109 protein-coding genes, 2 tRNA genes and 1 pseudogene (2 of these 112 cut by a window edge) are annotated in these 114,007 nt (G+C 57.4%); 60 read left to right on the top strand and 52 right to left on the bottom strand.

Translation table 11 applies throughout. The annotated features are described in order from the left end of the window. On the bottom strand, positions 1-844 hold the beginning of the coding sequence (gene putA / locus FGU71_RS04050; RefSeq protein ID WP_142787368.1) for a bifunctional proline dehydrogenase/L-glutamate gamma-semialdehyde dehydrogenase PutA. It extends 2,333 nt beyond the left edge of the window; the window shows 844 of its 3,177 coding nt (coding positions 1-844); its start codon is at positions 842-844; its stop codon lies off the left edge, out of view. Between the two features lie 277 nt (positions 845-1,121). Between putA and FGU71_RS04045 the strand changes: the two genes are divergently transcribed. Together FGU71_RS04045 and FGU71_RS04040 are read left to right on the top strand one after the other, a co-directional pair. Next, complete coding sequence (locus FGU71_RS04045; protein ID WP_142787367.1) at positions 1,122-1,880, top strand: enoyl-CoA hydratase/isomerase family protein; 759 nt, start codon at positions 1,122-1,124, stop codon at positions 1,878-1,880. Between the two features lie 65 nt (positions 1,881-1,945). Next, positions 1,946-2,242 carry a YciI family protein gene (locus FGU71_RS04040; protein WP_142787366.1) on the top strand — a complete coding sequence of 99 codons (297 nt, stop codon included), beginning with the start codon at positions 1,946-1,948 and terminating at the stop codon, positions 2,240-2,242. 9 nt (positions 2,243-2,251) lie between these two features. Here FGU71_RS04040 and FGU71_RS04035 read toward each other — a convergent pair whose 3' ends face one another. From FGU71_RS04035 to FGU71_RS04020, 4 genes are all read right to left on the bottom strand, one after another. Continuing rightward, complete coding sequence (locus FGU71_RS04035) at positions 2,252-3,229, bottom strand: quinone oxidoreductase family protein (RefSeq protein ID WP_142788971.1); 978 nt, start codon at positions 3,227-3,229, stop codon at positions 2,252-2,254. A gap of 79 nt (positions 3,230-3,308) precedes the next feature. Further along, complete coding sequence (locus FGU71_RS04030; protein ID WP_142787365.1) at positions 3,309-5,198, bottom strand: hydantoinase B/oxoprolinase family protein; 1,890 nt, start codon at positions 5,196-5,198, stop codon at positions 3,309-3,311. A 4-nt stretch (positions 5,199-5,202) separates the two neighbouring features. Continuing rightward, positions 5,203-7,260: a hydantoinase/oxoprolinase family protein gene (locus FGU71_RS04025; RefSeq protein WP_142787364.1), complete on the bottom strand. Its 2,058-nt coding sequence runs from the start codon at positions 7,258-7,260 to the stop codon at positions 5,203-5,205. Between the two features lie 93 nt (positions 7,261-7,353). Next, a complete protein-coding gene (locus tag FGU71_RS04020; RefSeq protein WP_142787363.1) occupies positions 7,354-8,262 on the bottom strand; it encodes a hydroxymethylglutaryl-CoA lyase in 909 nt (302 codons plus the stop codon). 183 nt (positions 8,263-8,445) lie between these two features. Here FGU71_RS04020 and FGU71_RS04015 point away from each other — a divergent pair, with 183 nt between their 5' ends. Further along, positions 8,446-9,627, top strand: coding sequence for a CaiB/BaiF CoA transferase family protein (locus FGU71_RS04015; protein WP_142787362.1), 1,182 nt, complete (start codon positions 8,446-8,448; stop codon positions 9,625-9,627). Between the two features lie 4 nt (positions 9,628-9,631). Here the strand turns inward: FGU71_RS04015 and FGU71_RS04010 are convergent, their stop codons facing one another. Further along, the gene (locus FGU71_RS04010; protein ID WP_142787361.1) at positions 9,632-10,291 is read right to left on the bottom strand and encodes a GntR family transcriptional regulator; all 660 of its coding nucleotides are present in this window, start codon (positions 10,289-10,291) and stop codon (positions 9,632-9,634) included. 209 nt (positions 10,292-10,500) lie between these two features. On the opposite strand from FGU71_RS04010, the gene FGU71_RS04005 reads away from it, so the two are divergent. Further along, on the top strand, positions 10,501-13,032 hold the full coding sequence (locus FGU71_RS04005) for a TonB-dependent receptor (protein ID WP_142787360.1): 2,532 nt from the start codon (positions 10,501-10,503) through the stop codon (positions 13,030-13,032). A 12-nt stretch (positions 13,033-13,044) separates the two neighbouring features. Further along, positions 13,045-13,689 carry an isochorismatase family protein gene (locus tag FGU71_RS04000; RefSeq protein WP_142787359.1) on the top strand — a complete coding sequence of 215 codons (645 nt, stop codon included), beginning with the start codon at positions 13,045-13,047 and terminating at the stop codon, positions 13,687-13,689. Here the strand turns inward: FGU71_RS04000 and mtnP are convergent. Both mtnP and FGU71_RS03990 read right to left on the bottom strand, forming a co-directional pair. Then, complete coding sequence (gene mtnP / locus FGU71_RS03995; RefSeq protein ID WP_142787358.1) at positions 13,686-14,552, bottom strand: S-methyl-5'-thioadenosine phosphorylase; 867 nt, start codon at positions 14,550-14,552, stop codon at positions 13,686-13,688. The genes FGU71_RS04000 and mtnP overlap by 4 nt on opposite strands. Positions 14,553-14,593: 41 nt before the next feature. Next, positions 14,594-15,298: a glutathione S-transferase family protein gene (locus FGU71_RS03990; protein ID WP_142787357.1), complete on the bottom strand. Its 705-nt coding sequence runs from the start codon at positions 15,296-15,298 to the stop codon at positions 14,594-14,596. A gap of 176 nt (positions 15,299-15,474) precedes the next feature. Here FGU71_RS03990 and FGU71_RS03985 point away from each other — a divergent pair, with 176 nt between their 5' ends. The 3 genes from FGU71_RS03985 to FGU71_RS03975 are packed head-to-tail and all read left to right on the top strand — an operon-like array spanning position 15,475 to position 19,560. Continuing rightward, positions 15,475-16,902: an aldehyde dehydrogenase family protein gene (locus tag FGU71_RS03985; protein WP_142787356.1), complete on the top strand. Its 1,428-nt coding sequence runs from the start codon at positions 15,475-15,477 to the stop codon at positions 16,900-16,902. A 6-nt stretch (positions 16,903-16,908) separates the two neighbouring features. Next, on the top strand, positions 16,909-18,270 hold the full coding sequence (locus FGU71_RS03980) for a phosphotransferase family protein (RefSeq protein ID WP_142787355.1): 1,362 nt from the start codon (positions 16,909-16,911) through the stop codon (positions 18,268-18,270). A 3-nt stretch (positions 18,271-18,273) separates the two neighbouring features. Then, complete coding sequence (locus FGU71_RS03975) at positions 18,274-19,560, top strand: acyl-CoA dehydrogenase family protein (protein WP_142787354.1); 1,287 nt, start codon at positions 18,274-18,276, stop codon at positions 19,558-19,560. Here the strand turns inward: FGU71_RS03975 and FGU71_RS03970 are convergent. After that, positions 19,557-20,897: an APC family permease gene (locus FGU71_RS03970; RefSeq protein ID WP_142787353.1), complete on the bottom strand. Its 1,341-nt coding sequence runs from the start codon at positions 20,895-20,897 to the stop codon at positions 19,557-19,559. The genes FGU71_RS03975 and FGU71_RS03970 overlap by 4 nt on opposite strands. 113 nt (positions 20,898-21,010) lie before the next feature. Between FGU71_RS03970 and FGU71_RS03965 the strand changes: the two genes are divergently transcribed. Further along, positions 21,011-24,238 (top strand): amidohydrolase family protein, encoded by a 3,228-nt coding sequence (locus FGU71_RS03965; protein ID WP_142787352.1) that lies wholly within the window; start codon positions 21,011-21,013, stop codon positions 24,236-24,238. A 1-nt stretch (position 24,239) separates the two neighbouring features. On the opposite strand, the gene FGU71_RS03960 is transcribed toward FGU71_RS03965, so the two are convergent. The 6 genes from FGU71_RS03960 to FGU71_RS03935 form a co-directional block, all read right to left on the bottom strand. Continuing rightward, positions 24,240-24,980, bottom strand: a complete 741-nt coding sequence (locus tag FGU71_RS03960; protein ID WP_142787351.1) for a sigma-70 family RNA polymerase sigma factor — start codon at positions 24,978-24,980, stop codon at positions 24,240-24,242. Further along, positions 24,977-27,097 carry a flagellar biosynthesis protein FlhA gene (locus FGU71_RS03955; RefSeq protein ID WP_142788970.1) on the bottom strand — a complete coding sequence of 707 codons (2,121 nt, stop codon included), beginning with the start codon at positions 27,095-27,097 and terminating at the stop codon, positions 24,977-24,979. The genes FGU71_RS03960 and FGU71_RS03955 overlap by 4 nt, the downstream gene beginning before the upstream one ends. A 77-nt stretch (positions 27,098-27,174) precedes the next feature. Then, positions 27,175-28,239, bottom strand: coding sequence for a transglycosylase SLT domain-containing protein (locus tag FGU71_RS03950; RefSeq protein ID WP_234035633.1), 1,065 nt, complete (start codon positions 28,237-28,239; stop codon positions 27,175-27,177). 91 nt (positions 28,240-28,330) lie between these two features. Next, entirely contained in the window at positions 28,331-28,645 is a 315-nt protein-coding gene (locus tag FGU71_RS03945; protein WP_142787350.1) for a flagellar protein FlgN, read from the bottom strand. Beyond that, entirely contained in the window at positions 28,642-28,941 is a 300-nt protein-coding gene (locus FGU71_RS03940) for a flagellar biosynthesis anti-sigma factor FlgM (RefSeq protein ID WP_142787349.1), read from the bottom strand. The genes FGU71_RS03945 and FGU71_RS03940 overlap by 4 nt, the downstream gene beginning before the upstream one ends. Positions 28,942-29,014: 73 nt before the next feature. Beyond that, positions 29,015-29,548, bottom strand: a complete 534-nt coding sequence (locus FGU71_RS03935; protein ID WP_234035632.1) for a flagella basal body P-ring formation protein FlgA — start codon at positions 29,546-29,548, stop codon at positions 29,015-29,017. Positions 29,549-29,761: 213 nt separating this feature from the next. Here FGU71_RS03935 and FGU71_RS03930 point away from each other — a divergent pair, with 213 nt between their 5' ends. Next, the gene (locus tag FGU71_RS03930) at positions 29,762-30,862 is read left to right on the top strand and encodes a GGDEF domain-containing protein (RefSeq protein ID WP_142787348.1); all 1,101 of its coding nucleotides are present in this window, start codon (positions 29,762-29,764) and stop codon (positions 30,860-30,862) included. Here the strand turns inward: FGU71_RS03930 and FGU71_RS03925 are convergent. Together FGU71_RS03925 and FGU71_RS03920 are read right to left on the bottom strand one after the other, a co-directional pair. Continuing rightward, a complete protein-coding gene (locus FGU71_RS03925) occupies positions 30,859-31,281 on the bottom strand; it encodes a hypothetical protein (RefSeq protein ID WP_142787347.1) in 423 nt (140 codons plus the stop codon). The two genes, FGU71_RS03930 and FGU71_RS03925, sit on opposite strands and share 4 nt — an antisense overlap. Then, entirely contained in the window at positions 31,278-31,961 is a 684-nt protein-coding gene (locus FGU71_RS03920) for a MotA/TolQ/ExbB proton channel family protein (RefSeq protein WP_142787346.1), read from the bottom strand. Before FGU71_RS03920 ends, FGU71_RS03925 begins: the two co-directional genes overlap by 4 nt. Before the next feature lie 252 nt (positions 31,962-32,213). Here FGU71_RS03920 and flgB point away from each other — a divergent pair, with 252 nt between their 5' ends. The 15 genes from flgB to FGU71_RS03845 all read left to right on the top strand — a co-directional run bounded on the left by flgB (position 32,214) and on the right by FGU71_RS03845 (position 45,438). Continuing rightward, complete coding sequence (flgB, locus tag FGU71_RS03915; protein WP_142787345.1) at positions 32,214-32,573, top strand: flagellar basal body rod protein FlgB; 360 nt, start codon at positions 32,214-32,216, stop codon at positions 32,571-32,573. Next, positions 32,570-32,986, top strand: coding sequence for a flagellar basal body rod protein FlgC (gene flgC, locus FGU71_RS03910; protein ID WP_234035631.1), 417 nt, complete (start codon positions 32,570-32,572; stop codon positions 32,984-32,986). The genes flgB and flgC overlap by 4 nt, the downstream gene beginning before the upstream one ends. Before the next feature lie 2 nt (positions 32,987-32,988). After that, positions 32,989-33,396, top strand: a complete 408-nt coding sequence (locus tag FGU71_RS03905; protein WP_142787344.1) for a flagellar hook assembly protein FlgD — start codon at positions 32,989-32,991, stop codon at positions 33,394-33,396. Between the two features lie 50 nt (positions 33,397-33,446). Then, on the top strand, positions 33,447-34,259 hold the full coding sequence (locus tag FGU71_RS03900; RefSeq protein ID WP_142787343.1) for a flagellar hook-basal body protein: 813 nt from the start codon (positions 33,447-33,449) through the stop codon (positions 34,257-34,259). Between the two features lie 10 nt (positions 34,260-34,269). Continuing rightward, positions 34,270-35,010, top strand: a complete 741-nt coding sequence (locus FGU71_RS03895) for a flagellar basal body rod protein FlgF (protein ID WP_142787342.1) — start codon at positions 34,270-34,272, stop codon at positions 35,008-35,010. A gap of 45 nt (positions 35,011-35,055) precedes the next feature. Continuing rightward, entirely contained in the window at positions 35,056-35,847 is a 792-nt protein-coding gene (gene flgG, locus FGU71_RS03890; protein ID WP_142787341.1) for a flagellar basal-body rod protein FlgG, read from the top strand. An 8-nt stretch (positions 35,848-35,855) separates the two neighbouring features. Continuing rightward, complete coding sequence (locus tag FGU71_RS03885; RefSeq protein WP_142787340.1) at positions 35,856-36,563, top strand: flagellar basal body L-ring protein FlgH; 708 nt, start codon at positions 35,856-35,858, stop codon at positions 36,561-36,563. A gap of 82 nt (positions 36,564-36,645) precedes the next feature. Beyond that, complete coding sequence (locus FGU71_RS03880; protein ID WP_407644407.1) at positions 36,646-37,698, top strand: flagellar basal body P-ring protein FlgI; 1,053 nt, start codon at positions 36,646-36,648, stop codon at positions 37,696-37,698. Next, a complete protein-coding gene (locus tag FGU71_RS03875; RefSeq protein WP_142787338.1) occupies positions 37,695-37,997 on the top strand; it encodes a flagellar biosynthesis protein FlgJ in 303 nt (100 codons plus the stop codon). The genes FGU71_RS03880 and FGU71_RS03875 overlap by 4 nt, the downstream gene beginning before the upstream one ends. Next, positions 37,997-39,337, top strand: a complete 1,341-nt coding sequence (flgK, locus tag FGU71_RS03870; protein ID WP_142787337.1) for a flagellar hook-associated protein FlgK — start codon at positions 37,997-37,999, stop codon at positions 39,335-39,337. Before FGU71_RS03875 ends, flgK begins: the two co-directional genes overlap by 1 nt. 17 nt (positions 39,338-39,354) lie before the next feature. Next, positions 39,355-40,272, top strand: coding sequence for a flagellar hook-associated protein FlgL (gene flgL / locus FGU71_RS03865; protein WP_142787336.1), 918 nt, complete (start codon positions 39,355-39,357; stop codon positions 40,270-40,272). Between the two features lie 42 nt (positions 40,273-40,314). After that, complete coding sequence (motA, locus tag FGU71_RS03860; protein WP_142787335.1) at positions 40,315-41,178, top strand: flagellar motor stator protein MotA; 864 nt, start codon at positions 40,315-40,317, stop codon at positions 41,176-41,178. Between the two features lies 1 nt (position 41,179). After that, positions 41,180-42,118 carry a flagellar motor protein MotB gene (locus FGU71_RS03855; protein WP_142787334.1) on the top strand — a complete coding sequence of 313 codons (939 nt, stop codon included), beginning with the start codon at positions 41,180-41,182 and terminating at the stop codon, positions 42,116-42,118. A gap of 54 nt (positions 42,119-42,172) precedes the next feature. Further along, complete coding sequence (locus FGU71_RS03850) at positions 42,173-44,620, top strand: HAD family hydrolase (RefSeq protein WP_142787333.1); 2,448 nt, start codon at positions 42,173-42,175, stop codon at positions 44,618-44,620. Next, complete coding sequence (locus FGU71_RS03845) at positions 44,617-45,438, top strand: class I SAM-dependent methyltransferase (RefSeq protein ID WP_142787332.1); 822 nt, start codon at positions 44,617-44,619, stop codon at positions 45,436-45,438. The genes FGU71_RS03850 and FGU71_RS03845 overlap by 4 nt, the downstream gene beginning before the upstream one ends. A 93-nt stretch (positions 45,439-45,531) precedes the next feature. On the opposite strand, the gene FGU71_RS03840 is transcribed toward FGU71_RS03845, so the two are convergent. Then, complete coding sequence (locus FGU71_RS03840; protein WP_142787331.1) at positions 45,532-46,350, bottom strand: flagellin N-terminal helical domain-containing protein; 819 nt, start codon at positions 46,348-46,350, stop codon at positions 45,532-45,534. A 281-nt stretch (positions 46,351-46,631) separates the two neighbouring features. Here FGU71_RS03840 and FGU71_RS03835 point away from each other — a divergent pair, with 281 nt between their 5' ends. The 18 genes from FGU71_RS03835 (at position 46,632) to FGU71_RS03750 (ending at position 62,019) form a co-directional block, all read left to right on the top strand. After that, positions 46,632-47,969 carry a sigma-54 interaction domain-containing protein gene (locus tag FGU71_RS03835; RefSeq protein WP_142787330.1) on the top strand — a complete coding sequence of 446 codons (1,338 nt, stop codon included), beginning with the start codon at positions 46,632-46,634 and terminating at the stop codon, positions 47,967-47,969. After that, positions 47,966-48,331, top strand: coding sequence for a flagellar hook-basal body complex protein FliE (gene fliE / locus FGU71_RS03830; protein ID WP_142787329.1), 366 nt, complete (start codon positions 47,966-47,968; stop codon positions 48,329-48,331). Before FGU71_RS03835 ends, fliE begins: the two co-directional genes overlap by 4 nt. Positions 48,332-48,334: 3 nt before the next feature. Then, positions 48,335-49,987 carry a flagellar basal-body MS-ring/collar protein FliF gene (fliF, locus tag FGU71_RS03825; RefSeq protein WP_142787328.1) on the top strand — a complete coding sequence of 551 codons (1,653 nt, stop codon included), beginning with the start codon at positions 48,335-48,337 and terminating at the stop codon, positions 49,985-49,987. Then, positions 49,987-51,033, top strand: coding sequence for a flagellar motor switch protein FliG (fliG, locus tag FGU71_RS03820; RefSeq protein WP_234035630.1), 1,047 nt, complete (start codon positions 49,987-49,989; stop codon positions 51,031-51,033). The genes fliF and fliG overlap by 1 nt, the downstream gene beginning before the upstream one ends. Beyond that, positions 51,014-51,679, top strand: a complete 666-nt coding sequence (locus FGU71_RS03815; RefSeq protein ID WP_142787327.1) for a FliH/SctL family protein — start codon at positions 51,014-51,016, stop codon at positions 51,677-51,679. Before fliG ends, FGU71_RS03815 begins: the two co-directional genes overlap by 20 nt. After that, entirely contained in the window at positions 51,676-53,016 is a 1,341-nt protein-coding gene (locus FGU71_RS03810; protein WP_142787326.1) for a FliI/YscN family ATPase, read from the top strand. Before FGU71_RS03815 ends, FGU71_RS03810 begins: the two co-directional genes overlap by 4 nt. Next, positions 53,009-53,464 carry a hypothetical protein gene (locus FGU71_RS03805; RefSeq protein ID WP_142787325.1) on the top strand — a complete coding sequence of 152 codons (456 nt, stop codon included), beginning with the start codon at positions 53,009-53,011 and terminating at the stop codon, positions 53,462-53,464. Before FGU71_RS03810 ends, FGU71_RS03805 begins: the two co-directional genes overlap by 8 nt. After that, complete coding sequence (locus FGU71_RS03800; RefSeq protein WP_142787324.1) at positions 53,461-54,933, top strand: hypothetical protein; 1,473 nt, start codon at positions 53,461-53,463, stop codon at positions 54,931-54,933. Before FGU71_RS03805 ends, FGU71_RS03800 begins: the two co-directional genes overlap by 4 nt. 33 nt (positions 54,934-54,966) lie before the next feature. Further along, on the top strand, positions 54,967-55,542 hold the full coding sequence (locus tag FGU71_RS03795; RefSeq protein ID WP_142787323.1) for a flagellar basal body-associated FliL family protein: 576 nt from the start codon (positions 54,967-54,969) through the stop codon (positions 55,540-55,542). Next, a complete protein-coding gene (locus FGU71_RS03790) occupies positions 55,539-56,510 on the top strand; it encodes a FliM/FliN family flagellar motor switch protein (protein WP_142787322.1) in 972 nt (323 codons plus the stop codon). Before FGU71_RS03795 ends, FGU71_RS03790 begins: the two co-directional genes overlap by 4 nt. Next, positions 56,507-56,836 carry a flagellar motor switch protein FliN gene (fliN, locus tag FGU71_RS03785; protein WP_142787321.1) on the top strand — a complete coding sequence of 110 codons (330 nt, stop codon included), beginning with the start codon at positions 56,507-56,509 and terminating at the stop codon, positions 56,834-56,836. Before FGU71_RS03790 ends, fliN begins: the two co-directional genes overlap by 4 nt. Continuing rightward, positions 56,833-57,126 (top strand): flagellar biogenesis protein, encoded by a 294-nt coding sequence (locus tag FGU71_RS03780; RefSeq protein ID WP_142787320.1) that lies wholly within the window; start codon positions 56,833-56,835, stop codon positions 57,124-57,126. The genes fliN and FGU71_RS03780 overlap by 4 nt, the downstream gene beginning before the upstream one ends. Next, positions 57,126-57,914 carry a flagellar type III secretion system pore protein FliP gene (fliP, locus tag FGU71_RS03775; protein WP_325053160.1) on the top strand — a complete coding sequence of 263 codons (789 nt, stop codon included), beginning with the start codon at positions 57,126-57,128 and terminating at the stop codon, positions 57,912-57,914. Before FGU71_RS03780 ends, fliP begins: the two co-directional genes overlap by 1 nt. Before the next feature lie 12 nt (positions 57,915-57,926). Continuing rightward, a complete protein-coding gene (locus FGU71_RS03770; RefSeq protein WP_142787319.1) occupies positions 57,927-58,199 on the top strand; it encodes a flagellar biosynthetic protein FliQ in 273 nt (90 codons plus the stop codon). Between the two features lie 7 nt (positions 58,200-58,206). Then, positions 58,207-59,001, top strand: coding sequence for a flagellar biosynthetic protein FliR (locus tag FGU71_RS03765; RefSeq protein ID WP_142787318.1), 795 nt, complete (start codon positions 58,207-58,209; stop codon positions 58,999-59,001). After that, positions 59,002-60,132, top strand: coding sequence for an EscU/YscU/HrcU family type III secretion system export apparatus switch protein (locus FGU71_RS03760; RefSeq protein ID WP_142787317.1), 1,131 nt, complete (start codon positions 59,002-59,004; stop codon positions 60,130-60,132). 61 nt (positions 60,133-60,193) lie between these two features. Continuing rightward, a complete protein-coding gene (gene fliD, locus FGU71_RS03755) occupies positions 60,194-61,627 on the top strand; it encodes a flagellar filament capping protein FliD (protein ID WP_142787316.1) in 1,434 nt (477 codons plus the stop codon). Between the two features lie 17 nt (positions 61,628-61,644). Continuing rightward, entirely contained in the window at positions 61,645-62,019 is a 375-nt protein-coding gene (locus FGU71_RS03750) for a hypothetical protein (protein WP_142787315.1), read from the top strand. A 13-nt stretch (positions 62,020-62,032) separates the two neighbouring features. On the opposite strand, the gene FGU71_RS03745 is transcribed toward FGU71_RS03750, so the two are convergent. Together FGU71_RS03745 and nhaA are read right to left on the bottom strand one after the other, a co-directional pair. Next, positions 62,033-62,896, bottom strand: coding sequence for an alpha/beta fold hydrolase (locus FGU71_RS03745; RefSeq protein ID WP_142787314.1), 864 nt, complete (start codon positions 62,894-62,896; stop codon positions 62,033-62,035). Next, a complete protein-coding gene (gene nhaA / locus FGU71_RS03740; protein ID WP_142787313.1) occupies positions 62,893-64,086 on the bottom strand; it encodes a Na+/H+ antiporter NhaA in 1,194 nt (397 codons plus the stop codon). Before nhaA ends, FGU71_RS03745 begins: the two co-directional genes overlap by 4 nt. Positions 64,087-64,380: 294 nt before the next feature. On the opposite strand from nhaA, the gene FGU71_RS03735 reads away from it, so the two are divergent. Both FGU71_RS03735 and FGU71_RS03730 read left to right on the top strand, forming a co-directional pair. Then, positions 64,381-64,842 (top strand): flavin reductase family protein, encoded by a 462-nt coding sequence (locus tag FGU71_RS03735; RefSeq protein WP_142787312.1) that lies wholly within the window; start codon positions 64,381-64,383, stop codon positions 64,840-64,842. Further along, complete coding sequence (locus tag FGU71_RS03730; protein ID WP_142787311.1) at positions 64,839-65,447, top strand: TetR/AcrR family transcriptional regulator; 609 nt, start codon at positions 64,839-64,841, stop codon at positions 65,445-65,447. The genes FGU71_RS03735 and FGU71_RS03730 overlap by 4 nt, the downstream gene beginning before the upstream one ends. A gap of 21 nt (positions 65,448-65,468) precedes the next feature. On the opposite strand, the gene fghA is transcribed toward FGU71_RS03730, so the two are convergent. The 5 genes from fghA to FGU71_RS03705 all read right to left on the bottom strand — a co-directional run bounded on the left by fghA (position 65,469) and on the right by FGU71_RS03705 (position 70,686). Continuing rightward, positions 65,469-66,317 carry an S-formylglutathione hydrolase gene (gene fghA, locus FGU71_RS03725; RefSeq protein WP_142787310.1) on the bottom strand — a complete coding sequence of 283 codons (849 nt, stop codon included), beginning with the start codon at positions 66,315-66,317 and terminating at the stop codon, positions 65,469-65,471. Positions 66,318-66,319: 2 nt separating this feature from the next. Beyond that, positions 66,320-66,691 carry a cupin domain-containing protein gene (locus FGU71_RS03720; RefSeq protein ID WP_142787309.1) on the bottom strand — a complete coding sequence of 124 codons (372 nt, stop codon included), beginning with the start codon at positions 66,689-66,691 and terminating at the stop codon, positions 66,320-66,322. Further along, positions 66,691-67,797: an S-(hydroxymethyl)glutathione dehydrogenase/class III alcohol dehydrogenase gene (locus FGU71_RS03715; protein ID WP_142787308.1), complete on the bottom strand. Its 1,107-nt coding sequence runs from the start codon at positions 67,795-67,797 to the stop codon at positions 66,691-66,693. Before FGU71_RS03715 ends, FGU71_RS03720 begins: the two co-directional genes overlap by 1 nt. Positions 67,798-67,875: 78 nt before the next feature. Then, on the bottom strand, positions 67,876-69,552 hold the full coding sequence (locus FGU71_RS03710; RefSeq protein WP_142787307.1) for a serine hydrolase domain-containing protein: 1,677 nt from the start codon (positions 69,550-69,552) through the stop codon (positions 67,876-67,878). 84 nt (positions 69,553-69,636) lie between these two features. Next, positions 69,637-70,686 carry a helix-turn-helix domain-containing protein gene (locus FGU71_RS03705; protein WP_142787306.1) on the bottom strand — a complete coding sequence of 350 codons (1,050 nt, stop codon included), beginning with the start codon at positions 70,684-70,686 and terminating at the stop codon, positions 69,637-69,639. A 468-nt stretch (positions 70,687-71,154) separates the two neighbouring features. Here FGU71_RS03705 and FGU71_RS03700 point away from each other — a divergent pair. The 3 genes from FGU71_RS03700 to FGU71_RS03690 all read left to right on the top strand — a co-directional run bounded on the left by FGU71_RS03700 (position 71,155) and on the right by FGU71_RS03690 (position 75,188). Continuing rightward, positions 71,155-71,241, top strand: a tRNA-Leu gene (locus FGU71_RS03700). Between the two features lie 160 nt (positions 71,242-71,401). Beyond that, positions 71,402-72,631: a tyrosine-type recombinase/integrase gene (locus FGU71_RS03695; RefSeq protein WP_142787305.1), complete on the top strand. Its 1,230-nt coding sequence runs from the start codon at positions 71,402-71,404 to the stop codon at positions 72,629-72,631. Between the two features lie 346 nt (positions 72,632-72,977). Next, positions 72,978-75,188, top strand: coding sequence for a CHAT domain-containing protein (locus tag FGU71_RS03690; RefSeq protein WP_142787304.1), 2,211 nt, complete (start codon positions 72,978-72,980; stop codon positions 75,186-75,188). 296 nt (positions 75,189-75,484) lie between these two features. Here the strand turns inward: FGU71_RS03690 and FGU71_RS03685 are convergent, their stop codons facing one another. Beyond that, complete coding sequence (locus tag FGU71_RS03685; protein ID WP_142787303.1) at positions 75,485-76,285, bottom strand: AbiJ-NTD4 domain-containing protein; 801 nt, start codon at positions 76,283-76,285, stop codon at positions 75,485-75,487. A gap of 8 nt (positions 76,286-76,293) precedes the next feature. Next, on the bottom strand, positions 76,294-77,496 hold the full coding sequence (locus FGU71_RS03680) for a hypothetical protein (protein WP_142787302.1): 1,203 nt from the start codon (positions 77,494-77,496) through the stop codon (positions 76,294-76,296). 253 nt (positions 77,497-77,749) lie between these two features. Here FGU71_RS03680 and FGU71_RS14175 point away from each other — a divergent pair, with 253 nt between their 5' ends. Then, positions 77,750-79,885, top strand: coding sequence for a class I SAM-dependent DNA methyltransferase (locus FGU71_RS14175; RefSeq protein WP_199799160.1), 2,136 nt, complete (start codon positions 77,750-77,752; stop codon positions 79,883-79,885). Next, positions 79,864-81,399, top strand: a complete 1,536-nt coding sequence (locus FGU71_RS14170; RefSeq protein ID WP_199799159.1) for a DNA methyltransferase family protein — start codon at positions 79,864-79,866, stop codon at positions 81,397-81,399. Before FGU71_RS14175 ends, FGU71_RS14170 begins: the two co-directional genes overlap by 22 nt. Before the next feature lie 1,175 nt (positions 81,400-82,574). Here FGU71_RS14170 and FGU71_RS14330 read toward each other — a convergent pair. The 22 genes and pseudogenes from FGU71_RS14330 to FGU71_RS03565 all read right to left on the bottom strand — a co-directional run bounded on the left by FGU71_RS14330 (position 82,575) and on the right by FGU71_RS03565 (position 103,733). Then, positions 82,575-83,002 (bottom strand): annotated as a pseudogene (locus FGU71_RS14330) (hypothetical protein). 114 nt (positions 83,003-83,116) lie between these two features. Continuing rightward, on the bottom strand, positions 83,117-83,707 hold the full coding sequence (gene mobA, locus FGU71_RS03665) for a molybdenum cofactor guanylyltransferase (RefSeq protein WP_142787301.1): 591 nt from the start codon (positions 83,705-83,707) through the stop codon (positions 83,117-83,119). 38 nt (positions 83,708-83,745) lie between these two features. Then, positions 83,746-84,534 carry a uroporphyrinogen-III C-methyltransferase gene (cobA, locus tag FGU71_RS03660; RefSeq protein ID WP_142787300.1) on the bottom strand — a complete coding sequence of 263 codons (789 nt, stop codon included), beginning with the start codon at positions 84,532-84,534 and terminating at the stop codon, positions 83,746-83,748. Beyond that, on the bottom strand, positions 84,531-87,095 hold the full coding sequence (locus tag FGU71_RS03655) for a nitrate reductase (protein WP_142787299.1): 2,565 nt from the start codon (positions 87,093-87,095) through the stop codon (positions 84,531-84,533). Before FGU71_RS03655 ends, cobA begins: the two co-directional genes overlap by 4 nt. 10 nt (positions 87,096-87,105) lie before the next feature. Further along, complete coding sequence (gene nirD / locus FGU71_RS03650; protein ID WP_142787298.1) at positions 87,106-87,450, bottom strand: nitrite reductase small subunit NirD; 345 nt, start codon at positions 87,448-87,450, stop codon at positions 87,106-87,108. Continuing rightward, entirely contained in the window at positions 87,447-89,966 is a 2,520-nt protein-coding gene (gene nirB, locus FGU71_RS03645; RefSeq protein ID WP_142787297.1) for a nitrite reductase large subunit NirB, read from the bottom strand. The genes nirD and nirB overlap by 4 nt, the downstream gene beginning before the upstream one ends. 16 nt (positions 89,967-89,982) lie before the next feature. Next, complete coding sequence (locus FGU71_RS03640) at positions 89,983-91,194, bottom strand: alginate export family protein (protein ID WP_142787296.1); 1,212 nt, start codon at positions 91,192-91,194, stop codon at positions 89,983-89,985. A 154-nt stretch (positions 91,195-91,348) separates the two neighbouring features. Next, positions 91,349-93,049, bottom strand: coding sequence for an ABC transporter ATP-binding protein (locus tag FGU71_RS03635; protein WP_142787295.1), 1,701 nt, complete (start codon positions 93,047-93,049; stop codon positions 91,349-91,351). A gap of 10 nt (positions 93,050-93,059) precedes the next feature. Beyond that, entirely contained in the window at positions 93,060-94,130 is a 1,071-nt protein-coding gene (locus FGU71_RS03630; protein ID WP_142787294.1) for an ABC transporter permease, read from the bottom strand. 60 nt (positions 94,131-94,190) lie between these two features. Next, positions 94,191-95,618 carry a CmpA/NrtA family ABC transporter substrate-binding protein gene (locus FGU71_RS03625; RefSeq protein ID WP_142787293.1) on the bottom strand — a complete coding sequence of 476 codons (1,428 nt, stop codon included), beginning with the start codon at positions 95,616-95,618 and terminating at the stop codon, positions 94,191-94,193. A gap of 201 nt (positions 95,619-95,819) precedes the next feature. Beyond that, a complete protein-coding gene (locus tag FGU71_RS03620) occupies positions 95,820-97,028 on the bottom strand; it encodes an ABC transporter substrate-binding protein (RefSeq protein WP_142787292.1) in 1,209 nt (402 codons plus the stop codon). Beyond that, a complete protein-coding gene (locus FGU71_RS03615) occupies positions 97,025-97,606 on the bottom strand; it encodes an ANTAR domain-containing response regulator (protein ID WP_142787291.1) in 582 nt (193 codons plus the stop codon). The genes FGU71_RS03620 and FGU71_RS03615 overlap by 4 nt, the downstream gene beginning before the upstream one ends. A gap of 22 nt (positions 97,607-97,628) precedes the next feature. Then, positions 97,629-97,904 carry a hypothetical protein gene (locus FGU71_RS03610; protein ID WP_142787290.1) on the bottom strand — a complete coding sequence of 92 codons (276 nt, stop codon included), beginning with the start codon at positions 97,902-97,904 and terminating at the stop codon, positions 97,629-97,631. Between the two features lie 232 nt (positions 97,905-98,136). After that, positions 98,137-98,523 carry a hypothetical protein gene (locus tag FGU71_RS03605; protein WP_142787289.1) on the bottom strand — a complete coding sequence of 129 codons (387 nt, stop codon included), beginning with the start codon at positions 98,521-98,523 and terminating at the stop codon, positions 98,137-98,139. Positions 98,524-98,545: 22 nt separating this feature from the next. Further along, positions 98,546-99,079, bottom strand: a complete 534-nt coding sequence (locus tag FGU71_RS03600) for a hypothetical protein (protein ID WP_142787288.1) — start codon at positions 99,077-99,079, stop codon at positions 98,546-98,548. 163 nt (positions 99,080-99,242) lie between these two features. Further along, positions 99,243-99,485, bottom strand: coding sequence for a hypothetical protein (locus FGU71_RS03595; RefSeq protein ID WP_142787287.1), 243 nt, complete (start codon positions 99,483-99,485; stop codon positions 99,243-99,245). Between the two features lie 188 nt (positions 99,486-99,673). Next, on the bottom strand, positions 99,674-99,859 hold the full coding sequence (locus FGU71_RS03590; protein ID WP_142787286.1) for a hypothetical protein: 186 nt from the start codon (positions 99,857-99,859) through the stop codon (positions 99,674-99,676). Continuing rightward, complete coding sequence (locus FGU71_RS03585; protein WP_142787285.1) at positions 99,846-100,595, bottom strand: RHS repeat-associated core domain-containing protein; 750 nt, start codon at positions 100,593-100,595, stop codon at positions 99,846-99,848. Before FGU71_RS03585 ends, FGU71_RS03590 begins: the two co-directional genes overlap by 14 nt. 622 nt (positions 100,596-101,217) lie before the next feature. Further along, positions 101,218-101,508, bottom strand: coding sequence for a hypothetical protein (locus tag FGU71_RS03580; RefSeq protein WP_142787284.1), 291 nt, complete (start codon positions 101,506-101,508; stop codon positions 101,218-101,220). Positions 101,509-101,515: 7 nt separating this feature from the next. Next, positions 101,516-102,358, bottom strand: coding sequence for an RHS repeat-associated core domain-containing protein (locus FGU71_RS03575; RefSeq protein ID WP_142787283.1), 843 nt, complete (start codon positions 102,356-102,358; stop codon positions 101,516-101,518). A gap of 197 nt (positions 102,359-102,555) precedes the next feature. Further along, a tRNA-Leu gene (locus tag FGU71_RS03570) sits at positions 102,556-102,643 on the bottom strand. A 109-nt stretch (positions 102,644-102,752) separates the two neighbouring features. After that, the gene (locus FGU71_RS03565) at positions 102,753-103,733 is read right to left on the bottom strand and encodes an MJ0042-type zinc finger domain-containing protein (RefSeq protein WP_142787282.1); all 981 of its coding nucleotides are present in this window, start codon (positions 103,731-103,733) and stop codon (positions 102,753-102,755) included. 166 nt (positions 103,734-103,899) lie between these two features. Between FGU71_RS03565 and ftsE the strand changes: the two genes are divergently transcribed. Genes ftsE through FGU71_RS03545 form a run of 4 tightly spaced genes read left to right on the top strand, consistent with a single transcriptional unit; the run spans position 103,900 to position 106,821 of the window. Beyond that, positions 103,900-104,637 (top strand): cell division ATP-binding protein FtsE, encoded by a 738-nt coding sequence (gene ftsE, locus FGU71_RS03560; RefSeq protein ID WP_142787281.1) that lies wholly within the window; start codon positions 103,900-103,902, stop codon positions 104,635-104,637. Further along, positions 104,634-105,590, top strand: coding sequence for a cell division protein FtsX (locus FGU71_RS03555; RefSeq protein ID WP_234035627.1), 957 nt, complete (start codon positions 104,634-104,636; stop codon positions 105,588-105,590). Before ftsE ends, FGU71_RS03555 begins: the two co-directional genes overlap by 4 nt. 11 nt (positions 105,591-105,601) lie before the next feature. Next, positions 105,602-106,132 carry a YdcF family protein gene (locus FGU71_RS03550; RefSeq protein ID WP_142787280.1) on the top strand — a complete coding sequence of 177 codons (531 nt, stop codon included), beginning with the start codon at positions 105,602-105,604 and terminating at the stop codon, positions 106,130-106,132. Then, on the top strand, positions 106,132-106,821 hold the full coding sequence (locus FGU71_RS03545; protein ID WP_185960189.1) for a lysophospholipid acyltransferase family protein: 690 nt from the start codon (positions 106,132-106,134) through the stop codon (positions 106,819-106,821). The genes FGU71_RS03550 and FGU71_RS03545 overlap by 1 nt, the downstream gene beginning before the upstream one ends. Before the next feature lie 10 nt (positions 106,822-106,831). Here the strand turns inward: FGU71_RS03545 and FGU71_RS03540 are convergent, their stop codons facing one another. Both FGU71_RS03540 and hisC read right to left on the bottom strand, forming a co-directional pair. Further along, complete coding sequence (locus tag FGU71_RS03540; protein ID WP_142787279.1) at positions 106,832-107,737, bottom strand: prephenate/arogenate dehydrogenase family protein; 906 nt, start codon at positions 107,735-107,737, stop codon at positions 106,832-106,834. Further along, positions 107,734-108,837, bottom strand: coding sequence for a histidinol-phosphate transaminase (gene hisC / locus FGU71_RS03535; protein ID WP_142787278.1), 1,104 nt, complete (start codon positions 108,835-108,837; stop codon positions 107,734-107,736). Before hisC ends, FGU71_RS03540 begins: the two co-directional genes overlap by 4 nt. 83 nt (positions 108,838-108,920) lie before the next feature. Between hisC and metX the strand changes: the two genes are divergently transcribed. Both metX and metW read left to right on the top strand, forming a co-directional pair. Then, entirely contained in the window at positions 108,921-110,030 is a 1,110-nt protein-coding gene (metX, locus tag FGU71_RS03530) for a homoserine O-acetyltransferase MetX (protein WP_142787277.1), read from the top strand. Beyond that, entirely contained in the window at positions 110,027-110,614 is a 588-nt protein-coding gene (gene metW / locus FGU71_RS03525; protein ID WP_142787276.1) for a methionine biosynthesis protein MetW, read from the top strand. Before metX ends, metW begins: the two co-directional genes overlap by 4 nt. A 13-nt stretch (positions 110,615-110,627) precedes the next feature. Here the strand turns inward: metW and FGU71_RS03520 are convergent, their stop codons facing one another. Then, entirely contained in the window at positions 110,628-111,020 is a 393-nt protein-coding gene (locus FGU71_RS03520) for a VOC family protein (protein WP_142787275.1), read from the bottom strand. Between the two features lie 122 nt (positions 111,021-111,142). Between FGU71_RS03520 and FGU71_RS03515 the strand changes: the two genes are divergently transcribed. The 4 genes from FGU71_RS03515 to FGU71_RS03500 form a co-directional block, all read left to right on the top strand. Continuing rightward, on the top strand, positions 111,143-111,511 hold the full coding sequence (locus FGU71_RS03515) for a hypothetical protein (protein ID WP_142787274.1): 369 nt from the start codon (positions 111,143-111,145) through the stop codon (positions 111,509-111,511). A gap of 66 nt (positions 111,512-111,577) precedes the next feature. Further along, positions 111,578-112,249 carry a glutathione S-transferase family protein gene (locus FGU71_RS03510; protein ID WP_142787273.1) on the top strand — a complete coding sequence of 224 codons (672 nt, stop codon included), beginning with the start codon at positions 111,578-111,580 and terminating at the stop codon, positions 112,247-112,249. Between the two features lie 106 nt (positions 112,250-112,355). After that, positions 112,356-112,760: a peptide-methionine (R)-S-oxide reductase MsrB gene (gene msrB, locus FGU71_RS03505; protein WP_142787272.1), complete on the top strand. Its 405-nt coding sequence runs from the start codon at positions 112,356-112,358 to the stop codon at positions 112,758-112,760. An 81-nt stretch (positions 112,761-112,841) separates the two neighbouring features. Then, on the top strand, positions 112,842-114,007 hold the 5' portion of the coding sequence (locus FGU71_RS03500) for a transglycosylase domain-containing protein (RefSeq protein WP_142787271.1). 1,087 nt of this gene lie beyond the right edge of the window; only the first 1,166 of its 2,253 coding nucleotides appear in the window; its start codon is at positions 112,842-112,844; its stop codon lies beyond the right edge, outside the window.

Genomic DNA, 114,007 nt, shown 5'->3' with positions numbered 1-114,007 from the left:
GGACGATATCGGCGCGCGCTTCGGCGGCGTGAAGATAACCGTATTTCGGATGCAGCGCCGACAGCTTAACCGATATTCCCGGAGCAGGGCCAACGCCCGCGCCGTCTCCCAGCTTTGCCGCTTCACCGGCAAGCCGATCAATCGCGCCTTCATACGCATCGGCATAACGCTGTGCATCGGCGAATGTCATTGCGGCTTCGCCCAGCATATCGAACGAGTGGGTTATCCCCTTTGCGCGTTCCGGCTTGGCGCGTTTTAACGCCTCGCCAATGGTGCGGCCATACACGAACTGGCCGCCCAGAATACGCATCGCCTGAAGAGTGGCCTTGCGGATCACCGGCTCACCCAGCCGGTTCATGGTGCTTTTCAGCACGCGGCCCATGCCTTTTTGATGCGCCTCTGGCTGTTCCAGAACCTCGCCTGTCAGCATCAAAGAAAATGTCGCCGCGTTGACGAAGGTCGATGAGCTTTCGCCCAGATGTTCACCCCATTCGATGTCGCCAATCTTGTCCCGGATCAGCGCGTCGGCGGTTTCTTCATCGGGCACTCTGAGAAGCGCCTCTGCAAGGCACATCAGCGCAATGCCTTCCTCTGTATCGAGGCCGTATTGCTGCAGAAACGCATCCACGCCGCTTGCCTTTTGGGCGCGGGCACCTTCGATCAGATCAATCGCCAGATCGGCTGCGGTGCCGTGTATCTTGCGCGCTGGCGCTGCCTGTTCAATCCGCTCCGCAATGCAGGCCTCCTCTTCGGCGCGGTACGCGCGGCGCAGATCAGAACGGTCAAGGAAATGGGCAGTGTTGTCTGGCAAGATGTTCGTGGTCACGTCGCTGTGTTCTCTCATTCTTTTTGCGTCTCCGGCGCATGTGCCGACTCGGACTTTCCCATACGATTTGGACCCGCAGGCACTCGACTTCAAGCGAAGTCGCTCGGTATGTATATGAAGCGGGCTGTGTGTGCTTTCACCTGTGCTGCGCTGTTCAATCGCGCTAGGCCGCGATTGAACAGCACGCATTAAAATATCGCGGGCGCGCGAAACCTGCGCCGCGGTATTCCCGACTATGATGAAAGGGCCCGGCAATCATCAAAAAGCCCGGCCATAATGAAAAGGCACGCCAACAATGACATTGCGGTTGCAGATAGACGGCGCGGCGGCGCATCTGGTGATTGATCGGGCGGACAAACGCAATTCTTTCAACATGGCGATGTGGCAAGCCATGCCGGGTCTGTTGGAACAGGCGGCGCGCAATTCGGATTTGCGCTTGCTGATCGTGCGCTCTGCGGCGGCAGACAGCGCATTTTGCGCAGGCGCGGATATCAAGGAATTGCTTGCGAACAAAGACGACGGCGAATGGTGCGCCGCCAATCAGGCCGCGATCAACCGGGTTCAGCATATGTTGGCGCGCCATGCTTTACCCACGATCGCGTTTGTCGAGGGCGATTGCATAGGCGGCGGGTGCGGTATTGCGCTGGCATGTGATTTGCGCATTGCGACACCGGCTGCGCGGTTCGGGATCACCCCTGCGAAACTGGGCCTCGTCTATCCGATGCATGATGTGAAGCTGCTCACCGATCTGGTCGGTCCGGGTCAGGCAAAGCGGTTGCTTTACACCGGCAATCTGATCGATGCGTCGGAAGCGCTGAGGATTGGTTTGATTGAACAGATTGCAGACAGCCCAGCGGCCATCGCCGATCAATTGCTAAGCGCAAGCCCCCATTCGATCCGCGAAATGAAGCGCTTTGTGCGCCGTGTACTCGATGGCCAGTCCGCCGATGACGAAGACACTCTGAGGATTTTCGCAGAGGCGTTTGCCGGATCGGACTTTTTCGAAGGAACCACGGCCTTTGTCGAAAAACGCAAAGCGCGGTTCGGACAATAGAGGCGCGGCAATGATCCCAAGATTGGCGCTGGCGAAGCGCGCGGTGACGCTTTAAGCGGGCTGTTATGAAATTATACGCATTCCATTGCCGTGATGGGGAACACGGGGGCGTGCTGCGTGAACGCATCCGCGCCGAACATCTCGCCTATATCGACACCCAGATTGGCAAATACGCAGTCGCCGGCCCGTTAAAAGATGGCGACATGCCAATCGGATCTCTGCTTGTGATCAAGGGTGAGACGGAAGACGAGGCCCGCGCGGTTTTCGAAGGCGACCCCTATTTCACCGCCGGAGTGTGGCAATCGATCCGCGTCAGCGAATTTGTCGGCCTGTTCGGCGATTGGATCGACAGCGAAACGTAAGTCTGGCGTCTACGGAATAAGGACGCTGGACCCGGTGGTCGATCTTGTTTCAAGATCACGGTGCGCCTGCGCCGCTTCTTTCAACGGATAGGTCTGGCCCACGTTTATCGCCACCTGTCCGCTGCCGATCATATCCCACACTCGGGCCATTCCGGCTGCGCGCTCTGCCGGGGCGGTGTAATAATGAAACAGTGTGGGACGCGTGACGAACAGCGCGCCCTTTTGCGCAAGGATGCCCAGATTCACGTTCTCAACCGGACCGCTGGCATTGCCAAAGCTGATCAACAGGCCGCGCGGGGCCATACTGTCGAGCGAGGCCATAAAGGTGTCTTTGCCGACACCGTCGAACACCACCGGGACGCCGCCGCCGCCGGTAATTTCGCGCACTCTGGGTGCGATATCTTCGTGGTCGTAACGGATCACGTGATCGCATCCCGCTGCGCGCGCGATCGTTTCTTTTGCATCGGTAGAGACAGTGCCGATCACGTGTACGCCGATCGCTTTCAGCCATTGCGCCATGATTTGCCCAACCCCGCCTGCCGCTGCGTGGACCAGCACGGTGTCACCGGCACTCAAGGCGGCGCAGCGTTCAACCAGCGCCTCTGTTGTCGCGGCTTTCAAAATTGCCGCAGCCGCGGTTTCATCGGATATGGCATCGGGCACCTTGAACAGCGCTGCTGCCGGCATGATCCGGTGCGTGGCATAGGCTCCCAGCGAAGGGCCCATATAAGCGACGCGGTCACCTTTGGCGTATTCAGTTACACCGTCACCCACCGCGATGATCCGGCCTGCCGCTTCAAGCCCAAGCCCGCTGGGCAATTCCAGCGGATACAGGCCGGTGCGGTGATAGGTGTCGATGAAATTCAGCCCGATGGCTGTGTGTTCGATCAAGACTTCACCAGCATCCGGCGAAGGCATGGCATGGCGGACCCATTCGATATTTTCGGGTCCGCCATGCTTGGCAATTTGTGCGCGCATCAATTGCATATTGGCCTCTCGCCTGTCCGCTTTCACCATTTTGCCTTCACCAGTTCGGCGCAAAGTCCGAAACCGGTGTTTGGGGTGGCTATTCAGCCGCCTCGGCGGCTTCGTTCCATTCCGGCTGGATTGGCGCGGGCAGGCCCGTTTCTTCCAGACAGGTGGCGCGCAGTTGATCGATACCGGGCCCGTAATCAAACAGTTCCAATTCCCCGCGAGACGATTTCATCTCGGCACGCAGTGCATCGGTTGCCGCGCTGTCGATTGCACCGCGATCATTGGCAACCACGCCGTAAGCGCGGGCGCCCTCGGCAGTGACCAGACCCTGACGGATTTCGAGACCGACCGTTTCGGGATCACGTTCCAGTGGGTCACCCCAGCCGCCGCCGCCCCAGGTGATGAAGTGCAGCAAATCGCCCGCTTTCACTTCGACATCTTCGATTTTGTTGCCGACGATTTCGCTGGTGCCATCGGCGCGCTCGAGCACTTTTTTGGCGCGCGCACCGGGATGGCCGCCATTCACACCCCATGGGGGGACAAACCAGCGGTCATCGTGGATCGCAATCGCACCATCGGCGAGGAACCGGTATGTCATGTGGATACCATTGCCGCCGCGATGCAGGCCTGCACCGCCGCTATCGGGCTCGGTTGAATACCGTTCGATGCGGAGCGGGAAATACCGCTCGAGAAATTCGTTCGGCACGTTGGTAAAGCCCGGCCAAAGCGAATGTCCGTCCGGCCCATCGCCCAGCGGCCTGCCGGGGATGCCGCCAAATCCGATCTGGAACAGCTGAAACCATTCGGCCGATCCTTCGCCGCGTTTGTCCCAGCCAGAATAAAACAGGTGCGGGGATGAGCTGAAGCCTGCCGCGTTCAAAAATTCCGGCGTACCTTGACCCAGCAATCCGCCCAGAATGTCGAAAATCCGGCCCAGCGCGTGGGTCCGGCCAGACAATGCTGCCGGGAATTGCGGTTTCAGCAGCGATCCTTTGGGGATGCGGACTTCGATCAGGTCATAAAACCCGTCATTCGTCAGGATTTGCGGGTCAAAGACCATGATCATGTAAATGCCGAAGAACATCTTGAACATGTTTTCATTCAGCAGGAAATTGATCGACGCCGCGCTTTGCGGATCGGTGCCGTCGAAATCGAGAATGACTTTCTCGCCTTCGCGCCACATGGTGCATTTGATTCTATAAGGGCCGTACCCTTTGCCATCGTCGCACAGGTAATCTTCGAAACTCACCGGTTTTTCGCCGACCGCTTGAGACAGCAGGGCTTTCATCGCGCGGTGATTGCGCGCCAGCAATTCCTGTGTGGCTGACACATAAACATCATCGCCGAACCGCTCTGCCATTTCGACCACGCGTTTCGATGCGACGCGGCATGACGCGATCAGCGCGTTCAGATCGGCCTGGCACCAATCCGGTTTACGGGTCTGGTGCATGACGAGCTTCATCAGATCGTCATTGTACTGACCTTTTTTCCAGATCTTTACCGGCGGGATACGCACGCCTTCTTCAAAGATCGAGCTTGCGCCGATGGGCATGGAACCGGGGACAGAGCCGCCAATGTCGGATTGGTGACCGAACATTGCAGTGTAGGCGATCAATCGCCCGTCCTTGAAAACCGGCAACAGCACCAGCCAATCGTTTGAGTGGCTGACCGCGCCATCGCATGAATACGGGTCTGACAGGAAGATCATGTCGCCATCTTCCAGCGTGTCATCATAGCCTTTGAGAAAGCCATCGATGAAGCTGCCGAATTGGCCAACGATCATCTTGCCCGAAGGATCAGCGATGAGCGGGAAAGCATCGCCCTGTTCGCGAATGCCGGGCGACATGGCGGTCCGCACCAGCGTCGCGTCCATTTCAATCCGCGCATTGCGCAGCGCATTTTCGATAATGTCTAAAGTGACCGGATCAATGTCGATCTTTTCGAACGGGGTGTCATTGGTTTCGACTATCTGTGCTGGCATCGGATCAGCCCTCCGCTTTCGGGTTGATGAGGATATTGCCCACTGCATCGACAACCGCGATACAGCCGCTTTCGACCAGAGTGGTCGAGTCCATTTCGGTTATGATTGCCGGTCCGGGGATCGTGTCGCCCTGACGCAGCTTGGCACGGTCATAAATCACCGCTGCTTGTTCTTTGCCGTCCATCCAAAGCGTGTGATCGCGGATTTTCGCCGCCGCAGGATCACCATCACCCTTGGGCAGTTCGTTGGCAGGCAAAGCCGGCGCCACGCCAAGCGCCACTGCGCGCAGGTTCACGATTTCGTGCGGCGTATCCATGTTAAAGGTGAAGAGGCGCAGATGCTCCTCGTCAAAACGCGCCAGGATCCCTTCGATCCCGTCATTTTCCAGCACCGCCTTATCGATGGTCAGCGGGACTTCGAAAGCCTGACCGGCATAGCGTACATCCACTTCGAACTGGCTCGTGATCTGGTCTTCGGCCACGCCATCGGCGAGCAATTCGCCGCGCGTCTGATCGGCCATTTCATCCAGCACAACCTGAAGGTCGGCGATTGAAGTGTCTTTCGCCAGTTTGGAAAAACTGCGCGCGGTTTCGGTGCGCATCTGGGTTGTGGCATCGCCCAGCGCACACAGCACGCCGGGGGAAACGGGCGAAACCGCAGGCCAGCTGCCCATCAATTTGGCAACCGCATTCACATGCAACGGGCCAGCACCGCCAAAGCCCATCAGCGCAAATTCGCGCGGATCGTAACCCTGTTGAACCGAGATCATCCGCAGCGCGCCGAACATGTTCTCATTGACGATATCGATGATCCCGCGCGCCGCTTCCATCAGAGTCACACCCAGCGCATCCGCAATGGTCTGAACCGATTTCTTCGCGCCTTCGCGGTCCAGCTGGAAACTGCCGCCGAGCAGATCTTCGGGCAGATACCCCAGAACCACGTTGGCATCTGTCACTGTCGGCAATTCGCCGCCTTTGTTATAGGCGACCGGTCCCGGAACGGCGCCAGCGCTTTCCGGTCCAACCCGGAGTGCGCCGGTCAATTCGGGAACGTGGGCGATCGATCCGCCGCCCGCGCCCACTGTTTTCACATCCAGCGCCGATGCGCGCACGGAAAGATGCCCGACTTCGGTGGTGCGGACCCGCCGCGCTTCCAATCCTTCGATCAATGCAACATCGGTCGAGGTTCCGCCCACATCCAGCGTGAGAATGTTCGAAAGCCCTGCATTTTTGCCAACCCACAGCGCGCCGGTAACCCCGCCGGCCGGGCCGGACATCAGGATGTTGACCGGATGCTCTTCGGCTTTCTGGCTGCTCATCAAGCCGCCATCGGAACGCAGCAGGGACAGTTTGCCCTCCAGCCCTTCGTCTTCGAGCTTGTTACGCAGGTTTGAGACATATTTGCTGACGACCGGACGCACCGCGGCGTTGGCTACGGTAGACAAAGTGCGCTCGTATTCCTGCATTTCAGGAAGCACTTCATGGCTGAGCGAGACCGGGATGCCGGGCAGTTCTTCTGCCGCGATTTCACCGATGCGCGTTTCATGCGCGCCGTTTACATAGGCGTTGATTAGGCTGACGGTGAGCGCTTCGATGCCCTGATCCTTAAGCTGGCGCAGCGCCGCGCGTACGGCGTCCTCATCCAGCGCGCGAACCACTTTGCCATCGGCGCCCATGCGTTCGGGCGCTTCGACGGTGTCTTCAAGATGCGCGAGAGGCTGCGGTTTGGGCCATACGATCCACGCCGCCAGACCGCCGGGCACAAAACTGCGCGCGATCTGCATGACATCGCGGTAACCCTCGGTCGTGACGAGACCAACCTTGGCGCCTTTGCCTTCCAGCACGGCATTGGTTGCGACCGTGGTGCCGTGTAGGAAATACGCAATATCCTTGGCCGAAACGCCGGCCTCTGCGGTGATTGCCTTAACCCCGGTAAGGATCCCTTCGGAGCTGTCATGCGGGGTAGACGGTGTCTTATGCCGCCAGAATTTGCCGTTCTCTTCATCGAACAGCAGCAGATCGGTGAATGTTCCGCCGACATCGACGCCCAGTCTGTAAGTCATAGTTTAATCCAGCTCCTCAACCGGCTGTGGTAACCTGTGGTTTGTGCGGCCCCGATCGCGTTTTGTGCGATAGTGTGCGATCAGAGGCGCAAATCATGCAGCCCGCGCCACGCGCGAGGGTAATTCTCTACCAAGTGTGTGTGCGAAACCCCGATTGGCAGCGATTGCCGCATCGAGATTGATCCCGGTCGCAACACCTGAACGCTCCATCATGTAGATAAGGTCCTCAGTCGCGATGTTTCCTGTCGCTTTTGGCGCAAACGGGCATCCGCCCAGCCCGCCAAGAGAGGCATCGAAACTGCGCACACCGGCTTTATAAGCAGACCATGCATTAGCAATGCCGGTGCCGCGCGTATCATGGAAATGACAGCGCATCGGGATACGCCCGTCGAGCAATTCTGACAGGCGACCGAACAGGTCCTCGACCTGCGCCGGAACGCCGACCCCGATCGTATCGGCAAGCGCGATCTCTTCCGGGCTCTCGGCGGCCATTTCTTCGGCAATAGCCAGGATCGTCTCCGGTTTCACTTCGCCTTCGAATGGACACCCGAACGCGGCGCTGATCGTCACCTGCACGCGCAGGCCCTCGGCTTTGGCGAAACGGATCATGTCGCGGTTTTCCGCGATCCCTTCCGCGATGGTTTGGCCCTGATTTTTCTGACCGAACGTATCGCTGGCGACCAGAACGCAACCGGCCTGATCGATCCCGCGCTTTCCGCCTTCGCGCGTGGCGAGGCCGCGCATCACGCCGCGTTTGTTCAATGTCAGACCTATGTAAGTCACATCTTTGCGGTCAGGCAATCCGGCGATCACGTCTTCGGCATCGGCCATTTGCGGAACGCGTTTCGGGTGGACAAAACTGGCGATCTCAAGCCGCCGCGCGCCATAATCGATCATCCGCTCGATCAGCGCGAGCTTATCGGACGTGCCGATAATATCCGGCTCGTTCTGGAGCCCGTCACGCGGGCCAACTTCAACCAGTTCGATGCTTTCTTGCGCCATGGGGAATCGCTTGCTGTGAGTTGACGTGTGGGGGGACTGATACGCAAATTGTATACAAAAGCAAATTGTCTCGTTATAGGCCCGGTCCTACTCGCGGTCGTCTCTGCGCCTTTGTGTCACCTTGTGTTGCGTTGGGTGCGTTTGAGTTCCGCAGGCCCAGTTACCGAATCGAAAGGCGTAAAAATGGCTCAGGGTGCTCTTGAAGGATTGCGGCTGATTGAGATGGGGCAGCTAATTGCGGGCCCGTTTTGCGGACAGTTGATGGCGGATCACGGCGCCGAAGTTATCAAGGTAGAGCCGCCGAAAGTCGGCGATGCCATGCGCAATTGGGGACAGGGCATCCCGCTGTGGTTTTCTGTCGTTGCCCGCAACAAGAAATCCATCACGCTGAATTTGCGCGAAAAGGAAGGGCAGGAAATTGTCCGCAAACTCGCTGCAAAGGCCGATTTTCTGCTCGAGAATTTCCGTCCGGGCACGCTTGAAAAATGGAATCTCGGCTGGGATGAACTCCATGCGCTGAACGAAGCGCTGATCATGATCCGCGTGTCGGGCTATGGCCAATCCGGACCCTATTCCAGCCGCGCGGGCTATGGCGGCATTGGCGAGGCGATGGGCGGGATGCGGTATATTGCCGGTGAGCCGGACCGCCCGCCAAGCCGTGCGGGCCTGTCGATCGGGGATTCGCTGGCGGCGACCTATGCGTGCCTTGGCGCGTTGATGGCGCTTAATCACCGGCACAATACGGGCAAGGGCCAAGTCGTCGATTCCGCGATTTATGAAGCGGTGCTGGCGATGATGGAATCGACCGTGCCGGAATACACCGTGGCCAATCATATTCGCGAACGCACAGGCTCGATCCTGCCCAAGGTCGCGCCCTCGAATGTCTACCCGACAAAGGACGGCAGCGTGCTGGTTGCGGGCAATCAGGACAGCGTCTGGAAACGGATGGCGACGATGATGGGTCAGCCCGAGCTGGGCGATGATCCGCGCTACAATTCGCACATGGCGCGCGGCGAGCGCCAGACCGAGCTGGACGATCTGATCGGTGAATGGACCAAGACCTATACCAGCAAGGAAGTGCTTGATCTATGTGAGCAGCACGGTGTTCCGGCGGGTAATATGTACCGCGCGCCAGAGATGCTGGAAGATCCGCATTTTGCCGCGCGCGAGGCCATTATCGCGGTCCCGCATCCGCGCCACGAAAACTTTAAAATGCAAAATGTCGCGCCGCGTCTGTCGGAAACGCCGGGCCATGTCGATTGGGTTGGCCCCGATCTGGGTCAGCACAACGAAGAGATATTCGGCGAGTTGCTCGGCATGGATTCGCGCACGATGAGCGACCTCATCGAGCGGGGCATTATCTAACGCCTTATTCGGCGGCTTCGGCGCGGGTTTCTGCGGCGTCTGCGAACGTGTGAAAAGCGCGGCGAAGGTGGCTTGCCATCACGGCTTCGGCCCAGCTGGCATCGCGGGCGCGAAAGGCCGCGATCAGCTCGTCATGGTCACGCGCCGACTGTTTAAGATCCGCAACAGAATATTGCCGCGCCGTGCTTAGAACGACTGGCTGTTCGACCAGCATTGCCAGGATTTGGCCAAGGCGCGGTGAATGCGCGGCATCGGTGATGATCCCGTGAAACAGCCGGTTCGCATCAAGAAACCGGACAATATCGGGCGGCGCTTGCTCGACTGCTTCATGCAGCTGTTTATTCACCTCTTCCAGCCGATCTATCTCATCGCTTTCCAGCCTGCTTGCCGCGCGGCTGGCGGCGTGGCCTTCAAGCATTTGGCGCAGGGTGAACATTTCATCGATGTCATCGCGCGACCAATCGGCGACGAAAATCCGTTTTGACGGGCTGCGCACCAACAACATCTCGGTTTCGAGACGGCGCATTGCTTCGCGTACCGGAGTGCGGCTGACCCCGGTGATTTCGGCAAACTGTTCTTCGGTTACCTGATCGCCAGGGCGCGCATCCCCGGCGAGCAAAAAGCTCCGGATTTTCGAATAGGCAAGGTCGGAAGCGCGGGTCATTTTAAAAGGAACCTAACGGGACACAAAAGGGCAAAGGGCAACTCAAGCGGTGGTGGGAAGGATAAAGTGTCACCCAGAATCACCATGTCGCCTGTTCTATCGCTGCAATTTGCTCTGACTACCAATTATGCTTGACGCAGGCAAATTGTATACAATAGAGGCCTTGAGGGATCGCTGATTAACAGGACGAGTTCAGGGAGTCCGAACCCATGAGTATTCTAAAATCCGTATTGGCCGCTGGTGTTGCAACCGGGGCTGTCCTTGTCGCTAACCCGGCCATGGCACAACAAGCCGAAGCAGGCGCGACTGAAAATGACAGTCAGAATGATAACGCCATTATCGTTACCGCGCGTCGTCAGTCCGAAACGCTGGGCGAGGTTCCAAGTTCGGTGACGGTGTTCACCGCTGACGCTATCCAGAAAACAGGGATCGAGCGCGCTGATGAATTCGTTCAGCTGACGCCGGGCGTCACCATTGTGACAGGCACCGCGGAGGCGGGCGATACCCAGATCAACATTCGCGGCATTAACGGCGCGCGCGATGCAGAAAGCTCCGTTGCGCTGGTCGTTGATGGAATTCTCAAAACCAACACCGCGCAATTGAACCAGGATCAAGGCACACTGCGCCAGATCGAAATCCTGAAAGGCCCGCAAGGCGCGCTTTACGGACGTAACGCTGCGGCGGGCGCGATCGTGATCCAGACGCTCAAGCCTTCGGATTTTCTTGAAGGCGGCATTCAGGTGTCGGCTGCGGAAGACAACACTTACGCCGCCAGCGGTTATATCTCGACACCGGTTGGCGAAAATGCCGGTCTGGTCCTGTCGGGCAATTACCGCACGACCGACGGTTTCTTCTTCAACAGCTTCCTGAACGACAATGTCGTTGATGATCAGGAAACGTGGTCGGTCGATGGTCGGTTCGTTGCCGATCTGGGCGCCCGCACAGAGATTGATATCAAAGCGCGTTACGCCGATCTCAAAGGCGCATCGATCAATTACAATACCTCGTTCCACCTGCCGAATTTTGCCGCATTCAACCCGGCATTTTTCGAAGACGTGAATGATCATCCGTTCGATTTTTACGGCAATATCCGCCCCGTCAACGAACAGCAGACTTTCGAAGTTTCAGCCAAGATCGAGCATGAATTCGATGCTGTCACGCTGACCGCTTGGGCGCTGTATAGTGACGTGGACCAATTGCTGGTGGCTGATGGCACATCGGCTGACTTTGCCCGTTTCACATTTCCAACCGGAACGCAGGCCGCCGCAGATGCATCTGCCGCGTGTTTCCAGTCCACTGCAAATCTAACCGGTTTCCCGCTTAACCAGCCGACCTTTATCGGTACATCGCCTGTACCGTTTATCTTCGATCCGGCGAACGGTTCGACTTTCGGCGGGTTTAGCCCGACGACGTGTGATGGCACTCAGCTGCAAACACGCCAGCAAAGCGATATCAGCGGCGAAATCCGCCTCGCTTCAAACACCGACAGTCCGCTGCAATGGCAGGTTGGCGCGTATTATCTGCATATCGACCGCGAAACCGGTGTCAGCCTGGGTGCCGATCTGGGGCAGGGCGTCTCGCGCGAGCTGTTTAACGGGCCGAATTCGTTCAACCCGACGACCCAGCTTTATAATGATGACTTTTCGACCGACGTATATGCGGCGTTTTTCGCGCTCGATTACGAAGTGACTGACCGGTTTGAAATCGGCGTTGCTGGCCGGTACGATATCGAAGATCGCTCGGTCAGCAGCCTTGTTCCCACGGCCATCGATCCATTCAGCGCAACTGGCGGTCCGATCAATCCGGGTCAGGCGTTTGGCGCGATCCCGGATCAGGCGGAATCGTTTCAGCAATTCCAGCCCAAGATTTCGCTGCGTTACGAAGTTGCCGATGATCTGAACCTCTATGCCAACTGGGGCATCGGATTTAAGTCCGGCGGTTTCAACAATCAGGGCTCGGCCGCGATTGTGGATCAGGCGTTCAACCAGTTTATCGGCACCAATGTTCTGATCGAGGATGTCTATGACAAAGAGACATCGAGCGCATTCGAAGCCGGTTTTAAGGGTGAATTGGCCAATGGCCGTCTGACCTTCGACATTGCGGGTTACTACACCGAAATCGACGATATGCAGTTCTTCGAATTTTTCGTTGGTGCATTCGGCCTGCTGCGGGTGGTTTCCAACATTGACGAAGTCGAAGTGTACGGGGCGGAAGCCAACGTGAACTTTGAACTGATCCCCGGCTGGGATATCTTTGGCGCAGTCAACGTGACCGAAAGCGAAATCCTCGCCAATGCGTCACGGCCAAGCACAGTCGGCAACAAATCGCCTTACACATCGGATTACACGATCAATATCGGCACACAGATCGTCGCGCCTTTGGCGGACACATTCGATCTGTTGCTACGCGCCGATTATCGCATCACCGGCCCGACCTGGTTCCACACGGTGCAAGATGACACGTCACCGACGCTGTTTTCCGGTCTGCTGCCGGGATCGACCGTCGCCCTGCCGGCCATCTTTGGCCAAGCAGATTATTCGGTGACCCAGCGCGAAGCGTTTGGTGTGCTTGATCTGCGGGTCGGATTGGAAGGGGACCGCTGGCGCGTTACCGCGTTTGCGGATAACCTGCTCGATCGCAATTATCTCAATGAGGTTATTCCGGCGATTGAATTTGGCGGATCGTTCATTTCGCCCGGCGGACGCCAACGCTTTGGTGTGGAAGTCGGCTACGATTTTTAAAGGAGCCCTCGGGTGAGCAAAAGTGAAGATGCACAAAGCAATTATGCAGGCGTCTTCGAGGGCAGGATAGGGTTCGGGCAGCGCCCGGCCCTTATCCTCATCGACTTTGTCGAGGCCTATTTTGCACCCGATAGCCCATTATTCGCCGATGTTCAGCCGGCGCTTGATGCGGCGATTGGGCTGCGGGATGCAGCGCGGGCCGCCGGTGTGCCGGTGATCTATACAAATGTCGTATACCACCCTTCGATGCGTGATGGCGGGCGTTTCGCTCAGAAAATCGGCGCATTGGCGAGCTTTGCGAAGGGAAACCCGCTGGGAAACTGGCCTGCCGGGCTTGAGCCGCGCGCAGACGAGCTGATCATATCCAAGCAATATGCCAGCTGCTTTTTCGGCACCTCGCTGGCATCGACCCTGGCGGCCAATGGGCATGACAGTTTGATCATAACCGGGCTTTCGACCAGCGGATGTGTGCGGGCGACATGCGTGGATGCTTGTCAGCACGGCTTCATTCCGATCGTCGTGGAAGAAGCCGTGGGGGACCGGCACGCCGATGTGCACCGGGCCAATCTGTTCGATATGAACGCCAAATACGGCGATGTCGTCAGCCTGGCCGAAGCCCGCGCTCACTTTGCCGAAATCGGCGGGGCCAAAGGCTAGTTCAGCAGCCGGCTCGCGACCGCATCCAATCTGGCAAGAGCCGCAGGATCGTGTTCCTCGGGCGCGGTGATCACGGCATCGTCCAGCGCGAAATCTATGGGCGAGGGTTCTCGTTTCGCAGGCAAATCAGCGATGAATCTGGCGACCATATCGCGGGCCAATTCGCCATTGGCTTGCATTTGCGCGACGACTTGCGCCACGTCCACGCTTTCGCCTTCGCGCCAGCAATCGTAATCGGTGGTCATCCCGACGAGCGCATAAGGCAGCTCAGCCTCGCGGGCGAGTTTTGCTTCGGGCATGGCGGTCATCCCGATCACATCGGCGCCCCATTGGCGGTACATCAGGCTTTCCGCGCGAGTTGAAAATTGCGGCCCTTCCATTGCCAGATATGTTGCGCGCACGGCGACTTTGCCTTTGCACGCGGCGATCGCTTTGGCTGCCATATCGGACAGGCGCGGACAAACCGGATCGGCCATCGAAACATGTGTCACAAAACCGCTGCCGAAAAAGGTGTTCTCGCGGCGCGAGGTGCGGTCAATAAACTGCTCGACCACGGCAAAACGCCCCGGTTCGATCTGCTCGCGCAAGGAGCCAATCGCCGACATGGCCAGAATATCTGTGCAGCCTGCGCGTTTCAACGCATCGATATTGGCGCGGCTGTTCAGATCGCTCGGGCTTATCGGATGGCCGCGTCCATGGCGCGGCAAAAACCGCACTTTGACGTCTTCGATAGAGCCGCACAGCACCTCATCAGACGGATCGCCCCACGGCGTTTCAATCGCGATCCATTGTTCGTCTTTAAGGCCTTCGATATTGTAAAGGCCCGATCCGCCGATGATCCCGATGCACCATTCGCTCGCCATATATGCGCGCCCCGCTTTTGCTTGATTTAACGCACGCTGCCTTAGGTCAGGTCAAAGCGATCGGGCAAGGTCTTGCGAATGAAGCCATCCGCTTTTGCAAACGGCCCCGCGATCGAAGGGCGCGCCGATATGCGTGCAAAATGCGCCTGCAATGCCGGGAAATCATCCAGCGGCATATGCGCGACCAGCGCGATCTGCATCAACACCGCAGCAACCGAGATATCGGCAATAGACAGCGCGCCGCCCGCGAAATAATCTTCGCCGTCCAGCGCGCCATCCAGATAACCGAGGATTGCGGGCAGGTCTTCGGCCCAAGCCGCGCGCGCTTTTGCCAGATCGGGATCCTTGCCCTGCATTGCGTTGAAAAAGATCGGGCGGAAAATGCCAAGCCCGCAGGCCGCGGCCAAATGCGTATCGGCGTATTCTTCGATAAACAGCGCGCGGCCATAGGCAAAGGCATCGGCCGGATACAGCGTGGGGGAGGGATGCTTTTTCTCGATATAGCCGCAGATCGCCGAACTATCGGCTATCGTACCGCCCACGCCTTCCGCCGCGATTGATCGGTCACGCAGAACCGGAATGCGTTTCATCGGTGAGATGTCACGAAACCATTGCGGCGGATTGAACACGTCGACCGGTTCGATATCAACGGTGACATCCTTTTCAAGACAGACCGCCACAGCTTTGCGAACGAAGGGCGAAACAGGGCTGCCATAAAGCACAAGATCAGCGGCGGTATCGGTCATATCGGTCTCCTCTTTCACCTCTGCATAAAGCGCGAGTTGCAAAGCGCAACTGGTTGGCGCTACGCTCTGTCGCAAGGCGGGCGCTGAACGCAGCATTCGCGATTGATTTTTGCGCATGAAGGTCCACCTTCAGATGCAAGAGACATTTCCAATATGGATTCGAGAGAGGAATCAAAATGGTCACACAGTACAAGAACCTCATCAACGGTAAGTTGGTTGATAACGGCGAGTGGCTCGACGTTATCAATCCCGCAACCGAACAAGTGATCGGCCAGGTCCCGGCATGCGGAGCGAGCGAGCTGGACAGCGCGGTCGCCGCCGCGCGCGCCGCGTTCAAGACGTGGAAGAATACTCCGATTGATGAACGCCGTGCCGCGATCATGGCGATTTCCGGCGCGATCAAGGAAAACGCAGACGAGCTTTTCCGTCTGTTGACTGCCGAGCAGGGCAAACCGCATGCCCAGGCCAAAGGCGAAATCTTTGGCGCGGCAGGAATTTCTGCTGCGCAATCCACGCTCGATCTGGAAGAAGAGATCATTCAGGACGACGAAACCCGCCTGCATCGTCACCGCCGCGTACCGGTGGGCGTGGTCGGCGGCATTGTGCCGTGGAATTTCCCGGTCATGATGGCCATCCAGAAGATCGTTCCGGCTATGCTTTCGGGCTGCACGATTGTCCTGAAACCATCGCCCTACACCCCGCTGACAACGCTGCGCATTGCCGAATTGATTGCGGACAAGGTGCCGGCGGGCGTGGTGAACATTATCACTGGCGAAGACAGCCTCGGCCCGCTGATCACGCAGCATCCCGATATTGATAAGATCACCTTCACCGGTTCGACCGCGACGGGTAAGAAAATCATGGAAGGCGCCAGTGCCGATCTGAAACGGATCACGCTGGAGCTGGGCGGAAACGATGCGTCCATCGTATTGCCCGATGCCGATCCGAAAAAGGTTGCCGAGCAATTGTTCTGGTCAAGTTTCCAGAATGCAGGCCAAGTCTGCATCGCGGCCAAGCGGGTGTATATCCACGAAGACATCTATGACGAGCTGTCGCAGGCGATCGCCGATTTTGCCAAGACGGTAACGGTCGGTGACGGAAGCGAGCAGGGTACCGGCGTTGGCCCGATCCAGAACAAGAAACAGTATGAGCGCGTGCTTGAGCTGATCGAAGATGCGAAAGACAATGGCTACAAATTCCTGACCGGCGGCGACCAGGACCCTTCTGGTACCGGTTATTTCGTGCCGCTGACCATCCTCGATAACCCGCCCGAAGACGCGCGGATCGTGGCGGAGGAACAGTTTGGCCCGGTCATGCCATTGATGAAATTCTCCACCGAGGAAGAAGTCATCGCGCGCGCCAATGCGTCCGAATACGGGCTGGCCGGTGCTGTGTGGACCGGCGACACCGAGAAAGGCGTCGCAATTGCCGAGCAGCTCGAAACCGGCACGGTGTGGATCAATGAATTCATGCACCTGTCACCCTTCGCGCCATTTGGCGGCCACAAGCAATCGGGCTTTGGCGCTGAATACGGCAAAGAAGGCTTGAAAGAGTTCACCTATCCTCAGGTGATCACAGTGAAGAGGGACAATATCGTCGCGTAAGCCCTCATGGGTGATGCAACACTTGATACTCTGACGAAAGGGCTGGCTCGGGCAATGTCCCGGGCCGGCCTTTCGCCTGTTTCGGACCTGACACGTCTGACCGGCGGGGCCACGATGGAAAGCTGGCATTTCACCTGCGGTGAAGAGGCTTTCGTATTGCGCCGCGCGCCCAGCCTTAAATTTATGCAAGACCGCCCGTTCGGCCACGATGTCGAAGCAGCGATCATTCGCGCCGCCCATGCAAAAGGCGTTACCGCGCCCGAAGTGATCGTAGAGCTTCTGCCGGAGGACGGCATCGGCAGCGGGTTTGTCATGCGCGCTTTGCCGGGCACGCCAAACCCCAAGCTGATCCTTGAAATGGAAGAACCGGACCGGTTGCTGTCCGAATGCGCGGCCAATCTAGCCCGGATTCACTCACTGGGCCGCGAAGATGTGCCCGCTGCTGTACCGGTGATGGATTACCGGGCTGCCATTGCTGATCTCAAAGCACAATTCGAAGATGCTGGCGGAGATCGTCCGATCATCGCTTTGGGCCTAAAGTGGATGGAGGACAATTGCCCCGAGCCGGTCGAACCGGTGCTGATCCATGGCGATTATCGCATGGGCAACATCCTTGTCGATGATGGCTGGCTTACCGGAGTGCTCGATTGGGAGCTTGCGCATTTCGGTGACTATCATGAAGACTTGGCGTTCGGCTGCATGGCGGTGTGGCGGTTCCATCGGTATGACCGAAGCGCGCTGGGGTTGAGCGATCTTGAAACGTATTTCGACGCTTACGAGGCCAATGGCGGGCGCAAAGTGGACCGCGCACGGTTCCGCTATTGGCTGATCCACCGCACCGTGTGGTGGGCGCTCGGGTGCTTGCGCATGGCGCAAATCTGGCGCAGCGGCGAGGACCGGATGCTCGAACGCGTGGTGATTTCGCGTCGGACCAGCGAGCAGGAACTCGACTTGCTGATGCTGCTGGAGGAGGATGCGCCGGAGGAGGAGCGGGCGCGGCCTTTCGATCCACAATTTGTGTTCGATGAAGAACCCGGAGAAGCTTCGGGCGATGAGATCGCGCTCGCTATTTCCGAGTGGCTGACAACGATCAAAGACAAACTCGAAGGCCATGATCGCTTCCAACTGGCGGTCGCCCGCAATGCGCTGGGGATTTTGCAAAGAGAAGGGAAGAGCCTCCCCGACATCATGGATCGCCGCCGGTGCGACGCCATTTTTGCAGGAGAAGAGAACCTCGCTACGCCTGAGCTGTTAAGGCGGTTGAGGCAGATGGCGTTCGATAAACTGACAGTGGATGTACCCCGATATCCGGCGCTTAAGGCGGCGACGGCAAATTGGCCGATGCGGCACTTCAATTCTGAGGAATAACCGATGGACTTTGCAATTCCCGCCGACTTGGCTGCATACCTCGACGAACTCGATGCCTTTATCGAAGCCGAGATCAAACCGCTGGAGCAGCAGGACGACAACATTCGTTTCTTCGACCATCGCCGCGAATATGCGCGCACAGACTTTGAAGCGGGCGGCCTGCCGCGTGAGGAGTGGGAAGCGCTGCTGCGCGAAGCCACCGTGCGAGCAGACAAGGCCGGCCATTGGCGCTTCTCCGCGCCCAAGCAATATGGCGGCAAGGACGGATCAAACCTCTGGATGGCGGTGATCCGCGAGCACTTTGCGAGGAAGGGTCTGGGCCTCCACAACGACCTTCAGAACGAGCACTCTATCGTCGGCAACTTCCCCTTCGTCGCCATGTTCGACCAGTGGGGCACTGAAGAGCAGAAGCGCGAATTCATCACCGGCGGCTTTGAACGCACGCGCCGCGTCGCCTTTGGCCTGACCGAACCCGATCACGGCTCTGATGCCACCCATATGGAAACGACCGCCGTGCGCGAAACCCGCGACGGGGTGGACGGCTGGCGGATCGACGGGGAGAAGATGTGGATCACCGGCATGCATGTCGCGACGCATTGCGCGATGTTTGCGCGCACTTCCGGCGATGCGGGACAGGCCAGCGGGATCACCTGTTTCCTCGTCCCCAACCCCGCCGAAGGCCTCAAGATCGAGGAATGGATGTGGACCTTCAACATGCCGACCGATCACCCGCGCCTGTCCGTTACCAATGTCTGGGTGCCCGACAGCGCGATCCTCGGTGTCGAGGGGCGCGGGCTGTCGCTGGCGCAAAGCTTCGTCCACCAGAACCGCATCCGCCAGGCGGCATCTAGCTGCGGCGCGGCGATGTTCTGCATTGATGAAAGCGTGAAATACGCGCGGCAGCGCAAGCCGTTTGGCGAACCGCTTTCCAAAAACCAGGCGATCCAGTTCCCGCTGGTCGAACTGGCGACACAGGCCGAAATGCTGCGCCTGCTGATCTTCAAGACCGCGTGGGAGATGGACAACATGCCGCACGAAGAGATTGAGCGGACCATCTCTGACAAGGTATCCATGTGCAATTACTGGGCGAACCGGCTGGTGTGCGAAGCCGCCGACCGCGCGATGCAGGTGCATGGCGGCATCGGCTATTCGCGCCACACTCCGTTCGAACACATATATCGCCACCACCGCCGTTACCGCATCACCGAAGGCAGCGAAGAGATCCAGATGCGCAAAGTGGGCGCGTATCTGTTTGGGTATCTGGGCCCGAAGAAGGGCACGTTCGGTTAGCTGCGACCCTCAGGCAAATCGATCCCGTCCTGCTTCACGGCGCTGGCTTTTGAAAGCCAATAGAGCGCCACCCCGATTGCGACCATAACGGCCATATAAAGCACCGAAGTTGCCTCCAATTGCGACATCAGCCAGACGATATAGCCGGTCGCGACGGGAACGATGATTGCCCAGCGGAAATCCATCGTCTCGCGCAGCCCCGCATCGCCTCGGCGCCACATGGTGACCAACGCAGCAATGACAGCGAGGAAGCCGAGCTGTTCGACACTGACAACAAGCACGGCGAGGATCTCGAAAGTGCCTGAAAGAGTGAGCGCGCCGACCACCGCACCGTAAGCCGCAATCGCGACCACCGGCGTTTTGAAGCGCGGTGAAACATAGGCGAACACGTGCGGCAACAGCCCCCTGCGGCCCATGCCATAGGCAAGACGCGGGATGAGGAAAAAGACGTTGATCTGGAACGTCGCGATCGAGAAAATTGCAGCCAGACTGATCATCAGACTGCCTGTTGGCCCAAGCAATTTCTCACCCATCGCCGCAAGCGGAATATCGACCGCCGTCGGATCGGGTGCGGTCGCGGAATAGGCGAGTTGCACCAGAGCATAGAAGATCGCGACACCCCCCAGATTGAGCATCAAGGCGCGCATCATGGTCTTGCGCGGTTCCTTTGCCTCGCCCGCCGCATAAACGGCAACATCGCATCCCGAAAAGGCAAATGCGAGCAGCAGCGCAACCGATTCGAAACTGCTGAAGGTCGGCAGGCTGACCTCGGTCGGCACGCCGTTTTGCGCAAAGCCGATCACGACCAGCAAGACTATCGGTGCGAGTTTAAGGACTGTTCCCACAGCAATCGCCCCGATCGAGCGTGCTGCACCGCTGATGCTGATCGCCATGAACAGCACAACCAGCACAGCCATCGTGATCATGCGAATGGCCGGATCTTCGAAGAACGGGAAGATCGCAGAAAGGTAAGAGACAAGCACATGAAAGTTGGCGGCGGCCCCGGCCATGTTGGTAGCGAGCGAGAACCACCCGACCTGAAATCCGATCGCCGGACCGAACGCATGCTCGGTATAAAGCTGCGCCCCGCCGGATTGCCGGAATATCGTGGAAAGCTTGGCCACGACCAACAGCACGCTACCATACAGGCAGGCGAAAAGCAGGATCGCGACAGGCGAAAACGATCCCGCTGCGGCGAAAAGCAGAGCCGGCAAGGCGAAGATGCCTGACCCCACCACTCCGTTAAGGCTGGTCAGGATCGCTCCGCCAAGCCCCACCACGCGCGGTGGTTTTTGATCGTATGAAATTGCCTGTTCCCCCCAGATTGGAACGCGCACCCATTGCTGTTCAAAAGCAAACGGCGTCTGGTGTCAATTCGATGCGATGAATGCGCCCCCTAGCAATATCGTTTCGTGCCGCTACTCTCCGCGCCAACCCAGGGAGACTTTATATGCGCCATTTCACCGCCACCCTTCTCGCAGGCTCGATGCTTGCAGTTCCGTCACTCGCGATTGCGCAGGATGATGACGATAAGGGCTGGGACATTTCGGCACCCAAGGGCGCAACCATCGAGCAGGTTGCGATTGAAACCGACGAAGGCACGTGGATGGATGTCGATGTGGCCCCTGATGGCCGCACCCTCGCGTTCACCATGCTCGGCGATATTTACACCATGCCGATTGCCGGCGGCACGCCGACACGCATTGCCGAAGGTTTGGCCTGGGATGTTCACCCGCGCTGGTCACCCGATGGATCGCGCATCGCCTTTACCTCGGATCGCGGTGGCGGCGACAATATCTGGGTGATGAACCGTGACGGATCTGACAAACGGCAGGTCACCAAGGAAGATTTCCGCCTGCTTAATCAGCCAACATGGTCGCCCGACGGGCGGTTTATTGCTGCGAAAAAGCATTTCACAACGCAGCGTTCTGCCGGAACCGGGGAAATCTGGATGTACCATGTTTCCGGCGGGGGCGGGGTCCAGATTGTGGAGCGCGCCAATGAAGCGCAACAAAAAGAGCTGGGCGAGCCCATCTTCGCGCCCGATGGCAAGGCGATCTATTACACTCGCAACACGACGCCGGGTAACACTTTTATCTATGCGCAGGACAGCCAGACCGGCATTTTCGCGATTGAGAAACATGATCTGGAGACCGGCGAGGTCACGACCGCTGTTGACGGGTATGGCGGCGCGGTGCGACCGGCGCCTTCGCCCGATGGCAAGGAAATCGCCTTTGTTCGCCGGGACAAGGATCAGAGCATGTTGTGGGTCAAGGATCTGGCCTCTGGCAAAGAGCGGATGATCTACGATGCGCTTGATCTGGACCTGCAAGAGACATGGGCGGTGTACGGCGTATACCCCAATATGGATTGGACCCCGAACAGCGCGGCAATCGTTTTCTGGGCGGGCGGAAAGCTCAACCGGATCAATCGCGACGGAACCGGTTTTGCGACCATTCCGTTCAGCATTTCTGACACGCGCGGCATTGCCGATGCCCCGCATCCCGAAATCGACGTGGCACCTGATCGCTTTACCACCAGCATGGCAAAATTCGGCACGCTGTCGCCCGATGGCAGCCGTCTGGTGTTTGAAAGTCTCGGCAAGCTCTACACCAAATCGGCGCGGGGCAAGGATGCGCCGCGCCCGTTAACCGGCGATTCCAGCGATGCGGTTGAGGCGTTTCCTGCCTATAGCCGCGACGGTTCGCAGATCACTTATGTCAAATGGACGGATGAGGGGCTGGGCCAGATTATGGTCGCCAGCGCCAATGGCCAGAATGCTCGCGCGATAAGCACAATGCCGGGCCATTATGGCAACCCGGTATTCTCGCCCGATGGCAGGATGATTGCGTTTGAAAAACGCTCTGGCGGGTATCTTACCGCTCCCGAATATTCGGAAAACACCGGAATTTATGTGATGCCGGTGGGCGGCGGAGAAGCCAAACGTGTGAGCCGCAGCGGCAGCACGCCGCAATTCGCTGCATCAAACGACCGTATTTTCATGAACACATTTGGCGGGGGCAAATTGTCGCTGGTGTCGGCAAATCTGGATGGAGAGGCCCAGCGCACCCATGCGCGCGGCGATCTTGCGAATGATTTCCGAATTGCACCGGACGGGCAGACTGTGGCGTTCCGGCAAAATTATGAAGTGTTCGCCATGCCTCTTATCCCCGGCGGCAAACCGGTGGATGTCAGCGAAAAAGGCGGCTCTTTGCCTGTGACCAAGGTTAGCTCTGGCGGGGCGGACTATATTGGTTGGTCACGCGGCGGGCAGACGCTGTTCTGGTCAATGGGTCCGCAATTGCAGAGCGCGCAGGTTGCCGACTTCTTCCGCAATGCGCCCAAGGGCGATGACGAAGAACAAGGCTACAGCCCTCCTGAGACGGGCATTTCGATGGCGGTCACCGTCAATGCCGATAAACCGAGCGCGGTCGTGGCCATCACCGGCGCACGGATCCTGACCATGGCCGCCGGGCTGGGAGACGAAGACGCCGGCGTGATCGAAAACGGTGTCATCGTAATCGAAGGCGACCGGATTAAAGCCATTGGCCCGGCCAGCGACATTTCCGTGCCAAGCGGCGCTGTAACTGTCGATGCGAGCGGCAAGACGATCATGCCGGGTCTGGTCGATGCGCATGCGCACGGCCCATATGGCACCGGCGATTTGGTGCCTCAGCAAAACTGGGCTTTGCTGCAGGATCTGGCGATGGGCGTGACCACCATTCACAACCCCTCGAGCCAGGCGAGTCAGGTATTCGCGGCGGCTGAACGGCAGATGGCAGGCACTTTGCTTGGTCCGCGGATCTTTTCTACCGGAGAGATTATCTACGGGGCAAAATCGCCTAGCGTCTATGCGCGCGTGGATAGCTATGAAGATGCACTCGCGCATGTCCGCCGGATCAAGGCGCAAGGCGGCATTTCGGTCAAGAATTACAACCAGCCGCGCCGCGAACAGCGCCAGATGGTTGCCCGCGCCGCAGCAGCGGAAGATATGCTGGTCGTGGCAGAGGGCGGGTCTTTGTTCGGGATGGACATGAACCTGATTGCGGATGGCAATTCCACCGTTGAGCACAATGTCCCCGGTGATGTGTTCTACGAGGATGTGCTGCAATTCTTCGGGCAGTCCAATTCGAACTATACGCCCACTTTGACGGTGACATATGGGGGCCTTGCGGGCGATCCGTATTGGCGTCAGGCGACCGATGTATTCGACAACCCGTTGATGGTTCACACGCCGCCAAAACAGCTGCTGGCAGCGACTGGCCGCCGGACCAAGGCGCCGGACTGGGCGTTTGTTGATGATAATGCCGCCCGGGAAGCGCGCAAAATCGCCCAACGCGGAGTAAAGGTTTCTATCGGTGCACATGGCCAGCAACCTGGCATTGCAGCGCATTGGGAGTTGTGGAGCTTTGCACGCGGAGGGATGACCGCTGTCGAGGCATTGAAAGCGGGCACGATTTCATCCGCGCAATCGCTGGGCATGGACAAGCATATTGGTTCTTTGGAGGCCGGCAAGCTGGCCGATCTGGTGGTCCTGACCAAAGATCCCAGCGAGAACATTCGCAATTCCGATTCCATCGAAAGCGTGATGATTGGCGGCCGGATGTATGATGCCAAAACCATGAACGAAGTCGCCACGGGTACCGCGAAACGCCGCGCCTATTGGTGGGAAGACTGATTTAACCGGTTTCCTCCCGTTCCATCAGCGCGCGCAAATCCTTTAACGCTTTTGCGCGCAGCTGATGGACGCGGGGGACCGAAACCTCCAGAATTTGGGCGATTTCGGTTAGGTTCATTTCTTCGACAAAAAACAATTGCAGCACCAGCTTTGCCCGGTCGGACATTTCAGTCATGGCCCGGATCAACCTTTCGCGGTCTTCGATCCCGGCAAGGACATCGAACGGGTCTGGCCCCTCGCTGGCAAAGGCCGTGTTGCTTTCATCATATTCATCGCTGATTGAAGATACGCTGATACCGCTTGCTTCGATTTCCAGCAGTTCACCATCGCTTATATGCATGGCTTTGGCGATTTCGGCGCGGCTTGGTTCGCGCAGCAATTCACCGCGCAACTGATCCATGGTCTGATGATAGGCGCTGCGTTTTTTTCGCGCGGTCCGGCTGTCGTGCATGAGCTTGCGAATCTGATCGAGCATCGCCCCGCGCACGCGGATCTTGGCATAGGCGGCAAACCCGTCCTCGCCCGGGCCGTTATGGCGCTGCGCACATTCGGTTAGCGCAACAATGCCGGCCTGGATCAAGTCTTCGACTTCGAGGCCTTCGCGGCCCGCGCCATAGATGTGCCACGCTGCGCGGCGCACAAGCGGAAGGAACCGCCGCACGCGGTCTTCCACTTCGGCGCGCGAGATATTGCTATAGGCCGCCTGACGGGGCGCGGCAAAGGCATGGGGTTCGTGTTTCATCGACCCGGCTCCTGTTGTTCAAATTCAGATTGTTCGCCGGTCAGCGCGGGCGTTGGAATAGGCGCGGGCGTTGGCGTGGATGTAGGCACGGGTGCGGGCGCGGGATCGGTCTGGCCGATGACGCCGACCACCTCGACAGGCTGCGTCGCGGGCAATTCATGGATGGATAGAACCTGACAGTTGCGCGCGCGCGTACGCAGCAATACGGCCAGCGATCGGCGCGCGGGCGGCTGCACGATCAACGCAATCGGGCCGCCATTTTCTTCGATCATTTCATTGATCCGCCGAACGATCATCGCGCCGCAATCCGGTTCGATCAAAGGGTGCCCAGTTGCCGGATCTGGCATTCCGCCGAGGATGGCGGCTTCCAGTCCGGCATCCAGCGTGGCCACTTTTAACGGGTCACCAGGCTGACAAATGCGCGCAACCAGCCGCGCGCCCAGATCGCTGCGCACGGCATCGATCAATGCTTCGAAATCCTGATTGGACTGAAGCGCCAGTGCGAGGCTCGTAAAGATTGGCTGCGGATGGGACAGGCTGATCCCGTCCGCGATCAAAGCCCGCAAAATGCGGGTCATCGCAGCCAGAGAAAGCGGATCGGGATGCACGGCATCAATCAGCGCAGGAACCCGGTCTTTCAGATTATCAAGCAGTTCGCGCACTTCCACCGGCCCGAGCAGTTCTGGCGCTTGTGCCAGCAGAACCTGATTGGCGTGGGTCGCGATGACTGTGCTGGGGTCAACCGTCAGAAAGCCTTCCGCGACGCTGTGATCGCGCAGTGATGGATCAATCCATAAAGCGGGACAGTCAAAACTGGGATCGCGGGTTGCTTCGCCCGTCAGCCCGTGGCCGCTGCGCACATCGCCGGTATCAATCGCAAGCAATTTGCCAGCTTTCGCGATGCTTCTGGCGATGCATACGCCGCCCAGCGACACCGAATAATCCTGCGCCCCCAAATCAAGCGAGTCGCGGATTCGGAATTGCGGCAGGACAAAGCCGAGATCGCGGCTCAATTGCTTGCGGATACCGGTAATCCGGGTCAGCAGCGGGGCATCTTTTGCTTTATCAACCAGATGGACAAGGCCGTAGCCGAGCTCAATCGTGACCAGAGTTTGATCGCTGACATCCGCCATTTCGATCCGTTCGGGCGGGGCTTCCTCGATGATCGGCGATTGTTCAACCGGGCGCGCTGCCCGCTGCCTCAGCATCCACCAGAGCGCGCCGGCAATGGCGGCGGCGGGGAAGAAGATAAGCTGCGGCATCGCCGGGACCAGACCGATGGATAGCAAGATCAACGCCACTGCCAGCCACCCGCGAGGATCGGCAAATTGTCCGCCAATCTGTCCCGAAAGGTCGCGGCTGTCCGACACCCGTGTCACAATCGCTGCGGCGGCAATCGACAACAGCAAAGCGGGGACCTGTGCGACCAGCGCATCGCCCACTGCCAAAGTGATATACATCTCGCCCGCTTCGGCGGCGGAGAGACCGTGGGTGATCATCCCAAGTGCAAATCCGGCGATTATATTCACGCCCAGGATCAGCAAGGCGGCGATTGCATCGCCTTTTACAAATTTCGAAGCCCCGTCCATCGAGCCGTAAAAATCGGCTTCGACGGTTACCTGCGATCGGCGCGCGCGCGCATCCTCGGCGGTGATCAGGCCTGCTGCGATATCGGCGTCGATTGCCATTTGTTTACCTGGCAACGCATCGAGCACAAATCGCGCCGAGACTTCGGAAACGCGGCCAGCCCCCTTGGTGATCACGATCATGTTGATAATCAGCAGGATCGCGAACACGAACAGGCCGACTGCAAAATTGCCGCCGACAAGGAATTGCCCAAAGCTCTCGATGATCTCTCCGGCGGCGGCTCCGCCTTCGTGGCCGTTGACCAGAACGATCCGCGTTGATGCGACATTGAGAGCAAGCCTGAGCAGGGTTGCGAACAAGAGGACCGACGGAAACGAAGAGAAATCCAGCGGTTCGCGCGCGTTCAATGCTGTCATCAATACCGCGACCGTAATTGCGATATTGAGCACAAAGAACACGTCGAGCAGCATTGTCGGAATGGGCATCACCATCAGCACGAACAGCGCGAAGATGCCAACGGGCAGCGCCATCGCCGCAGGGGCAGCCCGCACGCGGTCCAGCCATGACAACGGGCCATCAGGCCGCGTGCCGTTTACAGACGGCGCGTTCACAGCCCAAACGCCTTAAGCTGGGTATACGCGCGCTGGATGCGTTGAGAGGCCTCGGGACTGGTCATGCCGGTTCCCGAGGCGAAACTGGCGTTTAATATCGCTGACATGGATGGCCTGCTTGTCCTCGCTTGTGCGCGAAGGTCATCGGAGCGCAGATTTGGTGCTTGGCCCATGGAGAAGCGGGCGCGGTTTCGGCCTGAGATGGCGGGCGGATCGGCGGGGCCGAACACCGTTTCATCAGCGATGATATATGGCGGACGCGCGGCGGCGGGTCCGGCGACGGTTGCCTCGGACAAATTGGCCTGTTTCATGGCCCGTTCCAGCTTGCCGGAAAGGACATTCATCACGCTTTGCAGGCTGCGGGGACTGCCGCTGCGTTCAAAAAAGATCGGGCGGTTGGCGGCTGCTGGCCGTGGGAACAGGTTTGCCGCTTTCTGATCGGGATTCTGGGCCATCGCGGACAGGAATTTGCTGGCCCCGCCTGCGCCCATGAAGTGCGCGAGATACAATTCGCTGCTGTCAGGCTCCCTGCCCAGAACAGGTTTGAGATGCGCGCGATTGTCCTCGGCCAGTCCTGCCGCCATGAACGATGCAATTTGCGGATCATTGCGCAAGGCAAGGATGGCGCTGCGATCGGCGGGATCGGAGACGTAAGCCGCCCCGCTCGAGGTGGCTGTGATGCGAGATGCGATATCGCCCAGGCCAAAGCGCGTGCCGTGCCGTTTTACCGTGCCAAGCCATGTGCTTTCGATGAATTGATACAGGCCGGTCGCGCTCGATGTGCTTGCCTTGGCAGCCGGGTCCATTGCGGATTCGACCTGTGCCTGCGCCACGAGATACCCGAAATCGACATCGGTTTGACGCGCGGCATTGGCAATCGCTTGTTCAATCGCAGCCGGCGCGCTGGCGGGCGCGCTTGAGAGCACGCTTGCAGGCATGCCGGGTTGCGGGTTGATAGCAGGGTTGAATGGCCGCTCTGGCAGCGCGCGTTCGCTGTGCCTGCGAGCGGCGATTTCAAAGCCCTGCCGAATGGGGCCTGTAGAATAGATCGGCTGGTTCATTGCATCATTGCCTTGGCTGGACCGCGCCGCGTATTCGGCGCCTATGTTCCAGTGCAAAGCAACAGCCGTGCCAGCTTTGGTTAACGGCGCATCATGCGTGCGCGAAGGTGGCCTGACGATGGGTTCCCGGCCTGCCGCTCAGCGCGTCAATCCGCGCAGCAACATTGGCGGCAAGCAGGTTGCGAACCCGGCGATTGACGGCGTTCAGCTGCCGCGCAGTCTCCGCCAGAGTGCGTGTCTCGTTGTCCAGCGCATCGGGGGCAACCGGTGAAAGGGCTTCACACAGGGCCTCCTTGTCGCGGGCTGTGCACACCAGCTCATCGGCATCGAGCGAGGCAAGTGCTTGCCGCTCGCGTTCGAGAACGGCAATCATTTGCCGCAAATTGCCGCTTAGATCATGGGTCATCGGACAGTTTCCAGACTGATCTGGGCCGCGATCATTGCATCTGCGATCTGGGTCGGGACAAGCGGGTAATTGCCCTTTTCAAGCGCCGTTCTGATTTCTGCCACGCGTTCATTGTTGATCGGCGGCTGTGCTGCATCAATGGACGCGCCGACTTCCAGCTTAACGCCCGCATCCACTTTGGCTGCGGTATTGACAGCGGTCTGGGCGGTGCGCGCATCAATCTGCGCGCGGTCGCCGCCCGATACGGTGCGCGGGGCGGCGATGCCTTGCAATTTGCTCACTTCGATAGAGGGCATTTTCAGTCTCCCGGTGGAATTCTAAATACCAGAACGGCGCAGGCTCATCCTGTTTAAGGGTGAGCGCGCAAATTTAATATGACGGTATGATCACCAGTCCGGGGCGTTCGATCCGCGCGCGTACCGGTGATGCTTTCAAGGCGGTGCGAACGCCAATCCAATCGCCAACAGAACCATTCTCCATCGCTTCGCCGGTTCGCTGCACGGTAAAACCGCGCCCGCGCACCACCACAGTCAACGGATCGCCGCGCTTCACCATTCGGGCCTTTGCCTCGATTGCCGGCGCAGACTTTGTCGCAATGAACACATGCCAACCGCCCGCATCGGGGCAATCAACGCGCACGGTAGACTCCCGCTGTCCGTGCCACCGCGCTGTTAAAGGAGCGGTGCAATCCGCCAGTTTAAGCCGCCGGTCTGCGGGCCCGCGGGCGCCGCCGATCTCGCCGATCTGTGCGCCGGTAAAGCTGGATACAGCCCGGTCGATCTCCTGCGGATCGGTAAAACCGGCGGCGGTGCCTGATGCGGCCCCGATAGCTGGCGTCCAGAGCGGCAGGAACATAATGGCCGCGATGGGAGCAAAGCCCAGATAACCAAACGTAAAACGCATAACAGTCTCCTTGCAAAGTATGGGCGCCAAGTGTGCCGGCGCTCATCGATGCAAAGGTAACAGCAAGCCTTGTGCCAATTTCTCCAGAGGGCGCAGGCTAGGTGTGTTCCCGTGCCGCTTTGCAGCGAGGAATTAAATCTGATTGCATAATGCAGCGCGGCAATCTGAACAGATCATACGAGGTCGGAGCGGCGCTGCCGCCTTTGAAATGCCATGAATTATCATTCCAATCCGGAACAATTGTCGGGTAAAAATGGGAAAGACGCCGTGCTGTCGCCCGGTGATGGGCAATTTCCGCCAACGCGCCAGCGACAGGCTCGGCGAGATCTGCTTGAAAGGATTTCGGTCTTTGCGACGCGGCACGATCTGGAAGTCACCAGCGTCAATCTGGCGATTATCTGCAGCGCGCTTTCGGGATCAAACGGCGAGCTGGCAGAGGCTTTTGCCGCCCGCGAAATGTCGGGGGATCCGATAGATCAGCGCTGGCTGGATACAGTAATGCGGCTTGATCCGGAAACCAATGCCCGCATGAAAGAGCTAGAAAAACTCGTCGATAAGCTCGAATATTCATTGATCCGCTTTTCGCAATCCGCCCGGTCTGCTCAAAGCGAAACGAACGATCACCGCGAAGCGTTGGATGAACATATCGATGCGATTTCACGCGCAGGGGACCGGCTGCAAAATCAAGCCGAGTTTGAACGGGTCATCGCGTTATCGCGTTCCATGCTTGAACGGATCGAGCAAGCCGAACAAGCGATGGAGCGCAGCCAGGCAGAATCCGATCAGCTGCGCCAGAATCTTGCCCAAGCGCGGATGGAGGCCGATGTCGATCATCTGACCCGCCTGCCCAATCGCCGCGCGTTTGAACGGCGCTTCAAATCGGCGAACGAGGAAGCGCGCAGCGCGGAAAAGCCGCTCTGCGTGGCGTTTTGCGATGTCGATAATTTCAAATCCATCAATGATAAACACGGCCACGATGCCGGTGACCGGGTTTTGTGCGCAATTGCCCACACCCTAAGCTCTAATGCGAGCGACGATTGTTTCGTATCGCGCCATGGCGGTGAAGAATTCGTGCTGCTGCTGTATGGCTTTGACAAAGACGCCGCATGGCGCAAGCTGGACGGGATCCGGCGGGCTCAGGCGGCCAAGACGCTGATGAACAGGGAAACGGGCAAGTCGTTTGGCAAGATTACCTTTTCTGCAGGGCTTGCCGAAGTGACCGAGGATGTCGACCCGCGCAGCGCCTTGATAAGGGCGGATGCCGCCCTTTACGAAGCAAAGGAAACGGGCCGGAACAAAGTCATCGCGGTCTAATCTGGCGCGCCGGGGGCGATCGTGCCGGGCCGCACATCATATCCCAGGCTGGCATAAAGATCAGGTGTGTCGCCAGCAGTCATGACGATCCGTACCGGAACATTCGCGGCTGTAGCCTGCGCGGCCAGCGCACGCGCCTCGGCCCAAAGATCTCCGCCTCGCGCCGCGGTGTAGCGTGCGTGAATAGTCAACGTCGCGCGCGCATCGGGCCTCTGGCCGCGCAGCCATTCGGTTATATCAGGGCCTCCGGCATCAGGTCGGAACAGCGCCTGCGAGGGCGCGAATTCAATATCGGTTGGCGCCTTTCGGCCTGAGGTCAGATCCGAAGAGCTCGCGAGCGAGGATAATGAGACAAGGAATAAAATCAGTGCCAGATCCGCGAGTACGATCTGCCACGTGCCATCCAATCGCCTGATCATGCGACTTCCCGGATAAGAGTGGAAGCTGGAGGCCGGGCCCGTTTTTTCCCGCCAATTTCGGCGTCGAACCAATCGAACAAAGCGTCGCGGATATCCTGCTCGCGCTGCCCGCGGCGCTCAACCGCCCGGCCCAGCGGGATGCAGACAAGGTGCGCGCTCAAAACCCCGTATAACGATGACAGGACCGCAGTGGAAATAGCGCCCAATGTCGCTTCGGTTGAGATCGTCTCTGCTGCCGGGGCGATCTGGGTGATCGCAAACAGCGTACCCACCAGACCGAAGACAGGAGCCAGTTCGCCGGCATATTCAAAGGTTCGCACCGCTTGTTCGCGCCGCATTTCGCGGGCCGTACGTGCGGCGCGGCGGGCGGTGTGCAGGGCTTCGCGCGATCCGCTGCGTAGATACGCTTCGGTCATACTTGCGATTGCGGGGTCAGGCGGCAGCTCTGTATCAGCGGCCAAAGGGCCTGCGCGCTCGATAGCTTGCAGGCACCGTGCAAGTGCGATCCGGTTTGCGTCTTCATCAAAACGCGCTGTGAGCAATCCGATGAGCGCCGATATCGCAATCCGCAGATCCGCGATCCCGCACCGGGCCAATGTCGCCAGCATGGTTCCTGCCAGGACAATGGTGAGCGCTCCGAAATCGATCAGCTGCATCCATCCGGTTTCCACTGCGCCCATCCCTTTCCTGCATCGTTTGCTGCAGCATAGAACGGCCAGACCTCAACGGCATTAAGCCACGATTTGCGGCAATTTGGGCAAAGTTTTGCCGGATAGCGGCAGCGCGCTGCCGAAAGCGCCCAAAGTAACCACGCTTCGCCCGCGTTGCCCGCCTGATCCACCGTAGGAACTGCGTTTGGCACGGCTCCTGCAAACCTTTCAGGCACATCCATCTGGCGCATTGCAATCGCCGGTTTGAGAAGGAGCCTTTTCGTGAGCGAGCAAATCTTTGGCATACATGGCGCCGCGTTGGAGCTGCGTTCGCGCCGCATGAACGTGCTGGCATCCAATATCGCCAATGCGGCGACCCCGGGATACAAAGCGCGCGATATAGATTTTGGCGCAGCTCTTAATGCCCGTCTTTCGCGGCACAGCGATGGCCTGCAATCCGGCGCCGATGGCGCCTCTCACATGGTCTATAAAGTTCCGACCATGGCGTCGCTTGACGGCAACACGGTTGAACTTGGCCGCGAACAGGTGGCCTTTGCCGAGAACGCCATGGCGTATTCTGCCACGCTCAGCTTCGTTCAAGGCAAGGTCAACACCATCACCCGCGCGCTGAAGGGTGAATGACCATGCCTGATACCAATCGTATGACGCTGTTTTCCATGACCGAGCGGGCGATGTCGGCGCAACTGGTCCGCATGAATGCGGCGACATCCAATCTTGCCAATGCGGGGTCTGTCGCCACCACCGAAGCCGATGCCTACCGGCCGATCAGAGTCCGGTTTGCCAGCGAGCTGGATCAGGCAACCGGGATTTCCGGAGTGCGCAGCGACGGGATTGTGCGCAGCGAAACCGCACCCACGAAACGATACGAGCCCAACCACCCACTCGCCGATGCGGACGGGCATGTTTGGGAAGCCCCCGTCGATGAAAGCGCCGAGATGATCGAGATCATGGAAAGCGCGCGCCAATACCAAAATCTGGTTCAGGCGCTGACAACAGCCAAACAGCTGATGCTGGAAACTCTCAGGAGCAATTGACCATGAATATTTCTGCGCAAACGTCCGGGGTTACCCCTCCGGTTGCTGATCTTCAATCGACCCTCGATCGGATCAACACCCCGTCCGCGCCTTCCTCCAGCAATGGTTTGGGAGCTCTTGGACAGGCCGATTTTCTGCGGCTTTTGACTACGCAATTATCGCTCCAGGACCCTTTGGAGCCTGCCAATAATGAGCAAATGCTGGCGCAGATGGCGCAGTTTTCCTCACTCGCGGCATCCACCGAATCCAGCGAAACTCTTAGCGAGATTTCGGCCAAGCTCGACAATCTGATCGCAGCTCAAGAAGCCGCCGCCGACGCGAGCCGTGCGGCTATCGAAGCCGCAGCCAATGCGGCGCGCGCCGCTGCACAACAAAGCGCGCCGACCGCTGCCGATCTGCAATCCATTTAACACTCCGGCCTCCAACCACCCTTAATTTTTAAGCAAGGAAACCCTGACCGATGTCCTTTTTCACTTCACTTAGCGGTATGAAAAACGCCGAAACCGATCTGCGTGTGATCTCGCATAATATCGCCAATGCCGAGACCGCCGGGTTTAAAAAAAGCAACGCACAATTCAGCGATCTGGTCGCCAATGGTTCTGCCAGCGATCCGCGCCGCACTCCGGGCATCGGGGCGGCTGTCTCTTTGATCAATCAGGATTTCTCGCTTGGCCCGATTGAGCAGACTGGCCGCAGTCTGGACGTGTCAATCAATGGCGGCGGCTTTTTTGCTACGGCCAATCCGATTTCAGGCGATCTCGCCTTCACCCGCAACGGCAATTTTCAGATCGATGCGAACGGCGCGCTTCAGGATGCCAACGGCGATCTGGTCCAATCCTACACCGTTGATGCGTCGGGCGCGATTACAGGCACGGTGCCAAGCAACGCGACGATCCCCATAACCAATGCTGCCGGTGCGACACTTGCCAGCGTTTCGATTACCCGCAACGGGGTGATAACGGCTGCTTACACTGACGGATCGACAGAACCTGTGGCTGCTGTCGCTCTTGCAACTTTCCCTGCTGCCAACGGATTGCGTTCGATTGGTCAGACAAAATGGGAAGCCACCGGCGATTCCGGTGCCCCCGTTTATGGCGCACCTGGCATCGGCAATGTCGGCGATTTGTTGTCCGGCACCCTTGAACGCTCGAACGTCGATCTGGCTGAAGAAATGGTCTCGCTGCTCACGGCGCAGCGCAATTTTCAGGCAAATGCCCGGGCCATTGATACTGCGACCGCAATTTCCCAGACCGTTTTGAACCTGCAAAGATAAAGGCTGATCGATGGACCGCCTGATCTACACTGCGTTTACCGCGATGAATTCCGCGATGGACCGTCAACGCACTGTTGCAAACAATCTCGCCAATGCCTCCACGCCCGGTTTTCGCGGGGAGATATTCGCGGTGAAAGCGGCAACCGTGCGCGATGGCTCGCCAGAGGCCCGCGCCATGGCGCGCGGCAATGTGCGCGGTGCGGATATGACTGCAGGTCGGGTGACATCCACCGGCCAACCAATGGACATTGCGGTCAATGGGAAGGCCTTGATAGCGTATCAGGCCCCCGATGGCGGAGAGATTTACTCTCGTCGGGGTGATTTGAAAGTCGCGCTGTCGGGCTTGCTGGAGAACGGCGAGCGCCTGCCTGTCATGGGGCAGAACGGCCCGATCACGGTGCCTGCCGGTTTCGATATCAGCATTGCGGCCGATGGCACTGTGCTGGGCGGGGATCCGGCGGCACCAAATGCGCCTGCTGAACCGCTGGGACGGATCAAGCTCGCCTCTGCCGATGGCAGTGTGCTGGTGAAAGGCATCGACAGTTTCCTGAAAGTGCCTGGTGGAGGTGTGCTTCCCGCGGATCCGACCGCGCAGGTAACGACCGGTGCGCTGGAACAATCGAATGTCGAAACCGCCGATACATTGGTCGCCATGATCGAAGCGCAGCGCGCCTTTGAACAGCGCGTAAAAATCATCAGCACTGCCAGCGAACTTGACGAAGCCGGCAGCCGTTTGATGGCCATGCGTTAAGCCTGATCTCGCTCTGCCCGACCTGCAATATAAAAGGATTTCTTCATGCCAAATTCGGCTCTTCACGTCGCCCGTACCGGGCTTGAGGCGCAAGATGCGCGGATGCGCGTTATCGCGAACAACCTTGCCAATATTGGCACCACCGGTTTCAAACGCGACCGCGCTGATTTCGCGACGCTCGCTTATCAGGAACAACGCGTCGCGGGACAGCAATCAACCGGGCAAACAGCCTATGCAGTCGGCAAGAATTTGGGCACCGGTGTGCAGGTGATGGGCACCAGCCGGATCGAAAGTCAGGGTACGCTCAATACGACGGGAAATACGCTTGACGTGGCGCTTGATGGGCCGGGGTTCTTTCAAGTCGAATTGCCCGGTGGCGGCGAGATCGCTTATACCAGAGCAGGCAATTTCACACTCTCTCCCGAGGGGCAGCTGATCACTTCGCAAGGCTACACTGTAACGCCTGCGATCCAGATTCCGCAGGGCGTGGAATCCATCTCTATCGCGCCGGATGGCACGGTTAGCGCGGTTCAGCCCGGCACCGCTGCACCGGTTCAGCTGGGGCAGCTTACCGTTGCAAGTTTCGTCAATCCGGCTGGGCTGCGCGCCATTGGCGACAACTTCCTGGTTGAAACGGGCGCCAGCGGGCCGGCTGAAATCGGTCCGGCAGGTTTGAACGGGCGCGGCAATGTGCGCCAGGGCATGCTGGAGGCTTCCAACGTCAATGTCGTCGAAGAGCTGGTCGAAATGATCGAGGCCCAGCGCGCTTATGAAATCAATTCAAAGATGATCAGCGCCGTCGATGAAATGCTCCGCAACGCGAACCAGACATTGTGAGACAGTTTATGACAATTCATTTTCGAACGTGTTCGGCCGCGCTGATCGCGGTGTCCGCTTCGGCTTGCATGGGTGCAGGCAGCGGTCCGCAAGCCGGCTTTACCGCGCCGCCCCCGCCATTATCGCCGCTTACGGCTGTGACCGCACAAAATATCCCGAGCGAGGCCGCGCTGGCAGACAATCGCGGGTCCATTTTCCAGGTCGGACAGGGTTATTCCGGGTTGCATGTCGGAACCCGCGCCCGCGCGCTTGGCGATATGGTCACCATTGTGCTGGTCGAAAACACGGCAACCTCCAAAAGCACTACCGGCCAAACCAACCGGGATGGAGGCTTTTCGATAACCCCGCCAACGGCCGGACCGCTAAGCTTTCTGAACCCCAATGCCCTTAATCCTTCGGCGCAGGGTTCGTTCTCGGGAGGAGGCAACGCTGCACAGCAAAGCCAGCTTACCGGAACGGTCGCGGTCACAATCGCGGCACTTTATCCCAATGGTACCGCCGAGGTCGTCGGAGAAAAACAGATGTCGCTTAGTCAGGGGAAGGAATGGGTCCAGTTTGCCGGGCGGATCCGCCTGATCGATATCAACGCCGACAACCGATTGCCCTCGTCTCAGGTCGCCAATGCCCGGATCATTTATTCCGGTAAGGGCGCAGTGCAACAGGCCAGCCGCCCGGGATGGCTCTCGCGTTTTTTCAATTTCATCTCGCCGCTTTGACCGGCCCCGTGACGCAAGGAGTAGCGACATGAAATCTTTATCCCAATGGATCACCGTCATCATTGCCATTCTGGTAGCCATCATGCCTGCCGCCGCAGCCGCAGAGCGCATCCGCGATCTGGGCGAATTCGAAGGCCTGCGGACGAACCAGCTCACCGGCTATGGTGTGGTGGTTGGCCTGCAGGGGACTGGCGATGACAATCTTCAATATGTGACCGAAGCCATGAAGGGTGTTTCGGGCCGGCTGGGCATGCAATTGCCGCCCGGTGTCAGCCCGAATTTGCGCAATGCGGCTGCGGTGATCATCACCGCCGAATTGCCAGCCTTTGCCAAACCCGGACAACGGATCGACATCACGGTATCAACGCTGGGTCAGGCCAAAAGCCTGCGCGGCGGCGCGCTGGTGCTGGCCCCGCTCTACGGCGCGGATGGTCAGATATACGCGATGGCTCAAGGCAATGTCGCGGTCGGCGGTTTGGGCGTTTCGGGGCGCGACGGTTCGCAATTGACGGTCAATGTGACCACCGTTGGCCGGATCGCTGATGGAGCCTCGGTCGAGCGCGCGGTTGCAACCGGATTTGATCGCCAAGGCACGTTGCATTTTAACCTGCACCGCGCCGATTTTCTTACTGCATCGCGCGTTCGCGACGCGATCAACACGCGTTATCCGGGGATGGCCAGCATCGCCGACGGCGTCAGTATTGAACTGACCCTGCCATTCGGGAATGACATTCGCGCGGCCCAACTGGCTGAAATTGAAATGTTGACCGTAACCCCTGCGCCTGTCGCGGCGAAAGTGATCGTCAACAGCCGCACCGGAACGGTTGTTATCAACCAATCGGTGCGCCTTTCGCCCGCCGCGATCAGTCACGGAAAGCTGGTCATCAGGATCGATGAATCCCCGCGTGTGGTTCAACCCGAACCATTTGCGAATGGCGAGACCGCGGTTGAGGAAGCAAGCGAGATCAGTGTCGAAGAGCGATCCGACCGCGTCGCTTTGATGCCGGGCGCGGCTTCGCTTAGCGAAATTGTCGATGCGCTCAATCTGCTTGGCGTGGGGGCGTCTGATCTGGTCGTCATCCTCGAAAGCCTGAAACAGGCCGGCGCTTTGCAAGCCGAAATGGTGGTGTTGTGATCACTCCCGCTATCTCGACAGGACTGGCAGGCAAGTCCGAAGCCCTTTCGCCGGAGCGCCGCGAATTGCGCGAGGCGGCGCAGGGGTTTGAGGCGATCATGATCCGCCGGATGCTTGAATCCGCGCGCGCTTCGGGTTTTGCCGAAGATGCGCCGCTCACCGGCGGCGGGCTTAAACAGTTCGAGAAAATGCGCGATGAACATTTTGCTGAAGTCGCCGCCGGATCGGGCGCCTTCGGGTTTGCACGGAGTATCGAGGAACAGCTTGCTCAATATGTTGATGGGCAAGGGGGTATGTGATGCCAACCGCACTTATCTCTATCGGCCGCAGCGGCGCGGCGGCAGCGCGAGCCAGCCTTGAGCTGACAGCGCAGAATATCGCCAATGCCTCAAACCCCGATTATGCGCGGCGATCGCTGTCGCAAAGCGAACTGGTCGGCAGCGCAACGATCGGATTGAATTCGGCAAATGCCTATGGCGGGGTCCGCATTGGCAGTGTGGCGCGGGCCGATAGCGAATTGGTGCAATTGCAGTTTCGCAGAGCAAGCGCCGACCTCGCCCGGACCGGAGCAGAAATTTCGGGTTTAAAAGGGGCTGAAACCGCGCTTGAACAGTCGCGCCTGTTCGAAAGCCTGGTTGATTTCGAAGCTGCTCTGGTTCGTCTGGAGAGCGATCCGCTGGACCCGGTTTTGCGGACCTCCGCTTTGGAAACCACCCGCCAGCTGACCAATACATTTCAATTGGCCAACGGATCGCTTGGCGATAGCCGCAGCTTGCTGCAATCCGAAGTGGCGGCAGGCATGGAACAAGCGCAAAGCCTGGCCGATGAGCTTGCCCGGACCAATGCCGAACTGGTGAGTGCGCGCGATGGCACAGCCTCAAAAGCAGCCTTGCTTGATGCGCGTGATGCGCAGCTGCGCAAGCTGTCGGAACAATTCGGGATTAAAGTGCAATTCGATGAATTCGGCGCGGCGCAGGTTCGGCTGGATGCGGCACCTGACATTGCGCTGGTGAGCGGAGCAAGTGCGGCCACGCTCGGCTTTACGACGGATGCCGAAGGCAAAACCGCGTTTCAGGCGGATGGACAGGGTTTCACACCTGCCAGTGGAGGGCTTTCGGGCACTCAGACCGCGTTGGATCAAATTGCGGCGATGCAGTCCGATCTGGACGCAATCGCGCAGCAAATCATCACAGCAGGCAACGCAGCGCAGGCGGCAGGATCGACTGCTGCCGGTACTGGCGCTCCGCCGCTATTCACTGGCAATTCTGCAGGCAATATCGAAGTAGCGCTTGGCTCCGGAGCGCAGTTTGCAACGGCCCCTGCAGGCGCGCCCGCCGGAAGCCGCGATATTTCGAACTTGCGCGGTTTGATTGCGGCTGTGGGTTCCGATCAAGGCCCGGTTGCCACTGCAGATACGTTGCTGCTCGGCGTGTCGAGCCGTATTTCAGGGCTGGATACGCGGCGCGAAGGGCTTGCGATTATTGCCCAGAGCGCGGAAACGGCGCTGCTTACAGAAACCGGCGTCGATCTCGACGCAGAAGCCGCCGCGCTTGTGCGTTTACAACAGGCATTCGAAGCCAATAGCCGCATCATTCAGGTTGCCGCCGATCTGTTCGATACGATCCTTGGCCTGAGATAGCGGGGGAGGCGTTTGACATGACCACTCTTGGCAATTCGACTGCTGCGTATTTTAACCGATCGCTGAACCAGATGGCTGAACTGCGCGGGTCGATTGAACGACTGCAAACGCAGGTCGCGACAGGACAGCGGATCGAACGCGCATCGGATGATCCGGTGGCTGCCGCACGGCTGCGCGCTCTGGACCGGCGGGATCGGCTGAGCGAAATTGAACAGGATAATGCAGCCAAGCTGCGTCAGGATTTGACCTTTGCCGCGGATCAGGTTGGCGGCGTGGCCAATGTGATTGCCCGCGCCCGTGAACTGGCACTCGCAGCTGCAAATGATACGCTGCCGGAAACCGCGCGGGCTGCAATCGCAGAAGAGCTTGAGCAATTAAACGAGGAGCTTTTCGACCGGGCCAATGGCGTCACTTTAACAGGTGAACCCCTGTTCGCAGGGACAGCGGCGGCGCCTGCCTTTACCCGCGATGCCGCTGGCAATGTGACCTATGCCGGGAACGGCCAGATCGGCTCGGTCACTGTCGCGCCCGGTACTGATATCGAAAATGGTGTCGCTGGCCGCGATGTGTTTGAATTTTTGGTTGGTGGATCTCCCACCAGTGTATTTGCCGTTGTGACCGGTCTGGCAGAGGCATTGCGCGGCGGTGTGGCCGATCCAACCGCAGCGGCGCAGGCGTCACTCGAAGGGTTCGACGCGGCGCTGGAATCTGCGACCCGCAATCAGGCCGTTTTGGGCACACGAATCGCGTGGATCGAAGTCATTCAGCAGAACCAGGCTGATCGCAACATTGCATCCGCAGAGCAGCGGTCCGAAGTCGGCGATACCGATTTAAGCAGCGCAATCGCGCAATTGCAGCAGACCCTGACCGCGCTCGAAGCGAGCCAGGCCAGTTTCGCCCGCGTTAGCTCGCTATCGCTTTTTAACGCGCTGTAACGCGCATCCAATCCTTTAAACGCTAAACTGGAGCCAGCCGAAATGTTCGCCATCATTGGTATCATTGTTCTGATCGTCATGGTGTTTGGCGGCTTTACCTTGGCGGGCGGCTCTATGGGGCCGATCCTGGCGGCATTGCCATTGGAAATGATGATGATCGGCGGAGCCGCACTCGGCGCCGTCTTGATCGGAAACTCCATGCACGAAATCAAACTGCTCGGAGGCGGGATTGTCAAAGTCTTCAAGGGTCCGACATACTCCGATGCCGATCATATCGATGCCATCGCGCTTACCAGCCAATTGATGAAACTGCTTCGCGCAGAAGGCGCCGTTGCATTGGAAAGCCATGTCACCGATCCTGAAAACTCGACGATCTTCAGCGAATATCCCAAGCTGCAAAACGATCCGGTTGTCCGCGATCTGATTTGCGATCCACTCACACTGATGGTGGTTTCAAGCGGCACGTTGGATACGCACGCAGTCGAGGACGTGATCGACAACGCGATCAAGACCCAGCTGCATGAAATGGAAGAGCCCGCCCATGCGATCCAGTCCATGGCGGATGCTTTTCCCGCGCTCGGGATTGTTGCGGCTGTTCTGGGTGTGATCAAGACTATGGGTTCTATTAACGAACCACCCGAAATTCTGGGTAAGATGATCGGCGGGGCCTTGGTTGGCACGTTTCTGGGCGTGTTGCTGGCGTATGGATTTGCCGGACCGATGGCGAGCCGTTTGAAACAGGTTAACGCGCATGATCAGCAGATATTGCATTCGATCAAGCAGGTGATCATCGCCAGCCTGCATGGTTATCCGCAGCCGCTTGTGCTTGAGGCGGCTCGATCAGGCCTGCCGCCTGCGCACCGGCCCAAGCTTACCGATCTGCTCGATCTGATGCGGGGCCGCTAGAATGGCCGAGGAAAACGCCGCAGCACCGCCTGCACCGATCATCGTCAAAAAGATCACGATTGAACAGGCTGACGGCCATCATGGCGGTGCGTGGAAGGTCGCCTATGCCGACTTTGTCACGGCGATGATGGCGTTTTTCCTATTGCTGTGGCTGCTCGGGGCGACAGAGGAAAACCAGCGCAAAGGGCTTGCCGATTATTTTTCACCAACGCTTGTGAAGACGCGTCAGGAAGGCGCAGGCGCCGATGGTATGCTGGGCGGAAGCTCGATCACGGATGTCGATAATTATCCCAATGCAATGGGGCAGACTGGGACGAAATCCATCACCATTCCGCGCGGTGCGACAGGTGGACCGGTCGAAGGCGGCGGGCGCGGAGAAAGCGAAGCCGAGCGGATTGAAAATCTGCGCGAGAAAATCGCCGAGCAGCTGGAAAAGCAGAAGAGGCTTCGACATCTGGCAAAGCAGGTCCGGGTTATCCGCGCGCCGGACGGCATCCGGATTGATCTGGTGGATGATGCCGATTTTTCGATGTTTGCGCTCGGCACCACGATCCTGACCGCCGATGCTCGCGGCCTTTTGCAGGTTATCGGAGACAGCATAGCGGATGAAACCGCGCCGCTTATCCTGAGAGGGCACACCGACTCCCTGCCGTGGCGGTCTGGCGTGCAGGTCAACAATTGGTCGCTTTCAACCGGACGCGCGGAAGCCACCCGTCAGGCCTTGATCCTTCAAGGAATGAACGAAGGCCGATTTGCCCGGATCGAAGGCGTTGCCGACCGCGAACCGTTGATTTTGGATGATCCGGCAGACCCGCGAAACCGGCGCATATCGCTCTTGCTGTTAGAGCCGCAAGGCCGCAGCAGACAGGTCATTGCCAGCGCCGCGATACGTACTCCCACGCAGGGCACCAGCACCACTCCATCAACCATGTCGAACTAGCCCGTCTCTCCAGCAAGGCGGCCCAATGGCTGCGCTTTTTACTGGAGAGCAGATATGACAGAGACAATTTTGCCGCATGAACTGGCCCAAGCGCTGGATCGCGCGCCAGCGGGTATCAAGCTGCTGTCTCTGGATTGTTTTGACACTCTATTATGGCGTGACTGCCACGCGCCGACCGATGTGTTTGCCGCTTTCGATGCGGCGCTGCCGGGGCAACGGATTGTTGGCGAGACCAATGCCCGCAAGGCGCAGCAAACCCTCCGCCGGAGCAGCGAAGTCGGGCTAGACGCGATCTACGCGCAAGTTTTGCCCAACGCGTCAGCTGCGCACCGCAAACATGCAATCGCCGAGGAATTGGCCGCTGAGGCGCGCGCTTGTTTTGCATTTGGGCCGGCGGTCGATCTGATGCGGGCCGCGAAAGCCCGGGGGCTTTCAGTGATTATTGTATCGGACACCTATCTGGATGCGGTGCAACTTGAACAGCTTATCCGCAGCGCCGCTGGCGATGCTGTTGCCGATCTGATTGACCGGGTCTTTGCATCCTCGCAGGCAGGCATCTCGAAAGGGCAGGGCCTGCTGTCGAAAGCGCTCAAGGTGATGAAATGCCGCCCCCATGAGGCGCTGCATCTGGGAGACAACAAAGCGGCCGATTATGATGCCTCGCGCGCGCTCGGTGTGCCGGCATTGCACCTCTTGCAGTTCAGCGATGCTGCACGCGGACGTTTGCGGTTCGAACGCGCTTTTGCGCAGATTATCGGCGAACAGCGCGATGATATGCGCGGCTTGCAACCGCACCGCGCAATCCTGTCCCGTGACGAGCCATTATGCGATGACCCGGCAGAGGCTTTGGGCCTAAGCGTGCTCGGTCCGGTGTTCGCCGGGTTTGATCGCTGGCTAAGGTCAGAGGCAGAGATGCTGCGCGTAAAACAGGGCGGAACAGTCCACTGGCTGTTCATGCTGCGCGACGGGTATCTGCCAAAACGGGTGCATGAAGCTGGCGGTGCGTGCCCCAATACTGCCAGCGTTGAAATCAGCCGATTTACCGCAACAGCAGCATCGTTATCCTCGCGTGAGGCGTATGATGGGCACATCGCTTTGGAGCATGGCCTCAATCCGGCGACGCTTGCACGGCAAATGTTGATGGATGATGCCGAGATTGAACGTATCGTTGGTACGCCGCACAGTGCGGCTGACAAATCCGCCGCCAGCGCCAAACTGATAACCGAACTGCGCAAAGGCCAACGTCAAAAGATCACTCTGCGACGCGCGCGTGGATTTGCCGACCGCTTGACAGAGCATGTGCGCCAGGCTGTCGATCCGCAACCGGGTGACACGCTGATGCTGGTCGATCTTGGCTATAACGGATCGGCCCAGAACCGGATCGATGCGCTTTTGCAAGAGACATTCGGTGTGCAGGTGGCGGGCCGATATCTGTTGCTGCGCGAGATGCAGGCGACTGGCCTTGATAAAAGAGGGCTTATTGATGCGCGGCATTTCGATCCCGAATGTCTCGAAGCCTTATGCGGTAATGTCGCCGTGATCGAACAGCTCGCGACCTGCGATCTGGGTTCTGTGGTCGATTACACCGATCAAGGGGCGCCAATCCGCAAAGACAGTGCCGTTAAAGGCAAACAAAGCGACATTCGCGAAGCGGTACAACGCGGGGTGGTGAGCTTTACCAAGGCCGCAGCGGTGCCTCCGATCATCCGTGATAATTTTGCCCATGAAGCCCGCGCGTGGCGGGATGGCGTGGCGGCCGCGCTGGGCCGGTTCATGTACCTGCCTGCGGCCGAAGAACTGGACGTGCTTGCCCGGTTTGAACACGATATAAATCTGGGCAGTGAGCGCATGGTTTCGCTGTTCGACCCGGATCATGCCCGCGAAGGAATGCGGCGGCGCGGACTGTTCTATATGAAAGGATCGTCCCGCATGTTCCTGCCTGCCGAACTGGCGCAGGAGGACATGAGCACGCGGCTTTCCCTGATTGCGCAGAAACGCTTCGGGCTTGGCCTCAGCTACACTGACCATACGCGAAGCGCGTTCGAATTGCCGGTATTTTACGTCAGTTCCAATGACACTGCGCAAACCACCGTAGAGGCGCGCGCCACGCACGATGGATATTTCGCCGCGCGGATTCCGCTCGGTAGCAAAGGTTTTGGAGCGGCTCTGCAATTCGGCGGCGTGCTGGAATGGATCGAGCTTGTCTCGATTACGTGCTCGCCTGTGAGCGGGCTGAAGGGAGGCTTTGCCAATGATGCGCCGCCAGTGCCCGTAACGGCGCAATTTGACGGGGTTGAGGAGCGTGCACCGGGCCTGTTTGAATGCCTGTCCGAGACATCTTTGGTGCTCGTCCCGCCGGACGCGGTTCCCGCCTGCGATGAGCCGCAAATGCTCGAATTTGTGTTTCGTCCGCTCAGAAAGCGCGGCGATAGCGCCACCCCTTTCGCCGCACGTGCAGCCACTGCGCGCGCTGCCATCACAGCATCGGAGAAAGCCGCATGAGCAACCTGTTGATCCACTCAATGTCCGAATTTTCAAACATCATCATGCCCTGCCTCGCGGAGGCACAGGTCGCCTCGATCACGGAAATTGGCAGCGAATTTGGCGGTATGTCGAAAGTCCTTGCAGAACACTGCGCCGGTCAAGGCGGGAAGCTGACCTGCTTCGACCCCGAACCGGACCCCAGCTTTTCGAAATGGGCAGAGGATGACGAAGCGGTGAACCACGTCTTGCTGCCAAGTCTTGAGGCATTGCCAAACGCGCAGGCCGCCGATGCGTGGTTTGTTGATGGCGATCACAATTATTACACCGTGTTCCACGAGCTGACCGAAATTGACCGGATCTCGCGCGCAGCTGGCACGCCGTTACTGGCGTTCTTGCACGATGTTTCGTGGCCATGTGCGCGGCGTGATTTCTATTACGCCCCAAACCGCATTCCGGCCGATTGGCGCCATCCCTTCAGCTATGACCATGGTGTCCGCTTGGATGAGGGCGCTGTGCTTGAAAATCGCGGCTTTCGCGGCGGTGGAAGTTTTGCTGTCGCGCTTGAATCTGGGGGGCCTGGCAACGGTGTCTTGACTGCGGTTGAAGATTTTCTGGCTGATGCCGACAGCGAAGAGCGCCCGCTCTATTATGTCCATGTTCCGGCGGTATTCGGGCTTGGTATTGTCTTTGATGCTAATGCACACTGGTCAGAGGCCTTTGCGCAATTTTTGCTGCCTTATCATCACAACCCACTGATCGCGCGGTTAGAGGAAAACCGCCTGCGCAATTATCTTGAGGTGATTGACTGGCAAGACCGCACCGCTGATGCCGCTTAAATCGCGCCCTTTCCAACCATAACAAAAAGCCCGGCAGCCTTGCGGCTACCGGGCTTTTCTTTTGCCTTTTTTATCAAAAGGCGGGGGCTGAAATTAGCGGAGCAAAGACAGAACGTTTTGCTGCGACTGGTTCGCCTGGGCCAACATCGCTGTCGATGCCTGGTTCAGGATTTGCGCTTTTGCCAGAGCGGTCGTCTCTGCCGAGAAATCGGTATCTTCAATTCGTGAACGCGCATCGGCCAGGTTGGTCGCCGTTGTCGTCAGATTGTTGATGGCCGATTCCAACCGGTTTTGGCCTGCACCCAGCGAAGACCGGGCGGTGTTCACATCTTTAAGGGCATTATCGACGTTGGTGATTGTGGTTCCGGCATTGGCGACAGAGGTAACATCCAGTGCGGTGGCGCTGATATTGGTGCTATCAATCGCGCTACTGGTGAGCGTGACCGTGCGGCCTGCATCGATTGCAATATCGACGGTTACGTCGCTGCCGCTGGTGGTGCTGAAGACGGACACGCCATTGAACTGCGTGTTGGTGAGAATATCGTCGATCTGGGCGCGCAGTTCGTCAACCTCGGTATCCATGAACCCGCGGCTATCGGCATCATATGTGCCAGAGCTCGACTGAATGGCCAGCTCACGGACACGCTGAAGCATGTTGGTGACTTCGTTCAGCGCCCCTTCGGCTGTCTGAGCCAGGGCGATGCCATCATTGGCGTTACGGATGCCCTGGTTAAGCCCGCGAATTTCGGACGAAAATGTGGTTGCGATCGACAGGCCGGCAGCATCATCGCTGGCGCCGTTGATGCGGCGACCCGTTGAAAGGCGCTCCATCGCAGTGTCGAGCATACGGTTGGCCTGCATACCCGAATTGGCGGCGCGCAGAGCGGAGGTGTTGGTATTGATAACGGACATTGGTCAAACTCCCGATGGTCTGGTCTTCCGCAGCGAGAGGGGCTCGCCGCTGGTGAGACATAGAGCGACCATCGGCGCGAATGTTTAAGCGCGAATGTTCGTTTTTTTGATTTCTAACCCGGTCAGCCCTCACGCGGGCGCGCGGGAAAACTACAGCCGGAAATCCGCGTCTACGTGGTCCTACGGGGGCTTAAATTTGCTCTATCTTGTCCGGCTGGGCGGCAAATCCTTTCCGACATGAAGCCACACCTTTGAAAAACATAAGGCCAAACGGTTCCGCTATGCTGAATTCTATCCGCGATCCCCGATCAAATGCTGCCGCCATTGCCGCGCCTCGCGCCGGCGAGGATGAACAAGAAAGCAGTTTTGAACACCGCCATCGCACTCTGCTCGGCAGTACTCTGCCGCTGCTTGGCAAGGATTGGCAGCGCGATCGGCTGTTGCTGGGTGAAAACGGCCGGTTCGCCTGTCCGCCGGGCGGACGCAGAGCTGACACGATTGAAATTGATCTGGTCCAATCGGAGGTCCCGTCAATTTCGTGGCTTGCCGATCACCGCGTCGCGCTTGGTTATAAAGAATGCAATCTGGATGCCGCCCGCGCGGCCTTTATTGCTGTGGCGGCGCAAGGCGGTATGCCGATCGCAGCCGACGAACAGAGCCTGGCGCTTCTGACTTTGGCTGAACGGATCGCGCGCAGCGAAATTCCGGTTCTTCTGGAGGGGCCAACTGGTACCGGCAAAGAAGTGCTTGCCCGTTTTGTCCACCGGCTTTCATCGCGCAGCAAAGGACCATTTGTTGCGGTCAATTGCGCTGCGATGCCCGAAGCCATGCTGGAAGGATTGCTGTTTGGTCACCGCAAGGGCGCGTTTACCGGCGCGGCCGAAGCGCGCGATGGGCTTTTCCGCGCAGCGGATGGAGGCACGCTGCTGCTCGACGAGATTGGTGAGTTGCCGCTTGCTCTGCAGGCGAAATTGCTGCGGACTTTGCAGGAAGGCGAGGTTTTGCCGCTTGGCGCGACCAAGCCTGTGCGCGTTGATGCACGGATCGTCGCGTGTACCAATCGCACGCTCAGCGCCGAGGTCGAAGCGGGCCGGTTCCGTGAAGACCTGCTTTACAGGCTTAATGTCTTCCCCCTTGAATTGGCCGCCTTGCGCGATCGGCGCGGGGATATTGCTCCGCTGGCCTTTGGGATGTTGCTGCGCCACGCATGTCGCACAGACATGCCGCGATGGATATCCGGCCAGGCATTGGCTTTGCTTCAGACCCACATCTGGCCGGGGAATGTCCGCGAGCTTGAAAATGTCATCCGCCGTGCAATCTTGCTCGCGGGGGACGCCGCGCAGATTGGCTCCGAACATATCGTTTTTGATCAACCGGTGCGATCAGTGGCCGATAACAATGTAGATCTGCCATCACCGCCAATCGCGCGGCATGGCAATCGCAAATTGTCCGATGTTGCGTTTCAATCCGAAGCGCAGGCAATCCTGAATGCGCTGGAAAACCATGGCGGGCATCGGGCAAAAACAGCGCTCAGTCTGGGGATTTCAGAACGCACGTTGCGGTATCGCCTGGCGTCCATGCGCGAATCCGGCCTTTTGGCTGCAGGCGGTGAAGCATGAGCCCCGTGCGTCCCGTTGCCGGAGTTCAGGACGTGCTCGCCTTGCGTCAGGAAGTTCTTGCTCGCAGCAAGGCGTTGCAGGATGTGCGTGCTGCATCGGACACTACCAATCCCGGCGCTGCGGCGGCCACGGCCACCCCTGGGGTTAATTTTTCCGACACGCTTGGCACGGCACTGCAGCAGGTCAGCGCGGTTCAGCAGCGCTCTGGCGATATGCAGGCCGCCTATGAACGCGGCGAGGTCACCGATATCGCGCAGGTGATGCTCGCCCGGCAAGAGGCCGGCGTTGCGTTTGAGGCGACCCTTCAGGTCCGCAACAAACTGCTATCTGCCTATCAAGATATTATGCGGATGGGGAGCTGATAGATGGCCGATCCCACGATGCCTGTTCCTGCCAATGGCGCGGCAGTCCCAGTTGCCCAACCGGCCAGCCTTTCGGGTTTGAGCACCGGATTGAATGCGGGCGGTTTCGGAGAGCAAATTCGGGCTTTCACAAGTCAACCGGCAGTTCGCCGGGCGCTGCCAGCGCTCGCCGGGCTTGGAACGATTGCAGTCGTTGCGGCTCTGTATCTGGCGATTGCCGACGGGCCGCAGCGTATTCTCTATTCCAGTCTGAGCGATGGCGAACGCGCCAAAGTTATCGAGACACTGGATCGCAGCGGCATCGGATATTCCATCGATGCCGGCACCGGTGTGGTGACAGTGGGCGAGGATGACCTTTACCGGGCACGAATGGCTGTCGCCAGCGACGGGGGTCTGGCCGCGCCGGAGGGCGCGAGCGAGATGCTCGATGCGATACCGCTGGGGTCAAGCCGCACATTGGAAGGCGAGCGCTTGCGCTTGGCGCGTGAGCGCGAATTGATGTTGACCATCCGCGAGATTGACGGGATCGAAGCGGTGCGGGTCCACCTTGCAACGCCCGAACGATCGGTCTTTGTAAGAGAGACCAACGCCCCGACTGCTTCGGTGATGGTTCGATTGGTCAGTGGCCGCTCTCTGGGTCAGGATCAGGTCGAAGCAATCGTCAATCTGGTATCGGGTTCCGTCCCCGGCATGACCGCCCAATCGGTGCGCGTTGTCGATCAAAACGGGCGCTTGCTTTCTTCGGTCCGCGACCGGGCTATGGATGGCCTGCTGCTCCAGCGCGAATTTGAAGGCAAGCTGCGCGATCAAGTGAATGCTTTGTTGATGCCGCTTTTAGGGGATGGCAGTTTTTCAAGTCAGGTGCAGGTCAAACTCGATCAAAGCGAAGTGACCGCCGCGCGCGAGAGTTATGACAAAGACGGCTCGGTCCGCAGCGAAAGTGAACGCAGCGCGGTGCGGTCTGCCGGGGCAGAAGCGGGCGGCGTTCCAGGCGTCACAGCCAACACACCGCCACCCGATGCGGAACTGGTGGATGAAGCGCCGCAAGCAACCGAAGCAGCCTTGGACCCGGATGCGCCCGGCGTACAGCCGCCCGGCGACAGCGAAAGCTCAATCCGGCGCGATTATGAGTTGGGGCGTGAAGTCGCCGTCACCAGCACGCGGCCAGGCGGATTGGTCAAACTTTCCGTTGCTGTTGCCGTAAGCGATGCCGCTTTGAAGGCTGCTGCGCCGCTTACCGCCGAACAATTGCAATCCTTGGTCAGCGCCGCCGTTGGCGCGGATGAAGCGCGCGGGGATACTGTTGAAATAGTCGTCAGCGCATTCGAGACGACCGAGATCACCCCTCCGGCTTTTTACGAGCAACCGTGGTTCGCAATGGCGCTGCGGTATGGCACTGCATTGCTGGCGGTCTTGCTCGTCTTGTTGATGGTTGTGCGGCCATTGATGAAACGGATGCGCAACGAAGATCGGGATCCAAATGCCGATAACGATGCTGAACCGATCGTGGCCAATGAAGGCAATCAGAATTCATCGGGCGATGATCTGCCGAGGCAGGTTGAATTGGCCCGCCAGCTCGCCGTGGCGCAGCCTGAACGCGCTGTGGAAGCACTGCAACGGATGCTGGAGCCGCCGGCAGAAAAGGCAGATGCGTGATGAGTGACCTTGCTGATACCCAAAGCCTGCAAGGCGAACCCGAACCTGCGCGTGAGGCGATGAGCCGGACTCAAAGGGCAGCCGTTTTCCTTACGCTTTTGGGTGAAGAGGAAGCCGCTGCGTTGTTGGCTCGGCTTGGCCCTGGAGAGCTTGAGCGGCTGGGCGGTGCGATGTGCGCGCTGGGTGAAATTGATCAGCTGGGAATCGCCGAAGCGCTTGGTGATTTCGTGACTGAGGCGGACCGGAATATTGTCCCCGCGCGCGAACGCTCCGGGGAAGTGCGGTCTTTGCTGACGCAGGCTTTGGGGGAAACCAAAGCGGAAAGCATGATGCAGCGGATCACACCAGAAATTCGCCCCCGAACAATCGAAATGGCACGCTGGCTTGCGCCTAATGTACTGCTTAAACTGGTCGATGGCGAGCATCCGCAGGTGATCGCGGCATTGCTTTTGATGCTGGAAAGCGAAGCCGCCGCCGAGGTCCTGACGCAATTGCCCACAGATATGCAATCGGCCGTGATTGAGCGCGTTGCCCGTATCGGCCCAATTTCTACTCACGCCGTTGATATGATCGACAGCCTGCTGTCACAGCGCATCGGTGCCAATTTTGGAGCAAGCGCGCTGATGTTGGGAGGGCCGCGGGAGGCCGCCGACCTGATTAATCTGGCGGCGGGCGAGGTCCGCAACACTGTTTTGCCGGTCATCGCACAGCTTGACCCGGCATTGGCCGAGGCCATCGAAGAGCAAATGTTCACGTTTGAAATGCTGCTTGAGCTTGATCCGCAGGCCATGGGCCGATTGCTGCGAGACGTTGATAGTGAGGCGTTGGTTGATGCATTGAAAGGATTGAAGGAGCCGGAGCGTGCTCCGTTCTTCGCCGCCATGTCGAGCAGGGCGGCTGACGGCATCCGTGATGATATTGATCTGCGCGGGCGGCTTGCGCGAAGCGAGGTCGAAGCGGCGCAGCGGCGCATCATCGAAACGGCCCGCAGTCTGGCTGATCAGGGTGAAATTGTGATCGGAGCCGATGATGGCGAATTCGTCTGACTGGATCGGCGCGTTGGCCGAGGCTGAGCCTGATCAGGCGAGCGGTCGAGGTGTGTCCGATTGGATCAGGGCGCTGCCGCGCAGCGCGGAATTTCGCGAAGGTTATGTGTTTGCAGACACAGCTCAGCTTGCAGGGCAAGTCGGAGATTGCGGCAGCGATGTTCCCGGTGGCACCGAACGCGAACCGGCAGCAGATGCCACGGCGCGCGCTTTTGCCGATGGCGAAGCCGCCGGACGTGCGGCCATGCAGAGCGAGCTTGACCAAGTGATCGCTCACCAGCGCGATATTCGGCTTGCTTTTCGAACGTTGGATCAAAGCGCGATGGATGCCTTGGCGCAGGAATTGTCTGCGACAGTTCTTTCACTTTGCACACAGGTGTTAAGCGAAAGTGCGATCGACGCAGATGCTCTATTGCAAAGAGCGCGTGACGCAGCACGGACCTTGGGCACTGCGGCGGATCAATGCGTGCTGCACCTCCATCCTGCCGATATAGACACCCTTGGCCAGCACGCTCCGCAAACGTGGACAATACATCCTGACACGGCTCTGGAGCGCGGGTCGCTGAGGCTTGAAGGCGGCGATGGGGAAGTGTTGGACGGCCCCGATCAATGGCGCCGCGCAATCGCAGAGGCGCTGCGCGGATGATTGCCGAACTTCAGCTGGATCTGGCGCGTATGCGCAGTCTGAAAGTCGCTTCCGGCCCGGTATTGTGCGGGCGGGTCATGGCCTGCGATGGCGGGCTTGTCGAAGTTGCGGGCCTGCCTTTGCCGATTGGATCGCTGGGCGCAATCGAAGGCGAGGATGGCGAGGTTTCACTGGCCGAGGTGATCGGTTTTCGCAGCGGACATTCGCTTATGATGCTGCTTGGCGATACAGTCCTGCTTCGACCGAACGCCCCGGTTCGGGCTCTCGGCAATCCGGGCGCGGTTCAGCTGGGCGATGCCTTGCTGGGCCGGGCGGTGGATGGGTTGGGCAATCCGATTGATGGCGGTCCGCCGCTTGGCCTCAACCAATCCTGGCCCCTGGCAGGCCGACGCGAAAGCGCATTGGAGCGGGCCCCTGTTCGCGAGCCATTCGATTGCGGAGTGCGGGCCATAAATGCGCTGGCAACGATGGGTGTCGGCCAAAGAATGGGCGTCATTGCGGGTTCCGGGGTCGGCAAATCGGTTCTGATCGACACTGTCGCGGGCCATGCCGAAGCGGATATCATTGTCGTGGCGCTGATCGGGGAGCGCGCGCGCGAAGTCTCCGATTTTGTGAGCCGTCACATGCAAGGCGCGCGGCGAGGGCGGATCGTGGTGGTGGCGGTGCCGGCTGATCATGCGCCCAATTTGCGTCTGCGCGCGGCGCAATATGCCAGTGCGATTGCCGAATATTTCCGATCTCGGGGCAAACGGACGATGTTGATCGTGGACAGCCTGACCCGCGTGGCCCACGCCGCGCGTGAACTTGCCCTGTTATTGGGGGAACCCGGAGCTGCCCGAGGATATCCGCCATCGGCGCTTGCTGCGATCACGAAACTGGTTGAACGGGCCGGCAATTCGGCGCGCTCGGGCGGATCTGTCACGGGGCTCTACACCGTGCTTGCAGATGGAGATGACGCGCAGGATCCGGTTGTCGATACAGCGCGCGCCATTCTGGATGGGCATATTCTGTTGTCGCGTGATTTGGCGCAGCGGGGGCATTATCCGGCAATCGACATTCCGGCATCGCTCAGCCGGGTGATGGACGATCTGGTTGATCCGCATCTCATGCATGCGGCACGCAGGATCAGATCATTGGTTTCGGCGCGTGAAGAAAACCGTGATCTCGTGTTGATGGGCGCCTATCGCAGCGGGACCGATCCTGTGCTTGATGCGGCGCTCGAACAATCCGCAGTCATTGACGCTTTCTTGCAGCAACCCCGAGGGGACGCGATCAATCTGGCCGATAGTTTTGGTGAATTGCAGTCGGTCGCGAGCATCGGCGCTGCTCATGCGTGAGCGCCGCAAATTGCTGCTTATCCAGCGTCAGAAAATGCTCGCGGATATTGCCCGGCAAGAGGCCATGCGAACTTTGTCCGATGCGTTGATGGAAGAGCAAAAGAGCGCAAGGCTTGCCGGGCGCAGCCGTGATCTTGCAGCCGAATATCATTCACGAGACGGACAAGGCGATGGCGCCGCCATGCAACAGATCATGCGATTTTCCGGCGCTCTTACGGCTCTGGCGCGTGATGCCGATCGCTCCGTCGCCCTGGCCGCGCGTCAGGCCGCTCAGCGGCAGCATGATCTCGCCAAAGCAGACAATCGCGCACGCCGTTTGGGCACGCGCGCGCAGGAGGCAAAGCGACATTTGGACGCAGCAAAAGAGCGCAGTCAATTGAGCAGCAGCGCCGAGCTGGCACGCAAGTTGCAACCTGCAAAGGGAGATAAAACGAGGACGCTTACATGACGATCAACCTGCCCGAGCTGCGGGGCCTTCCGCTCACCATCAATTCTGGCATCGCGCCGCAGAATAAGCATGCCTTCGCTTTGGATGCTCCGCGCGTGAAACAAGAAGAGCCTTTATCTGAGGACGCCGGACTATTGGCGGACGCTCCGCAAACGGCGCTGGCAGAGCCATTTGGCCAGATTTTGGAGACAAGTATTGAACTTGGCTCAAAGCCACTGCGTTCAGCGCAGGCAGCGACGAAAGGCGATGGGTTTTCGGTTGCCATGGCGGCAGACGAAGTTGGCGAACGCGGCAAAACCACGCCGCCGACCGGCCATGGTTTGCCGCCAGTGGCAAATCCCCGGCAACCACAGGATCTGATACAAGAGACCCCGGCCAAACCTTTGCCCGCACCCCGCGAGATCACTCTGGCGCAAACGCCAATGCCGCGCCCGGCAGGAATGGATCGTGCGGCGGTTTCTCAGGATATGCCGCAGCCGGTTAAGACGGTATCCGATCACAAAGCGGGTGACGAAAAACTGTTCAAGCCCACGCTCTTCACGCCACTGGCGGAAATTGACCGAGGCACCGTAGAGCCACAATCGGTTGAACCCACCCCTGCTGAAATTTATCGAACTGAACGCTCAGCCCTTCAAAATTTGACCTTGCCGAGCGATCTTGCGGCCCTCCCGGCGCATCGGCAAGATGCTCGGCATGATCCTGTAAAGGCTGCGCTTGCTGCGCCCGCTGCTGCAAAATCAATCAATGTTCTGCGCGGTGTTGATACGGCAACTATCGCAGCGCCCATTTCACGGCCGCTTGCCCCGCCTCCCAATCTGTCTGATGGGGCGGCGGCTAAGGCGCAGGCGCAAGCCGATATACCCGTGCCAATTGCAGACACCGGTTCGGCGTCCACGCCAATGGCTCCGGCTGCGCCGAATCCGACGCTGGCGTCCGCCGCGCCGACTCCCCCTTCTGGACAAGCGCCGATTGTTGCTGCTGCTGAACTGCGTCCTTCAGCCGACATTGAATCGGCGATTACCCAGATTGCCGAAGCGCGCGAAACCGGCCGTAATTTGCGTCCTGAACTCGCCTTAAAACATGCCGAATTTGGCGCTGTGAGTATGCGGTTTGAGGCATCGGGAGGCGATCTGCGGGCGACCCTTTCCAATCGTGATCCGGGCTTTGTTCCTGCGGTTCACACCGCTCTCGCAGAGCGAACCAGTTTGATCGCGGCGGAAACATCCAACTCTTCATCCCAGCGCGGGCAAGAAAACGGCGCGCATGGTCAGGGCGGCAGCGCAAGCTCTGGCGGAGGCCAAGGGCACGGCACGCCGCAAGGGTCCGATCCCCGCTACGGGTCTTCCACAGGGTCTGGTCAAGGATCGTCTCAACCATATTCGGAGCATCAGGCAATCGAAGGGCAAACGCCCGCACTGCATGATGATGCTCGCGCCGCAGGTGACGCCGATATCGGTCTGTTCGCCTGATTGCGAGGTATCCGATCAAGGAGCTGAGTTTCGATGGCTAAAAAAGACGAACCAGAAACGCCGGACAAATCCAAAGGCGGCAAGATGAAGATCATCATTATCGCTTTGGTCATGCTCGGTGTCGGGGCAGGCGGAGCCTATGGGGCCTTTGCCGCCGGCTTGATCGGGGCCGAGGCCGATAGCGGCCCCGATGTCCCGGAATTGGTCCGCAAGGGCGAAAGTGATCCCTATTCGCCGCCGGGCGATACTAAAGATTCCGGCCCGGTCATTTATGGCGATGGCGGCAGCGAGTTTCGCACGGCCTATTACGGTTTCGAAGACAGTTTTACGTCGAACCTGTCGGATTCGCCCGGGTTGATCCAAGTCGAGCTGGCTGTTTCCACCCGCCACGATGGGCGCGTGCTGCAATGGGTTGGCAACCATGAATTGGCGATCCGTTCCGCCATTCTCGCACAGCTGGCTGCGACACCTGAAGCCGATGTCTATTCGGTCGAAGGTAAAGAGGATCTCTCGAAACGTCTTACCGCCGCAATCAACGCGGTTTTGGAAGAGAACGAAGGGTTCGGCGGAATCGAAGCCGTTCATTTCAAGGGGTTTCTGGTACAATGAGTATGGAGCTTAACCCCGACACAGCTTTCGCCGATGCGAGGCCGGTTGCGCGCCATTGCGACGAGCTTGTGATGCGCGGCCCCCGTCCTGAAGAGCGCGCCGAAGCGCTTTCCCTATGGCGCCGCGAATTCTGCCGCGCGCTGTCACAGGATCTGGAGGGCCTGTTTGCCGGAGAACGACCGGGCATTGTCCTTGCAGAACCGGAAATTGTTCAAGGGGCGGAAGTTTTTGCACGCATCGGTCCGCTTGCCGCGAATAGCCTGCTGCGCTGCGGTGCGGATGATCGCACTGTGCTGTTATCGCTCGATCTCAAGACTGCGATTGCGCTGACAGATCGATCATTCGGCGGCTCTGGCAAACTATCACAGGACGTGCCGGACCAGTTGCCGCGTTCGGCGGCGCTCCTGATGGATCAGGTTGCCACCCGCATCGCAAAGGCCATTGCAAGCGCCAGTTCAGGGGGCATAGTCTCAGCCGAAGACAGCGAAGCCGATGGTGATGTCATCATCCGCAGCGAGAGCGCAGCCCGGCTGAAGCCTTTTGGTCTAGAGGCCAGTTGCGCCGTTTTTGTCCTGCATATGTCGGCAGGTTCCGATGCGCATTGGGATGCCGTTCTGGCGATGCCATCCGAGCGGCTTGACGCTTTGCTTTCTGGCGCAGCCAAAATCCAATGTGACCGCAAGCCGATATCGCCCGATCATGCTTCGCAGCTGTCGCCTTTTGCTGAAATTCCGCTCGGGCTGGAAGCGGTCCTGGCCGAATTTGAGCTCTCGCTAGGTCGGCTCGAAAGCCTCGCACCCGGCGATCAGATCCCGCTCTGCGTTGCGCGCGATATTCCGCTGCGTCTTGGAACTGAAACGATCGCATTGGGCAACCTCGGCACTCAGGAGGATCGCATGGCGCTTCGCATAACCCGATTTCCATCCGGCGTTTCAGCGCCGCATCCAGAACAGGGGCAGATCACATGACTGCTATTCCATCTGCGCTTCACCGCTTTGGTGATGTTACTGTCCGTCTTTCTGTCGAACTGGGCCGTGCTGACATGCCGCTGAAACAGGTGCTGTCTCTCGGCGAAGGCAGTGTCGTTACTCTCGACCGTCTGACGGATGAATTGCTTGATGTGACGGCCAATGGCCGCGTGATCGCGCGCGGTGAGGTGATTGCGCAGGATGGCCGGTTTGCCTTGCGGATCGTTAACCTCGCCGGGGAGGATGCAAGCTCTGCGCCGCAATCCTCCGGGGCGCAAAACACCGTGCAAAGGCCCGATGCTGAACCTCCGGTGTTACAGCCATGATGGTTGAATATCTGCTGCGGCTTACACTGTTACTGCCGATCTTGGGCTTGCTCATCTGGGGCAGCCTCAGGCTTACCAAATATCTCCAAAACCGGTTGAATTCGGCCGACGGGCAGGCGCAATCGGTTCAGCTTGTCCAGACCAGCCTGATCGCGCCGGGACTTAAACTGGCCGTTGTGCGGTTCCATGGCCGGGAAATCCTGATCGGATGCTCGCGCCAGGGGCTGGTGCGGCTGGGTGAAGCCGATTTGCCTGCTGCTTTACCGGATGATGTGCGGGGGCAGGATTAATGCGCTGCGCCTTCACCCTCACTGCCGGGATCGCGCCGGTCCTGCTTGGCATGATGTTAATCCCCGACGCGGCATTGGCATCCACGCCGGTGGTTGAGCCTGCGGGGATCGGCAGCGCGATAGAGCGCGCCCTGGGCAGCGAGAGCGGCGGCGAAGACGCCCCGCTTAGCGTCTCCCTGCAATTGCTGGTGGTGATGAGCCTCCTCACCATCCTGCCCGCGCTTGTTTTGATGATGACAAGTTTCCTGCGGATCCTCGTGGTGCTTTCCATCCTGCGCCAAGCTATCGGCCTGCAAGGTTCGCCCCCCACTCAGGTGCTGGTTGGGCTTTCTCTGTTCCTGTCGTTGTTTGTGATGGCGCCCACGCTGGACGCGGTAAACAGCCTTGCGATTGAACCCTATGCAGCTGGCGGCATGAGCGCGGATGCGGCCATTGCCAGCGCTGGGGAGGCGTTTCACAGTTTTATGCTGCGCCAGACGCGTGAGGCGAATTTGATCATGTTTGCCGATATTGCCGGGGCAGGTGCGTTTTCGGACCCTGCAAATGTCCCATTCTCGATCCTGCTGCCAGCTTTTGTGACGAGCGAGCTGGAAACGGCGTTCCAGATTGGTTTCATGCTGTTTCTGCCGTTTCTGGTTATCGATCTTGTGGTCGCCAGTGTGCTGATGAGCCTGGGTATGATGATGCTTTCGCCGACCATTGTGTCGCTGCCGTTTAAACTGTTGCTGTTTGTGCTGGTGGATGGATGGGCGCTGCTGATGGGCAGTCTCGCCATGAGTTTCGGGTGAGGGGCAGGGCAGATGCAACAAGACGCACAGCTTCTATCGCTGGCTGATCAGACCTTATGGGTTACCGCGCTGATTGCCGGACCGGTGTTGATCGCAGCATTGGTCATCGGTCTGATCGTAGGGATCATTCAGGCGGCGACGTCTGTGAACGAGCAAACGCTGACCTTTGTGCCAAAACTGGCGATTGTCGCATTGGTTTTCGTGGTTCTCGGCGGGACGATGATGGCGCTGCTCGGCGATTTTCTGCGCGAAATTTTTGCACAAATCGCTTTGATTTCGGCCTGAGGCGGCGATGAACGTCCTCGATTTTGGCTTCGGTTCGATCGACGAGCAATTGTGGCAAATCCTGTTTCTGTCGATCCGCTGCGGAGCGGCCTTGATCGCCGCGCCCATGGTCGGCGGCATGTCCGTTCCGTTTCAATTGCGCGCTTTGCTCGCGCTGGCATTCGCCGTGTTTATCGCGATCTGGATCCCGCTACCTGAAATGCCGGAAATGATGAGTTTTGCGGCGATATTAGCGATCGTGCAGGAAATCATTATCGGTACGGCGCTCGGCTTTTTGCTTCAGATCGCCTTTGCCATTCCTTTGATCGCAGCGGAGCAGATCGCAGGCACGATGGGTCTTGCGATTGCAACCTCGATAGATCCCAATAGCGGCGCACAATCGGGTGCCCTTGGCACTTATTTCGGGCTTATCCTGACTTTGCTGTTCTATGCGATTGGCGGGCATTTGCTATGGTTTGAATTGTTGATCGAAAGCTATCGAATTTTGCCTGCCGGATCGTTTGCGGTGGGGGATGTCGAGGCCCGTGATGTGGTTTTGTTCATGGGATATGGCTTTGCCACAGCGGCTGTGATCGCGTTGCCGGTCGTGCTTGTTCTGCTGCTCGTTCAGATCGTGACCGGAGTGATCTCCCGCTCCGCGCCCGCTTTGAACCTGTTTGCTCTTGGCCTGCCAGCAGGGGTGCTTGCGGGGATTGCCGCGCTGATCATCGTCATGCCTATCGTTATCGAACAATTCGCCGGCCTGCTCGAAGTGGCTCTGGATCGATCTGCCGCTCTGATCGCAATATCGGGGGGCGGCTGAATGAGTGAAGAGAGCAGCGGCGAAAAAACCTTTGAGCCGACAGAAAAGCGCAAATCGGATGCTGCGAAAAAGGGCGATGTTCTGCGCTCGAAAGAGGTCGGGACGGCGGCGGCCATGGCAACCGGTACGCTGATGTTGATGATCATCGGCCCGTGGTTGTTCGAAAGCGTGACACAGGTTGCCTTGGCCAGTTTTAGGTTCGATCATGGCCAGCTTCAAAACCTTGCCCCGCAGGCCATGTTCAGTTCCGCCGCAGAAGCTTTGTTGCCGCCGATTTTCGCGATCGGTCTGGCGGTGATTGGAATGACGGTCGCGTCCCAGTTGCTGCTTGGCGAAGGGCGGTTTGTGCCCGATCAGCTCAAGTTCAAAGGGTCCCGGATCAACCCGCTTGCTGGGCTGAAACGGATTTTCGGAACGCAGGGATTGATCGAACTGGGCAAAGGTATTCTCAAACTTTTGCTGCTGGGTGCAATTGCCTGGTGGTGGGCGGCGTCTAACATCCCGATTGTCATGGGGCTGGGCCGGGGCACTCTGAGCGGGCAGCTGGCTTATGCTTGGGATGCAGGCCTGGGATTGGTCGCGCTGTTGGTGATCGGTTTGTGCATCATTGCCGTGATTGATTACCCGCTGCAGCGGTTTCAGCGGTCCAAACGGCTTAAAATGAGCCACAAGGACATGCGAGACGAGAACAAGCAAAGCGAGGGTTCGCCGGAAATGAAAATGGCCCGCCGTCAGCGCCAGCGTGATCTTGCGCGCGGCGGGGTGAGTGCGGCGATGAAGGATGCGCAATTCGTGATCGTCAATCCGATGCACTTTTCCGTTGCGCTTTCCTATGATCCGGCGATTGCGCCTGCTCCCATCGTGCTGGCGAAGGGGCGCGGTGAAACGGCGCTGGCGATGCGTGATATCGCCGCAGAAGATGGCTTGCCGGTGCTGCGGTATCCGGCGTTGGCGCGCTCTGTGTATTTCACCACCCGGACCAATCAGATGGTGCGCGAGGAATTGTATGTCGCGATTGCATCATTGGTGGCGTTCGTATTGTCTTTGAAGCGCGGAGAACGGCCCGATATGCCAGCGATTGATGTACCCAGTGATTTGCGGTTTGACGCCGAAGGCAAACCGGAGGCCTAAGTCCAAAATGCGCTGTGCTGCTGGCTCTTAAACCTGCATTGGACGCGCCGTTCTAATCGGTATGGAAAATGTTGGCGCATCTATCATATCGTCTTTGGGCGCAGGCAGCGGGGTGAATTTCATCGAGCTGGCGCAGGAAATCTCTGACGCGACTTATTCATTTCAACGCAATGATCTGGCTGCGCGCAATTCGGCGCTTGAAGCGCGCATTTCGGCTGCTTCTTTGCTCCGCAATTCTTTAAGCCAGCTGGCATCGGCGTTGGGCGACAGGGTTCGCAACGGGGATCTTGCACCCAAATCACAGATTGGCAACGCTTCGGTCGCATCTGTTTCGACCGTTGCCGGCATCAGCCCTCGTGGTTCCTATTCTCTCGAAGTCAGCCAGCTCGCGCAGAGCCAATCGCTTGTCCTGCAAAGCTATTCCAGCGGCGAAGACCTGGTCGGCGAAGGCAGTCTTGCGATCCGTTTCGGCGCAGTCAATGGATCCGGTTTTACCGAGGACACATCAAGGGACGCGTTGAATATCACCGTTAGCGCCTCAGACACGCTGCAATCTCTTGCGGCGAAAATCTCAAGCGAAAGCGGAGGCGACCTGAGCGCTTATGTCGCCGAAGGGGTGAACGGCGCGCAATTGGTCATCAAAGGGCGCGAAGGCGCGAATAACGGTTTCGTACTGGAACCTCAAAGCGCCGCCACATCACCAACCTCAGCGCCCGGAGATCTTACCTATCTTGGCTGGAGCCCGGCGGCCGATAGTGGCGAGCTGCGGCAGGCATCGCAGGACGCCGTCTTTGCGCTTGATACGGTCACGATGCGCAGTGCCAGCAACAGTGTTTCCGGATTGCCGGAAGGTCTTGCGCTGGAATTGACCGGGACCAATATCGGCGCGCCCACCAACATCACGTTTTCCAACGACTCCAATGCGATCACCACTGTGATGAACGATTTTGTCGCGGCTTTGAATGATCTGACGGGACAGCTGAATGAAGTGGCCGCCGCGCAAGGCGGGCCGTTGGGCAATGATGCGGGCGCGCGCGAATTGAAGCGCGATCTGGCTCGTTTGACCAGCGATACGGTAATGCCGTCCGCTGCCGCGGGTGAACCTCGCACGCTTGCCGATCTTGGTCTTTCGCTTAATCGGGATGGGACTTTCCGGCTGGATACCGAACGGTTGAATGAAACTCTTGCCGAAAGCCCGGAAGGTGCCGCCGCGATGTTCACCACCGGACCATTCGGAGTGTTCGCGACAATGGATGATCTGGCCCGCCAGAATACGATCATCAGCGATCCCGGATCTTTGGGTGGTTCGGTTGGGCGCTATGAAGATCAAATCGAACGCAACGATGAACGGCTTGAACGCATTGCGCAGCAGCAAGAAAACCTGCGCGAACGGCTGACGCGCAATCTCGTGGCGGCGGAACGCCAGATCTCGGCGTCACAATCGACTTTGGGTTTCTTGCAGCAACAGATCGAAATCTGGAACGGCCAAAATTAGAGCGCGGGTGAATAATTATGCAGCTGCTATCTTCCAATCCCAATGCGGTTTACCGACGCATCGATCTTGATGCTCGGATAGAGGCGTCAACAAATGGCGATCTGACGCGAATATGCCTCGAAGAGGTGGTGAGCGCTTTGGGACAGGCGGCGTTGGCGATGGAGCGCGCGCCAGATGCGGCCCCGCGGGATGCGATCGGGCGGGCGCATTGCATCGCGCTGTGGCTGGCGCGTTCTGTGGCTCCAGACAATCCGATGCAACAGCAGCTGGTCCAGTTTTACGGTGGGCTTGCAGCGTTGATTGCACGCAATCTGGCTCGGCCCGAACACAGCCAATTGTGTCAGGCCCGCGATGATTTCCGGGATGTCTTGTTAGCGGTGCAGCAGGGTTAAACCAGCGCTTCGATCAGGCCATGGCCTCGGCGATGATCTGCGCGGCATCATCAGGGTCTTCGAACGGGTGAAAATGGGTGCGATCGTACCGCGGCATGTCTTTGCCTGCGGGCATGGTCGCGGCCAGCTCTGGCCATGTGGGTGATCCTTTGAAATCCATCGTGGCAGTCGGCTTTGCCCGAATGACCACCGTGGGAATTTTCACCGATCTGGCCGCGTCATGGATGCCGGTGTTGCTACGGCTGGAGGCGTAAACGCTTGCTTCGACCTGTGGCGGGCAGGCCAGCTCAAACCCGTCGCCTGATGTGCTTGGCAAAAGACCGTGGCGGCAATAATCCTCAAACACGCGGGCATCAAAAAGACTATAGGGATCGCGCGACGCAAACCGCTCTATCATAGCGTCGGCGCTTTCGAATTCCCGCTTGCGCCGGATGGCTGGATGCGGGTTGTCGTCTGTGAACCATGGCGTGCCCTCGGCGTAGAATTCCGGCGCAAGGATCACCGGATCAAACAGCACGAGCCGGCTGAAGGCGTCGGGTTTGTCGGCGGCGCATTGCAGCAATGTATGCGCGCCCATGGAATGGCCCACGCCGATTGCATCCCTGATATTCAATGCGTCTAGAAATACGCTGACATCGCTCGAAATCTGCTGCCAGTCCTTGATCGGCCCACCGGTTGATCGGCCATGTCCGCGCAAGTCGATCGAGTAGACATGACGGTCTGGGAAATGGGCGATTACCGTGTCCCAGACGCGCGCATGAAAGCCGGTTGCATGGGCAAAGATAATTGGCGGCTCATCGCTGTGCGGCTCGCCGTTCCATTCAAAATAAACGAGCTCGATATCGTTGACCGAAAGGGTGTGCTGCGCCGGCTTCATTCTGTCGCGGGCGGTTGCTGAGCATCTTTGGGCAGGGTTGCTTTAAGCAGGAAAAATCCTGCTAGGGCAGCAACCAGCGATCCCGACAATACGCCGAGTTTAACCGCATCAACCAGCGCGGGATCGGTGAAGGCAAGGTTGCCGATAAACAGGCTCATGGTGAAACCGATAGCAGCCAGCAATGAAAGCGCATGGATCTGCTTCCATCCGACATTTTCAGGCAGCTTGGCAAAGCCCATTTTGACGCCGACATATGCAAATCCGAAAATTCCGATCTGCTTGCCAATCAGCAGCCCCAGCGCAATGCCAAGCGGCAGCGGCGCGAGCAGGTCTGCAGGCGAAATTCCGACCAGGGAAACGCCGGCATTGGCAAAGCCGAAAATCGGGATGATGAGGAAGGCGACCCAGCTGTGCAGGCCATGTTCCATGTCTTCCAGCAGGCGTTCACCCTTGCGGGAAACCATCGGCACACAGAAAGCTGCGGCGACCCCGGCAAGAGTGGCATGGACACCTGATTTCAGCACAAAGACCCACATCAGCACGGTCAGCAAGACATAAGGGATGCGCGAACCGAATTTTGCGCGTCCGATTGCTGCAAGCACTGCAAAGGTGATCGCCGCACCCATCAACATATCCAGCTTGAGTTCGCCCGAATAAAAGATCGCGATGATCGTGATCGCACCGATATCGTCAATTACAGCAACAGCGAGAAGCAACGCTTTGAGAGCGACCGGTACGCGCGGGCCGAGGAGCGAAAGAATGCCGAGTGCGAATGCAATATCTGTGGCGGCCGGGATGGCCCAGCCACTAACTGTCTCCGGCGAGTCCCAGTTGAACCCGACAAATATCAGCGCCGGGATTGCCATTCCGCCGATGGCGGCGATCAACGGCAGAGATGCTTTGTCCCAGCTCGATAATTGTCCTTCAAGAATTTCGCGTTTTACTTCGAGTCCGATCAGAAAAAAGAAGATCGCCATCAGCCCGTCATTGATCCACAATAACAAAGGTTTGTTGATCTCAAACGCGCCGTAAGACAGGTTCAATTTGGTCTCGAGCGTGCCGAAATATCCGGTGGCCAAAGGCGTGTTGGCGATGATCAGAGCCAGAGCAGCGGCCACAATGAGGACTATGCCCCCGGCGCTTTCCTGTTTGAGAAAATCTTTGAGCGCTCCGCCTACCCGGTCAATCATGTTTCGTCCCTGACTTGCAATAAAGTGCCGCTATTAGAGGTCCGAACGTGCAACGGGTGCATCGGTGCCCGAAAAACGCGATAAATCGGACAAGGTTTGGCCGATTGACAATTTCCGCGCACACTTCACCCGGATCGGGGCCAATTGTGCGCCTTCGATTGACAATTGCAGCGGTGTGGGGGAACGCGCGCAGGGACTTGCTCATTCTACAGCTGTAACGATCCTATTTCGGAGTTTTCTGTGTCGCACCCACCATTGGCAGACCCGGCCGCCCAGGCCGAGTTCCGCAGGCTCATGAGCCTGTTCGCCACCGGCGTGTGCGTCATTGCGTTCAATCGCAGCGAAGATCAGGGCGGCGGAGCAATTTCAGCAATGACGATCAACTCGCTCGTTTCTGTCTCGCTTGATCCGATGCTTCTGTGTTGGAGCCTCCAGAACGGAGCGAGCCAGTATGCGGAATACCTCGCGGCCGAGAAATTCACGTTCAGCATTTTGGGCGAGGATCAACAGATGCTGGCACGGCGATATGCCGCGCGCGGCGACAGCGCACTGAATGCTGCCGATTTTGATCATACAGACGGCGGATTACCGGTGATCAAAGGCGCACTGGCCCATTTTGAATGCAGCCGCTGGGAAACATATCCCGCAGGCGATCATACCATGATCCTGGGCGAGGTTCAGGCGATGGGGCACAGCTCTGAAAACTCCTCTGCGCTTGGCTTTTTTGAAGGGCGCTTTTGCGCAATCAAACCATGAGCAATAACGCGCCGGAGGCAACCCGTGAAAAGTTGATCTCGGTCGCGATTGAAGAATTTGCCGCGCGTGGATTTCACGGAGCCAGCATTGCCCAGATCGCAGGCCGTTTGGACCTTTCCAAACAAGCCTTGCTGTATCACTTCAAACGCAAAGAGGATCTGTACGCAGAAGTTCTCAAGTCTATTTCCGATCATCTGTTAAGCGTGGTCAGATCCAGCACAGAACCGGGTGCATCCCCCGAAGATCAATTCGAGCAACTGATCCTTGGTTTTTTGCAGACCGCTTATGACAGCCCGCTCGAAACCAAGGTTATCATGCGGGAAATTCTGGATAATCAACGCAAAGATGCAGCGCCCGAAGAATGGTATCTTAAAACCTTTCTGGACGCGATTATCGCCAAATATGACGATATCGAAGGGAAGGCTGCGCTGCCTTTTGCACAAAAGATCGCCGCGGTTTATGCGATTATTTCCTCGATCGAGTTTTTCTCAGCCTCGGGTTATGTTCTCAAACGGTTTTATGGCAGTGAAGAATTTGACGGCATTCAGGCTGCGTATCGCGAGGAATTGCGGGCTCAGATACGGCGGATGGTTGTGTCCAGCTGATCCGGGTTTTTGCGCAAGGTGTTAATCCTTGTCATGCAATTTTCGCGCATGCCATTCGATGTGATCAGCCATGAAGGTCGAGATAAAGAAATAGGAATGGTCATAGCCATCCTGCATCCTGATGACGGCGGGAATTCCGGTTTCCTTACATGCCGATGACAGCCGGTAAGTTTGCAATTGCTCTTCAAGAAAATTGTCAGAAGTGCCCTGATCAATCAGGATGTTATCGTGGCGTGCGCCGTCTTCAATCAAGGCGATGGCATCATATTCACGCCAAACCTGTCGGTCATCGCCGAGGTACCGTGCAAACGCTTTTTGACCCCAGGGCACATGAGACGGTGCAACGATCGGGCTGAATGCGCTGATTGAACGGTATCGGCCTGCATTGCGCAATCCGATCGTAAGCGCGCCGTGCCCGCCCATCGAATGGCCGGTTATCGACTGGCGCTGCATATTGATCGGGAATTCCTTCGCGATCACGGCTGGCAGTTCGCTTTCGATATAACTGCGCATCCGGTAATGCTTTGACCATGGGTGACACACGGCATCGACATAGAAGCCTGCGCCTTTGCCGAAATCATACTCGTCCGGCGCATCCGGGACATCGTCCCCCCTAGGTGATGTGTCCGGGGCAATAAACGCGATCCCGTGCTTTGCACATGCCGCGCGGTATTCGCCTTTCTCCATGACATTGGCGTGGGTGCAGGTGAGGCCGGAAAGATACCACAGAACGGGCAGTGTTTCGCCGGGTTCATGATCAGGCACGAACGCGGCAAATGTCATATCCGTGCCGGTTTCTGTCGAAGCGTGTGAGTATACCCCTTGCGTGCCGCCATGGCTGCGTGTCTCGGTCAGTGTTTCTATTGTCACGCCTAAACCTCGACCGGCTTGAACGCTGTGGTGGCATCGCCGGTATTGGGTGTGCCGTCTGCATCCATCACCAGCAGCTTGACTTCGCCCGCGCGTGCGCACGGGCGATGTTCGGTTCCGCGCGGAACTACGATCATATCACCTTGCCTCATATGCTCTGTCCGATCGCGAAATTCCATGTCGAGCTCGCCATCGATCACCAAAAACAGTTCATCCGTTTCCGCGTGGCGATGCCATTGAAATTCGCCTTCAACCTTGGCCAGTCGAACCTCGTTGCCGTTATAATGCGCAGCAAGGCGCGGAGCCCATTGGTCCGTGAAGAGCGCGAACTTTTCCTCCAGATTGATTTTCGAAGGTGCGGGCTTTGGCGGCATCAAAAAACCACCACGCTGCGGATGCTTTCGCCTGAATGCATCAGGTCGAAGCCCTTGTTTATCTCTTCCAGCGTAAGCGTGTGGGTGATCATCGGGTCGATGGCGATTTTGCCGTTCATGTACCAATCGACAATCTTGGGAACATCGGTGCGGCCTTTGGCCCCGCCAAAAGCGGTTCCGCGCCAATTCCGGCCCGTCACCAGCTGGAACGGACGCGTTGCAATTTCCTTGCCCGCTTCGGCGACGCCGATGATGATCGAAGTGCCCCAGCCCTTGTGGCAGCATTCCAGCGCCTGTCGCATGACATCGGTATTGCCGGTGCAATCGAAGCTGTAATCCGCGCCGCCATCCAGCATTTCAACCAGATGCGCGACCACATCGGATGTCTCTTTTGGATTGACGAAATCGGTCATCCCGAATTTCTCGCCCCATTCGCGTTTGGAATTGTTGATGTCCACGCCAACGATCCGGTCTGCACCGGCCATCTTGGCGCCTTGAATAACATTCAGACCAATCCCGCCGAGCCCAAAAATGACGACATTATCGCCCGGCTGAACCTTGGCTGTGTTGACCACGGCGCCCACGCCGGTCGTAACGCCGCAGCCGACATAGCAGGCGCTTTCGAACGGCGCATCGGTGCGGATTTTGGCGACGGCAATTTCGGGCAAGACGGTGAAGTTCGAGAATGTCGAACAGCCCATATAATGGTAGATCGTCTCACCCTTGTAGCTGAAGCGTGACGTACCATCGGGCATCAGGCCCTTGCCCTGCGTCGCGCGGATCGCGCTGCACAGATTGGTTTTGCCACTAAGGCACATTTTGCACTGGCGGCATTCAGGCGTGTAAAGCGGGATGACATGATCGCCCGGCACCACACTGGTAACGCCTGCACCCACTTCGCGCACGATACCTGCGCCTTCGTGGCCAAGCACGCTGGGGAACAGGCCTTCGCTATCGAGACCATCCAGAGTGTAGGCATCGGTGTGACAAATGCCGGTCGCCATAATCTCGACCAACACCTCACCTGCTTTGGGTCCCTCCAAATCCAGTTCCACAATCTCTAGCGGTTTCTTGGCTTCAAAAGCGACTGCGGCGCGGGTTTTCATAAAGGCGGTGTCCTGTTGGATCGTTTGGGAATTGCACCGTCCATAGCATGCTCAGTCAAAATTCAAGAACGGGCGAGGCTATGGATGGTCCAGCTTGCGATATACGATATTATCCGCCAGCGAAGTGGAGATCAGAGCTGTTTCGACTGGCCCGTCCGGCGCGCGCTCAAACCGGATACGCTGTATCGCAAATTCCCCCGCTGGGCGGAAAGTATCGGGCTGATAACGCTCTAGCGAGGTCCGCAGCGCATCGCCGGTCCGCGCCCACAGTTTTCCGTCCAGCTCATAGATCGTCAAAGCCTGTTGTAATGTGTCGCTGTAATATGTGCCGGCCAGGGCGCCTGTATCGATTGGGCCTTGCGGGACAGGCTCCATTTCAACACGCGGCGCGGGTATGTAACCATCGGCGCTGACCGTCCACCGCATCCGGGACGCCTGACCTGCCTTAAAATCTTTGAAGACTAGGCGCAGATCGCGCGCGGGATTCAACATGAATTCTGCGTCGCCGATTTGCGGCAGAGCGAACGCACCTTCTTGCCCAAAGGTCGAGAACATCAAGGCATCGCCGTCGCGGCGCAGCGAAAACACGACGCCAGCGAACAATCGGTAATCGCCCGCATAACTGTCCAATTGCTCGTGAGTTGCGGGTATGAAGTCGCTCGATGGTTCAGGATCCAGCCGGTCGACCAGCACTTTTTCAGCAACATCAAAGGCAAAGGCAGCTTTCAAAAAGTCGCTGCGATTTCCTGCCACGGCAATAACGGTGCGCGCTTCCGGGATACGAAGCAGGAAGGTCCGAAATCCTCCTGTGCTGCCACCATGGGACCACGTGTCCAGCCCGCGCCAGCTGCGATATTCCTGACCGTTTGTTCCGATCAGGCGGCTGCCATCTGGCAGAGTTGATCGCCGGTCCATCAATGCTGATATGGCCGTGCCGCCAAATTGACCCATGTTCAGCGCGTGGCCCCAGCGCAGCAGATCAACCGGATCTGAGACTATGCCCGTGGAACCGAAACTGGCAGCCAAGATATGCGCGTGCGCAAAGCCTTCGCCGTTTGGTTCGTAACTGATTGCCGCATTTGGAATAAGGCGATTGGGATCGGCGCGGACAAACGTACGATCCATGCCGAGCGGGGCGAAAATGCGGGTTTGCATGAATTGGGGGAAAGGCTCGCCTGAGACACGGGCGACGATTTCTGCAAGCAATTCATACCCGGTATTGCTGTATTCCTGCCGCTCGCCAGCTTGGAAGTTTCCGCCGCGCTGACGATAGATCATATCCAGCGCCTGATCGGCATTGGTCGGCGTTTTTTCGGTTTGGCCAGCAAGCAGAAAGAGCGTGCCGATCTCGCGCAGGCCGCTGGTGTGGTTGAGCAGATGCCGGATCGTCACCGGCACATCGCGCGCTTCGAGCTCGGGGATGATGGTGCGGATATCCTGATCGAGCGTGATGCGTCCTTCATCTACCAGCAGCATGACCGCAAACGCCGTGAACTGTTTTGAAGTGGACCCGATGAAGAACCGCGTATCCTTGCCGATTGCGACACCGCGTTCAAGGTCAGCCTGCCCGGACCAGCGATGATAGACCGGCTCTCCATCAACAGAAATCGCAAGGGAAATACCCGGTTCGCCGGCTGGCTGATGATTATCGACCAGCGCATCCACTTCGGCCCAATAGGGAGGCGTCGCCGCAACCGGGAAGGCAGCGCAAATGGCGATGGCAAGGAATGCAAAAATGGATGAAAGTCGGCGCATGAAATGACACTCGCTGAAAGGGAAAAGACACCCAAGGCATAGGCGACATATTCTGGTGCCGCGTCCGACTACGCGAAGTCGAACCTATTTTTTGCCGTTTTCCTTGCGATATGCCGAAGGCGTGACGCCTGTGTGTTTGCGGAATGCAGTGTTGAATGATGATTTCGTGTTAAAACCCGACGCCAGCCAGATTTCAGTCACTGGCTGATCTGTTTCGATCAGCAACCTTTTGGCGTGGTCTATCCGATACCGATTGATAAAGTCGAAAAAATGCAGACCGTACCGCTGGTTGATCGTTGCCGAGATTTCCTTCGCGGCGGTCCCGTTTCGCCTGGCAAGACGGGCAAGCGAGAGATCCGGATCGAGATAGGGGCGTTCGCTCTGCATGAATGCTTCCAAAGGATCAGGCTTTTCGGCTCCGCTTTGATTGACCGCTTTGGATGCAGACACGAGCAGTCTGTCAGGTGCGCGGAAGACCTGCGGTTTGAGCAAGGCCTGAAATGCGATCAACAGCGTAATCGCCAAAATCAGAATAACCGCGACAAGTTGAAGCTGGCTTAGATCAAGGCTTGTAAAATTGGGGGCAACAACAGTGCGGATCAAGAACAGGCTGTGTGCAACAAGCGAGGCTGCGACCATGACGGCTAACCAGCGCCAACTCGCCGAAGTGCCTGAAAATCGCTGCCGCATGACTGTTTTGACCCGCCACAACGCGTAAATCGCAAGCGCAATATAGGCCGCATATTGAGCCTCGAACAGCAGCCGGACATAGTCAAAACTGCCAATCAAATCGGCATCCCATGCGGCTGCGATCAGACTTGGGATGACTGGTAATCCGTGGATCAAGTCGGAAAGGCGCAGCTTCTCCCGATCAAAGCAATTGAACCAGATGAAGCCTGTAAAGAAGGGCATTTGGAGCCATGCGATGGCGCCGCGCAATGAAGCCAATTCAGGATGGGCAACCCACCAGGCATCCATAAACCAGCCGCTGATATCAAGAGCGGTCGTTAACAGGAATAGGCCTAACAAAACATTGGGCAAACGGATCTGCGAGGGGACGATGATCAAAAAGACGCCAAGCAGCACCGCCAGAAATGAAGACATCATGGCCAACGCGGGGACGATCTCGTTCATACTCGCTAGCCGTGTGCAAAAACTGCAGTCTGTGCAAGATGTATGTTGGTTTTCAGGCGGGACTGCGCGATCACGCAAGAACGAACTCTTGTTTCAGATAAGCTCGCGATCATGCCGAGCAAGACCGATGCGCGGTACCTATTTCGGGAACATCAGGTGTCGCCGCCGGGCACGATTCTGTCCGATGACGCAGGCAGGACCTCGACAAACTGATCAGGCAGCCTCTGTATGCGCCTTCTTGGGAGCAGTTGCCTAATCCTGTACATGATGATGAGGGATGGCAGGCTTGAATACAGGCATTCAGGCAGCCTTCGACGGTTCTTCAGGATGAAGGTGATGCGACAACAAAGCGGATAATCCTGAAAGAATCTCTTCGGCTGCAAAGCAATCCGATTGACAAATAGGCTGGCGGATCGCTAGTGGCGCGCACTCACCAACGTGCGGTCTCTGACGACCGGACGATCGTGTGCCCAGATGGCGGAATTGGTAGACGCGCTAGCTTCAGGTGCTAGTATTCGCAAGGATGTGGAGGTTCGAGTCCTCTTCTGGGCACCAACACTTTATCCCACGCAGTCCCATGTCGTCTCAAAGCTGTGCGAAAGCGCAGCTTTCGCGGGAGATTAGGTGTCCCAGGAGGTCTCAAGCAGTCTCAGGGCTGCTTGACAAATTTGTTGGGTAATTGTTGGTTTAGGCAACTTACCCAACAGGACGGACCATGCCTTTAACCGAGCTCGCCATAAAATCAGTCAAGCCAGGGCCGAGGCGCCGGAAGTTGTCAGATGCGGGAGGACTGCATCTTGAGGTGAGTCCGGCTGGTACAAAAACGTTTAAGCTCTCCTACCGATTTGCGGGGAAGCAGAAGACGATCACTGGTCGACGTTATCCCGAAATGAGTCTCGTTGAAGCACGAGCTTGGCGAGAAGAAATGAAGGCCTTGGTCCGAGCGGGAACAGATCCCGCGTTGGCGAAACGAAGGGCAACCCAAAGAATCGCAAGATCTGCCGGGGAGACCTTCGAGGTAGTCGCACGTGAATGGCATGAAAAGAAGAAGGCTCGATGGAGCCCCAAACATGCCGCGTGGATAATGGCTCGTTTTGAGAACGACGCCTTTCCTTTGTTCGGCAGCCTTCCAGTGTCAGAAATCACCCACGCAGATATACTCGATCTCATTGGTAGGTTTGAAAAGCGAGATGCTCTTGAGATTGGCCGAAAGGCGATCAACCACGTGTCTGCAGTTATGCGGCATGCGATTGCAACGGGCAGGGCTAGCCTGAACCCCGTTCCTGACACCCGTGGCAGCATGAAGGCCAAGCCGCCCGTGCAGCACAGAGCAAGGCTTCCTAAAGCTCAGCTACCTGAGTTCTATGGTCGGCTGGAAGAGAGCGATCACGACGTGGTTACGAAACTTGCGTTGCGGTGGACCATTCTGACCATGGTTCGCACTGGAGAGTCCCGCTATTTTAAGCCCGATGAGATCGAACGGAAATCTGACGGTCAAGTGAATTGGCGTATTCCAGCTGATCGCATGAAGATGGGGCGCGAACACATTGTGCCACTTCCGATGCAGGCTATCGCATTACTTGACGAAATTGAGACGAATGCGCGCCGCGCAAATAGCCCCTGGCAGTTTCCGCAGAAATATCAGGCGCGAAAGCCAATAAGCGAAAATTGCATGCTGTTGTGCCTTTATGATCTTGGTTACAAGGGGAAGGCAACAGTCCATGGTTTCCGCGGACTTGCCTCAACAGTCCTGAACGAGCAAGTTGATGGCGAAGGCCGAAGGAAGTTCGCATCCGACTGGATTGAATTGCAGCTTGCACATGCGGAAGCTAACGCGATTAGAGGAGCCTACAATTCCGCTGAGTACCTGTTACCTCGGCGTAAAATGATGCAATGGTGGGCCGATTATTTGGAAGACCAAAGGGCCCTTGGATTGATGCTTTAAGCAGTTTCGCTGTTTCCGGCCTCATTTTGGCAGACCTGATCGAAGCAAGGTCGAATTGGAAAGGTGGAGTTAGGTACTGGGCCGGAAGCGGTCAGTATGCTTTAATGTTCGGCGCCGGGGAAAGCCGCCGTTGCGCATCCTAAGACTATTGCAAGCGCCAGCCCGGTAGGTCTCACGTGCTTCCGGCCAACTAAAGCTAGTACGGTTTCGCCAATCAGCTAAAACGCAATTTTTTATCTCACTGAACCTGCTAGTCGGTACTCGCTCGGCCGTCAGGAGCTTGTCGCGATCGATACTGAGGTGGTTTCATAGTTCCGTCGGTTCTTAATCTCTAATAGGTTGATTTGTGTTCCCCGATCCTTTGCGCATCAATTATCTCGTCGTTCTCGGGGACGATACCCTTGAAGACGCTTCGCCCTTCCAAGGCTTCGGCGAGAGTTGGCCGGAGATGATTTGGGCGCTTGACCTGCTCGCATCACTGCCGGCCGATGTCCTCGAGCCGTCTCATCCTCTCGAAGGTGTGATAGCGCAGCGGATGGGCGGTATGCGCCACCTCCTATGGTCGCCGTTGAGCATCTCCCCGCTGGAGCGATTGACGCAGGCTGATCTTGGGCTGTTTGTTGTGGTTTTCTCAGGAGAGGCGACGATTACCAGCAGAGTGGCATGTTGGGCGGCGACATTCGGCAAGTCTATACTGCACGTATCGTCTGACGGTGGCGGGGGCTCGATTGCGGTTGGCAAATTCGATCTGAAAGTCCTCAAGGCCTATTGCGAAACCATCATGGAGGAGCGCGGCGACGAGTTGTCCTCGGCGCGCCGCGATGCCGTCACCGCGGCCTTGCCGGATTGGAAAGAGCCTGCACCGGAAACGATTGCGATGAAGGCCTGGGCTCACAATATCACCCTCCCCAATCACATGGTGCTTGCCCGTGCCCAGCTTAAACCCAGTGAGCCGGAACCTTTCATAGGCTCCAGCGAGGCCGAGTACACCCGGGTAATCGGGGAAAGTGTTCGCGAGGTCGAGGCGCTACGCGAACGAATTGGCGTTCGCGATTTTCATCGCATGTCACTCCTCCATCCTCCTCTATTTCTGGTTGAGCCTGCTCTTTACCGTCATGCCTATGCCAGGGTACGCCCTTCCTCCAATTCGAGCGGCGCTGCCTTCAGTGCGCTTCGCATTCTTCAACGGCAGAAAAGGCTCCACAACGAAGTCGAAGAAAAGCTCGGCCAAGCTATTATCGATTCGCCAGAGGCTCAGCGGGTTTTCGCAGTGCGAAGAAAGGACTTGGCGGTGTTTACCGCCGCCGTGGGGCTCAGGGCTGCACAGACTACTTCTTCGGTCATGCGCCTTTCGCCCGGCGTCAACCACGTATATCAGCGGCTCGGCAATTTTGCTCGTAACGTTCGGGCTACCAGCCCCGCAGCACGGATTAAGACCCCCAGGCTCTTCGCGGGGGTACAATCAGAGCTTCTGGAGGCGGTCGGCTCCGAGCGAATCGATCTCATCGAGGAAATCGGTGGAGCGCTAAAGATTGTAAGCGATGCCCCGGTGGAATGGCTCCCCGTCCGCCACCTACCTCTCATGCTACGTTATCAATGCTCAAGGATATGCGCGACGCCGGGAAATGTATTGCTCGGCCAGCTTGCAACTAGCGAGCCCATCACGCTTAGGCCCGAAGACATCAATCGCGTACTCGTTGTGTCGTCCTTCGAGCCCGATGATCCATTACGCAATCTCTTGATCGGTTCGATTGGCGCGGTAACGCAAGGTCTTGAAAGCAAGATCGAACTTCGCTTCGAAACGGTGTCATCACGCTCGGAGCTTATCGACGCGCTAAACGCATCGGACGCGTCGATCCTCATTTTCGATGGGCATGGCAATGGCAACTCCGAGACCGGCGTCGCAACCTTGCGGATTGGCAAGGAGGATGTCGACGTGTGGCAGCTGCGCGGTGAAGCGCGCATCCCGCCTGTGGTCATTTTGAGCGCCTGCGATACCCATGGGGTCGATACGACATCGCATGCGACCGTCGGCAACGGATTGCTCGCAGCGGGTGCCCTGACGGTCCTGGCGACCCTTTTGCCGGTCGATGGGCGCGCGTCGGCGTCCTTTATCGCGCGGCTCATCTACCGTCTCGCTGATTTCATTCCGGCCGCACTTTCCGCGCGCAAAAGAGCACTCAATTGGACCGAGATCATCGCGGGGATGCAGCAAATGACCCTCGCATCAGAGATTCTCGACGCGCTCGTCGGATCTATCGTCGACGAAACCACGCCACGGGCGGCCCTTCAGACGGAAGTGAACCTTCATATCAATACCGGCAATAGCGAATGGTTCGAATGGTTGCTGAGCCAAATAGCCGACCATCGGGGGGAGACCCTCGCGAAGGTCATCAGCCGTGCGCAAGCCGTGATCGCCCGGTCGGAGGCGATCCGCTATGTACAGCTTGGCAATTCCGAAAATATCCTGATCGACGATGGATCGATCGCTGCCCAGTTCTATCCGCCTGAGCTTCGTGAGCTCGTTGAAAATGGTATGACCAGAAAATCAGATTAATCGTACAATGAGATCCATCGCGGGGAACGATGGTTCCTGATCAACAACGACGAGTTGCGGCTGCAGTGCGAGGCTTAATGGGCAGACGCTCATGTGACCTAAACTCCGGCGAACCTTGGAGGTTCGTTCAATGAAATTCGAGCTGCGACGGTGATATCCAGTCGGTATCGTCCTGTGCTTTCACTAGTTCGCTATTGGCTTAGCGAAACGACCCACGCTGGGCTGGTTGCAGATTTACGTTTTCCGAGAGCTGACGTCCGCATTGCTGCATTAGCAATCACCTGTGCAAGCGAATGCTAACGGCGGGCTGAATGCCGCAAAAGATATACGCTGACGGCGGACGCGACGGTGACCACCAGTTCTGCCTCTTTGAAGCTGGGTTCGCGGCCTTCCTGGATATGGCGCCCCTGTTCGGAGGCGAAGCCCCAAAGGCGATGGAGCGCACCATCGAGCGGCGGCGGGACGGTGAGCCGCTTGATAATCTGGCCAAGCGTATCGGAGCTCCCGTCGATCTCGCGCGCAACGCATTCAAGCGATGCCATCGCATGCTGGATCGCGCCGGTAACGTCTGCCGCTGGCCGGCGCGAAATGTCCCTGAGTGCTTCGCGGATTTCGTTCGCGGCGGTCGGCGTGCCGGCCTCGCGCATGATGGCGACGGCATCCCGTGTCGCTAATGAGAAGGCTTCCGAACCGCGAAAGATTATGCGACCCTCTTTCATCTGCCAACCGATGCCGTGCTCGCGAAAGACCTGAGTCAGGCGGCGCGCATAATCCGCCTGTTTGGTGCCCGAAGAATTGTCTCGCATTAGTTTGGCATGGATGCGCTCGGCGATGTCATATATCTGGTACCATGGCGCTTCATCGACCAGCCGATGAACCTCGTTTTCGATGTTCCCAGGAGACCAGTTGTTTGGATCTGGGCGCTTTAACAAAACCTCGCAGATTATGTCTCGCAGAGCGCCCGGTCCCATGCCGGCGGCATAGCCGAGCATTAGCACAGCGGCGCGAACCTCCTCTGGGGCGTCCTCCCGGGTGACGATCTCGGCGTCGCCGCCGTGGAGGCCGTGTCGTTCGGAAAAAGAGTCTGAGTCTGTCATGCCTGCCTTCAGTCTTCTTCGTCCCGGAGCGCTGGACAGATATCGAACAAGATCTTCGTCATGAGCAGATTCCAAAGGCCCCTTGCTGCTTTGACGACATCAACATTCCCCTTGGATGCGTTCAGATGGCTTGAGCCATTGAGCCTGTAAGTCGAGGAACCCGGCTTTGCATCCTTAAGAGTCAAGGAGAGGCGGTCGAAGCCGAGCGTCTTCACGTTATAGTTGAGCCGCATCCAAAGGTATTTTTCGGCCACCGCGCCGGGATCGAAATCGCTGGCGAGGCGGATCGCTTCGTCCTTCACGGCCTGCGACAGATCGACGAAGCGTTCGAGCTGGCCGACCGCCTCGAGTGCCGCTATCCGCGTATCATGTTGGTCGAGCGCCTCGACGAGGTAGGGCCAGTCGAGGTCGACTTTACGCGTGGCGAAGGTCAAACCGTCTCTATAGGTTCGGCCGCTTCGGTATTCCTCGAGCTTTTCTCGTTCCACGAGGGCAACCCGCGGATCGGGCTCCTGCATGATTTTATCAATGATTGTAAGCCCCTCCTCGATCTCGTAGGTCAGCCATTTGAGATGTTCTCGATATTCGAGATAGGTCTTCGCGATGTCCGTTTGATCGTTGGGTATCGGCAGTTTGTACCGATAAGCTATGTCATCCAATGTGATCTTATAGAGCGGGATATTGACGCGATCGTAGAAGTGGAGCGATTGCGTGAGCGTGCGAGCAGTGATGGCATGCTCGATCCGATCGAGCGCCTGCCGGCGATGCTGGTCGACCCGGAACTTGTCGGCTAGTGCCTTCTTGCCGACAACGAAACGGGGCGACTTCTCGACCGTTTGGTCGAGTGTCTGCTTCATCTGCTCTGCGGACAACATGAAGATCTTTGCCTCATCGATCGCACCGACGTGTAACACGGCGAAGAAACCATCCAGCGCGAAGCCTTGTTCGTCGAGGACATAGTTCCGCGGGATGTGATGAACGGTCTTGGTGTCTTGAAAATATTTGGCTTGGACGACGCCGATGTTGGGTGGCGTGCGGTCGGTGAAACGTGAGCCAAGCGAGCGTGGCTGCACCAGGAAATCGGCGCCGTCGATGTCGACCGAACGTTCGAGCACCCAGAAGCGGTCAAGCAAGAAGGCCTTAGTCCGCGCCTCCCCCACTGAGCCGTTTTGCATGATTTTGAGCCACGGCGGTTGATCCAAAAAGTCCATGAAGATTCCTTAGCCGCGGCAGCGGAGCGCGCAACAGCCGAAAGTATCTCAATGACAAGTAGCTGTATCTTACCGAGACCCGTCGTCACCTTTTCGGCTTACAGGCGACTGTCACGCAATTCGCAATCACCATCATTAGGACGCCCAGCAGACGGAAACATACTCCAGCAAGAGTTACGCCCGCCCCAGGGCTAACCCGCAAGCTCGACTAATCTGTTGCGCTCACAATTACATGCCGGCATCACTCATATCTATGGTCGAAACCAACCAATCAGCACTCAAGGCACTTATATCAGAAGCCAAGGAATCTGGTGGCTCTGAGCTTGCAAATTATCAAACTTTCGTTTCCGACTTGGCCCGTGCGCTTGGGGCTGATCGCCCTGCGATGGCCAAGGAAGAAAACCGGCTCAATGACTATGTTTATGAGCGCCAGGTCACATTCAGGCATCCCAACGGCTCAACCAGTTCCGGCCGTATAGATTGCTACAAGCGGGACTGCTTCATTCTGGAGGCAAAACAGTCCGCCAAGCGGCAGAAAGAGCGGGCCTCAGAGCAACTCGAATTAGCAGGCATCGAGACTACCCAGAAACTTGGACAGGCCAAGCGCGGGACCAAGACTTGGGACAAGATCATGGTCGCGGCCAAGAAGCAGGCTGAAGGCTATGCGCGAGCCCTTCCTGATGATCACAATTATCCGCCCTTCTTGCTAATTGCAGACATCGGAAATGTGATTGAAGTCTATGCCGATTTCTCAGGACAAGGGCGGAACTACGCTCATTTCCCTGATCGCCAGTCTTTCCGTTTGTCGATGGATGATTTGCTCGATGAAGAGGTGCAAGAACGACTTCGGGCAATTTGGACCGATCCACAAAGCCTCGACCCTACAAGAATCTCGGCAGTTGTAACTGAAGACATCGCCAAGCGTCTGGCCAAGATCGCCAAAAACTTGGAGCGAAAGGGCGATCATCACCCAAAGGCGATCGCAGAATTTCTGATGCGTTGTCTCTTTACGATGTTTGCCGAAGACGTGCGGCTCATCCCGCCCAAACTAGGAGAAGACCGCAAACCGTTTGAGGCGATGCTTGAACGCATGATCGATGCCCCAGAGGCTTTTACTCCGGCACTTGAGAGCCTTTGGCGGACGATGGATGAGGGCGGCTTCCATTCCGGTCTTGAGCAGTCCCTGAAGCGCTTTAATGGCGAACTGTTTCGTGATTGCCAGGCGCTGGACCTCGATCCTGACGATATTCGGGAATTGTGGTTGGCCGCCCGCAAGGAATGGCGCGATGTCGAGCCTGCAATTTTCGGAACACTGCTTGAACGAGCGCTTGATAGTCGAGAGCGCGGCAAACTTGGGGCGCACTTTACTCCGCGCGTTTATGTTGAGCGTCTTGTGATCCCCACAATCATCGAGCCATTAAGGGCTGATTGGAGTGAGGCTCAGGCTCTGGCACAAGACTGCCTAAGTCAGAAAGACGAGCGAGGCGCGTTGCGGGCAGTGCAAGCCTTTCATCGCCAACTTTGCTCTACAAGAGTGTTGGACCCCGCGTGCGGTACAGGCAACTTTCTGTATGTCGCATTCGAATTAATGAAGAAGCTCGAAGGAGAGGTGCTCGAAGCGATTGAGAACCTCGGTGGGCAACCCAGCAAGATCAGTGATCACCCTGAATACTGGACTACAGGAAAGAGGGCGCAGCGGGCGCAGGGTCGTTTCACAGTCGATCCAGGGCAATTTTTTGGGCTTGAGATTAATCCCCGTGCGGTGCCGATCGCGGATCTCGTGTTGTGGATTGGCTATCTCAAATGGCAGATCCGTACCTTCGGTGGGGCGTCTGAACTCAGTGAACCGATCCTTGATGCCTATGGCACCATCAAGGAACAGGATGCCATTCTCGCTTTCGACAAGCAGGAATTGCTGCGCAACGAGGATGGCACGCCGATGACGCGGTGGGATGGGGAGACGATGAAGCTCCATCCTATCACTGGCGAGCAAATCCCTGATCCCGATGCGCAGGTGGAACTGCATAGATACGAAAACCCGCGCCGCGCCGAATGGCCGGAAGTGGAATTCATCGTCGGGAACCCGCCCTTTATCGGGGGTAAGGATATGCGCGCCGAACTGGGCGATGGCTATGCCGAGGCGGCATGGAAAGCGCGCAAGGGTGTGCCGGGCGGGGCCGATTTCGTGATGCATTTCTGGGATGAGGCGGCAACACGCTTGCTCGCGAAGCCGCCTGCGAAGGCGAAAGGCGAGAACCCGCTGCGCCGTTTCGGCTTTATCACAACCAATTCGATCACCCAGACATTCAGCCGCCGGGTGGTGGAAAAGCATATGACGCGAAGCTGCCGCTATCGCTGGTCTATGCCGTGCCCGATCACCCGTGGGTGAAGGGCAGCGAGCGCGCGGCCGTACGGATTGCCATGACTGTGGCTGTGCGCGGCGAGCGTCCCGGCAAGCTGGCCAAAGTGGCGCATGAGAGCGAGCTCAATAGCGATACACCTAATGTGCAGTTGGAGAGCGATGAGGGGAAGATTACTGCGAACCTGAGGCTTGGTGCCGATGTAAGCAAAGTGGTCGCTCTCATATCGAATGAGGATGTCTCTAGTCCGGGCGTGAAATTGCATGGCTCAGGTTTTATCGTTGAGCCAAAGACTGCGGCTAACCTTGGGTTGGGTAGAATCGACAGCCTTGATCGACATATCGTTCGTTATCGAAATGGCCGGGACATCGGGCAGCGGCCGAGAGGTGTCATGGTTATCGATTTATTCGGATTGTCGATCGACGAAGTCCAGAGCAAGTTCCCAGCCGTCTACCAACACATTCTGGAAACTGTGAAACCGGAGAGAGACCAAAACAATCGTGAGTCATACCGAAAAAATTGGTGGGTTTTTGGAGAAGCTCGGTCGGCATTCAGGCCGGCATTAAAGGGTTTGGATCGGTACATCGCGACAATTGAAACAGCGGCTCAAAGGTTCTTCCAGTTCCTCGAACACGATACTCTGCCGGATAATATGCTTGTTAATGTCGCGATTTCGCGAGGCGCCCATCTTGCCACGCTGTCTTCGCGGGCGCACTGGGAGTGGGTAAAGGCGAACGCCTCCTCAATGGGAGCATTCGTCGGCCCTGCTCGTTGGACGAAGACCCGCTGCTTCGATCCCTTCCCTTTCCCAACTCTTACTGACGCCCAATCCGCTAGGCTCGACGGTCTTGGCGAGCGCCTCGATGCCTTCCGTAAAGAACGCCTCACCGAGCACGACTTCCTCACCATGACGGACATGTACAATGTGCTCGAACGCCTGCGCGAGCTGGAGGGGGGCGCGGAGGTCGAGCCATTGGCGCAAAAGGAAAAGGACATCCATGAGGCCGGGTTGATATCCGTGCTCAAGGACATCCATGACGAAATCGACCGCGAAGTCTTTGCGGCCTATGGCTGGGAAGACCTGGGCGAGCGGCTGGTCGGGCGGCCCGGCGCGACCACACCTACCTCGCACAAGAGCGAGGACCAGGAGGAAGCCGAGGAGGAATTGCTCACCCGGCTTGTCGCACTCAATCAGGAACGCGCGGCGGAGGAAAAGCGCGGGCTTGTCCGCTGGCTGCGCCCCAATTTCCAGATTCCGCGCCTTGGCCACAAGGTTTCCGGCAGCGAGCAGGTGGAGGCCGACCTTGGCGAAGCCGTGCTGATCGAAGAACGTCAATGGCCTGCCGATGGCCTCGAACAAATCCGCACCGTGCGCGATGTGCTCGCCGAAGCCGAAGCGCCGCTGCCCGCCGAAGCGCTCGCAACCCTGTTCAAGGGCCGCACCACCGCCAAGCGTAAAGCGCGGGTCACCGAAGTGCTCCAAACGCTGGTGGCGACAGGGGCTGCGCGCGAAGCGGAAAGCGGATTTTTCTTGCCTAGCTAATCTAGAGTCCCAGAGCGTCCCACGTGGTTTCAGCGCGTCCCTCTGGGGCCCAGGTCGTCCCACGAGGGGTCAGGGTCCTTCTAGAGAAGACTCATACGGCACGGGTGGCGCTGAGCGCGGAATCTGAGTGTTTTCAATTTTTCGCATATAGGCACAGAATTGTCCCTAATCGGCTTTCCGGCTGCGATCCGGTACGTCATTGAAATTGTTGCGAAAGTTACAGGTGAACAAGGCATCAAAATTCTTGTTGCGCAATAAGCCACTGAAATCATTGCAGGAGTTACAGGCGAACAAGAGTACAAGAATTATAGGGAAAGTTGTCGTACTAGAAAGCTACGCTGAAAACAGTGGATGAGACCGGCGCGAGAAAGCACACGAGGGGCGTGATATGACTGCGTAATGGGGAAATAGCTGTACTCTTGTTCGCACCCCAAAAAGAGTCAATTAAAACAATGCATTAGGCCGTACAGGTCCCTATCAGACATCTTGTTCGGCTGTACAGTTGTTTAAATTCAGATACTTAAGGCTGCCATGGCTTCTAAATGTTGGGTAAACGATCCCAATTCTTGTTCGCGCATTTGCTGAAAATGGAATTTTGGTGACCAAGAACGCGATCTTGCGATTCTAATTGGTTGGCGACTCACTATTTTCACATTTCCAAAATTTCTGCTTGTGAGACAGTCTTTGACATTGATGTGGTTCATTTCAAAAATCGCGCGAAGAAACCATTGCCTCTCCAATCGTTGGGTATTCTGTTGGTGAATTGACCGAAGAATTTCGGTACGCCACTGATTCTAATATTAAAACCAGAGGCCTCTTGATCCTCTTCTGGCACCATTTTCATGTTCGCTAGTATATGCGTACAGGTGAGAAATGCACGGGAATCTGAGATGAATTACTCCGAGGCGTTCGGGGATATTCGTGTGTGTTCGCCAAACATCACTTGTCTCAGGGGACATCAGAGGGGGTATATGCCCCCAAATGCTCGTGCTTGGCAAAACGTGGTGCCCCCAAATTTTGCTAAGGGACATGGAAATCAGAGCGCTGGGGCCGCGTGAGAAGAACTGCCGAAAGGCAGGCGGTGATGGTCTCTACGTCAAAGTCTTTCCCAACGGTTCAAAGCTGTGGCGCAGCTATCCCTTACCTGCTTTCAGCTTAACCCATCAGGTTTGCTACTAAGCCAGTGCGGTTAAGCAGGCGGCTTGGTTAGTCTGGCGGTCTGTAAGATGGCGTGAGGAAATGAAGTGCTTTTGGACGTTGGCGTGGACTGAAGCGAATCTCTATAACGACTTCATCTGTCGAAGCCTGAGCATCGCTCGTTCTCGTGCTCGGAATTGTAGATGACTGTTTGTCCATCGGTTGTTGAGCCAGCGGCCCATTCCCACGCTCTTGAGGACCTCGGCTTTCTGATCCACCAATGCCTGATGGTCTCGTGCAAAATGTCGATCCCTCGCTTCGCAATCAGGTGCTCGACATTCCTCAAGCACAAGGGGATGCGCACATACATCATCACGACCCGGCGGATGATATCCGGCGACGAGTTGAACCATCGAAATGGACTGCGGGTTTCTTGGGTCGGGGCATTGTCTCCGCTCCAACCCAAGCGCTTCTTGGGCCAAAGCCCAATGGATCAGTTTTCAGCGGCCGAACGTTCAAAGCAGCACGGCAAATCACAATCCAATTTTCAGTCATGCAATTTCGCAGGACACAGAAGCGGTTAGAAATGCCGTGCAGCCAATGCCAAATCCTCGCGAGTATTGATATTCCAGAATGGATCAACCAAACCGGAGTCAGTCGAGAAATCAACCACTTCGGCGTTGCAGTTTTCAGCCCAACTGTGCGAGGAATGACGTCCTGAAGCTAAGTGCCGCCTAAGATCGTCATGTAGAGAGCAATTCCAAAGCCCGTTCACCGGATGCCAGCGCTCGCCCGACATCGCAATGGAAGGGATCGTGGCTGATGAAAGTGCATGGATGAAGTTCTCAGGAAGGAAGGGTAAATCCACAGCGATTGTTGCGACGCATCCGTAGTTGGCCTCGCTCGCCCAACGCAAAGCTGTGAGTATTCCCGTGAGTGGGCCCTGTCCCTTGCAGTAACGGTCTTCAACAATAGGTAGGCCGAAGCTGGAGAAGTCACTTCGATCGTTGGTGTTAATGGCGATAGGGCCTGAGCTTTGTCGTGAAACTCGATCAAGAACATGACTGATCAAAGGTTTGCCACCTAAGTCAGCGAGCGCCTTGTTCGATCCGAACCGCTCTGACGATCCACCAGCGAGGACGCATATCGGAGTACTTGGTAAAGCTTTCATAAGCTTACTTTCTCAAAGACTGCACGCAGTGCAAGCTCTTAATTGGCGCTAGAGCCAAGCGTTTCCTTCACATTCTCCATAGCTTTTTCGCGCCTTTCTGAGCACCGCATCGCTTCTCCGATCAAAATGATAGCCGGTCCATTGCCAAGCGCAGTGCGGGCTACGAGCGGGAGCATGTTCAACTTTGTGGGGAAGTGCAGCTCTGAAGACAGGCTGACATCCTGCACTACTACGACCGGTGTGTCTGGTCCGAGGCCCGCTGTGATAAGCCCGCGCGCAATGTGAGGGGCAGCCCCCTTTCCCATATATACCGCGATCGTCGCCTCAGGATCGGCTAGCGACTGCCAGTTCAAATCCGGCAATGCGCCATTTCGAGTGTGGGCTGTTACAAACGTCAAACGCCGAGCAAGGCCGCGCGTTGTCAGCGATGCTGTGAGGCTGGCTGCCGCCGCGCTGGCAGTCGTCACACCCGCGCAAATTTGGACGGCTACCCCTGCCGCACGGCACGCATCAGTCTCCTCATTCGCCCTGCCAAAGATAGTCGGATCGCCGCCTTTCAAACGGGCCACGCGTTTTCCGTTGAGTGCAGCTTTGACGATCAAATCGCAGATCATTGGCTGCGGGACAGAGTGACGGCCCGCTCGTTTACCGACCGGTTGCAGCTCAATATGCCCAGGAAGCATATCAAGAATCTGTTGGCTCACCAGCGCATCATAAAAGACGATATCCGCCGCATAAAGCAAGCGTTCTGCCTTGCGTGTGAGCAACTCAGGATCGCCCGGGCCTGCACCAATCAACCATACACTGCCTGACGGAAAGTCTGTCATTCTGCCGCTTCCTTGAGGTTCTCTGTGAGGCTCTCGATCATGCGCGCCAGTTCCGGGCGACACGAGCCGCAATTGGTCCCCGCACGCGTGCATTGCCCTATTGCAGGCAGACTCTGTGCACCATCAACAATTGCGCGCTCGATTTCGTGCTGGCCGACTTCATGGCATACGCAAACAACCGGGCCTTGATCCACTATCGCCCCGCGTGGGCGCGCCGCGAGCAGTGCAACGGGATCTTCGACGCGCTTACCAAGCTGCGCTGCGACCCATTCCCGTTTGGGGAGATCGCCCGCCCGGGTAGAGAAAAGCGCTGCCATCAGCGCGCCCTTATTGTCGTACACTGCCACCCGCTGCATACCTGCGCGTGCGAAGCTGACTTCGCTCACCGCTCCTTCTGGTAAAAGCTTAGCAAGATCAGTCTGCGCAAAACAAGCAAGCTCATAAAGCCAACCGCCCGACACGCGGCTCTGCACCCAGTAATCGGCGAGCGAGGCGTCCAATGGGTCACGCGAAACCAGAAATCCTCGCCGCTCAACCTGAAGGCGTTTCAGATTTGCGGGCTCGTCTTTGAAGCCGGGTTGGCCCGATATAGGATCGGTTTGAGGACTGGCTAGCCGTCCTGTTCGGCCAGAGCCTGCCATGATGTCGGTCCAATGCATCGGAATGCATAACGCTCCGGGCTGGACGCTCTTTGTCACAGCGGCACGAAAGATGCTCTCGCCCTGCTCGGTTGAGACACGGCAAAGATCACCATCGTTAATCTCAAGCGCTTGAGCATCTTTGGAGTGAATCTCTACCAGCGGCTCGCGGCGATGAATGGCAAGTTTGGGGCTATGGCCGGTGCGCGTCATCGTGTGCCACTGATCGCGATAGCGTGCGGTGTTGAGGCGGAACGGACGCTCTTTCTCGAAAGCCTTAATTAAAGGGGGGGTAACCGCAATCAGACGCGGTTTGCCTGATGGCGTTGAGGCGCCGCTGGCCAATGGATAATCCCCACCCCAACGAAACGGTTCCATTGCTTCATATTGGGCATCCGAGCGATGGGACCACGCCGTCATGTTAAGCTTTTGTCCGAATTCTACCGATAGCTGCGTCATCGCGGCATATTCGCGAAAAACGCTAGCGTTAGTCGGGAAATCGAACGCTGCACCGTGACCCATCGCGTGCGCCACGTCGCGTACAATTTGCCAATCGGCACAGGCTTCACCCGGTGCAGCGAACAAAGCCCGCTGGCGGCTTACCATCCGTTCCGAATTGGTAACGGTGCCGTCTTTCTCACCCCATCCAAGCGCAGGCAGCAATATGTGCGCAAATCGACCTGTATCCGTGTCAGCCATCACGTCCGAAACGACAACAGTGGGGCATTTGGCCAAAGCCTCTCGCACACGCCCCGCATTGGGCAGGGAAACGGCTGGATTGGTAGCCATCACCCACAGAAACTTGATCTTATCGCTATGAATCGCCTCGAACATGTCGATGGCTTTGAGGCCCGGCCCGCAGCAAAGCCGATCTGTCTTCCAAAACTCCGCAACGCTTGCACGTTCTTGCTCGCCAAAACCAAGATGACAGGCGAGCATATTGGCAAGCCCGCCCACTTCTCGCCCGCCCATCGCATTGGGCTGCCCAGTGATGCTGAACGGCCCTGCGCCCCTGCGATTGATTTGCCCCGTGGCAAGGTGCAGGTTGATGATTGCGTTGCCTTTGTCCGTACCGCTGCGCGATTGGTTCGCGCCTTGGCTGAACACAGTGATGAGTCGCTCGGAAGAGGCGACCATGCTCGCTAGCTCAGCAAAGAGTTGGGACTCAATTCCGTGTTCTCGTGTGCGACTTTCGACAAAGCCTTCGGGTAGCTCGCAACGGGCCGCCACCTCAGCATAGTCCACATCCTGCGCAGCCAACAACGCGTTAAACAACGCGACATCTCCATCAGGCTTTACTGGGATATGTAGGTCTGCGCGTTCAGCCGTTTCTGTCCGGCGAGGGTCGATCACAACGAGCTTTGTCCCGTTGGCCTCGCGTGCGCGCTCAATCCGCTGCCAGATCACCGGGTGGCACCAGGCCGTGTTTGAGCCCACGAGCAAGATCACATCGGCATGGTCGAGATCACCATAAGTGAGAGGCACAATATCCTCGCCAAATGCACGGTTATGCGCTGCCACTGCGCTCGCCATGCAAAGCCGGGAATTGGTGTCGATATTGCCGCTGCCAACAAAGCCCTTCATCAGCTTGTTTGCGACGTAGTAGTCTTCGGTAAGCAATTGCCCAGAGACATAAAACGCAACGCTATCTGGGCCATGTTCATCAATGCAGGCCTGCATGCGAGCGGCGATGTCGGCGGTCGCCTTTTCCCAAGTGGCGCGCTCACCATCAATCATGGGATGCAGCAGCCGCCCTTCCAGCCCAACCGTTTCCCCAAGATGCGTGCCTTTTGAGCAAAGCGAGCCGCGATTGGCGGGATGCGCCTTGTCGCCTTCAATCTTGACCGACCGTTCCCCTGTTACCACAGCGCGAATGCCGCATCCGACACCGCAATACGCACAAGTAGTCTTGATCGCTCTCATCGGCTGGATCTCAGGCCCTTTGCTCGGCCAATATCACCGCCCGATCAAGCCAGATCAGCTCGTCTTCGACCTTAAGCGGAATGGTCGGCGTACAGCCTTCATCGTCACCCAGAGCTTCGCCGGAGCGGAGTGAAATGCGCCAATTGTGCAAGGGACACGAAACGCTGTCGCCATGGACAATGCCTTGGCTTAGCGGGCCACCTTTATGCGGACAGGAATTGACGAGCGCGTAAAAATCTCCGCCGATCGTATGAAAGACCGCGATCTCCGGTCCGCCATCAACTGGCACAGTGCCTGCCATACCCGGCTCAATTGCGTTTTTGGAGCAAACGCTCACCCAATCCGGCGCGTTCATTCCGCAGGCTCCACTTGCTTGATCGCGCCATCGGTGGGCGGGCCTGCACCAATACTGCCGACGTGGCTGTGTAGGTCAGAGCGCTCACCAGCCGCACGCTGCGCCCAGGGATCGTCCTGGCTGAAGCTTTGCGAATGGCGGAAACGTTCGGCCAGCGCGGGTACGGTCGCAGGATCATCGAACAATTGCGATTTCACCCATTCCAGACCCTTGCGCTCCACCCAAGGCGCGGTGCGTTCCAGATACCATGCATCTTCGCGGTAAAGCTGGATAAAGGCAGCGGAGAGCTCAAGCGCTTCCTCTTCGGTTTCGACGCGCCCAATCAGGTCGGTGACGCGCACCTTGATGCCGCCATTACCGCCGATATGGATTTCATAACCAGAATCGACACAGATCACGCCAAAGTCTTTGATCGTCGCCTCGGCACAGTTTCTTGGACAACCAGACACAGCCATTTTGAACTTATGCGGCATCCAACTGCCCCAGCTCATCTGTTCCAGCTTGATCCCAAGCCCGGTGGAATCCTGCGTTCCAAATCGGCACCATTCGGACCCCACGCAAGTTTTGACCGTGCGAAGCGACTTGCCGTAAGCGTGGCCTGACACCATGCCAGCGGCATTGAGATCGGCCCAAACGGCAGGCAGGTCTTCCTTCTTGATGCCGAAGATGTCTAGTCTCTGCCCGCCGGTGACCTTCACCATGCGCGCATTGTATTTCTCGGTCACATCGGCAATCGCGCGCAGCTCACGCGGATTGGTAACACCACCCCACATGCGCGGGACAACCGAATAAGTGCCATCCTTCTGGATATTGGCATGGAGCCGCTCATTGACGAAGCGGCTTTTCTGATCGTCAATATATTCGCCCGGCCATGCGCAAAGCAGGTAGTAATTGAGCGCAGGGCGACATTTGGAGCAGCCATCAGGCGTCGACCAGTGCAGTTCCTGCATAACTTCTGGGATTGATTTGAACTCGCGTTCGACAATGGCTTCGCGAACATGATCGTGACCAAACGAAGTGCAGCCGCACATCGTGTTAGCGCTTTCCTCAACCTCGTCACCCAGTGTTAGTGCGAGCAAGCTCTCGACCAGGCTGGTGCATGATCCGCAGCTGGCAGACGCCTTGCATGTGGAGCGCACAGCATCGACGCTGTTTGCGCCATTATTGATGCATCCGACGACCTGAGCTTTTGATACGCCGTTGCAGCCGCAGATTTCTGCGTCGTCGGACAATGCTGCAACGGCGGCTTTAGGGTCCAGCGATACGCCGCCTGACGCAAAAGCCTGACCAAAGATCAACGCCTCACGGATTTCGGAGACGTCTTCCTCTTTCTTGAGGAGGTCAAAATACCAATTGCCGTCTTGGGTGTCGCCGTAAAGAACGGCGCCGATGACTTTGTTGTCTTTGACAACAACCCGTTTGTAGATCCCGCGAGAGGCATCGCGCATCACGATATCTTCGCAGTCCTCACCGCCGGAAAAGTCACCTGCTGAGAACAGGTCAACGCCGGAGACTTTAAGCTTGGTCGAGGTCACGGACCCCTTATATCCCTTGGGCTGTTCGGCCAATCTGGCCGCCAGTGAGCGGCACATATCCCAAAGTGGCGCGACAAGACCGTAGCAGGCACCGCGATGTTGAACGCATTCGCCCACAGCAAGGATGTTTGGGTCTGATGTGACCATATGGTCATCGACCACAATGCCGCGCTCAACGTTGATACCTGATGCTTTTGCCAAGGTGCCATTGGGCCGGATGCCAACCGCCATGACAACCAGATCAGCCTCAATCTCAGTGCCGTCTTTAAGCTTGACGCCGGCCACCTTGCCATCCGCTTCGACGATTTCACCTGTGTCCGCGCCGGTAAGGATGGTCATGCCCCGGCCTTCCAGCTCTGATTTGAGCAAGAAGCCTGCCGCTTCATCAAGCTGCCGCTCCATCAAGGTCGGCATCAGGTGCAAAACAGTCACTTCCATGCCGCGCAGGGATAGCCCATGCGCTGCCTCAAGCCCCAGCAGTCCGCCGCCGATCACGACGGCTTGCTTGCTGGTATTGGCCGCAGCCAGCATTGCTTCAACATCATCAAGATCGCGGAACGTGACGACGCCGCCCAAATCCTTGCCGGGCACTGGAATGACGAACGGATCAGAGCCGGTTGCGATCAACAGTTTGTCAAAGCTCTCTATAACCCCGCCGCGCGATACGACTTGCTGTGCTTCCCGGTCGATATGGACCACGGGATCGCCTGCGATTAGCTTGATGGCATTGTCTGTGTACCAATCCTCGGAGTTAACGACGATCTCATCGAAGCTCCTCTCGCCTGCCAGAACCGAGGAGAGCATGATGCGGTTGTAATTTACGCGAGGCTCTGCGCCGAAAATCGTAATGGCAAAGCGATCCGGGCAAGCTGCAAGGATTTCCTCAACGGCACGGCATCCGGCCATACCATTGCCGATCACCACCAGCCGTTCTTTACCGGCCATTCTGCCCGATGCGTTTATAGTGCTCTGCGCGTTCATTTGCTGCTCCTTCGCATCAAAAACTGATCCCAGCCTGCAAAGTGAAGCGGGTGGTGTCGACGCCGAAATCGTTAGCGCGGTAATCACCCAGCTTCGCCAAAATGGCCACTGGACCGGCCTTGAAGGTCACGACGCCATCAATTTCAGTGCCGTAGTCGATCCCGCCGAAATCGCTATCGAACTGATGAAAGCCAACAAAGGCGTTGAACGTAGTCAGTCCAGCGATCGTGATTTTCTTCCCAACACGAATGTTGGTGTCTCGCAGGCCAGTGGCTGGGGTCACCAAAAACAGATCAGCAAAACCGTTGAATTTATGCGCGGTTGAAAGAGGCGTCTGGAATGCGGCGACACCGTTATCGCTGCCCAATTCTTCATATTGGGCGCGGATGGTCCAACCACCTTCAGTGACAGTGACCTCGCCGACCTTATAACCCGCGGTGTAGCCAACCGGATTGTCGCCCGCGTCAGACTGAGTTGCGAGCCCAGCTCTGAGCTTAATCTTCAATGGTCCTGCCGGGATGGTGCCCGAAGCCTCGCCGCCCAATGTCTGGCTGGAGAAAGCGAGGCGGGTGTCATAATCAACCGTGTATGAGTAGGCGATGGCGTTGACAGCCTTTAAGTCTACTTTCCCGTTGAGGAAGATGAAATCGCCGTCGAAAAACCGGTTCGGGCTTTCACTGCCAAAAATTGTCCGCTGCGAGATGGCATATGTTGCATCAAGTGAAACCGGCCCGAATTTTGCGGTGCCGCGCACTGCATCGAAGGTCTGCTCATTCTGGCGCCAGCCAACATTACCAACGAAGCGCTGATCATCTAGAATAATCCGCTGCCGGCCAACTGTGACACCAAAACTGTCGCCGTTATAGGCGAGTTGGAGACGGTTAAGGTCAAAGCTATTTGGGTCAGCAATCACTGGGAAAGGTTCGATCCCGTTGCTTGGAATTGTGTCGTTGAAGTCATCGACAAGCGCACCAGTGCCTTCTGCCTCAGCCAGGATAGAGAAGCCGCCCTTTTTTAACTCTGCACCTGCCCGTGCGCGGACGGTCACTGAAGTCGCATTTTCCTCAAAAGTCGGCTGGTCCGCTGTCTCAACCCGAAAAAGCACGTCCAATATTGGATCAAGCGTCACGCCTTCGCCGACCGCAACCGGGTCAAGCGGTCCGGCGAAAGCCGGCGCAGCCGACGTAAGAGCAGTGGTCAGAACGATAAAATGAAGTGTGTGGCGCATTAAAAACCTCCCTGGGCGAGCACAATCCCTGGCCCGCGAAATGGAACTTGGAAGGCGAGCGCCGTTGCCCGCGAGGTGCGACCGATTTGGCCGCGCGATAGAGTGGCTTAACAGACCAAGCGTCATTGCTTGATCATCACCAGTTAGGTTTCGATCAGGCCGCTTTTGCTTTCGGACCGTGATCATATTCAGCCAGAAAGTGCAGCACTTCCTGACGGTATTGATAAAACTTTGGATGCTCGAGCAGCGCCTTGCGATCACGTGGCCGCGGCAAATCTACATCGAGTATCTTGCCGATGGTTGCGCGCGGGCCGTTGGTCATCATCACCACTCGGTCTGCCAGCAGGATCGCCTCGTCCACATCATGTGTGACCATGATCGCGGTCACTTTCGTGCGGTTCCAAGTTTCGACCAGCACATCCTGTAAATCCCAGCGGGTCAGACTGTCGAGCATCCCGAATGGCTCATCGAGCAGCAGCAGGCGCGGGCTAAGCGCAAAAGCGCGGGCGATGCCGACCCGCTGGCGCATACCGTTAGACATTTCAGCCGCCAGCTTGTCCTTCGCATCGGCGAGGCCGACGCGTTCCAGGTAATAATCTACGATATCGACCCGCTCTGATTTGGCCGCATGCGGATAGACCCGCTCCACACCCAGCGCGACATTCTCGCGCGCGGTAAGCCATGGCATGAGGCTCGGCGCTTGAAACACCACCGCCTTGTCTGGCCCGGCGCCGGTGATCTCACGATTGTCGAGCACGATCCCGCCGCCGCTGATCTCATTGAGGCCGGCCGCCATCGTCAAAACTGTCGATTTACCGCAACCAGAGTGGCCGATCAGCGAGATAAACTCACCTTTATCCATTAAAATGTTGAAATCTTCGACGACCTTCAATGGGCCTTTGGGGGTCGGATACACCTTGTCGAGTTTGAAGAATTCCAGATAGCGTTTCTCAACCGCCGATTGTGCTGCATCAAGATAGGCCCTTGGCAGCTCATTTGCCTTTCCAGGTGCAAGATCAAGCGGTGTCACATTGGGCAGATCAATCGCGGTTTCTCCTACAGAGCCGCTTTGATCATTGAGCGAGGCAAGATAGCCAACGATCTGCTTGCGCAGGGTTTGATAATTAGCATCATCATTGATCGCCTCCCGGTCGCGCGGGCGAGCCACATCGACATCAAAAATTTGCCCGATCTTGGCGGATGGCGCGGGGGTCAAAACAGCGATCCGATCCGCCAATAGCAAGGCTTCGTCAACGTCATTCGTAACGAGAAGAATGGTGCGGCCCTCTTCCTTGCGAATGCGCTCAATCTCGTCCTGAAGTTTGGCACGCGTTAGCGCGTCGAGAGCAGAAAGCGGCTCATCAAGCAGCAGAATTTCGGGCTCCATTGCCAAAGCACGGGCCACCGCAACACGTTGACGCATACCGCCCGAAAGCTGCGCGGGTTTGCGATCCATCGCATGATCAAGGCCAACCAATGCGACCTTTTGCTGAATTAATGCCTCGCGCTCTTCCTTGCTTCGATCCTTGTGCACTGTATCAACCGCGAGCGCGACGTTCTGCTCAACGCTCAACCAGGGGAAAAGCGAGTAAGACTGGAATACAAGGCCACGCTCGCGATCTGGCCCATCAATCTCTTTCCCGCGCAGGCGCATCGAGCCGCTATCGGGTTTTAACAAGCCAGAGATCAAATTGATCAATGTGGTTTTGCCTGCGCCAGAGAAACCAAGGATGGCAACAAACTCGCCTTCCTCCATGTCCAAGTCGATACCGCCCAATACAGAAGTCACTTCGGCGGTTTTCGCGATGTAGTCCTTGCGGACATTCTTAAGCGATAGGAATGGTATGTCAGTCATCTGTGCCCCCTCAAACCGTGCGGTTTTTTGAAGCGAGCGACTGGAGCATCATCATGATCCGGTCGAGCAGGAAGCCGATAAGGCCAATGACGATCACAGCGAACATGATACGTGCAAGACTTTGCGAACTGCCATTCTGGAACTCGTCCCAGACAAATTTACCAAGTCCTGGATTTTGCGCGAGCATCTCTGCTGCGATTAGAACCATCCAGCCGACACCCAGCGACAGGCGCATGCCGGTGAAGATATAGGGCAAAGACGCAGGCAGGATGAGTTTTGTCAGCTTATCAAACCAGCCCAGGCGCAGAACCTTGCCCACATTTAGCAAATCCTTGTCGATAGAGCTTGTGCCGATCGCGGTATTAATCAGGGTTGGCCAAAGCGAACATAGCATCACCACCAGAGCCGAAATCACAAACGCTTTGGGGAGCAAGGGATCAGCACTGGTGATCATGGCGGAGATCACCATGGTCACAATCGGCAACCAAGCGAGCGGGCTAACCGGCTTCATGATCTGAACTAGCGGATTGATCGCGGCGTTAAACCGGGTCGAAATTCCTGCCATAAGTCCAATCGGAACGGCAAAAACTGTCGCTAGTATAAAACCCAAAGCTACTGTTTGCAGCGATGTGATGATCTGATCGAGGAATGTTGGCGGGCCTGCATAATCAAAATTGCGAACCGCCGCCTCGTTCCCTGCCGTAATCGCCGCCGCATTGTTGGCATCCTGCTTCTCATAAAAAGCGGATTCCGCCTCCATTGCGGCGGAGTATTCGGTGTAGAGGCCGGCTCCTGCCACTGCGACCTCCGCTGGCCCTGGCAAGGAGCCAAGCGACGTATCTACCTGCGGTGCAAGCACCGCCCAAACTGCTAAAAAGCCGAGGATCCCAACGATCGGCCATAGCAGCGTGCTGGCGATCCCCATTAGCCGTGCGACCACCGCATTGGGCTCTTGTACCAAGCCTTCGGCTGACTGGGACGATGGTTTGTCACTTGCCTGTGTGGCGGTTGTGACAGCGTCCCTTGCGCTTTCGTCAGTTGCTTTGTCAGCGTCAGTGGGTTCAACAAATGCGGTGGCCATTTTGGCGCTCCTGTGGAGGATTTGGAGAGAGTGTTAGAGAGCCATCAAGGGCGCGGGCGATCAGCTGCCTGAGACACCGGCAGCTGTCACGCGTTGGCCCTGTTTCAGACCAATCGGGAACTTTCCGAGATACTCATTAGGCTTAGACCCATCATAAATGATGCCGTCGATGAAGCCCATTTGCTCGCCGCGATAGCCATCAGTTTCAGGCACACTGTCTGCCGGGATCACGCCATCTTCTACAAGCTTGTTGGCTGCGGCGAGATAGAGGTCCGGACGATAGACGGCTTTGGCAGTGTCAAAGTACCAATTGTCGTCTTTGTCTGCGGCAATCTGCCCCCAACGGCGCATCTGTGTAAGGTACCAGATCGCATCCGAGTAATAAGGGTAACCCGCATATTTATTGAAGAAGATGTTGAAGCCTTCCGCCTCGCGTGTGTCGCCCGGCTCGAAAGTGAACACTCCGGTCATCGAAGCAGCGATTACTTCGGCATCTGCACCGACATAGTTTGGACGCGATAGGATCTCCACTGCTTCTGCCCGGTTGGCACCACCATCGGTATCAAGCCACTGCTGCGCTTTAATAATCGCGCGCAGCATCGCGGCGGTTGTAGCCGGATATTTCTCGGCAAAGTCTTCCCGCAGGCCAAATACTTTTTCTGGGTTATCATTCCAAATCTGGTCATCGGTGATTACTGGCACGCCGATTTTCTTAAACACGGCCGCCTGGTTCCATGGCTCCCCGACGCAGTAGCCTTCGATGGTTCCGGCTTCGAGTGTTGCGGGCATTTGTGGAGGAGGCGTTACAGAGAGTTTCACGTCGGCGTCGATCACGCCTTGTACGTCCCCGTCTGAATAATAGCCCGGCTTTAGACCGCCAGCGGCAAGCCAATAGCGCAATTCATAATTGTGGGTGCTGACAGGGAATACCATGCCCATGTTGAAAGGCTTTCCCTCGGACTCAAACTGCTCGACCACAGGTTTGAGATATTTGGCTGAGATTGGATGTTGGGGCCGGCCATCCGCCATTTTGGGCAGATCGGGTTCGATCATATCCCAGACCTTATTCGAGAGCGTGATCGCATTTCCATTGAGGTCGAGGCTGAGCGGCGCAATCAAGTCAGCTTTGGTGCCATAACCAATCGTGGCTGCGATGGGCTGGCCTGCTAACATATGCGCACCATCCAATTGGCCGCCAATCACTCCATCAAGCAGAACTTTCCAGTTGGCTTGTGGTTCAAGGGTTACGTTGAGGCCTTCCTCTGCAAAGAACCCCTTTTCCTTAGCGATAGCGAGAGGTGCCATGTCGGTCAGCTTGATGAAGCCGAGCGTCAGATTGGCTTTTTCGACTGCGCCATCGAGGTTGGCAGCTGCCACGGTTCCGCCTGTCTCATCAGGAGATCCGCTGCAACCCACCAAAGCCGCACTTGCAAGCATGGCTGCAAGCACGCCGCGCCGGTCGAATGAAAAACCCCCGAGAATTGCCATCGTGTATGTCCTTTCGCTTGTGCAACGCAAAAAAGCCGCCACGACGCACCCCTTGAGAGGGCGATCGGGCGGCATCGTTGCCACACAAAATTACTAGTTTGAAGGTAACCGCATTTCTTTCCAACGCTGGAAAGCGGCTATAAGCAATTTTTGAATAGCCGATTCGCTAGGGCAGCGCAATCGGAAATTTGCAGTGCAGCATTATTTCTGCGTTGCAATATAATCCTGCAAATGATCGGGATCAAACGGTTCATGGTCAAAAAATGTATTGTTTTCCATTGTGATAGAGCCGCGCTGCGCAGAGGCAGTTAAAGGTGAAGAAACACTCCCTTCGACTTTCGAGCTGGCACTAGGCAGAGGTTCATCGGTTGCTTGCAGTGCAGCACGGTAAATATCGGGTCGGAAAACGCGCGCTGCTGCTTCGGCGTCTTGCGCAGAATATTCGAGGCCGTCCCAACGCACCAATTGGCTGTACAACCATTCCGCCTGGCTCACCCAGGGGAAGTTGGCGATCTCGCGATATTGGAACATGAAGTCGCGATACTCCTGTGGTGGGTCGCCTGCACGCAGAACCAAGCGGTCAGAGATTGCCCGCCGCACAAGCTCAATCGGAGCGTCGCAATATTCCGGGCGGGAGAGGATTTCGGCGTTGCAATCCCATTGCTCGGGATCGACAAAATGAGCACCCGCCTTGCACATCGCCCTGATCAATGCGGCAATCGCTGTCTTATTTTCTTCCAGCCGATCTTCGCGCAAAGCGAGCACTTTTTCGACACCCCGCCGCCAGATCTGAGCGGTGGCCAGAACGATCTGTCCCGCCCCCTGCTCAACAGCGATACTGTTCCACGGTTCGCCCACGCATGATCCGTCAACCTCACCAGCGGCGATAGCATCCGCGCTGAATGGCGGAGCAATCGTCACAATTTCCAAGTCCTCATCAGGCCTGATACCGCAGGCCGAAAGCCAATATCGCAGCATGTAATTGTGACTCGAATAGCGATGCACAACGCCAAAACGCAGCTTTCGACCCGAAGCGGACGCTTTGGCGGCGACATCTTTCAATCGTTCCCCGATCTCAGCGGGATCGCCCAGAGTTCCATCTGCACCGATAGCCTTAGCCAGATCGTTCGAAACGGTGACGGCATTACCATTCAATCCGAGCACGAAAGGCGCGGCAAGCTTTTGCGCGGGCCGCCCTCGTCCCAATGTCGTCGCGATCGCCAATGGGGCGAGCATATGGGCTGCATCGCTATGACCATAAAGCAGCCGATCCAGCACAGTTGCCCATGATACATCGCGGACAAAGGTCAGGTCCAGGCCCTCTTCTTCGGCAAAACCATGCTCATGCGCAAGGATGGGTAAACACGCATCGACCAGCGGCAAAAACCCGATTTTGAGCTGCATAGTCATTGGCCGTCTCCCATCATTTCATGTGCGGTAACAATCGCCTCTGCAATGTCAGCAATTCGGCGGTTGGATGACATCGCCTTTTGCCGCAGTTCCCTATAAGCGGCAGGCTCGGACACGCCTTTCCGGTCCATCAGGATGCGTTTGGCGCGGTCTACTGTCTCGCGTTCTACGAGCTTGTCTTTGGCTTCGGCCAATTCGGCCTCAAGCCGGGCGAAGGCTTGAAAGCGGCGCATTGTCATCTTGAGAAGCGGCTGGATACGTTTGGCGGCAAGACCGTCTACAACGTAGGTTGAGACACCAGCATCGATAGATGCTGCGATCGAGTCGTCGTCGCTTTCATCAACAAACATCGCAATCGGATGGTCAAGCGCGCGGCTGACAGCGAAGTACTCTTCGAGCACATCGCGCGAAGGGTTTCCAAGGTCCATGAAAACGATGTCAGGTGCGATTTCGGCGATCTTGGCCAACAATCCGTTGCGCGAAGTGAGCGTGAAAATCTCACAATCCTCGAGCGATGTAAGGCCTTCCTCAATAATCGAGGCACGCGGCGCGCTTTCATCGATGATGGCTATTCGCATAGCGCTCTATTGCAATGCACAATTACATGACTGCAAGTAAAAAGTGGCTCTGAAAAATGGGATTTCGGAAAGTGCGGCTGCTTATCGAAAAGGTCAGGCGGATTTGGCTGAACACGAGGGACAGAGACGCTGTAAAGTGAAATTTGTACAGGCGTTCGTCCAGCGGATCGTCGGCTTTCATGTCCAAGCCGTGGATATAGCGCCGCAGCATTGCGTGCGCGCTGTTGTACTCAGCCACCAGCGCGTTGGCATCGTGAACGAAGCGCTGCACGCCCAGCGCTCCGCCCGGTTGCAACATGTTGCAACACTAACCTACTAACATTGCGTCATAACCGCGCTGCCCACGCCTCGTTGCAACCCGTTGCAACTTTTTCGGGCACCCATTCGGCGATCGCAAGCCTCTGGATTTGCTCGGGTATCTCGTTGCAACAAAACACGGGGTCTACCGCATAGGGTGTGCGCCCCAAGGCTTCCCACATGGCTTGGCTCGGTTCGGTGAAGGAGTGGGTTCGTTCAATGGAGCGATAGAGTCAGCTTATGAACGGAGCGCAGGTCTTTAGCGTGTCGGTGCCCTCACGCTTCGTTCTGAAAAACAAAATTCCTGAGCTATAGTCAATTTCCCACTGATAAATGCCCCACGGTGTATCATTGGACACGATTGAAGTGCCTGTACCCTCTCTAGGAAATTCGAACGAAATATCTCCGCTATGAAAGCATACGGCGTTGTCTGCCTCGCAATCGAAGTTGCCACTCATAACAACGTCACCGAGGACAAGAACATTACGTTCACGATCAAAAAAAGCATCATCTAAGCGCGATCCATCGAGAGAACAAAAGTAAGCTCGATCTGATTGAGCGGTCGTGCAACCCAACAGCAGGAAGAATGCTGCAACCGCATTTGTCAGGTGGAGCTTCATGCTGACCCGGCGTTTCAATTCTCTAGAAAGCACTGCCTAGCCTCGTTCTTACCAATCGCTGTGCTCTACGTTGTAGCGCAGCATGGCCTGCCGGGTCATTCCTCAAAGTTCCCACCTGAAAATGCAAGCTCTCATGAGTGAGAATAACGGCCAAATTTCTGAAGTTTGAATATTGGGAACCCGCAAAAAAAGAGTGCCGTCTGCCCGTGATTGACACCCAGCGATCTGGAGGGGTGATCTGCGCACAAGCAATGACCGCGTTTCCTCCACAACCGGGATAGTTTCCTGAGAACCAGCTGTCGCGATGCGCTTCAATTCTGGAGAAATCTCCCCAATTGATATCACTACCGTAAACGCCACCGACAAACTGGCTCACGACGCTGACTGCGGTTTTTTCAGACAAGGAGGCAGTACCGGTCACTGGCTTCCCATAATCTGAAAAATCTGCACCATCATTCGCAACAATTGCAGTGCTAAAGTCGTCGCCAAGGTCGTTCAGTTCACCTCTGGACAAGTCATCTTCGCCGTCGTCATCAAAGTCAGCGTCCACGGTCACGCAAGCCCCTGCCGACCTAATCCGCGAGCCCGTGGTCACCGTGCAGACTTGCGCCATTCCCGTCGGATCGATTCCATTAATCGGATCATTTGCGACATAGGCGTAGAGGTTGAACTGATCCTCATACCCGATGGAATTTTCTTTGCTTCTTACGCAGGCATTTTCAGGGTGCCTGGCCCTTTTCTCTCACACGCTGACATGCTTGAAGCCAGACATCCCAGGTACTCTCATCAGATGGAAAGCCCCCGGGGATCAAGCCTCGATGAGTATCGTTGTAAAGGTTCGACAAACCTTCGGAAGACCCCACTAAAGAACCGTAGTTGAGCGAGATAAATTCACCAATTGCATCATAGGCTTCAAGCAGACTTATCTGCTGAGCAGCGCAATCAGGTTCAAACTCTTTCATAAGATAAACTCCTATTGCGGCGGGAACCTTGAATGAAGATTTCGCGATGCATTCTGGATCACACCTCCTCGGACACTTACCCATATCTCAGTACCATCCGGCATCGTACGCCAATACTGTCTTCCACCACCCTGTGGTGACGGAGCAGAGCGATGTGGGGGATGGAAACGCGCAAACAACGTGGAGCATTAGCCAATTTGCTCTGCAATCGTCAGAGCGATTGAGGGTTCGTCAACCTCCACTCGGCGCAAAATCTCAGCCAAGCGAGATCGATCACCGTTTTTGACCGCCTCGTCGAATGCCGAAAGTAGACCGCAAACGAACAATCGCTCGTTGACAGTCATACCCTTCAACTTGTCATTATCGTCGCTCATCGAATGGCTCTCGATCAATTACCTGTATCTGTTCCGTCGGACTCGGGACGAGAATTTCGGGTGCTCCTCCACGATTTCCGTCTAGTGGCAAAGCCGGACGAACCGTAATGCCTGTTGAGTCAACAAGTCTACCAATTGTCAGATTCTCAGCGGTATTTACATCAGGCAAGCCGAGGTTGTCACGCGCATCAGGAAGGACACGTGGATCAATCGGGGTCCAAGAATGTCCGTTTGGCCCGCTTCCGCCACCCCAAACTCTGTAGACGGTTACGCCCTCATGCCGCTTTTCTACATCAGTCTGTGTGACTGGAACCGGGACGCTCCGATCTCTGGTATCTGTGCTGTTGCCATTGTAGACCGCCACCGCCGCATTCCAGACAACGACTGCTCCTTTAGCTGCCTGAGCAGCAATGTAGCCGCCTAGCGTATTGGTTTGCCAAGTCACCGTACATCTTTGCTCGTTACATGAGCTGGTAGGTGGCGCAGTCGTCTGCATCCCTGTCGGATCGATTCCATTAATCGGATCATTTGCGACATAGGCGTAGAGGTTGAACTGATCCTCGTATCCGATGGGATCGGTCTGGAGGAACCTGCTGAGTTTGTAGGAGTAGATGCGCGCCTTGTAGTAATACATCTCCAGCTCAGGGATCCACAGTTGCCCTGTATAGCGGAACCGCCCTTTGGTGGAGATGTCGGTCGATGCCGCGCTTGCACAACATGGACAGGAGAGCGCCAACGCCGCCTGATCCTCTCTCAGCCGCCCTCAGAGCGGCCTGACAGCGCGGGAACGACAACAGCGGCCGGGAGCATACTCGCAGCCCCTCGGCGGAGCCTTTTGGCGGCTCTAGATGGGTCGAGACACGCGCGCCTTCCCCAAGGCCGATCCCGCAGCGCCAGGCCGCGCACGGCAGGGAGCGGGAGCGAGCGAGGACGCGGACGCAGCGCAAGGAGCATCGGGCGCGAAGATTTGCACTATAGAAACCCAAGCAAATCTGTCTCAAAAATGAGACTCGGCGGGACGCCATTGGGGGCGATTTCACGCACTCGATCGCATGGGGCGGGCCGCAACCCTGCGGGCCAAAGTGACTCAGTCGAGGCGCGGGAGATTGACCAACAATCGCAACGGCTTCAAACGCCACCGGCCCACTCTGTGCCGCTATCTGGGCACCGGGTCACGACTGGCACAGAAGATGCCATCCGCCAAAATCAGCTATAAGCCGCTGATCTAAATCACATTCATCAACAGCAGGCGCTGCGTACGGTGTGCGCCCTAAGGCTTCCCAAATTGCCAGAGGCCGATCCAGAGAATGAGTCGGACCGTTCAATTGGGCACATTGACCGCAATGCCGGGAAGCAATCTAGCTAGAATGCTCTTGCGGTTTGAGTTCAGTCCAATCGTTCTTTAGGATTACGGTCAGCTCTGCATCACCAATATCAATGAAGCTGACGCCATCGAGATGGCAGTGCTTACCGTCAATTCCTGACCTAGCTAGGTCCAAGAGCTGCCTGCACAGCTCTACAATGGCTAGCTCGTTCATTTGCAAATTGAGAACATTGCCTTGGAGGTTTGAAGAAACAATCGATTCCCCGCCATCACTTAGAGAGTTTTCTTCAATAACCCTGATTTGAGAGACAATTTCGTCGAGCATCTGGCTATCAATCCTTCAAGAAGATGTGTTTATTGTTGAGGCTTCTAAACCGTCGCCGTCCGTTGAACTTCCTCTGTGTGAAGCCCCGTTCAACGTTGATATGAGGCGCGCCTGCGTGGTTATTTTCTGGAGCGAGATCAGTATCGGTCATCCGAACCAAAAACTCCTCATTCTCCGATAAGAACACGCCATCGGCTATTTCCGTTGGATTATCTCCCAGCACATTGGTGGCCGCATCAAGCGCTTCGTCCGTACTTAACTCCATCCCATCTTCAAGCGACCGGAATGCATCACCCTGCGGGTCTTCAACAATCCCGAGAGCATTGCCGACCGCTTGAGCAGCTTCGCCAAGCATCGCTGTCGTCGTATCTCTCGTTCCTAGAACCTCATCCGCGACTCTCTCAGCGAGATTTTCGGCACCTTGCAGATCAACCTTGTTGTCATCTGGGCAGTCGTTGTCTTCACACATCCCGCTGAAGTCAATGCCATTAACCGGATCATTCCCGACATAGGCGTAGAGGTTGAACTGATCCTCGTATCCGATGGGATCGGTCTGGAGGAACCTGCTGAGTTTGTAGGAGTAGATGCGCGCCTTGTAGTAATACATCTCCAGCTCAGGGATCCACAGTTGCCCTGTATAGCGGAACCGCCCTTTGGTGGAGATGTCGGTCGATGCCGCGCTGTCGGGGATGCCGAACGCGTCGTAGGCGTTGATCGCGGTGGCGGTGCCGCGATAGTTGGTCACGGCGACGATCGAGCCGCGCGGGTCGGCGTGAGGTGCTGGCACGACCTGTAGGCGTTCGGCAAAGGTTCGCTCGATTTCGGAAAATACTGACCCAGCGGCGGTCACATAATGCGGTCAACCCGGCTTAAGCACTCGATCCCGAATGGCCGTTCGTGGACAGCAAGTTCTACCAAATCACTGGAACATGGCAGCACATGTTAGGCAGTTGCGACACATGATTTGAGGTGGGCCGGGGTGCGGGGGTGAGCCGTGTTTCAGGACTCTCCATAAACCCTTGGAATCTGGATATATTCTAAGATAATTGGTGCGGTCGAGAAGACTCGAACTTCCACGGGATATTATCCCACAACGACCTCAACGTTGCGCGTCTACCAGTTCCGCCACGACCGCACTCTGAAACAGGGCTAGAACCAAATCTTTGCCCTTGGTAGGAGCGCGCCACTAGCAAGGGGCATCATCAGGCGCAAGGGCTTTGACGCGTCGGCGCAAAGAATGCTTATCAGGTGGGGGACCAACCGATTTCGGCTTCGGTTGCAGATGGCGGAATATCTGCAATCGCTTCTGTCACATTCAGGCTTTCACCTGGCGCCAATTCACGCTTAGACGGCACGATGATCCAATTGCCGACATTTCGGTCGCGCTCATCGCGGAACACAACCAGCAGAGTGGGCACCGATACGGTTTCACGGCCTGCATTGTTGATTGTCCCGCGCACACGGAAAATCTCTTCGCCGGTCTCCAGCGTTTCGGTGCGCTGCTGCGCGCTCGGAAATTCAAGGGTTAGATCAGGTTTGCCAATCCCGAATGTCGGGCGCTGCAGGGGAAACCAATCGGGCAAGCCGTAATAGTTTACCGCAACAACGGTACCTGTGGCCATCAAAGCGAAAGCGGCAGCGGCGATGGTCCACATTTTGAGTGGGTTTCGGCGTGCGCGAAACGGTGGGACGTAATCGAACTGCGATGGCTCATCATCGTAATCACCGTCACCGAATGCGTCATCCGAAACAGTCTGCTCGGCCAACGGGTCGGCATCGCGTTCAAAAGCGTTCGAAACCGGAGGAGTATCGTCGGAAAGATCCGGTGCGGCCGATTTGTTTGTGCCGGAATTTCGTGCGCCGCCCGCATCGGTTTTTACAGCGTCTGCGGCAGCAGGTTTGGAACTTTCCAGATCGGTCTTGTCAGAGGTGCGCCAATGGCTGATCGAGGGGCCCGCGCTGGCATCGTCCGTTTCCTCAGCCGCAGGTATATTCTTGGTGGGCCGCGGAGCTGGCTTTGGTGATGCCGGAGCCGCTTGCGGAGGAGCCGACGCGCGCGAGGCCTCAGGCTGCGCTTTTGCGCTGGGTGCGGTGCTGGCGGCTTCATCCGGGTCCTGAAACCAGCTGTGTTTGCACTTTGCGCAGCGAACCGTGCGGCCCTCTATACCGATGGCGGCATCAGGCACGACATAGCGTGTTGTGCAGGCAGGACAGGAAATAATCATTGCGTAATTGGCAATAATGAAGGTGCGTAAGCGCACAAGGGTACTCTGGCCTGATCCTCGTAAATGAGCGCTTTTTTCCACATTGCCGCGCACTTAATGGGGTTTGAGCGGTGAAATCGGCCAATGTGAGCTTTCCCGCAGCACGGCCCGCTGATAAGCCGAGCCCATGAACGATCGTCCCAGTGAAATAGTAAAATTCGACAATGTCGGGCTGCGCTATGGCACCGATCCCGAAGTGCTTAGCGATCTGAGCTTCACTCTGTTTCCTGGCAGTTTCTATTTCCTCACAGGCGCTAGCGGTGCCGGCAAGACCAGCCTTTTGAAACTGCTTTATCTGGCCCAGCGCCCTTCGCGCGGCGCAATCCGCATGTTTGGCAACGATATGATCACTTTGCCAAGGGAACGCTTGCCGGATTTCCGGCGGCGGCTGGGCGTGGTGTTTCAGGACTTCCGTCTGGTTCAACACCTATCTGCTTTTGACAATGTCGCTTTGCCTTTGCGGCTTGCGGGGGCCAGCGAAACCAAAGTGATCAAAGCCGTATCGGATATGCTTGATTGGGTCGGGCTGTCGCACCGGGCGCAGGCTATTCCGGCGACGATGTCGGGCGGAGAGCAGCAACGCGTCGCAATCGCCCGCGCTGTGATAGCGCGCCCGCAAATGCTGATCGCGGATGAGCCGACGGGTAACGTCGATCCTGAAATGGCGCTCAAATTGCTTCGCCTGTTCGAAGCGTTGAACAACCGTGTCGGGACAACGGTTGTGGTCGCGACACACGATGTTCACTTGCTGAAAAAAGTGCCGGATTCGTTGATCATGCGATTGAACAAGGGGCGACTATCCGACCCAACCGGCGCGCTGCGGTTTCCGCCGCGCCCCGATAATGCCGGGCGAGGCGGAAGATGAGCGCACCGCCACTTCCCGAACAAGCGGCCGATGACAGCCGCAAGATGTCCGAACGTCGCCAACCTTCGAAACTTCGCGGCGGACTGGCAGCGCGCCTGTTGCCGCAAACCAAATTCGGCGGTCCGATACCGTGGGTGATTGCCATTCTAATCGCGCTCGTGGTGATTGCTGCGGCGGGCGGGCTTTCTCTTCGAAATCTTGCGGAGAATGCAAAAGCGGATTTATCAGGGGCACTGACGATCCAGATTATAGAGGCCGACGCCGAAGCACGGCAGGCCGCAGCCGGCCGCGTCGCCAAGGCTTTGACCGGCGAGCCTCTGGTTACATCGGTCAGAATTGTGCCCGAGGCAGAGCTTAATGCTCTATTGGAGCCATGGCTGGGTGCAGCCGCCGGTAGCGAAGATGTCCCGATCCCGGCGCTAATTGACGTCGAATTGACCCGGAGAGCATCCGCCATTGAGATCACCGAATTGCAGGGCAGGCTTACTGAAACTGCGCCGAGCGCCCGGGTAGATGCCCAGTCCGACTGGCTAAAGCCGGTGTACGATGCCCTTGCGGCGCTGCAATATCTGGCGCTGGCTTTGATTGCGCTGGTCGGCCTAGCAACCGCTGCCGCCGTTTGGCTGGCGGCGCGCAGCGCCTTTTCCAACCACAGGGAAACTGTCGAGGTGATCCATTTGCTGGGCGGCACGGATGCGCAGGTCACACGTATTTTCCAGCGTTCGGTGGTTCGCGATGCGGCCTTTGGTTCATTCGTCGGCTTGATATTGGGGGTTGCAGCAGTGTGGCTGCTGGGGCGGCAATTTGCTGCGCTCGACAGCGGAATGGTCGGTGGCGGCGGATTGGGCCTGGCCGACTGGCTGATAGTCGCCGCTATACCGGTGGCAGGTGTATTGGTTGCTCTTTTGACGGCGCGGATCACTATTAAGCTCGCTCTCAGGTCGATGCTGTAATGGCAGTCTCCATGATTAAACGCGCTCTTTCGGCGATGGTTCTGATCTGGGCCCTCGGGTTCTTGTGGTTTGTTGTGGCGCTGCCGCAACCGGCGGATGATCTGGAAACCGATGCGGTTGTGGTTCCGACCGGCGGTGAAGGGCGCATTGCGCAAGGGCTCGCGGTTCTTGATGCAGGCCTTGCTAGCAAACTGTTGGTAAGCGGGGTCGATCGCGAGGTTAAGCCGGGCGAATTCGCTGCGCAGTTCGATGTTGATCAAAGCCTGCTCGATTGCTGCATAACCTTGGGGTTTGCGGCCGTGGACACCCGGAGCAACGCATCCGAAATCGCGCAGTGGGCCGAAGATAACGATGTATCCTCTTTGCGGCTTGTCACGACCGACTGGCATATGCGCCGCGCGGCTGGCGAATTATCGCGGACATTGCCTGAAAATGTCACCGTCATCCGCGATGCGGTGCCATCCGAACCCAGCTTTAGCGCGCTGTTTCTGGAATATCACAAGTTGCTGGCAAGCTGGACGTCAGGCCTGATCGGGCTTTAATGAACCATATTGTGGCGATTCTGCGTAGCATCTTGTTCTATCCCGTCTTTTACGGGGTTTCGGCTTTGCTGGTGGTCGCGTCGGTGCTTGCCATTCCGTTTGGCCGCAGCCGCCTCCGACATGTCGTGGCGACTTGGGGCGTATGGCATCATTGGTGCGTGACACATCTGCTTGGAATAGCGATCATCCAAGAAGGGGTCATTCCGGATGAGCCAGTTTTGATCGCGGTGAAGCACGAAAGTTATTTTGAAGCGATCGATATGCCGCGCCTGTTCGGATTTCCGGCGGTTTTTGCCAAGAAAGAACTCTTCGCGATACCAGGCTGGGGCTTTTCAGCGAAAGTATATGGCCTGATTCCGGTCGCGCGTGACGGGGGCGCGCGGGCATTGCGGACGATGATTTCTACAGCGCGGGCGCGGATCGCGGAGGGGCGCCCAATCGTCCTTTTCCCCGAGGGAACGCGGGTTGTACACGGCGATAAGCCGCCTTTGCAGTCTGGCTTTGCCGGGATTTATAAATTGCTGGGCCTGCCGGTGGTGCCGGTGGCTGTGAATAGCGGGCCGCTCTATCACCGGATCATCAAACAATCCGGCACGATTACCTATCGGGTGGGCGAAACAATCCCGGCAGGTCTGAAACGAGCCGAAGTCGAGGCCCGCGTACACGAAGCGCTGAACGCTCTGAATTAGGCGGCGCCAATTACGAGTGATCCTTGCGCCCGAAATCGGGCCGGTCATCATCCTGCCCCTCCTGAATCACCTGACGGCGAATGGCGCGGGTGCGGCTGAACAATTCATGCAAGGCATCGCCATCACCTGAACGAATGGCGCGCTGCATTGCAGTCAGGTCTTCGGAAAACCGACCCAGCATTTCCAGAACCGCAGATTTGTTGGAGAGAAACACATCGCGCCACATCACCGGATCGGATGCGGCGATGCGGGTAAAATCTCGAAAGCCGCCCGCCGAATATTTGATCACTTCGCTGCGCGTGACCTCTTCTAGATCGCTGGCTGTGCCAACAATCGTGAATGCGATCAGATGGGGAATATGGCTGGTCACGGCAAGCACGAGATCGTGATGCTCCGCATCCATTATCTCGACATTTGCGCCAAGCCGGGTCCAGAATTCACCGAGAGATTCGAGGGCTGCCGGATCGGCGTCATCCGCGGGCGTCAAAATGCACCAGCGATTGGTGAAGAGCGATGCAAAGCCGGCTTCTGGGCCGCTTTGTTCCGTCCCTGCAACGGGGTGCGCGGGGATTATCGTGCGGCCCGGCAGGGCCTTTGCCAAAGCCTCTGCAACGCTTTGCTTGGATGAACCGACATCGCTGATGATTGCATGATCGGACAATGCGCCGGCGATATCACGCGCAGCGGCCTCCATGGCGCCCACAGGAACGCACAGAATAACCAGATCAGCCATTGCCACCGCATCACCGGCATTGCTGCATACCGTGCCAACCAGACCCCGTTTTTCGGCCGCCGCGCGGGTTTCAGGATCGCGGTCATACCCAGTGGTAACAATCCCCGGCGCATTGGCTTTAATGGCAAGCCCGATAGACCCGCCAAGCAGGCCAAGCCCGATTATAGCGACAGACTGGATCACGCCGTGTCCCCGCAAAGTTTTTGCAATTCCGCGATCACCCGGTCCATATCCTCGGTCTTGCCGATGGTTATCCGTAACGCATTGGGAAGGCCCTGCGAGGGCAGGTGCCGGACCGCATAACCGGCTTTAGCCAGTGCATCCAGCGCCGCACCTGCGGTTACCGACCCGTCAAAGCGCACCAGCACAAAGTTCGCCTCGCTCGGTACGGCGGATATACCGTGATTGCCAAGCGCGGAGATCGCATCGGAAAACCGCGCGCGTTCAGCCGAATTATGATCGCGGCTATCCTCAACGAACTGTTGATCTTCAAGCCCCGCCAGCGCGGCTTTTTGTCCGCTGGCGGTTACATTGAATGGACCGCGCAGACGGTTAATCAGATCAATCAGATGAGGCGCGCCGGTGGCCCAGCCTATCCGTTCTGCGGCAAGGCCGTAAGCTTTGGAAAGGGTCCGGCTGACCAGAACATTCTCATGCGCCTGCGCCAGCGCCAGACCGCCATCGTCAACCCCTGCTGCCAGATATTCGGCATAGGCCTGATCCACCACCAGCAAGACATCCTTTGGCAAACCAGCATGGAGCCGCGCAACTTCATCCGCGCCAAGGAAACTGCCTACCGGATTGTTCGGGTTGTCGAGCAAGACAACTTTTGTACGGCTGGTAACCGAAGCGAGCAAGCCATCGACCGATGCGGCCAAATCCGTATCAGGCGCAAAGACCGGAGTCGCGCCAACTTTATGCGCGAGGAGCGGATAGAGCGAAAAGGAATAGCGTGAAAATACCACTTCATCCCCAGGGCCCGCCAACGATTGCACCGCGCAAGTGAGCAATTCACCAGAGCCGGTGCCGCAGACGATCCGTGCAGGATCAAGGCCGTGAATGGCGGCGATCTTTGCGCGCAATTCTTTGGCATCGGGGTCAGGATACGCCGACGCATCTTGCCGGTGTGTCTCCAGCGCCGCGATTGCCGCCGGGCTGGTGCCAAGCGGGTTTTCGTTAGCGGACAGTTTCACAAGCGCGCGGCCGTCCGCAGCGGTCGATTTACCGGGCGCGTACGGGTGGATCTTGGCGATCCAGGGTTTGGGTGTGGGTCGTGTAATCATAGGCGAGTGCGCGATACCGTCTTTGCTCGATTAAAAACAGTGGAATTGACAGTCCGCGCTCGCTCGCCCAATTCGCATCGCAAATGGACACCTCTGCTGCCTCGAAAACTGTATCAAAAATCTATGCAGTTCCCAGTGATCTGCCGCTTGATAGTGGACAGGTGCTTTCGGCTGCGCACATTGCCTATGAAACCTATGGCGAATTGGCAGCGGATAAATCCAATGCAATTCTGATCTGTCACGCACTGACGGGGGATCAGTTTGTTGCAAGCGATCATCCCATCACCGGTAAGCCGGGCTGGTGGGAGCGGATGGTTGGTCCGGGCAGACAGATTGATACAGACCGGTATTTTGTGATCTGCGCAAATGTGATTGGCAGCTGCATGGGCTCGACCGGCCCTGCCAGCATCGCTGCTGATGGCGCGCCCTATGCCATGCGCTTTCCGGTCATCACGATCCGCGACATGGTGCGCGGATTGATTGCCCTGCTGGATGGCATGGAGATCGATCAACTTCATGCTGTCGTTGGCGGATCGATGGGCGGAATGCAGGCGTTGAGCCTTGCGGCGAACTGGCCTGATCGTGCAGCGCGGGTTTTGATTCTGGCTTCGACTGCGCGGCACTCGGCCCAGAATATTGCGTTCCACGAAGTGGGGCGGCAGGCGATCATGGCCGATCCCGCCTGGGCCGGTGGCAACTATTACGCCAGCGGCGCGTCGCCTGATAATGGCCTTGCGGTGGCGCGCATGGCTGCGCATATCACCTATCTATCAGAGGAAGGCTTGACCGAGAAATTCGGTCGTCGCTTGCAAGACCGCGACACAAAAAGCTTTGGGTTCGATGCCGATTTTCAGGTCGAATCGTATCTGCGTTATCAAGGCAGCGGTTTTACGCAGCGATTCGATGCCAATTCATATCTCTATATCACCCGCGCGATGGACTATTTCGACCTCGCAGAGGAGCACGGCGGCAAACTTGCCAATGCGTTCGAGGGCACATCGGCGCGGTTCTGTCTGGTCAGCTTCGATACCGATTGGCTGTATCCAACGTCCGAAAGCCGGCATATCGTTCACGCGCTCAACGCGGCCGGCGCGAAAGTGAGCTTCGTCGAGCTATCCGCGCCCAATGGCCATGACAGTTTCCTGCTTCCGCACGAACAATTGGACCGCGTTGTGCAGGGGTTTGTCCAATGAATTTGCGCCCCGATCTTGCGGCGATTGCCGCTCATGTAAGGCCGAATTCACGAGTTCTCGATATCGGTTGCGGCGACGGTGCATTGATGGCCGAGCTTGAGGCCAATAGCGGCGTCGATGCCCGCGGGATGGAGCTTGATGCGGCACTTGTTGAACGGTCCGTTTCGCGTGGGCTTTCGGTGGTTCAGGGGGATGCCAACACGGATCTGGCGAATTATCCGGATAAAGCATTCGACTATGCAATCCTAAGCCAGACATTGCAGACCGCGACGCGCCCGGATCTGATCCTGGATGAATTGCTGCGCGTCGGTGAGAAAGCCTTCGTCAGCTTTCCGAATTTTGCGCATTGGCGCACCCGCGCCGCCTTAATGTTTGGCGGCCGTATGCCTGTCACTCGTGCCTTGCCGGTGAGCTGGTATGAAACAACCAACATTCACCACGTCACAATCGATGATTTTAGAGAGCTTGCGAAATTAAAAGGCGCAAAGATCGAAAGCGCCTGGTTTTTTGCCAATGAAAAACAAATCGGCGCACCAGCATCAAACTGGCGCGCCGAATTTGCGGTTTTTCAATTGAGCCGTTGAGGCTCGGCTGGGTTTAACCCGGGCGGTGGATGCCGCAGATTTTGTGACCGTCTGGGTCGGTGAAGTAACACAGGTTCATCACACCCATGCTGCCTTCGCGCGGGCCGGGAGGGTCTTCGCATGTCGCGCCGCCATTAGCGACGGCGACATCGTGGAGTTCTTTGACCTGATCAAGCGAATCGCATTTGAAACCGATGGTAAAACCGTTTGCCGTGTTGGCTGGCTCTCCGTTGATTGGCTCGCTGATCGAGAACGTATCGCCATCATGCATGTAAAACAGACGCGTTTGGCCGGTGTCGTTAACATGCGCCATTGGCTCGCCAGCGCCCAGCACGCCGAGCACTTTGGTGTAAAATGCTTTTGAACGCTCAATGTCGTTGCTGCCGATCATAATGTGATTGATCATTTGGGGGTGTCTCCTCTCTTGAGTGGAGTGACTGGGTAAGCGAGGCGCGGGTGCGCGGCAAGCCCATCCTGATTTGAAACCTGTAAGTTGCGGTTCAGATCGCCGCTGTTAAAGCGTTTGTGATGATCATGACCCTTATCAGTTCAGCATTGCTGACCCTTTCCGCTCAGGCTTCTGTGTCTGATATATCGCAAAAAAGCTCTGCACTTTCACAGCAAAGCAAAGCCGTTGTGCGCTGCTCCGCAGCTTTCGCGCTTGTCAGTTTCGGGCAGGGCAACGGTAATGAAGATGCGCTTAAATGGCCAAAGCTCGAACCGCGCGGCCGCGAATTCTTTGTTCGATCGCTGGCGCGGTTGATGGACGAGACCGGTCTGGATCAGGCTGGCATTGCCGATCTGGTGGGTAAAGAGGCCCAAAATCTGTGGGACAATGACAAGGTCAACGATGTGATGCCCGGATGCCTTGTCATGCTTGAGGCGTCCGGCGTCTGAATAGTTGCGCGCCGCAGCGCATTGTCATGGATTTGTCTGTGGTTTTAGGGCATTGGATAATGCGTCATGTGGCAACTCTATCAATTTCCTTTGTGCCCCTTCAGCCGTAAGATCCGGCTGCTGATGGGTGAAAAAAACATCGCGTACGAATTGGTGCGTGAGGACCCTTGGTCGGCGTCTGACATGTTTTTCAATCTCAATCCCGCGGGCCGCACGCCTGTTCTGGTGAATGAGGACAAAGGCGTAGTGATCGCCGATAGCCGCGCGATTGGCGAATATTTCGAAGAAACTGTTGATCGCGCTCCGATGATAAATGGCACCGCAACAGGACGGGCCGAAATCCGCCGCCTGACCGCGCTGTTTGATGAGAATTTCTATAACGACGTAACTGCGCCGCTTCTGTCCGAGCGAATGAAGAAACGGATCGTGCTGCGCCAACCGCCTGACAGCCGCGCGCTGCGCGAAGCTATGAAGATGGCGCATGGCCATCTTGATTACATGGACTGGTTGATCGACAATCGCCCATGGCTGGCGGGGTCAACAATGAGCATGGCCGATTTGGCCGCAGCGGCGCAGATATCGGTCGCGGATTATCTCGGCGGGATTGACTGGACCGGTCACGAGCAGACACGCGGATGGTACGCGGTTTTCAAAAGCCGCCCGAGTTTCCGCCCCTTGCTGACAGAACGCATGGATGTGATCAAACCGCCCGCCCATTATGCTCTGGTCGACGGGTAAGAGCTGGCATGGTTTTGGCCGGGCGCGCGCCATCCAGCAGGCGGCCACTTGGCCTTGTAGATTGGGCAGTGCCATCCGATATTGTGCCTGAAATGAAAGGCAGCTCATGACCCAAGACCCTAAAACACTCAGCGATGACGACTGGCGCAAGAAGCTGTCGCCAGAGCAATATCATGTCCTTCGCGAAGCGGGCACAGAGCGCGCGTTTACTGGTCAGTATGACAAACATTATGACGAAGGCGAATATGCCTGCGCGGGATGCGGCACGGTGCTATTCGCAAGCGATTCAAAGTATAACAGCGGCTGCGGTTGGCCTGCTTTTACAAAGCCGGCGCAAGATGAAACAGTCGAGGAAAAACGCGATGTTTCCTTTGGAATGGTCCGCACGGAAGTACTCTGCTCCAATTGCGGCGGCCATCTTGGTCATGTCTTTCCTGACGGTCCACCCGAACAGGGCGGTATGCGCTATTGCATCAATTCTGCTGCGTTGGAATTTGAGAAGGACGGATAACCCGCGCCAGAGTGTTCACGAGCCGTTACAACTCGCCTATGCAAGAGCGTGAGCAGGTATGAACAGGCTAATTGAACCATAATGTCTAAACGCGGAGACCGTTTGACGAACAAAAGCGCGCGCGGGTCTCGCCGAAAGGCGACTGAACGCGCATCGTCATCATCCAAACGGACCAAGGGCAGCAAGAAATCGGCAGCTGGCACGGGCGGCGGTTCGCGCTTCTGGCGCTGGACCAAGCGATTGGTTGTCTGGGGCGGTGCCGTAGCATTGCTGGGCGCGGTGTTCCTCGCTTTTGCAGTCGGGTTTGCTGCAAGATCCATTCCCAGTTTTTATCAGCTTAAATCAACCCAGAACGCCCAGACCATTCTGGTGCGGGCCCGCGATGGAAGCGAAATAGTTGAAATCGGGCCAAGTTTCGGGGAATGGCTGACCTATCAAGGCATCCCCGACAATATGAAAAACGCGATGATCGCGGTCGAGGACAAGCGGTATTTTTCGCATTACGGGGTTGATCCGGTGCGTACCGCAGGCGCCGTAGTTGAAGGGGTAACTGGTTCGCGGTCACGCGTCGGGGGCACCTCCACGATAACGCAGCAGCTCGCCCGCAATGTCTTCCTGAATTCCAATCGCACCTTTGACCGCAAAGCGCGTGAAGCGGTGCTCGCGATGGCGCTCGAATGGAAATTTTCCAAAGAGCAAATCCTCGAACTCTATCTCAACAAGGTTTATTTCGGCGGCGGGGCGTATGGGATCGACAGCGCCAGCCGCAAATTCTTCAGCCACCCGGCCAAAGAGTTAAGCGTCGCCGAGGCATCGATCATTGCCGGGCTGGTCAAAGCGCCAAGCCGTTATTCCCCGACAGCCGATGTTCAGGCCGCTGTCGACCGGGCGCAGGTCGTTTTGCGGCTGATGCGCGAGCAGGGTTATATCACCGCAGAGCAAGCCTCTGTGGATGTCGATACAGTCGAGCTGAAACAGCAATCGGGTCAGAATTCGGTCCGCTACTTCACCGACTGGGCTCTGCCACAGCTTGATATTCTGCTGCCCGAAACCTTTGCCCCAATCGAGGTCTGGACGACATTGGATGTCGGGATGCAGCGCGCCGCCACCGCTTCTATTGATGCCAACACGCCGAGCGGTTCCCAAGGCGCGCTTGTCAGTCTGGACCGCGATGGCGCTATTTTGGCACTGGTTGGCGGGACCGATTACGTCGAAACAAATTTCAATCGTGCGACCAGTGCGCTGCG

The sequence above is a fragment of the Erythrobacter insulae genome (assembly GCF_007004095.1).
Lineage (GTDB): Bacteria > Pseudomonadota > Alphaproteobacteria > Sphingomonadales > Sphingomonadaceae > Erythrobacter > Erythrobacter insulae.
The sequence above is the reverse complement of the archived record's forward strand: the minus strand, read 5'-3'. Positions and strand labels throughout refer to the sequence as shown.

What these genes read in the sequence shown, in the direction of transcription:
- FGU71_RS03620 (WP_142787292.1), bottom strand. Translation starts at nt 97,028, where the DNA reads ATGACTATGCAGCTCAAAATCGGGTTTTTGCCGCTGGTCGATGCGTGT.
- FGU71_RS03975 (WP_142787354.1), top strand. Translation starts at nt 18,274, where the DNA reads ATGGACTTTGCAATTCCCGCCGACTTGGCTGCATACCTCGACGAACTC.
- flgG (WP_142787341.1), top strand. Translation starts at nt 35,056, where the DNA reads ATGCCAAATTCGGCTCTTCACGTCGCCCGTACCGGGCTTGAGGCGCAA.
- FGU71_RS03555 (WP_234035627.1), top strand. Translation starts at nt 104,634, where the DNA reads ATGAGCGCACCGCCACTTCCCGAACAAGCGGCCGATGACAGCCGCAAG.
- fliF (WP_142787328.1), top strand. Translation starts at nt 48,335, where the DNA reads ATGGCCGATCCCACGATGCCTGTTCCTGCCAATGGCGCGGCAGTCCCA.
- FGU71_RS04020 (WP_142787363.1), bottom strand. Translation starts at nt 8,262, where the DNA reads ATGGCGCAAGAAAGCATCGAACTGGTTGAAGTTGGCCCGCGTGACGGG.
- mtnP (WP_142787358.1), bottom strand. Translation starts at nt 14,552, where the DNA reads ATGGCGAGCGAATGGTGCATCGGGATCATCGGCGGATCGGGCCTTTAC.
- FGU71_RS04025 (WP_142787364.1), bottom strand. Translation starts at nt 7,260, where the DNA reads ATGACTTACAGACTGGGCGTCGATGTCGGCGGAACATTCACCGATCTG.
- FGU71_RS03640 (WP_142787296.1), bottom strand. Translation starts at nt 91,194, where the DNA reads ATGCGCCACACACTTCATTTTATCGTTCTGACCACTGCTCTTACGTCG.
- FGU71_RS04005 (WP_142787360.1), top strand. Translation starts at nt 10,501, where the DNA reads ATGAGTATTCTAAAATCCGTATTGGCCGCTGGTGTTGCAACCGGGGCT.
- FGU71_RS03765 (WP_142787318.1), top strand. Translation starts at nt 58,207, where the DNA reads ATGAACGTCCTCGATTTTGGCTTCGGTTCGATCGACGAGCAATTGTGG.
- FGU71_RS03735 (WP_142787312.1), top strand. Translation starts at nt 64,381, where the DNA reads ATGAGCCTGTTCGCCACCGGCGTGTGCGTCATTGCGTTCAATCGCAGC.
- ftsE (WP_142787281.1), top strand. Translation starts at nt 103,900, where the DNA reads ATGAACGATCGTCCCAGTGAAATAGTAAAATTCGACAATGTCGGGCTG.
- FGU71_RS03855 (WP_142787334.1), top strand. Translation starts at nt 41,180, where the DNA reads ATGGCCGAGGAAAACGCCGCAGCACCGCCTGCACCGATCATCGTCAAA.
- metW (WP_142787276.1), top strand. Translation starts at nt 110,027, where the DNA reads ATGAATTTGCGCCCCGATCTTGCGGCGATTGCCGCTCATGTAAGGCCG.
- hisC (WP_142787278.1), bottom strand. Translation starts at nt 108,837, where the DNA reads ATGATTACACGACCCACACCCAAACCCTGGATCGCCAAGATCCACCCG.
- FGU71_RS03965 (WP_142787352.1), top strand. Translation starts at nt 21,011, where the DNA reads ATGCGCCATTTCACCGCCACCCTTCTCGCAGGCTCGATGCTTGCAGTT.
- FGU71_RS03550 (WP_142787280.1), top strand. Translation starts at nt 105,602, where the DNA reads ATGATTAAACGCGCTCTTTCGGCGATGGTTCTGATCTGGGCCCTCGGG.
- FGU71_RS03680 (WP_142787302.1), bottom strand. Translation starts at nt 77,496, where the DNA reads ATGGACTTTTTGGATCAACCGCCGTGGCTCAAAATCATGCAAAACGGC.
- FGU71_RS03590 (WP_142787286.1), bottom strand. Translation starts at nt 99,859, where the DNA reads ATGAGCGACGATAATGACAAGTTGAAGGGTATGACTGTCAACGAGCGA.
- FGU71_RS03925 (WP_142787347.1), bottom strand. Translation starts at nt 31,281, where the DNA reads ATGATCAGGCGATTGGATGGCACGTGGCAGATCGTACTCGCGGATCTG.
- flgC (WP_234035631.1), top strand. Translation starts at nt 32,570, where the DNA reads ATGACCATGCCTGATACCAATCGTATGACGCTGTTTTCCATGACCGAG.
- FGU71_RS03705 (WP_142787306.1), bottom strand. Translation starts at nt 70,686, where the DNA reads ATGAACGAGATCGTCCCCGCGTTGGCCATGATGTCTTCATTTCTGGCG.
- metX (WP_142787277.1), top strand. Translation starts at nt 108,921, where the DNA reads ATGGACACCTCTGCTGCCTCGAAAACTGTATCAAAAATCTATGCAGTT.
- cobA (WP_142787300.1), bottom strand. Translation starts at nt 84,534, where the DNA reads ATGACAGACTTTCCGTCAGGCAGTGTATGGTTGATTGGTGCAGGCCCG.
- FGU71_RS03515 (WP_142787274.1), top strand. Translation starts at nt 111,143, where the DNA reads ATGATCATGACCCTTATCAGTTCAGCATTGCTGACCCTTTCCGCTCAG.
- FGU71_RS03715 (WP_142787308.1), bottom strand. Translation starts at nt 67,797, where the DNA reads ATGAAAACCCGCGCCGCAGTCGCTTTTGAAGCCAAGAAACCGCTAGAG.
- FGU71_RS03930 (WP_142787348.1), top strand. Translation starts at nt 29,762, where the DNA reads ATGAATTATCATTCCAATCCGGAACAATTGTCGGGTAAAAATGGGAAA.
- FGU71_RS03605 (WP_142787289.1), bottom strand. Translation starts at nt 98,523, where the DNA reads ATGAAGCTCCACCTGACAAATGCGGTTGCAGCATTCTTCCTGCTGTTG.
- fliP (WP_325053160.1), top strand. Translation starts at nt 57,126, where the DNA reads ATGCGCTGCGCCTTCACCCTCACTGCCGGGATCGCGCCGGTCCTGCTT.
- FGU71_RS14175 (WP_199799160.1), top strand. Translation starts at nt 77,750, where the DNA reads ATGGTCGAAACCAACCAATCAGCACTCAAGGCACTTATATCAGAAGCC.
- FGU71_RS03625 (WP_142787293.1), bottom strand. Translation starts at nt 95,618, where the DNA reads ATGGCAATTCTCGGGGGTTTTTCATTCGACCGGCGCGGCGTGCTTGCA.
- FGU71_RS03795 (WP_142787323.1), top strand. Translation starts at nt 54,967, where the DNA reads ATGGCTAAAAAAGACGAACCAGAAACGCCGGACAAATCCAAAGGCGGC.
- FGU71_RS03685 (WP_142787303.1), bottom strand. Translation starts at nt 76,285, where the DNA reads ATGACAGACTCAGACTCTTTTTCCGAACGACACGGCCTCCACGGCGGC.
- FGU71_RS03760 (WP_142787317.1), top strand. Translation starts at nt 59,002, where the DNA reads ATGAGTGAAGAGAGCAGCGGCGAAAAAACCTTTGAGCCGACAGAAAAG.
- FGU71_RS03955 (WP_142788970.1), bottom strand. Translation starts at nt 27,097, where the DNA reads ATGGCGCTGCCCGTTGGCATCTTCGCGCTGTTCGTGCTGATGGTGATG.
- FGU71_RS03800 (WP_142787324.1), top strand. Translation starts at nt 53,461, where the DNA reads ATGACGATCAACCTGCCCGAGCTGCGGGGCCTTCCGCTCACCATCAAT.
- FGU71_RS03845 (WP_142787332.1), top strand. Translation starts at nt 44,617, where the DNA reads ATGAGCAACCTGTTGATCCACTCAATGTCCGAATTTTCAAACATCATC.
- FGU71_RS03710 (WP_142787307.1), bottom strand. Translation starts at nt 69,552, where the DNA reads ATGCGCCGACTTTCATCCATTTTTGCATTCCTTGCCATCGCCATTTGC.
- FGU71_RS03610 (WP_142787290.1), bottom strand. Translation starts at nt 97,904, where the DNA reads ATGTTGCAACCGGGCGGAGCGCTGGGCGTGCAGCGCTTCGTTCACGAT.
- mobA (WP_142787301.1), bottom strand. Translation starts at nt 83,707, where the DNA reads ATGAAAGCTTTACCAAGTACTCCGATATGCGTCCTCGCTGGTGGATCG.
- FGU71_RS03905 (WP_142787344.1), top strand. Translation starts at nt 32,989, where the DNA reads ATGAATATTTCTGCGCAAACGTCCGGGGTTACCCCTCCGGTTGCTGAT.
- FGU71_RS03745 (WP_142787314.1), bottom strand. Translation starts at nt 62,896, where the DNA reads ATGAAGCCGGCGCAGCACACCCTTTCGGTCAACGATATCGAGCTCGTT.
- FGU71_RS03770 (WP_142787319.1), top strand. Translation starts at nt 57,927, where the DNA reads ATGCAACAAGACGCACAGCTTCTATCGCTGGCTGATCAGACCTTATGG.
- nhaA (WP_142787313.1), bottom strand. Translation starts at nt 64,086, where the DNA reads ATGATTGACCGGGTAGGCGGAGCGCTCAAAGATTTTCTCAAACAGGAA.
- FGU71_RS03895 (WP_142787342.1), top strand. Translation starts at nt 34,270, where the DNA reads ATGGACCGCCTGATCTACACTGCGTTTACCGCGATGAATTCCGCGATG.
- FGU71_RS03780 (WP_142787320.1), top strand. Translation starts at nt 56,833, where the DNA reads ATGATGGTTGAATATCTGCTGCGGCTTACACTGTTACTGCCGATCTTG.
- FGU71_RS03595 (WP_142787287.1), bottom strand. Translation starts at nt 99,485, where the DNA reads ATGAAAGAGTTTGAACCTGATTGCGCTGCTCAGCAGATAAGTCTGCTT.
- FGU71_RS03900 (WP_142787343.1), top strand. Translation starts at nt 33,447, where the DNA reads ATGTCCTTTTTCACTTCACTTAGCGGTATGAAAAACGCCGAAACCGAT.
- FGU71_RS03630 (WP_142787294.1), bottom strand. Translation starts at nt 94,130, where the DNA reads ATGGCCACCGCATTTGTTGAACCCACTGACGCTGACAAAGCAACTGAC.
- FGU71_RS04045 (WP_142787367.1), top strand. Translation starts at nt 1,122, where the DNA reads ATGACATTGCGGTTGCAGATAGACGGCGCGGCGGCGCATCTGGTGATT.
- FGU71_RS03815 (WP_142787327.1), top strand. Translation starts at nt 51,014, where the DNA reads ATGATGGCGAATTCGTCTGACTGGATCGGCGCGTTGGCCGAGGCTGAG.
- FGU71_RS03750 (WP_142787315.1), top strand. Translation starts at nt 61,645, where the DNA reads ATGCAGCTGCTATCTTCCAATCCCAATGCGGTTTACCGACGCATCGAT.
- FGU71_RS03960 (WP_142787351.1), bottom strand. Translation starts at nt 24,980, where the DNA reads ATGAAACACGAACCCCATGCCTTTGCCGCGCCCCGTCAGGCGGCCTAT.
- FGU71_RS03810 (WP_142787326.1), top strand. Translation starts at nt 51,676, where the DNA reads ATGATTGCCGAACTTCAGCTGGATCTGGCGCGTATGCGCAGTCTGAAA.
- FGU71_RS03920 (WP_142787346.1), bottom strand. Translation starts at nt 31,961, where the DNA reads ATGGGCGCAGTGGAAACCGGATGGATGCAGCTGATCGATTTCGGAGCG.
- fliD (WP_142787316.1), top strand. Translation starts at nt 60,194, where the DNA reads ATGGAAAATGTTGGCGCATCTATCATATCGTCTTTGGGCGCAGGCAGC.
- nirB (WP_142787297.1), bottom strand. Translation starts at nt 89,966, where the DNA reads ATGAACGCGCAGAGCACTATAAACGCATCGGGCAGAATGGCCGGTAAA.
- FGU71_RS04040 (WP_142787366.1), top strand. Translation starts at nt 1,946, where the DNA reads ATGAAATTATACGCATTCCATTGCCGTGATGGGGAACACGGGGGCGTG.
- msrB (WP_142787272.1), top strand. Translation starts at nt 112,356, where the DNA reads ATGACCCAAGACCCTAAAACACTCAGCGATGACGACTGGCGCAAGAAG.
- FGU71_RS03615 (WP_142787291.1), bottom strand. Translation starts at nt 97,606, where the DNA reads ATGCGAATAGCCATCATCGATGAAAGCGCGCCGCGTGCCTCGATTATT.
- flgL (WP_142787336.1), top strand. Translation starts at nt 39,355, where the DNA reads ATGACCACTCTTGGCAATTCGACTGCTGCGTATTTTAACCGATCGCTG.
- FGU71_RS03985 (WP_142787356.1), top strand. Translation starts at nt 15,475, where the DNA reads ATGGTCACACAGTACAAGAACCTCATCAACGGTAAGTTGGTTGATAAC.
- FGU71_RS03520 (WP_142787275.1), bottom strand. Translation starts at nt 111,020, where the DNA reads ATGATCAATCACATTATGATCGGCAGCAACGACATTGAGCGTTCAAAA.
- FGU71_RS03885 (WP_142787340.1), top strand. Translation starts at nt 35,856, where the DNA reads ATGACAATTCATTTTCGAACGTGTTCGGCCGCGCTGATCGCGGTGTCC.
- FGU71_RS03545 (WP_185960189.1), top strand. Translation starts at nt 106,132, where the DNA reads ATGAACCATATTGTGGCGATTCTGCGTAGCATCTTGTTCTATCCCGTC.
- FGU71_RS03880 (WP_407644407.1), top strand. Translation starts at nt 36,646, where the DNA reads ATGCCTGCCGCCGCAGCCGCAGAGCGCATCCGCGATCTGGGCGAATTC.
- motA (WP_142787335.1), top strand. Translation starts at nt 40,315, where the DNA reads ATGTTCGCCATCATTGGTATCATTGTTCTGATCGTCATGGTGTTTGGC.
- FGU71_RS04010 (WP_142787361.1), bottom strand. Translation starts at nt 10,291, where the DNA reads ATGACCCGCGCTTCCGACCTTGCCTATTCGAAAATCCGGAGCTTTTTG.
- FGU71_RS03835 (WP_142787330.1), top strand. Translation starts at nt 46,632, where the DNA reads ATGCTGAATTCTATCCGCGATCCCCGATCAAATGCTGCCGCCATTGCC.
- FGU71_RS03850 (WP_142787333.1), top strand. Translation starts at nt 42,173, where the DNA reads ATGACAGAGACAATTTTGCCGCATGAACTGGCCCAAGCGCTGGATCGC.
- FGU71_RS04015 (WP_142787362.1), top strand. Translation starts at nt 8,446, where the DNA reads ATGGCTCAGGGTGCTCTTGAAGGATTGCGGCTGATTGAGATGGGGCAG.
- FGU71_RS03940 (WP_142787349.1), bottom strand. Translation starts at nt 28,941, where the DNA reads ATGCCCTCTATCGAAGTGAGCAAATTGCAAGGCATCGCCGCCCCGCGC.
- FGU71_RS04035 (WP_142788971.1), bottom strand. Translation starts at nt 3,229, where the DNA reads ATGCAATTGATGCGCGCACAAATTGCCAAGCATGGCGGACCCGAAAAT.
- FGU71_RS03720 (WP_142787309.1), bottom strand. Translation starts at nt 66,691, where the DNA reads ATGCCGCCAAAGCCCGCACCTTCGAAAATCAATCTGGAGGAAAAGTTC.
- fliE (WP_142787329.1), top strand. Translation starts at nt 47,966, where the DNA reads ATGAGCCCCGTGCGTCCCGTTGCCGGAGTTCAGGACGTGCTCGCCTTG.
- FGU71_RS03565 (WP_142787282.1), bottom strand. Translation starts at nt 103,733, where the DNA reads ATGATTATTTCCTGTCCTGCCTGCACAACACGCTATGTCGTGCCTGAT.
- FGU71_RS03655 (WP_142787299.1), bottom strand. Translation starts at nt 87,095, where the DNA reads ATGAGAGCGATCAAGACTACTTGTGCGTATTGCGGTGTCGGATGCGGC.
- FGU71_RS03695 (WP_142787305.1), top strand. Translation starts at nt 71,402, where the DNA reads ATGCCTTTAACCGAGCTCGCCATAAAATCAGTCAAGCCAGGGCCGAGG.
- FGU71_RS03840 (WP_142787331.1), bottom strand. Translation starts at nt 46,350, where the DNA reads ATGTCCGTTATCAATACCAACACCTCCGCTCTGCGCGCCGCCAATTCG.
- FGU71_RS03580 (WP_142787284.1), bottom strand. Translation starts at nt 101,508, where the DNA reads ATGCTCGACGAAATTGTCTCTCAAATCAGGGTTATTGAAGAAAACTCT.
- FGU71_RS04030 (WP_142787365.1), bottom strand. Translation starts at nt 5,198, where the DNA reads ATGCCAGCACAGATAGTCGAAACCAATGACACCCCGTTCGAAAAGATC.
- FGU71_RS03730 (WP_142787311.1), top strand. Translation starts at nt 64,839, where the DNA reads ATGAGCAATAACGCGCCGGAGGCAACCCGTGAAAAGTTGATCTCGGTC.
- FGU71_RS03805 (WP_142787325.1), top strand. Translation starts at nt 53,009, where the DNA reads ATGCGTGAGCGCCGCAAATTGCTGCTTATCCAGCGTCAGAAAATGCTC.
- fliN (WP_142787321.1), top strand. Translation starts at nt 56,507, where the DNA reads ATGACTGCTATTCCATCTGCGCTTCACCGCTTTGGTGATGTTACTGTC.
- FGU71_RS03635 (WP_142787295.1), bottom strand. Translation starts at nt 93,049, where the DNA reads ATGACTGACATACCATTCCTATCGCTTAAGAATGTCCGCAAGGACTAC.
- fliG (WP_234035630.1), top strand. Translation starts at nt 49,987, where the DNA reads ATGAGTGACCTTGCTGATACCCAAAGCCTGCAAGGCGAACCCGAACCT.
- FGU71_RS03790 (WP_142787322.1), top strand. Translation starts at nt 55,539, where the DNA reads ATGAGTATGGAGCTTAACCCCGACACAGCTTTCGCCGATGCGAGGCCG.
- FGU71_RS03945 (WP_142787350.1), bottom strand. Translation starts at nt 28,645, where the DNA reads ATGACCCATGATCTAAGCGGCAATTTGCGGCAAATGATTGCCGTTCTC.
- FGU71_RS03980 (WP_142787355.1), top strand. Translation starts at nt 16,909, where the DNA reads ATGGGTGATGCAACACTTGATACTCTGACGAAAGGGCTGGCTCGGGCA.
- nirD (WP_142787298.1), bottom strand. Translation starts at nt 87,450, where the DNA reads ATGAACGCGCCGGATTGGGTGAGCGTTTGCTCCAAAAACGCAATTGAG.
- FGU71_RS03990 (WP_142787357.1), bottom strand. Translation starts at nt 15,298, where the DNA reads ATGACCGATACCGCCGCTGATCTTGTGCTTTATGGCAGCCCTGTTTCG.
- FGU71_RS03510 (WP_142787273.1), top strand. Translation starts at nt 111,578, where the DNA reads ATGTGGCAACTCTATCAATTTCCTTTGTGCCCCTTCAGCCGTAAGATC.
- FGU71_RS03935 (WP_234035632.1), bottom strand. Translation starts at nt 29,548, where the DNA reads ATGCGTTTTACGTTTGGTTATCTGGGCTTTGCTCCCATCGCGGCCATT.
- FGU71_RS03950 (WP_234035633.1), bottom strand. Translation starts at nt 28,239, where the DNA reads ATGAACCAGCCGATCTATTCTACAGGCCCCATTCGGCAGGGCTTTGAA.
- flgK (WP_142787337.1), top strand. Translation starts at nt 37,997, where the DNA reads ATGCCAACCGCACTTATCTCTATCGGCCGCAGCGGCGCGGCGGCAGCG.